The sequence below is a fragment of the Mesorhizobium hunchu genome (assembly GCF_040081975.1).
In the GTDB taxonomy this organism is placed as follows: Bacteria; Pseudomonadota; Alphaproteobacteria; order Rhizobiales; family Rhizobiaceae; genus Mesorhizobium; species Mesorhizobium hunchu.
Map to the genome: position 1 here is coordinate 390461 of NZ_JBEBMG010000001.1, position 115343 is coordinate 505803.

Sequence of the window (115343 nt, forward strand, 5' to 3'; positions counted from 1 at the left end):
CCTGCGCCATGGCGCGATGCGCCAGCATCGGCTCTCCGGTGACGTCGCCGATGGCATAGACGCCGCGCATCGAGGTGCGGCACTGATCGTCGATGCGGATGAAGGGGCCGTTCCTGTCGAGATCGATCTCCTCCAATCCCCAACTCTCGACGGCAGGCCGGCGCCCGACGGTGACGAGCACGCGGTCGGCGGCGATCTTTTTCTCGCTGCCGTCCTGCGCCTCGACGATGAGCGCGTCACTTTTTTTCGACATGCCTTTAGCCTTGGCGCCGGTCAGCACCTCGACGCCGAGCCCGGCAAGCCGTTTCATCACCGGCCGCGTCAGCTCCGCGTCATACTGCGCCAGCAGCCGTGGCAGGGCCTCGACGATTGTCACCCTGGACCCCAGCTTGGCGAAGGCCGTGCCGAGTTCCAGCCCGATATAGCCGCCGCCGACCACGGCCAGCCTGTCGGGAACGGTCGCGAGCGACAGTGCCTCGGTCGAGGAGATCACCGGCCCGCCGAAAGGCAGGAAGGGAAGCTCGACCGGCACGGAGCCTGTGGCGATAACCACCGTTTCGGCCCGGATCACCTGCACGCCGGTCTCCGTCTCGACGGCGACGGTTTTGCCGTCGCGAAAGCGCGCCCAGCCGTCGACCTGCTTGACCTTTGCTTTCTTCAGCAAGCCGGCGACACCATTGGTAAGCCGGCTTACTATTCCATCTTTCCACTCGACCGTTCTGCCTAGCTCGATAGCCGGCCGGGTAAGCGAAATGCCCAGCGGATCCGAGCCCGTGGCCATATCGGACACCTTGGCGAACTCGCCGGCGGCATGGATCAGCGCCTTGGAGGGGATGCAGCCGACAGTGAGGCAGGTTCCGCCCGGCCGGGCCGCCTCGACGATCACGGTATCGAGCCCCAGCTGGCCCGCGCGGATGGCGCAGACATAGCCGCCGGGACCGGCGCCGATGACAAGCAGCTTGCAAATGATGTCCTTCATCACGTTCTGTCCGCTCAGTCGTTCACGAAGATCAGCGCCGGCGTTTCCAGAAGCGCCTTGATGCGCTGGATGAACACGGCCGCGTCCCAGCCATCGATGACCCGATGGTCGAAGGAAGAGGAAAGATTCATCATCTTGCGCGGCACGAACTGCGCGCCGTCCCAGATTGGTCGCACCATCATCTTGTTGACCCCGACGATCGCCACCTCCGGATGATTGATGACAGGCGTCGTCGCAACGCCGCCCATCGCACCGAGCGAGGTGATGGTGATGGTCGAGCCGGAAAGCTCGTCGCGGCTTGCCGTGCCCGACCGCGCGGCTTCGGCCAGCCGGTTGATTTCCGCCGCGCAATCCCAAAGATCACGCGCCTCGGCATGATGCACGACCGGGACGACGAGCCCGTTCGGGGTCTGCGCGGCAATGCCGACATGAATGCCGGCATGGCGATGGACGATGCCGGCCTCGTCGTCGAACAGGGCGTTCATCTGCGGCTGCTCGCCGATCGCTTTGACCATCGCCCGCACCAGGAAGGGCAACAGCGTCAGCTTCGGCCGATCAGCGCCGCCCGGCGCCGGCTTCTTTTGCTTGTTGAGCGCCGCGCGCAGATCCTCCAGCGCGGTGACGTCGATCTCCTCGACATAGGTGATGTGCGGAATGCGCGCCTTGGCAAGCTGCATCTTCTCCGCGATCTTTCGGCGCAGCCCCACGATCCTGATGTCCTCGACCGCCTCCTTGCGGGCCAATCCGCCGCCCGGCTGCGGCGCCTGCGCGCCATGCGCGAGGAAGGCGTCGATATCCTCATGCGTGATACGCCCGGCTGAACCGGAGCCCGGCACCCTGCGCAGGTCGATGCCGGCTTCCTTCGCCCGCAGCCGGACCGCCGGAGAGGCCAGTGGTTTTTCGCCTTCGGGCCGCGGAACTGCTGTGGAATATCGAGACGGAGAGCCCGGCGCGAGACTACCCCCACCCCTCAAGGGGGAGAGGGATTCTGGCTGCGATCTATCTCTCTCCGATGTATCTTTATCGGACGACGTCTCGGACTTGGTCCCGGCTTTGGAAGCCACGGAACGTTCCCCTCCCCCCTGGGGGGAGGGGTTAGGGATGGGGGTCCCTGCCGCTCCGTTTTCGGCCGGACCCGGTTGGGTTTCGGTCGCCTGCGTCCCGGCTACGACATTCCCATCCCCGGCCACCTTCAACCGCACGATAGGAGAGCCGATCGCCACCGTGTCGCCGATCTCGGCGCCCAGCCACAGCACCTCGCCATCGACCGGCGAAGGAACCTCCACCGTGGCCTTGTCGGTCATGATGGCGGCCAGCACCTGGTCCTCGCGCACGGGATCGCCGACCTTGACATGCCATTCGACCAGCTCCGCCTCGGCGACGCCTTCGCCGACATCCGGCAGCTTGATGACGTGTTCGCCCATGGTCAGGCCTCCATGGTTTCGACAAGTGCACGCCCGACGCGTACGGGACCGGGGAAATAATCCCATTCCTGTGCGTGCGGATAGGGCGTGTCCCACCCCGCGACGCGCGCCACCGGCGCTTCGAGATGATAGAAGCAATGCTCCTGCACCAGCGCGGCCAGCTCGGCACCGAAGCCGGAAGTCAGCGTCGCTTCCTGCACCACCACGCAACGGCCTGTCTTTGTCACCGAGGCGACGATGGCGTCGAGATCGAGCGGCAGCAGCGTGCGCAGATCGATCACCTCGGCGTCGATTCCGGTCTCCTCGGCCGCCGCCAGCGCGACATGCACCATCGTGCCGTAGGCGAGCACGGTGACTGCCGCGCCGCCTCGGCGCACCGCCGCCTTGCCGAGCGGCACGGAATAATGGCCGTCGGGCACCTCGCCGAGCTCATGCTTCGACCACGACGTCACAGGCCTCTCGTGATGGCCGTCGAACGGCCCGTTGTAGAGTCGCTTCGGCTCCAGGAAGATCACCGGATCGGGATCCTCGATGGCGGCGATCAGCAGGCCTTTGGCATCGTGCGGATTGGACGGCACCACGGTCTTGAGGCCGGAGACATGAGTGAACAGCGCCTCCGGGCTCTGGCTGTGCGTCTGGCCGCCGAAAATGCCGCCGCCGGTGGGCATACGCACCACGATCGGGCAAGTGAAGTCGCCGTTGGAACGGTAGCGGATGCGCGCCGCTTCCTGGGTGAGCTGGTCGTAGGCCGGATACATATAGTCGGCAAACTGAATCTCGACGCAGGGCCTCAAACCGTATGCCGCCATGCCGATCGCCGTGCCGACGATGCCGGATTCGGAGATCGGCGCATCGAAGCAGCGGTTCTTGCCGTATTTCGCTTGCAGCCCTTGCGTGCAGCGGAAAACGCCGCCGAAGAAGCCGACGTCCTCGCCGAACACCACCACCTTCTCATCGCGCCCCATGGACACGTCCATAGCGTCGCGGATGGCTTCGATCATCGTCCTGCGGGGCATGACTATATTCCCGCCTGCTGGCGCTGGCGCCTGAGATGCGGCGGCATCTCGGCATAGACACCCTCGAACATGTCACGCACCGACGGCCTGTTGCCGGAATGCAACGTGCCGTGCCGCTCGGCCTCTTTTTGCGCCGCTATCACACCGTCGAGGATTTCGGCCTCGGCCTGGGTGTGCCGCTCCTCCGACCACACGCCGCGCCGGACGAGATGGTTTTTCAACCGGATCACCGGATCGCCCAGCGGCCACGCAGAAGACTCTTCCTTCGGCCGGTAGGCGGACGGGTCGTCGGAGGTCGAATGCGCGCCGACGCGATAGGTGACATGCTCGATCAGCGTCGGCCCGAGATTGGAGCGCGCCCGCTCCGCCGCCCATTTCGCCACCGCATGCACGGCCAGATAATCATTGCCGTCGACGCGCAGCGCCGCGATGCCGAAACCCAGTCCGCGCGCAGCGAACGTACCGGCCCCACCCCGCGCGATGCCCTGGAAGGTCGAAATCGCCCACTGGTTGTTGACGACGTTGAGGATGACCGGCGCCTTGTAGGTGGAAGCGAAGACCAGCGCCGAATGGAAATCCGACTCGGCCGTCGAGCCGTCGCCGATCCAGCCCGCCGCGATCCTGGTGTCGCCGCTGATCGCCGAGGCCATCGCCCAGCCCACGGCCTGCACATATTGCGTCGCCAGATTGCCGGAGATGGAAAAGAAGCCGTGCTCCTTCGAGGAATACATGATCGGCAGTTGCCGCCCTTTCAGCGGGTCCGCCTCGTTGGAATAGATCTGGTTCATCATCGTCACCAGCGGGTAGCCGCCGGCGACCAGCAGTCCGGCCTGCCTATAAGTCGGGAAATTCATGTCGCCGGGCTCGAGCGCCTTGCGGAAGGCGCAGCTCACCGCCTCTTCGCCAAGATGCTGCATGTAGAAGGAGGTCTTGCCCTGCCGCTGCGCCATCTGCATGCGCTGGTCGAAGGCGCGCAGGGTCATCATGTGACGCAGCCCCTCCAGCAGCTCTTCGTCCGACAGCAGGCCCGCCCACGGGCCGACGGCCTCGCCAGAGCGGTTCAGCACGCGGATGATTGAAAAGGCGAGATCGCGGATTTCGCGCGGATCGACATCGACCGGCGGGCGCGGAACCGAGCCGGCCTTGGGAATAGGAACGGTCGAGAAGTCCGGCGCTCCGCCCGGCCGCACCTCCGGTTCGGGGACATGGAAACGCAGGGCTTCGTTCATGCCGTCGTCCTCCCGTTTGCGTCATCTTCGCACATTCGGGCTGCCGGGGCAGCCCGCTATCGGTCGCCGCCTCATCCCATCGGCGTGATCAGCGACTGTGGCAGGAAATCGACGTAATATCCCGTCTTTCGCGGCCGCGGCGCGGCAACAAAGCGTTGCTCGACCCATGTGGAAAGACAGAAATCGTATCCGGCACCGTTCCAGGGACAGGATCCATGTGCCACCGTCAGCTCTCGACTTGACCGCCTTCTATGCTACAGCACCCCTATGGCGCAGAAGAAAGCATATGAGGTGGACGGCTGGCTGGCGCGGCCGGACCCACGTTTCCTCCTCGTGCTGATTTACGGTCCGGACCATGGCCTCGTCGCCGAGCGCGGGCGCGCCTTTGCCGAAAAAACCGGCCTGCCGCTCGACGACCCCTTTTCAGTGGTCCGCCTCGACGCGGGCGAGGCCGAGCGCGACAGCGGCCGCCTGCTTAACGAGGCGCGCACCGTGCCGATGTTCTCCGACCGCCGGCTTCTATGGCTGCGCAACGCCGGCGCCCAAAAAGGTCTTGCCGACGACGTCAAAGCGCTTCTGGCCGAGCCGCCTCGCGATGCGATCGTCCTGATCGAGGCCGGCGACCTGCGCAAGGGAGCGCCCTTGCGCACGGCCGTCGAAGCCGCAGCCGATGCCATGGCGCTGCCCTGCTACGCCGACGGCGGCCGCGATCTCGATGCACTGATCGACAGGGAACTCGGTCGCGCCGGCATGACCATGACGCTCGACGCCCGCCAGGCGCTTCGCCGCAATCTCGGCGGCGACCGCCTCGCTTCGGTCGGCGAAATCGAAAAACTGGCGCTCTACGCGCATGGGGCCGGAGAGATCACGCTCGACGACGTCCTGGCGCTTGCCGGCGACGTGTCCGGCCAATCCTTCGACGACGTGGTGGACGCCGTTCTGGAAGGCAGGATCGCCGATTTCGACAGCGCCTTCACGCGCCAGTGCCAGGCCGGCGGTCATCCCTTTCTCGCGCTGTCGGGTGCGATGCGCCAGTTCCAGGCCCTCCACGCCATGCGCGGCGCGCTCGACGCCGGAGGCCGCAATGCCGCTTCGGTGGTCGCCACCCAGCGCCCGCCTGTCTTCTTCGCTCGCCGCAAGGTGATGGAAAAGGCACTGGAGCGCTGGAACGGACCGGCGCTGGAGCGCGCGTTGGCGCGCCTTCAGGGCGCCGTCCTGCAGACGCGCAGGCGTCCCGATCTACAGGAGCCGGCAGCCAGACAGGCATTGCTCGCCATCGCGGTCGAGAGTGCGCGTCTGGCTCGAAACTGAAAGAAAATTTGCCGACTAACGGATACGGGGCATGGCCACATTTCGCTCGGCCTTGAGGCGGCGGCACAGCTCGTCGAGCTGGTCGAGCGTGCGGTAGGCGATTCGCAACTCGCCGCCTTTCTCCTTATGGGAAATGGCGACCTTCATGCCGGTCACGTCGGTCAGCAGCTTTTCCAGAGCCAGCGTGTCGGCGTCCTTCTCCACCGGCACTGGTTTGCGCGGCGCGCGCTGGTCGTCCGCAGGCATCTGCGCCAGCGCCTCGGCCTGACGCACCGAAAGCCCCTCGTCGACGATCCGCTTGGCGAGGCCTGCCGGGTCGGCGGCAGTCACCAGCGTGCGGGCATGGCCGGCCGAAAGCTGGCCGTCCACCAGCATGTCGCGGATCACGTCGGGCAGCTTCAGGAGGCGCAGCGTGTTGGCGACATGGCTGCGGCTTTTGCCGATCACCTGGCCGAGATCGGCCTGGCTATAGTCATGCTCGTCGATGAGCTGCTGGTAGCCCATCGCCTCCTCGACCGGATTGAGATCGGCGCGCTGGACGTTCTCGATGATGGCGAGTTCCAGCGCGGTGCGATCGTTGACCTCGCGTACGATCACCGGAATCTCGGTCAGTCCGGCCCGCTGCGCCGCCCGCCAGCGCCGCTCGCCGGCAATGATCTCGTAGCGTCCGGCCTGGGCAGGCGAAGGCCGTACCACGACCGGTTGCACCACGCCGTGCTCACGGATCGACTGGGCGAGATCGGTCAACTCCGCCTCGGCGAAATGTCGACGCGGATTGCGTGGATTTGGCGATACGAACTCGATCGGCGCCTTGCCGTCCGCAGCCGCGGGCGGCTGCTTCTCGGACGCCGGCACCGGACGATCCATTTCACCGATCAGTGCCGCCAGACCGCGCCCCAGTCTTTTTCTTGAAGGATCCTCGATCATGTCCCGTCCAGATCGTTTCGCTGTCGAATCAAAATATCAGGCCGCCCGCAATCGACGCTCGCGGCGAATCACCTCGGACGCGAGTTGCAGATAGGCCTGGCTGCCGGAGCATTTCAGATCGTAGAGGATCGCAGGCTTTCCATGCGACGGCGCCTCCGACACCCGCACATTGCGCGGGATAATCGTCTCGTAGACCTTGTCGCCCATATGGGCGCGCACGTCCTGCACGACCTGGTTGGCGAGGTTGTTGCGCCCGTCGAACATGGTCATCACGATGCCTTGGATCGTCAGCTTCGGGTTGATCGTATTGCGCACCTGCTCGACGGTCTCCAGAAGCTGCGAAAGTCCCTCCAGCGCGAAGAATTCGCACTGCAGCGGCACCAGCACCGAATCGGCGGCGGCCATGGAGTTCAGGGTCAAAAGGTTGAGGGACGGCGGGCAGTCGATCAGGACGTAGCTGAAGGGTGCCGCGCGCGCCGCCGAATCGCGCAAGGCGTTGCGCAGCTTCAGCACGCGATCCGGCGCCGATGCGATCTCCATCTCGATACCGAGCAGGTCGAGCGTCGACGGCACCACCGAAAGGCCCGGCACCGCCGTCGGCATGGCTGCCGCCTCGAGGTCGAGCGCGCCGGTCAGCACGTCGTAGGACGAAACCGTGCGCTCGCGCCGGTCTATTCCGAGGCCGGTGCTCGCATTGCCCTGGGGGTCGAGATCGACGATCAGCACGTGCTCGCCGATGGCAGCCAGCGCGGTCGCCAGATTGATCGCGGTGGTCGTCTTGCCGACACCGCCTTTCTGGTTCGCCACGGTGATGATGCGAGGTCCGCCGGAAGTCATGTCATTGGCCGCAGATTTCACGTACTGGTTCAAGAAGGGCAGGTTCATGCCCTGCGCAGATTGCGTATATCAAGCACCACGCTCGCTTCATCAATCGCGCTTCGGTGTTCTACCAGATCGAATCGCCAGCGGTGAGCGCTTTCTTCGATCTCGCGCCGGTAATCCCGCCCTTTATGGAAAAGCGCGCGCGCGCCCTGCGTCAGCCACGGTTCCGCGAGCTCGCAAAGCACGGCGAGCGGGGCGAGCGCACGCGCCGTGACGATCTCCGGAACCGGCACCGAGTCATAGCTTTCGTGGATTCGACGGGGCACAACGCGAGCCGGCAGATCGAATTGCGCGATCGCCGCCTGCAAAAAGGCGGCTTTCTTCCGGTTGCTTTCGACCAGATGGATAGAGCCGTCCCGCTTGCCGAGGAAAAACGCGACGACGAGGCCGGGAAATCCGCCACCGGAGCCCATATCCACCCAGTTCCCGGCCGCCGGAGCCAGCGCGGCGAGCTGAGCGCTGTCCAGGATATGCCTTTGCCACAATTCTTTCTCTGTCGAAGCGGCCACAAGGTTGATCCGCTGGTTCCACCGGAGAAACAGCGCCTCGAAAGCACGCAAGCGCTCGAACGTTTCACGTGAAACAGGACCAGCTATCCGCTGGAAGTCGTCGTAGTCGGTCATGCCGCACCGACGCGCCGCGCCTCCGCGTTGCGCACATGCGCCAGAATAAGAGCCAAGGCCGCCGAGGTCATGCCCTCCATCCGCTGCGCCTCGGCAATCGACCGCGGCTTTCGCGCCTGCATCTTCTGCCTGAGCTCGTTGGACAGGCCGGCGATTCCCGAAAAATCCAGCGTCTCGGGGATCAGCCGCTCTTCCTCCCTGCGCATCTGCGCGGCGTCGGCCGCCTGACGGTCCAGATAGACGGCGTACTTCGCTTCTATTTCAAGCGCCTCGGCCGTCTTTGCATCGATCGAGGCGAAGGCGGGATCGAGTCGCGCCAGCCAGGCGACATCGACGCTTTCATAGCGCAAAAGATCATATGCCGACCGCCGCACGCCGTCTCTGTTGATCTCAAGGCCATGGCGCGCGGCTTCGTTCGGCGACACCTGGACAGTCTTGGCGCGAGCCCTGGCGGCATCCACGCGGCTACGTGCTTCTCGAAAGCGCGTGGCCCGGTCCGCGCCGACGAGGCCGAGATCGATCGCTTTCGGCGTCAGCCGTTCATCCGCATTGTCGGCCCGGAGGGAAAGCCTGAACTCCGCGCGCGAAGTGAACATGCGATAGGGTTCGGCGATGCCGCGGCTGGTCAGGTCGTCGACCATGACGCCGATATAGGCCTCGGTCCGGCTGACCGTGACCGGATCGGCACCGCTGGCCCGGCGTGCCGCATTCAACCCCGCCAAAAGCCCCTGTGCGGCGGCCTCTTCATAACCCGTTGTCCCGTTGATCTGCCCGGCCAGGAAAAGACCGCCGATATGCCGCGTTTCCAATGTGGGCTCAAGCTCGCGCGGATCAATGTGATCGTATTCAATGGCATAGCCCGGTTGAAGCATGGCGGCGCGCTCGAGACCTGGAATGGTCTTCAGGATCGCGACCTGCACATCCTCTGGCAGCGAGGTCGAGATACCATTCGGATAAACGGTTGGATCGTCTAACCCTTCCGGCTCCAGGAAAATCTGGTGCCCATCGCGGTCGCCGAACTTGACCACCTTGTCCTCGATCGACGGGCAGTAGCGCGGTCCCACGCCTTCGATCGAACCCGAATACATGGCCGAGCGGCCAAGATTGGCCCGAATCAAATCGTGCGTCTGCGTCGTCGTCCGCGTTATGCCGCACTCGATCTGCGGATTGACGACTGTGTCGGTCATCAGCGAGAAAGGAACCGGATGCTCGTCCGCCGCCTGCATGTCCAATGACGGCCAGTCGATGGTCCTGCCGTCGAGACGCGGCGGCGTCCCGGTTTTCAGCCGGCCGAGGCGAAAGCCGGCCCGGCGCATCGTTTCCGACAGGCCGAAGGACGCATTCTCGTTCATGCGCCCGGCAACGATCTTCTTTTCGCCGATATGGATCAGGCCACGCAGAAACGTCCCGGTGGTCAACACCACAGCGCCACAGCGGATCCGTCGCCCGTCTGCCAGCACCACAGCCGAGACTCGGCCCTCCGCCATGGCAAGGTCCACGACCTCTCCCTCGATGACGGACAATCTGTCCTGCTCCCGGATAGCCGTCTGCATCGCCTGACGGTAGAGCTTGCGGTCGGCCTGCGTGCGCGGACCGCGAACCGCCGGCCCTTTGCGGCGATTGAGAAGCCGGAACTGGATACCTGCCGCATCGGCGACCCGGCCCATGAGGCCGTCCAGTGCATCGATCTCGCGAACCAGATGCCCCTTGCCCAATCCGCCGATGGCTGGATTGCAGGACATTGTTCCTATGGCGTCGAAGCGAAAGGTCACAAGGGCCGTGCGCGCGCCAGCGCGCGCGGCGGCTGCGGCGGCGTCACAACCAGCATGGCCACCCCCGACAACTATAACATCATAGGCATCGTTCATTGTCTGCTCCGGAAACGCCGACATGTGCCGACGCCCGTCTCCTGTCAAGAGCGGCGTTTCACGTGAAACGCAGGATTTCCTCTGACCGACCCTCTCCGGTGTTTCACGTGAGTCATCATGAAGCCTGTTTCACGTGAATCACTTTCCGATGCAGAATTGCGAGAAAATCACATCCAGCAGATCCTCGACATCGACGGTCCCGACGATGCGTCCGAGACGGTCCGCCGCCAATCGCAGTTCCTCGGCCCGCAACTCCTGTGCCCGGCCGCCCTGTGCCCGCTCCAGGAAGCTCTGCGTCTCTTCGAGCAGTTTCATATGTCTCAACCGGGACGGAAGGATATCGGACGCGGCCTGCGTCGCAGCATCGGCCCGGCGCCTGATCGCATCAAGCAATGTCTCGATTCCCTGTCCGGTCACCGATGAAATCCTCAAATCATACGCCACTGCCATGGCGGTTGTCTTATCAGCCTTCGTGCCGATCCGCAGAACCGGGGCCGTCACACCTCCTGGATCGATCCGCGCCGGCGCCGTCATATCCTCCAGCATGAGGACGAGGTCCGCCTCCCTGGCCCGGCCGCGTGCCCGCTCGATTCCGATCGTCTCGACCTTGCCTGCAGCATTACGCAATCCGGCCGTATCCGTGACGCGAATCTTGAGGCCGCCGAGGTCCAGCACCACGTCGAGAAGATCGCGGGTCGTTCCCGGCTCATCCGTGACGATCGCCGCGTCCCGCCGCGCCAACGCATTGAAGAGGCTGGACTTGCCGGCGTTCGGTGCGCCCAGGATGACCACGTCGTAGCCATCACGGATGATCTCGGCGGTATGGAAACCCGCCATATGGCGACCGATCTCCTCGCTCAATGCGGCAACGTCTCGCCAGATCGTATCGGAGACCGCCCCCGGCACATCCTCCTCATCGCTGAAGTCGATTTCCGCCTCGATCATCGCACGGGCATGGATCAGCCGCTGCCGCCAGCCAAGGTAAAGAGTCTTTTGCGCGCCGGAAGCGTTGGCCAGCGCAAAGCGCCGCTGCGCCTCCGTCTCGGCTTCTATGAGGTCGGCCAGCGCTTCGGTCTCGGTCAGGTCGAGCTTGCCGTTGAGAAAGGCCCGCCGGGTGAACTCCCCAGGCTCGGCCTGACGGACACCCTCGATGGCGGTCAGCGTCGCCAGCAGCGCGGCCACCGACGCCTGCCCGCCATGGATATGAAATTCGGCGATATCCTCTCCGGTAAAGGAGCGCGGCCCCTGGAAGAAAAGGACGAGACCCCGATCAATCGGATTTCTCTTTCCGTCCACCAATGTTCCGTAGGTTGCGACACGTTCGGCGGGAACCAATCCCGCAATCGTTTCGAGAACGAATCGAGTCTTGGCGCCGGATATACGTACGACTGCGACACCGGCCGGGAGCCGTCCGCTGGACAGGGCGACAATCGTATCGCCGGCCGCGGTTTGCCCCTCGGTCGTCATCGTCCTATCCTGCCTGTCATCGATCCCTGTGGGTGCAACATGACCTCGTCTGAAGAAAACGGGTTGCCGGAGGGAAATTGCCTCGCCGGAGAAGCCAGCCCCTATCTGCGTCAGCACGCCGGCAACCCCGTCCACTGGCGCCCCTGGTCAGCGGCCGCCCTGGCAGAAGCCAGGACGCTCGATCGGCCGATCCTTCTGTCGATCGGCTATGCGGCCTGCCATTGGTGCCACGTCATGGCGCATGAGAGCTTCGAGAATCCCGACGTCGCGGCGGTGATGAACCGTCTGTTCGTCAATATCAAGGTCGATCGAGAGGAGCGGCCCGATATCGACCAGATCTATATGGCAGCACTTGCCGCGATGGGCGAACAGGGCGGCTGGCCGCTGACCATGTTCCTGACGCCGGAAGGAAAGCCGTTCTGGGGCGGAACCTACTTCCCGCCCGAGCCGCGCTACGGCCGTCCGGGCTTCGTTCAGGTCCTCGAGGCCGTCGACAAGGCCTGGCGCGAGAAGCAGAAAAGCCTCCTGAACAGCGCGAACGACCTGCTCGCCCATGTCGGCGCCAACCTGGCGCCCGCTCGCGATCAGACAAGTCTTGGGAACGATTCCCTTGTCGAGCTGGCGAACGGCATTGCCGGCATGATCGACAGGAATGCGGGCGGTCTGCGCGGCGCCCCGAAATTCCCCAACGCACCGTTCATGACCACGCTCTGGCTCTCCTGGCTCGAGAACGGCGTGGTCGATCATCGGGACGCCGTCCTGTCCAGCCTGGAACACATGCTCGCCGGCGGCATCTACGATCACATCGGCGGCGGTCTCGCGCGCTACTCGACCGACGCCGAGTGGCTGGTCCCCCATTTCGAAAAGATGCTGTACGACAACGCCCAGCTCGTCCGCCTCGCCAACTGGGCCTATGCCGAGACCGGGAATAAGCTGTTCCGGACCCGAATCGAGGAAACGGTCGGTTGGCTTTTGCGTGAGATGCGCACTGACGAGGGCGCTTTTGCGTCGAGCCTCGACGCCGACAGCGACGGCGAGGAGGGCCTGTTCTACACATGGACACGCTCCGAGATCGAAACGATCCTCGACGCCGATGCCGACCTCTTCTTCAGCCGTTTCAGCCTCGCCCATCCGTCGGGTTGGGAAGGCAAGCCGATCCTGTATCAGACACCAGAACAACAGCCTTGCGATCCTGGCGACGATAACCGGCTGAAATTATTGAAGGAAAGACTTCTGTTAGCGCGCCGGTCGCGTGTTCGGCCGGGCCGCGACGACAAGGTTCTTTCCGATTGGAACGGCCTCATGATAACGGCCTTGGCGGAAGCGGGCCGCTCCCTCGATCGTCCGCAATGGATCGAGGCGGCGAAGAAAGCCTTCGGCGCGATCTCCCGTTCCGTTCGCGACGGCCGGTTGCCGCATTCGGCGCTTGGCGGCAGCCGGCAGTTCCCGGCGCTGTCCAGCGACTATGCATCGATGATCCTGGCCGCCGTCGCCATTTACGAAGCCACGGGCGATTCCGCCTACACAGAGACGGCGCTTGCTTTCCTCGGCCAATTGGACCGCTGGCACGGCGACGGCCAGGAGACGGGTCATTATCTGACCGCTTCCGACAGCACCGACGTCCCGTTGCGGATACGCGGCGACGTCGATGAAGCCATTCCGTCCGCGACGAGCCTGGTTATCGAGGCGATGGCGAAACTCGCGGCGGTCACCGGTGATGCCGAACTGGAGGCCAGGACATGGCGCGTCGCCGAGCATGCGATGGGACGCGCTTCTCAACAACGCTACGGACAGGCCGGCATCGTCAACGCTTGCGCGCTTCTGCTCGGCGCCCGTAAGCTGATCCTCATCGAGAACCCCAATGAACCCCACCTCGTTACGATAGCGAATCGGAATCCAGATCCACGCCGGGTCGACCTCGTCGTGGCTGTCGGGCTGGGCGAGCCGCCGGCGCTGACGGATGGCGTCCTGCCGCCGACAGATCGACCGGCCGCCTATCTGTGCCAGGGCCAGACCTGCCTTCCGGCCGTCACCGAACCGGAGATGCTGGAGCAACTGCTTCGACCGCAGACCGCTCGAAGTTAGGCTCGAAAGATCAGAACCGGGAGCGATAAAATAAGGCGGCATCTGTTGTGATGCCGCCTTATACGATCGTTTCGTTTCCGATTCGATTCAGTCGATGGCCGAAAATGCAAAGGGCTTCCGACAACCGATCCCCAGCGGGGATCCGATCCGGCAAGATGCCGGTATCACGTATTCATCGAATCGAAGAAATCCGCATTGGTCTTGGTCTGCTTCAGCTTGTCGATAAGGAACTCGATCGCGTCGGTCGTTCCCATCGGGGCAAGGATGCGGCGAAGAACGAAAATCTTCTGCAGGTCGGAACGCGGGATCAGCAGGTCCTCCTTGCGCGTGCCCGACTTGAGGATGTCCATCGCCGGATAGATGCGCTTGTCCGACACCTTGCGGTCGAGATGGATTTCGGAGTTGCCGGTGCCCTTGAACTCTTCGAAGATCACCTCGTCCATGCGGCTGCCGGTATCGATCAGGCCGGTCGCGATGATGGTCAGTGAGCCGCCTTCCTCGATGTTGCGCGCCGCGCCGAAGAAGCGCTTCGGCCGCTGCAGTGCGTTGGCATCGACACCGCCGGTCAGCACCTTGCCGGATGACGGCACAACGGTGTTGTAGGCGCGACCGAGACGGGTGATGGAATCGAGCAGGATGACGACGTCGCGGCCATGTTCGACAAGGCGCTTGGCTTTCTCGATCACCATCTCGGCGACCTGCACATGGCGCGCCGCCGGCTCGTCGAAGGTCGAAGACACGACCTCGCCCTTCACCGAACGCTGCATGTCGGTGACTTCTTCCGGCCGCTCATCGATCAGGAGCACGATCAGGTAGCATTCGGGGTGGTTGGTGGTGATCGAATGCGCGATGTTCTGCATCAGCACCGTCTTGCCGGTGCGCGGCGGCGCGATGATCAGGGCGCGCTGACCCTTGCCGAGCGGTGCCACCAGATCGATGACGCGCGGCGAGATGTCCTTCGTGGTCGGGTTCTCGACCTCCATCTTCAACCGTTCGGTCGGATAGAGCGGCGTCAGATTGTCGAAATGGATCTTGTGGCGGATTTTTTCAGGGTCGTCGAAATTGATCGTGTTGACCTTGAGCAGCGCGAAATAGCGCTCGCCTTCCTTGGGGCTGCGGATCGGTCCCTCGACCGTGTCGCCGGTCTTGAGCGAGAAGCGGCGGATCTGCGAAGGCGAGATGTAGATGTCGTCGGGACCCGGCAGATAGTTGGCATTCGCCGAGCGCAGGAAGCCGAACCCGTCCTGCAGCACCTCGACGACGCCGTCGCCGATGATCTCGATATCCTGCGCCGCCAGCTTCTTGAGGATAGCGAACATCAGCTCCTGCTTGCGCATAACACTGGCGTTCTCGACCTCAAGCGATTCGGCGAATGCGATCAGGTCGGTGGGTTTCTTGTTCTTGAACTCGCTGAGTTTCATTTCCTGCATGGATGGACTCTGGGTGTGCAGTGGAGAGAATAACGCGGCTTTTAACGAAGGCGCCGGGCGCGGCCGAAAACATGAGGGCGGCGCTGCACGGGAAGGAAGACCCGTCTTTTATCGACGTGTCCCGCAAAGAGCAAGACCGAGTCTTGCCTGTCTGAGAACCCGCGTCAGAATGGCTTGACCACCACCAGAATGACGATGACGATCATCAGCAATGTGGGGATCTCGTTGACGATCCGCCAGTGTCTGGCCGGCTTTTCGTTGCGATCCTCGGAAAATTTCCGCACCGCTCCCGCCAGATAGCCGTGAACCGCCGACATCAGTACCACGGCCGCGATCTTGGCGTGCAGCCAGCCGCCCTGGAAGCCGAACCCTTTCCAGGCGAGCCACAGGCCGAACGCCCAGGTCAGGATCATCGCCGGATTGATAATGCCGCGCAGCAGGCGGCGCTCCATCACCTTGAACGTCTCGGACTGGACAGACCCCTTTTCCGCCTCCGCGTGATAGACGAACAGCCGCGGCAGATAGAGCATCCCCGCCATCCAGGAGATCACCGCGATGACATGCACCGCCTTTGCCCACGGGTAGAAATCATCGGGCCCGAACAGGAAAAGCAGCGCCACGATCACGAGGAAGATAGCCACGGCGATGGCCGCGCGCTTCAGCGCCTGCACACCGCTACATCCGATCTGCTGTTCGCTCATCAAAGCACCGCCTTTCTCACCCGCTCCACCATTCGCTCGACATGGGCCAGCGGGGTCTCCGGGAGAATGCCGTGGCCCAGATTGAACACCAGTGGTCCGTTGCCGAGCGTCCGCAGAATGGCATCCACGCCGTCGTCCAGCGCCCGCCCTCCGGCGACGAGGCGCAGAGGATCGAGATTGCCTTGTACCGCGCCTTCCTTTTGCAGCTCTCGCGCGCTTTCGCCGGGAACTGTCCAATCCAGTCCCAGCGCAGTCACGCCGGTCTCGCCGCGATAGCCACGATAACGCGTGCCTGCTCCTTTCGGGAAGCCGATGACGGGCACATGCGGATATTGCCGCCTCAGCGTCTTCACGATCCGGGCGACCGGCGCCACGCAGAATGCCTCGAAGCTCGCCTCGTCCAGCACTCCCGACCAGGAATCGAATATCTGCACTGCGTCCGCGCCGGCCTCGATCTGGCGCGCCAGGTAATCGGCGGACTGGTCCGCCAGCAAGTCGAGCAGCGCCCTGAAAGCTTCGGGTTCACGATAGGCGAACAGCCGCGCCGGCGCCTGGTCGGGCGTACCGTGCCCGGCGATCATGTAGGTCGCCACCGTCCACGGAGCGCCGCAGAAGCCGAGCAGCGTCGTTTCTGCGGGCAGCTTCGTCCGCAGCCGCCTGACCGTCTCGTAGACGGGCTCCAGATTCACATGAAACGCCGAGGTGCCGAGCCTCTCGATTTCAACCGCTCCGATCGGCGTCATCAGCGGGCCGCGTCCCTCCTCGAAGCGAAGATCGCGGCCGAGCGCATGTGGCACCACAAGGATGTCGGAAAACAGGATTGCCGCATCGAAGCCGAAGCGCTCGATCGGCTGGAGCGTGACCTCCACCGCCAGATCGGGATTGTAGCACAGGTCGAGAAAGGATCCCGCGCACTTGCGGGTCTGGCGATACTCCGGAAGATAGCGGCCGGCCTGGCGCATCATCCAGAGCGGCGGCGGGAAGGCCGTCTTGCCTCTCAGCACGTCCAGCACGATGCGTCCGGTTGCCATCGCTCTCGCTTTCGCAGGCTATCTTCAAAACAAAGAAAGGAAATTAAAGAGTCTTTTGATTCTATGACTCTGTTTGAATCGGGAATGCTTGTCTGTCCAGTTTCAGGCGCCGGGAGTCCATCCGCCATAGTGTCGCGCAGGAGTGTAACGTACTCTGGAGGAACGTGGGGATCGTTCCGATTCATCGAAGAGTCTGAATAGCTTGCCGGATCATGGACAGCCCGCCCTCTGTGGATGAAACGCGATGTCTTTCGCCTGTCCACGATTTTGTCCCCATACCTGCTGCGCGGTCCGCCGCGGGCATGATTGTGGACAAACAGGCATCTGATACAGTCGCTTGCCTCGACCCGTCCCTGCCGTCCCACTTTGTCCACAGCAGCCCACAGACCGGAAAAAACAGCGTGAACAAGCCGCAGAGCTTCTTCCATTTGCATCTGATCTCCGACGCGACGGGCGAGACTCTTCTCGCCGCGGGCCGCGCCGCCTCGGCGCAATACAAGGATGCGCGCGCCATCGAGCATATCTATCCGCTCATCCGTACCGGCAAACAGTTGATGAAGGTGTTCGACGACATCGAGGAGGAACCTGGTATCATCCTCTATACCGTGGTCGATCAGGCGCTGGCGCGCCAGATCGACGACCGCTGCGCGGCGATGGGCCTGCCCTGCGTCTCGGTACTGGAGCCGGTGCTGACCGTCTTCCAGTCCTATCTCGGCACGCCGGCCGGCCGCCGCGTCGGTGCGCAGCATGTGCTCGACGCCGACTATTTCCGGCGCATCGATGCGCTGAATTTCACAATGGAGCACGATGACGGCCAATTGCCCGGTGATCTCGACCAGGCGGATATCGTGCTGATCGGCATTTCGCGCACCTCCAAGACGCCGACCAGCATCTATCTGGCGAACCGCGGCATCAAGACCGCCAATATCCCGATCGTGCTCGGGGTACCCGTGCCGCAAAGCCTTGTCGAAGCCAGGGGGCCGCTCATTGTCGGCCTCATAGCAACGGCGGAACGGATTTCCCAGGTGCGCCAGAACCGTGTTCTAGGCACGACGACGACCTATGACTCGGCCGGCTATGTCGATCGCTCGGCGATCTCCGAGGAACTCGGCTATGCGCGCCAGATCTGCACGCGCCATAACTGGCCCATGATCGACGTCAGCCGTCGCTCGATCGAGGAGACGGCCGCCGCCATCCTGGCGCTGCGGGGTAGGGCGAAATAGCGTTTGGCTTCGCGGCAGGATGGCGCAGTTCGGATTCACGTGAAACTTTTATCCCGCAGCGGGAATTCAACGGCAGACGAAAATCCCGTAAAGACAACCGGCGACCCATGCCGGAGCCGTATGCAGGAGCTACGTATGACCGAAAAAATTGTCCTCGCCTCCGGCAGCCCGTTTCGCAAGGCCATGCTGGAGCACGCCGGCGTCGCGGTGGAGGCTGTTCCGGCCGATCTGGACGAGCGCGCACTCGAGGCGCCTCTCAAGGATAGCGGCGCCTCGCCCGAGGATGTCGCGATGGTTCTTGCGGAGGCCAAGGCGGTGGATGTCAGCGAGCGACGGCCGGACGCGCTGGTGCTCGGCTGCGACCAGACCCTGTCGCTTGGCAACGAGATTTTGCACAAGCCCGCCGACATGGAAGAGGCGCGCCGCCGCCTTCTCGCTCTGTCCGGCAAGACCCATAATCTCAACAGCGCCGCCGTGCTGGCACGCGACGGGAAGGTGCTGTGGCGCCATGTCGGCGTCGCTTCCCTCACCATGCGCGACCTCGACCCGGCCTTCGTCGGCAGGCATCTGGCGCGCGTCGGCGTCAGGGCGCTGCAGAGCGTCGGCGCCTATCAGATCGAGGGCGAGGGCATCCAGCTTTTCGAGAGAGTAGAGGGCGATCATTTCACCATCATCGGCCTGCCGCTGCTGGCGGTCCTTGCGGAACTGCGCCGTCTCGGGGCGATCGATGGCTGAAGCGAAGAAAGCCTTCGTGATCGGGCACCCCATTGCCCATTCGCGCTCGCCGAAAATCCACGGCCACTGGCTGCGGCAATACGGCATTCCGGGCAGCTATGAAGCCATCGACGTCGCGCCGGACGATGTGGCGGCCTTTCTCGCGTCCCTTTCGCACCGAGGGTTTTCCGGGGGCAACGTCACCATTCCCCATAAGGAAGCAGCCTTCACCGCCGTCAAACGCCGCGACGACGCGGCCGAGCTGATCGGTGCCGTCAACACGTTGTGGCTGGAGGAGGGCGCGCTCGTCGGTGGCAACACCGACGCCTACGGCTTCGCGGCCAATCTGGACGGCTGCGCCCCGGGCTGGGCCGGCAATGGTCCCGCCGTGGTGCTGGGCGCCGGCGGCGCCGCCCGCGCGGTCGTCCATGCGCTCAAGGAACGCGGCGTTCGCGACATCCGCATTGTCAACCGCACGTTCACCCGCGCTGCGGAGCTGCGTGACCGCTTCGGCGCGGGCATCACGGCGCATGGCGCGGCAACCGACGACCTGCTGGCCGACGCCGGGCTGCTCGTCAACACCACCTCGCTCGGCATGGCCGGCAAGGAAGGTGGTTCGGATCTGCCGGCGGATCCCGGCCGGCTTCCTGCCCACGCCATCGTTTCCGATATCGTCTATGTCCCGCTCGAAACACCGCTGCTCGCCGCCGCGCGGTCGCGAGGGCTGAGGACCGTCGACGGGCTCGGCATGCTCCTGCATCAGGCGGTGCCGGGATTCGAACGCTGGTTCGGGCAGCGGCCCGAGGTGACGTCGCAACTGCGCGCAATGATCGTCGCCGATCTAGACAGCGCCGCGTGAGGAAGTCGGCATGATCGTCCTCGGCCTCACAGGATCGATCGGCATGGGCAAGTCGGCCACCGCGAAGATGTTCGCGGAGGCCGGCGTGCCGGTGCATGATTCCGACGAGGCGGTGCACCGTCTCTATGCCGGCAAGGCAGCGCCTCTGATCGAGGCGGCCTTTCCCGGCGTAACGGTCGCCGGCGTCGTCGACCGGACGAAGCTTGGCGGCAAGGTTCTGGGCGATCCTGCCGCGCTGAAGCGGCTGGAGGCGATCGTGCATCCGCTGGTGCGTGCCGACGCCGACGCCTTCCTGGAGCGCTATCGCGCCGCCGGCGTGCCGCTGGCCGTGCTGGACATTCCGCTCCTGTTCGAGACCGGCGGCCGCGATCGTGTCGACAAGGTCGTCGTGGTCAGCGCGGCCCCGGAGATCCAGCGCGAGCGCGTGCTGGCGCGGCCGGGCATGAGCGAGGACAAGCTCGCGGCGATCTTGGCGCGGCAGGTGCCGGACGCCGAAAAGAAGCGACTCACCGATTTCGTCATCGACACGAGCAGGGGCTTCGACGCCGCGCGCGCCGATGTCGCCTCGATCATCCATCGGCTCATCGGAGACGCGGCGCTTGCCGGGGATAAGGCGCCGCCGTCCCGTCGCTGATCCTTGCGCTATGTGGCACGAACCGCCATCTTCGGGCGAGGAGCCCGAATCGATGCGTGAAATCATCTTCGATACCGAAACCACCGGCCTCGATGCCCGCGAAGACCGCATCATCGAGCTCGGCTGCATCGAAATGGTCAACCGGTTCCCGACCGGGCGCACCTTCCATCACTACATCAACCCGCAGGGCAGGGCGATCAACGTCGAGGCTGAGGCCGTCCACGGCATCAGCGCCGCGCACCTCGCCGACAAGCCGGGCTTCCACGAGATCGTCGAGGACTTCCTCGCCTTCATCGACGGCGCCAAGCTTGTCGCACACAATGCCGGCTTCGACATCAATTTCATCAATGCCGAATTCGCCCGCCTCGGCCATCCCGCCGTCGCGCCTGAGCGTGTGGTCGATACGCTGGCGCTGGCGCGCCGCAAGCATCCGATGGGGCCGAATTCGCTCGACGCGCTGTGCCGCCGCTATGGCATCGACAACGGCCATCGCACCAAGCATGGCGCGCTGCTCGACTCGGAGCTCCTGGCCGAGGTCTATGTCGAGCTGATCGGCGGCAAGCAGGCGGCGCTTGTCCTCGATACCGTATCGGCGTCCGCCGACACCACGGAAACCGCCACGGTCGAGATCGTTCTCCAGGCGCGGCCCGCGCCGCTTGCGCCGCGGCTCAGCGATGCCGAGCGCGAGGCGCATGAGAAGATGATCGAATCGCTCGGCGAACCGGCGCTGTGGCGGCGCATCGCCGCCGAATGACTCCCAAAGAAAAACCCGGCGCGAAGCCGGGTTTCCTGCAACTGCGAACCGTGAAGCCGCTCAGCTCGCCTTGACCTTGCTGGCGGCCTGGTCCTCGGCCAGCTTCTGCTGGAACATCTGCGCGAAATCGATCGGGTCGAGCATCAGCGGCGGGAAGCCGCCATTTCGGGTGGCGTCGGCGATGATCTGACGCGCGAACGGGAACAGCAGCCGCGGACATTCGATGAACAGCAGCGGCAGCATGTGCTCCTGCGGGAAGCCGGAAATGTTGAAGACGCCGCCATAGACCAATTCGACATTGAACAGCACGTCCTTGTCGAAGGACGCCTTGGCGTTCAGCGTCAGGAGCACGTCGTACTGCGCCTCGGAAAGCGGGTTGGCATTGACGTTGACATTGATGGCGATGCCGGGAGCCTTGTCGCGGCCGCGCAGCGAATTCGGCGCGCCGGGGCTCTCGAAGGAAAGGTCCTTCACGTACTGGGCCAGAACGTTGAGCGTCGGCTGCGCGCCGTTGCCGTTGGTGGCGCCTGTCGACGCTTCGTTGTTTTCGGCCATGAGCCTGTTTCCTCTCTCGCGATCACGGTGCGGCGCGGACGATTGCCATCCTGCCGAAATCGCGGGTTCGCTATCATGCCCGTTCCGCCAATACAAGGTTTTGAGGGGTTACTCGTCGCCGATCCGCCGCCAGGGCGAGTCCGGATCGGGGCGTCGCGAAAAATCCTCCGCGTCAAGATCGATGGTGCGGCCGTCTCTGCGTCCGCCGGGCCGCGACCCGCCGAATCCCCCACCGAATCCATTGGGAAAGCTGGTCACCACCATGATCCGGTCCTTGACGAGCCTCCAGGCCAGGTCGCGGACCGGCGGCAGGAATAGAAGCAGGCCGATGATGTCGGTCAGGAAGCCCGGAATGATGAGGAGCAGCGCCGCAAGCAGGATCATGACGCCATGTGCGAGCTGCCTGGACGGGTCGCGCCCCGCCGCCACCTCCGCCCGCGCCCTGCTCATCACGCCGAAACCCTGGTGGCGCAGAAGCAGGATGCCGGCGACGCTCGAGGCCAGCACCAGCCCAACCGTCGCGAGCGCGCCGATCTGGCGGCCGACCAGGACGAAGCCTGCGATTTCAATAAGCGGCAGCGCGAAGATGAAGGCAGGAAGGAAGAAGAAGCGCAAAGGCTGTTTATCCGTGACGTTGCGGCACCTGGCAGGTGCCCGGCTGGTGTCCTTTTGCCTCAGATAGGCATGGCCGCCTTTGATTTGAATGATTGCCCCGCACGTTCTATATGCTTTGATGCTTGGACGCCATCAAAGACATGGCTCGCCGCAAGGCTTCAGGGATCGATTGAAGGGCTCATGGGATTTTTTGACTTCGGCACGATTTTCTTCCTAGTCGCGGCGGTGGTGATCTTCTTCCAGCTGCGCAACGTGCTGGGCCGTCGCACGGGCAATGAGCGGCCGCCCTTCGATCCCTATACGGCCGGGCGCGCCCGCGACAAGGACGCCGCACCGGCGCCCGACAACGTCGTATCGCTGCCGCGCAAGCCCGCTTCCGGCGATCTGCCGCCGCCCGACGTCTATGCTTCGATCGATGCTTTTGCGAAGCCCGACACCGATCTCAACAAAGGCCTGCGGGCGGTCAAAGACGCCGATCAGTCCTTCGAGCCGAAAAGCTTCGTCGAAGGCGCCAAGACCGCCTACGAGATGATCGTGATGGCCTACGCCGACGGCGACCGCAAGACGTTGAAGACCCTCCTGTCGCGCGAGGTTTACGACGGCTTCGTCCAGGCGATCTCCGAGCGCGAGGCGAAATCGGAAAAGATACAGTCGTCCTTCGTCGGCATCGACAAGGCCGATCTCGTCGGCGCCGAGATGAAGGGATCGGAAGCGCATGTCACGCTGCGCATCGTCAGCGAGCTGATTTCGGCGACCCGCGACAAGGCAGGCACGGTCATCGACGGCGACCCCGAGACGGTCGCGGAGGTCAAGGACGTGTGGACCTTCGCGCGCGACACCCGCTCCAAGGATCCGAACTGGAAACTCGTCGCCACCGAGGCGGAAGACTAACTCCAGGCTTGCCAGCGGGCCGGATGGACGCCGCCATGACGCTCTCGCCGCTGCTCTGCCCCGTTTCCTTCGCCGAACTGCCCGGCTGGGTCGAGGACGACCACCGCGGGGCTTTCGCGGCTTTCCGACGTTCGGCTTTCCGGTTTCCTGAAAAACCCTACCGCACCGGCTCGCTCGGCGTTGACGGCATGGCTTTCGCGGATGCCTATGATGCGGCACGGGCCGTTGCGGAGCCGAATCGATCCGACGCCCGCGCTTTCTTCGAGCACTTTTTTGTTCCCATGCGCGTGGGCGATGCGACCGGCGCGCCCGGCCTCGTCACCGGCTTCTACGAGCCGGAGGCTACGGCATCGCCTGTTCGGACCCGGGACTTTACCGTTCCGCTTCTGTCGCGCCCCGCCGATCTTGTCGATATCGACGACGCCAACCGCCCTGCGGAAATGGATCTCTATCTCGCCTTCGCTCGCGCCAAGTCGGACGGCCCCGTCGAATATTTCGACCGGGGTGAGATCGAGCGCGGTGCGCTTGCCGGCAGGAATCTGGAGATCGCCTGGCTGGCCGACAAGGTGGACGCCTTCTTCATCCATGTCCAGGGCGCGGCGCGCCTGCATATGCGCGACGGACGCCTGATACGCGTCACCTATGCGGCGAAATCCGGCCAGCGCTTCACCGGGCCGGGCCGCGTCCTCGTCGATCTCGGCGAGATCTCGCTGGAGAAGGTGACGATGCAGTCGATCCGCGCCTGGTTCCGCGCCCATCCTGACCGGGTAGACGAGATATTGTGGCGCAACCGCTCCTATATCTTCTTCCGGGAAGCCGAAGTGGATGATCCGTCGCTCGGCCCGGTGGCCGCCGCCAAGGTTCCCCTGACGCCCGGCCGTTCCATCGCCGTCGACCGCCTCCTGCACACCTTTGGCACGCCGTTTCACATAGACGCGCCGTCGCTCACCGCTTTCGACGGCCGTCCCTTCCGCCGCCTCATGATCGCCCAGGACACCGGCTCGGCGATCATAGGAGAGGCGCGCGGCGATCTGTTCGCCGGGTCCGGCGATGCGGCAGGCGAGATCGCCGGCGTGGTCCGCAACGAAGCGGATTTCTATGCGCTGGTGCCGCGTGCCCTGATCGGGGGCGGATGATGGGCACGTCACCGCCTGATTTGTCTCGCCGGAGCACCCCCACCCCTGACCCCTCCCCACAAGGGGGAGGGGGATGCTGGCGGCTCGGTGCGATTCGCTTTCGTGTCCAATCGAGACGGGGAAGCGGCGCAGGAAAGTCCCCCTCCCCCTTGTGGGGAGGGGTCAGGGGTGGGGGTGCTGCTAGCGTGTCTTTGCCTTCGCGTTCCGTTCCGGAGCCGAATCGATGAGTCGCTCCAAAAACCTTTCCGAAGAGGACCGTGTACTCTGGAGCCTGGTGGCGCGCACTGCCACACCGCTGGAGGGCAGGGCGCCGCCCATCCTGCCCGAGGCGCCATCGCAGCCAGCGCCCGAAGCACCGTCGGCGGCGCCATACGTCGCCGCCGCCAAGCCGAAGACGTCTTCCGTGTCGCATGTGCTCGACCGGCCGACGCTCGACAAGCTCGCCAAGGGCCGCATGCCGATCGAGGCCCGAGTCGACCTGCATGGCATGACGCAGGACGAAGCCTATTCGCTGCTCTATTCCTTCCTTCACCGTGCCCATGCTGGCGGCCTTCGTTACGTGATGGTGATCACCGGCAAGGGATCGTCTTCTGGCGGCGACGGCGTGCTGCGGCGTTCGGTGCCGGCCTGGCTGTCCACGCCGGCCTTCAGGCCGCTGGTGTCGAGCCACGACCACGCCGCGCGCCACCACGGCGGCGCCGGCGCGCTCTATGTGCGGCTGCGGCGCGTCCGCACATGACGGCCCTGTCATGAGGAGACGGCCATGAGGAGACGACCGTGACGCCGTTCGGGGAAAGGCTCAGGGTCCTGCGTGCCGAGCGCGGGGTGAGCCAGAAGGAGATGGCGGCTGCCATCGGCGTCAGTCCGGCCTATCTTTCCGCGCTTGAGCATGGCCGTCGCGGCGTGCCGAGCTGGACGCTGATCCAGAAGATGATCGGCTATTTCAACATCATCTGGGACGAGGCGGAGGATTTGCAGCGCCTGGCGGAATCCTCGCATCCCCGCGTCAGGATCGACACGTCCGGCCTCTCGCCGGCGGCGACGGAACTCGCAAATGCGCTCGCCGAGACCATCGATAGGCTCGACGATGCACGTATAGCCGAGATCATGGCTGTGATCCGCAGGCGGTCGACCTAGACTGCCTGCGACGGTCGACCTGCTTCAGCCGGCCGATGAAAGATGCTGGGTCAGCATCAGCCGCAATTCCCCCAGCACCGCCTCGCGCATCCGCTTCTCGCCGCTCATGGTGATGGGAATGCGCATGAGTTGCGGCACGATGATTGCCAGTCGCTCGGCCTTTTCGTCAGGCACCGGAGGCACTGCGCCCGAAAACAGCGCGGCGATCTGCTGACGTCGCTGCAGCCGTATGGCTTTGCGCCAGGCGCCGTCTCCCGGCAGGTCGAGCAGCGCCGAATAGGCCGGATGGCGCGCCACGAAATCGCCCAGCGCCTCGAACAATCGGTCGGCGATCATCGATGCCGGCTCGCCCTCGCAGGCGTTGCGCAGGTCGTCCAGCATGGCAGAAAGCTCGTCGGCGTGGTCGGCCAGGATCGCCTGTGCCAGCGCGTCCTTGGTCGGGAAGAAAAGGTAGAGCGTGCCGATTGCGGCTCCCGCTTTCGCCGCGATCTCGGTCATGGTTGTTGCCACAAATCCCTTTTCGGCGAACAACTCCGCACCCGCCGCCCGGAGCGCGGCGACGCGCGCGCGTCCACGCTCCTGTCGCGGTGCGCGCGCTTGCGGCTTTTTTGCCCTTGCTTTTTCCGAGGCCATCCTCATATACCGTACCTGAGCCTATCCTCATATATCGTCTGACGTTTTGCCGCGCCAGCTTTTTAAGGCATCTCCATGCACGCCGACACTCGCGAACTTCGGAGCCATAAATGGATGGTTCTGAGCAACACCACGCTCGGTATGCTCGCCGCCGCGATCAATTCCTCTATCCTGCTGATCAGCCTGCCTGCGGTGTTTCGCGGCATCGGCCTCAAGGCGCTTGACCCCGGCAACATCAACTACCTTCTGTGGGCGATCATCGGCTACATGATCGCGACTGCCGTGCTGGTGGTGGCGTTCGGCCGCCTGGGCGATCAGTTCGGCCGGGCGCGCATGTACAATCTCGGCTTCGCCATCTTCACCCTGGCCTCCGTCGCGCTCAGTCTGCTGCCTGGCCAGGGCGATTTCGCCGCCTCCTATCTGGTCACCGTGCGCATTATCCAGGGTATCGGCGGTGCGCTGATCATGGCCAATTCCACGGCTTTGCTCACCGACGCGTTCCCCGAGAACGAGCGCGGCTTCGCGCTCGGCATCAACGTCGTCGCGGCGATCGGCGGCCAGTTCGTCGGCCTCCTGATCGGCGGCCTGCTCGCCGACACCAACTGGCGGCTGGTGTTCTGGATCAACGTGCCGTTCGGCCTCGTCGGCACGATCTGGTCCTACCTCAAGCTGCACGATGCGCCGGATCGCCGCAAACACACGATCGACTGGGCCGGCAACGTCACCTTCGGCGTCGGGCTGGTGACGATCCTCTCCGCCATCACCTACGGGCTTCAGCCCTATGGCGCGCAGACGATGGCCTGGACCAGCCCCAAGGTGCTTGTCCTCTTCGCCGTCGGGATCCTGTGCCTCATCGCTTTCGTCCTGATCGAGGGACACGTCGTCAAGCCGATGCTCGACCTGAAACTGTTCCGCATCCCGGCTTTCGCCTGGGGCAACGTCGCCAATCTCGCATCGGGCATCGCGCGCGGCGGGTTGCAGTTCATGCTGATCGTCTGGTTGCAAGGCATCTGGCTACCGCTGCACGGCTATTCCTTCGAGGAGACGCCGCTGTGGTCGGCCATCTTCATGCTGCCGCTCACCATCGGCTTCCTGATCGCCGGTCCGGTATCGGGCTATCTGTCCGACCGTTTCGGCGAGGTTCCCTTCGCCGTCGGCGGCATGGTCGCAGGCGCTGCGAGCTTCGTGGCGCTGATGCTCCTGCCGTCGGATTTTTCCTACATCGCCTTCGCGGCTCTGCTCTTCCTCAACGGTCTCGGCTCGGGCCTGTTCGTGGCGCCGAACTCGACGCAGATCATGAACTCGGTTCCCGCCGGCGAGCGCGGTCAGGCATCCGGCGTGCGCGCCACCACCACCAATGCCGGGCAGGTGCTGTCGATAGGCCTGTTCTTCTCGCTGATGCTTATCGGCCTCGCCGAATCGCTGCCGCACGCGATGGAAAGCGGACTGGTCGGCGAGCAGGTGCCGGCTGCTGTCGCGCATCAGATCGCCAACCTGCCCCCGGTGGCGAGCCTGTTCGCCGCCTTTCTCGGCTACAATCCGATGGGTGAGCTGATCCCGCCGGACGTGCTGGCGGCGCTGCCGGCGCAGAATGTCGCGACGCTGACCGGTCACGAATTCTTCCCCGGCCTGATGGCGGAGCCGTTCAAGCACGGCCTGCTGTTCGCCTTCACCTTCTCGGCGCTGCTCTATCTCCTGGCCGCCTTCGCTTCCTGGCGCGGCGGCGCGGATACGCGCAGGAAAACGACGGACGCCGAGCGCAAGCAGACATTCGCGCCGCGCGGGGCTTAAGGATCAGGCCGCCTCGCGTACCTGATAGTCCTTGAGCGTGGCGAAACGGATCGCCTTCCAGCGCTCGGCCTCGTAGTTCAGCGAGAACTCGTGCTGCGCGAGGAAGACTGGATCGCCATCGAGATCGCGGGCGATATCGCCGCGATGCGCTTCGACGAAGCGCGACAGATCGGCCTTGTCGTCGGCCGAGATCCAGCGGCAGACCGAGAAGCGCGACATCTCGAAATCGACCGGCAGATTGTATTCGACGTTGAGGCGCTCCTTGAGCACGTCGAGCTGTAGCGCGCCGACCACGCCGACGATGGCAGGCGAGCCGTCTTCCGGCGAGAAGAGCTGCACCACGCCTTCCTCGGCCATCTGCTGCAGCGCTTCCTTCAGCTTCTTGGCTTTCATCGCGTCGCCGAGGCGAACGCGGCGCAGGATTTCCGGCGCGAAGTTCGGCACGCCGCGGAACAGGATTTCCTCGCCCTCTGTCAGCGTGTCGCCGATTCTCAGCGTGCCGTGGTTGGGAATGCCGACCACGTCGCCGGCATAGGCCTCGTCGGCGGTGATGCGCGAGCGCGCGAAGAAGAATTGCGGCGCCGTCAGCGACATCGGCTTGCCGGTGCGTACCAGCTTGGCCTTCATGCCGCGCTGGAGCGTGCCCGAGCAGACCCGCACGAAGGCGATGCGGTCGCGGTGGTTGGGGTCCATGTTGGCCTGGATCTTGAAGACGAACGACGTCATCTTCTCCTCGGTGGCATGGATGGTGCGGCTGTCGCCTTCCTGGTCGCGTGGCGGCGGACCGAAGGCGCCGAGCGCCTCGATCAGGTCGCGGACACCGAAATTGCGCAGCGCCGAGCCAAAATAGACCGGGGTCAGGTGTCCCTCGAGGAAGGCGGCACGGTCGAACGGGCGGCAGGCCTCGCGCGCCAATTCCAGCTCTTCGATGAAGGTGGCGCGCTCGTTCTCCGGCAGGAGCCCGGCCACCTGCTCCGACTGCGGTCCGTTGACCTTGGTGCGCTCGACCTCGTCGTCGGAGTGGCGGATCGCATTCTCAGCCAGATGGTATGTACCTGAAAAGGTCTTGCCCTGCCCGATCGGCCAGGTCACAGGCGCGGTGTCGAGCGCCAGCTTCTCCTCGATCTCGTCGAGGATCTCGAACGGATTGCGCGCCTCGCGGTCCATCTTGTTGACGAAGGTGACGATCGGGATGTCGCGCAGCCGGCAGACCTCGAACAGCTTCAGCGTGCGCGGTTCGATGCCCTTGGCGGCGTCCAGCACCATGACGGCCGAGTCGACCGCCGAGAGCGTGCGGTAGGTGTCGTCGGCAAAATCCTCGTGACCGGGCGTGTCGAGCAGGTTGAAGACGTTGTCGCCATATTCGAAGGTCATCACCGAGGTGACGACCGAAATGCCGCGCTCTCGCTCGATCTTCATCCAGTCGGAGCGGGTCTGGATGCGGTCCTTTTTCGCCTTCACCTCGCCGGCGAGCTGGATGGCGCCGCCGAACAGCAGCAGCTTCTCCGTCAGCGTCGTCTTGCCGGCGTCCGGGTGGGCGATGATTGCGAAGGTGCGGCGGCGCGCGACCGCTTTTTTGATGTCTTCGGCCAAGATAGGGATTCCGTTCGAACAGCGCGCGCTTATAGCGGCGGCGCAACAGCCTGTCGATGTCTTTGGTCCGAGGCGGGAACCCGATCGGCCCTGCGCGCGCAAGCAGTCGCCATCGCCGTTCCGTTTGGCTAAGACATATTCATGGCAGCGAAGAAAATCATCGTCGTCGGCGCCGGCATCATCGGTGCCTCCATTGCATGGCATCTGACGAAGGCCGGCGCTAAGGTCACCTTGCTGAGCGAAGGCGAGCCGGGCGGCGTCGCTACGCCGAACACGTTCGCCTGGATCAATGCGAGCTGGGGCAATCCGCGCGCCTATTTCCAGTTGCGGACCCGGTCCATGCGCGAGTGGAGCCGGCTGGCGAAGGATCTGCCCGGCCTGCCGCTCGCCTGGACCGGCGGGCTGCTGTGGGACATGCCGAAAGCCGGGCTCGAAGCGTACTGCGCCGAGCATATGGCTTGGGGCTATGACATCCGGATGGTCGGGCCGGACGAGATGCGTCGCATCGAGCCGAATCTCGCCGGTGTGCCGGCGCTTGCCGTCCACGCCGTCGGGGAGGGCGCGGTCGAGCCGGTCCCGGCCGTCAGGGCGCTGATCGCCGATGCCGAACGGCTGGGTGCGGCGGTGCGCACCGGCGTTCACGTCATCGGGCTCACCAAGGCCGGTGGCGGAATCGCCGGCGTCGAAACGTCGGCCGGTTCGCTTGCCGCCGACGAGGTGGTGGTCGCCGCTGGCGCCACGACGCCGGCAATCGCCGCGACGGCGGGCATCGTGATTCCGCTGGAGACGCCGCCCGGCCTCATCGTCCACTCGAAGCCGCATGGCAGGCTGCTCAACGGCCTCGTGATGGCGGACCGGCTGCATATGCGCCAGACGCAAGAGGGGCGCATCATCGCCGGCTCGGATTTCGGCGGCAGCGACCCGGGGTCCGACCCGCATGCGGCGGCGCGCGATCTGTTCGCGACGTTGCAGGCAAGCCTGCGCGGCGGCGATCGGCTCGAGTTCGATTTCCACACCGTCGGCCATCGGCCGACGCCGACCGACGGGTTTCCGATCGTCGGCCGGGCGGAGGATATGGCCGGCCTTTATCTCGCCGTCATGCACTCCGGCATGACGCTGGCGCCGGCCGTGGGCCTGTTCGCGTCGGGAGAACTCCTGAAGGGCGAGGAAGAGCCGTTGCTCGCGCCCTATCGCCTGGCCCGGTTCAGGCGCTGAGCGCTGTCCGCTCAGGCGTTGCGTCGAACGCCGGCGCGAACGGGCGAACGGCCATCCCCTGTCGGCTCAACGTCACGAAGCTCGATGGCGGGATGGCCTGCCAGTCGCAGCCTTCCCTGTCGAACGGTTCGGAAACCAGGCAGCGGCCGTCCGGCAGCGCCGAGGCATAGAGGGTCGGTGCAGCGGCATGGGTGGTGTAGCGTACGGCATGAAGCGCCGAACCATCGGCCAGCGCCGCCGTCAGTTTGAGCGACGGCTCGATGCCGGCGCGTCGCTGCGCGGCGATTACCCGGCTGGCGGCACGCTCCATCGCGCCGTATGGATCGCTTTCCAGTCCTTCATGCACCATGGTCAGGAAGAGCAGCTCCGAGTCGGTCGTGCCTTCGAGGCGGTCGTAGAGATCGTCGGCGAGACCGGCATCCAGCGCGCGCCTGATCTTCTCGAAGCCGCCGATTTGCCCGTTGTGCATGAAGGCGAAGTGGCCGAGCACGAAGGGATGGCAATTCATGCGGCTGGTCGCGCCACCGGTAGAGGCGCGTACATGCGCAAGGAACAGGGGCGACCGGATCTGGCGGCACAGGCTCTTGAGGTTCGGGTCCGACCAAGCCGGCAATATGTCGCGATAGAGGCCGGGCTCCCCGCGCTCGCCATACCAGGCGACGCCGAAGCCGTCGCCATTGGTCGGCGTCTTCGCCTCCAGCGCGTGGTGGCTCTGCTCGATCAGCGAATGGCAGGGCGCGGTGACGAGGGTCTCGAGGAAAACCGGCTCGCCTATATAGGCCGCCCATCGGCACATCGTGGTCGTCTCCGCACTGTCGCTGGCGCACAAATCTCCATGATTATGGGTAAAAAAGGGTGAACGGCGCCGTTGGCCGGCGCTTTGCTCCCAAGTCCGTCCTTTCTCTTATAAATCCCGGCCGGAAAAACCGTTGAAAGCGGGTAAGGGAGATTGACCCCGGCGTCCGGACGTCCGATAGGATCGCGCCATGCCGTCTTCCTCGCAAAATCCTTCCGTCATTGGGCCGGTCGTCGGTTTCGTGCGTCTTCCGCATGGCGAGGGCCTGCCGCTGCCCGCTTATGAAAGCGCCGGCGCCGCCGGCATGGACCTGCGCGCCGCCGTTCCCGAGGACCGCCCGCTGCTCATCCTGCCCGGCCGCCGGGCGCTGGCGCCGACCGGACTGGTCATGGAGATACCCGAAGGCATGGAAGGCCAGGTGCGGCCGCGCTCCGGGCTTGCCTTCAAGCACGGCGTCACCTGTCTCAACACGCCGGGCACGGTCGACAGCGACTATCGCGGCGAGGTCAAGGTGCTGCTGGTCAATCTCGGCGACGAGGATTTCATTGTCACTCGCGGCATGCGCATTGCCCAGATCGTCTTCGCGCCGGTGGTGCAGGTGAGGAGCGAGGAGCGCAGCCTGGCCGGGGCTACGGATCGCGGAGCCGGCGGTTTCGGCTCGACGGGCACCGCGTGACGGCCGCGCCGGTGCGGACGCCTGGCCTCGTCATCTTCGACTGTGACGGCGTGCTGGTCGATACCGAGAACATCGCCAACGAGCGGCTGGCGGCCTGGCTGACCGAAGCCGGACACCCGGTGACGTTCGAGCACTGCCGCCGGCATTTTTCAGGGCGCAGCATGGTGGCGGTGCAACAGGAGGTCGAGGCGGCCGGCGTGAGTCTCGGCGCCGACTTCGTCGAGCGGTGGAATGCCGGGCTGCCGGACCTCTTTGCCGGCCGCGTCGAGATGGTTCCTCATGTCGATACCTTTGTCGGCTCGGTCCGTGACGCCGGGATTCCCTACTGCGTGGCCTCCTCGGCGCGCGTGGCGAAGATGCACATCACGCTGGGCGCAACCGGCCTGCTGCCGTTGTTCGAGCATGTCCTGTTCTCCGCCACCATGGTCGGCCGGGCCAAACCGTTTCCGGATCTGTTTCTCCATGCCGCCGAGCGCATGGGCGTATCGGCGGCCGATTGCATCGTCGTGGAGGACAGCGTCGCCGGCACCCGGGCCGGGATCGCGGCGGGCATGCGCGTGTTCTCCTATTGCGGCGATCCGCACACCGACCGGGACGGTCTCGAACGGGCCGGCGGTATCCTGTTCGACGATATGCGCGCGCTCGCTGCGCTCGTTCCGATCGCGCCGCGCGTCGACTGACAAGGGCGCCGTCGCCCTCGCATGAGGGTTCTGGTGGTGATGCCGCAATGGCAACGCGCAGGCGGCTCGCTCTATGGGGCGTAGTCGCCCACCTTACCATCCTGCGGGCGGGCGTTCGGGGCGCTCCTGTGCGACGGCCGCGTCCAACAGGCCCATGTCGCGCAGCAGATGCGGCGACACCCGTCTCGGATCGAGACGGGTCACCTTGCCTTTCGGTGGATCGAGCAGGCGATCCAGCAGCCGGGCGAACCAGGAGCGGCGCGTCTCGAAAGCCGGTCCGGTCTGTGCCGTGGTCATGATCGTCAACCTCCTCTATGCTGGATAGGATTGATGGGTCGACGGGATAGTTCGTCTCGAAACGCCGGCTTTTCCAATCAAACGTCGATCATGATCCATAAGGTGTGCTTATGCCTGATCTCAGTCCGCCACGAACCTCCGCCCTGCCGCCGCTCGCGGCGATCCGGGTGTTCGAGGCCGCCGCTCGGCATCTGTCCTTCACCGCCGCCGCGACCGAACTCGGTATGACGCAGGCTGCGGTCAGCTATCAGATCAAGGTGCTGGAGGAGCGCGTCGGCGCGCCGCTGTTTCTGCGTAACCCACGCCAGGTGGAACTGACCGAGGCGGGGCAGCGACTGGCGCCGAAGGTCGCCGAGGCCTTCACGCTGCTCATCGAAGCCTATGGCGCGGCGCGCAGCGGAGCCGGCGGCGTGCTGACGGTCTCGACCCTCCTGACCTTCGCGGCGAACTGGCTGGCCCAGCATCTCGGTCTGTTCCAGCTCGCGCATCCCGCGCTCGCGGTGCGCGTCGACACGTCCAACCGCGTCGTCGATTTCGCGCGCGAGGATATCGATATCGCCATCCGCTCCGGCGGCGGCAAATGGCCCGGCATGGAGGCGCACATGCTGTTCCGCGCCGATTTCACGCCTGTGCTCAGCCCGGCGCTCGCCGCCAGCATCGGCGGCGTGAAGGAACCGGCCGACCTGTTGAGATTGCCGATCCTCGATCCTGGCGACATTTGGTGGAAACAGTGGTTCGAGGCCGCCGGCGTCAACGCCGACGGCCTGGCCGAGCGGCCCGGCACGTCTATGGGCGCCCAGGCTTACGAGGCCAACGCGGCGATCGCGGGCCAAGGCGTGGCGATCGTGACGCGGGCCTTGTTCAAGGTCGAGCTCGGCGATGGCCGGCTGATCCAGCCCTTCGACCTGGTCGGCGACGACGGTCACGCCTATTGGCTGGTCTACCCGACGGCACGGCGCAATGTTCCCAAGATCCGCGTCTTCCGCGAATGGATCCTGGCCGAGGTGAAAAGCTCGCTCGGCGGTTAGGGTCCCGGCCCGACGACCGCGCCCGAGTCGCATCGTCGCTGATATTCCCCATTTCCTGCCTGTTCTGTGCGTGTCGATTCCGGCGGATGCGAAGCTGCGATCCGTTCCCACGTGCAATTTGCGGGCGCACTTCGTCATTTCTGCTGCAGCGCAGCAACGAAAGCGGCTTGACATAATTCACGGCAAGTGAGTAATTGCTCATCACCAAAGCAAATGCTCAACTTGGTCTTCGGAGGACTTCGATGAAATTCCACACGCTCGCATTGGGCCTGTGCGCAAGCGCTCTCGCGTTCGCCGCGCATGCCGAATCCATCACCATCGCCACCGTCAATAATGGCGACATGGTCCGCATGCAGAAGTTGACGGACGACTTCACCAAGAAGAATCCGGACATCCAGTTGAACTGGGTGACCCTTGAAGAGAACGTGCTGCGCGAGCGCGTCACCACCGATATCGCCACCAAGGGCGGCCAGTACGACGTCATCACCATCGGCAACTACGAGGTTCCGATCTGGGCCAAGCAGAACTGGCTCCTCGCGCTCGACAATCTGGGGTCCGACTACGACGTCGACGATCTGCTACCCGCGATCCGCGGCGGCCTGTCGGTCGACGGCAAGCTCTATGCCGCGCCCTTCTATGGCGAATCCGCGATGATCATGTATCGCACCGATCTGTTCGAGAAGGCGGGCCTGAAGATGCCCGATTCCCCGACCTGGGAGTTCATCGGCGACGCCGCCCGCAAGATCACCGACCGGTCCGCTGGTGTCAGCGGCATCTGCCTGCGCGGCAAGGCAGGCTGGGGCGAGAACATGGCCTTCCTGACGGCGCTGGACAATTCCTTCGGCGGTCGCTGGTTCGACGAGAACTGGAAGCCGCAGTTCGACCAGCCGGAATGGAAGGATTCCCTGCAGTTCTACGTCGACCTGATGAAGGATGCCGGCCCCGAGGGCGCCTCCTCCAACGGCTTCAACGAGAACCTGACGCTGTTCCAGCAGGGCAAGTGCGGCATGTGGATCGACGCCACGGTCGCAGCCTCCTTCGTCTCCGATCCGAAGAATTCCACCGTGGCCGACAAGGTCGGCTTCGCCATCTTCCCGAGCAAGGAAGGCGTAAACAACCACGGCAACTGGCTGTGGTCCTGGAACCTGGCGATCCCGGCTTCCTCGCAGAAGGCGGAAGCTGCGGAGAAGTTCGTGTCCTGGGCGACCAGCAAGGGCTATACCGAGCTCGTCGCTTCCAAGGAAGGCTGGGCCGCGGCTCCTCCCGGAACCCGCACCTCGCTCTACACCAATCCCGAATACCAGAAGGCCGCGCCTTTCGCCAAGCCGACGCTGGCGGCCATGCAGGCGGCCGACATCACCAAGCCGAGCGTGAAGCCGGTGCCGTATACCGGCGGCCAGTTCGTCGCCATTCCCGAGTTCCAGGGCCTCGGCACCACTGTCGGCCAGCTCTTCTCGGCGGCGCTCGCCGGCCAGATGAGCGTCGACGACGCGCTCAAGCAGGCGCAGGACGCCGCCAACTCGACGATGCAGGAAGGCGGATATCTCCAATAAGGCAACCTCCCGGTGCCTTGGCCGTCCGGATCCCAGTCCGGGCGGCCACCTTCAGACTTCCGGGACCGATTGAAGGACAATCCGTTCGGCCGTTCGATAGGGAGTGACTGCCATGGCGACGAGGCAGACCAGTTCGCTTGCGCGCTTCATGATGGCGCCCTCGGTCATCCTCCTGCTTGTCTGGATGATCGTGCCGCTGGCGATGACGCTGTGGTATTCGTTCCAGCAGAAGAATCCGCTGAACCCGATCCGTGACGGCTTCATTGGCTTCGCCAACTACGCGCTGTTCTTCCACAATCCCGCTTTCATCACCGCGATCCTCAACACGCTGATCATCGTCGTGGCGGTGCTGGCCATCACCATCGTCGGCGGAATCCTTCTGGCGCTGCTGCTCGACCAGCCCATGTGGGGCCAGGGCATCGTGCGCATCCTGGTCATCTCCCCCTTCTTCGTCATGCCGCCGGTCGCGGCGCTGGTGTGGAAGAACATGATCATGCACCCCGGCTACGGCGTCTTCGCCGACATAGCGCGATTTTTCGGCGCCCGGCCGATCGACTGGTTCGCAGACCTGCCGCTCACCTCCATCATCATCATCGTCGCCTGGCAGTGGCTGCCCTTCGCCACTCTGATCCTGCTCACCTCGCTGCAGTCGCTCGACGGCGAGCAGAAGGAGGCGGCGGAGATGGACGGCGCCGGCTTCCTTGCCCGCTTCTGGTATCTGACGCTGCCGCATCTGTCGCGCGCGATCACCGTGGTGGTGCTGATCCAGACGATCTTCCTACTGTCGGTCTATGCCGAGATCCTCGTGACCACCAATGGCGGACCGGGCTACGCGTCCACCAACCTGCCTTTCCTCGTCTACCAGAAGGCCCTGCTCGAATTCAAAATCGGCCAGGCGTCTGCCGGCGGCATCATCGCCGTCATCCTCGCCAACATCGTTGCCTTCTTCGCCATGCGCGCGGTCGGCAAGAATCTGGACAAGTAGGGAGGCAGACATGGCGCGCACCGTTACCAACAGGCACAAGACAGTCGCGACGATAGCGGCCTGGATCGTCGCCCTGCTGATCTTCTTTCCGATCCTCTACACGATCATCACCTCCTTCAAGACGGAGCAGGAGGCGATTCAGGGCTTCAGCCTGATCCCCTCGGGGACGCTGCAGAGCTACGCCGACGTCCAGTCGCAGAGCGGCTATTTCAAGTTCTTCCTGAACTCCGTCATCCTGTCGGTCGGATCCACCATCCTCGCCCTGATCGTGGCGATCCCGGCGGCATGGTCGATGGCGTTCTCGCCGACCCGGCGCACCAAGGACATTCTCATGTGGATGCTGTCCACCAAGATGATGCCGGCGGTCGCGGTGCTGTTTCCGATCTACATCATCTTCCGCGACTGGGGACTGCTCGACAGCCGCATCGGGCTGACGATCATGCTGATGCTGATCAACCTGCCGATCGTGGTGTGGATGCTCTACACCTACTTCCGCGAGATTCCCGGCGAGATCCTGGAGGCGGCGCGCATGGACGGCGCCACGCTGTGGGGCGAGATCGTTTACGTGCTCACCCCGATGGCCGTTCCGGGCATCGCCTCGACCATGCTGCTCAACATCATCCTCGCCTGGAACGAGGCGTTCTGGACCATCCGCCTGACCACCATCAACGCGGCGCCGCTGACCGCCTTCATCACCGCCTTCTCCAGCCCGCAGGGGCTGTTCTGGGCAAAGCTTTCCGCCGCCTCGACTCTGGCCATCGCACCGATCCTGATCCTGGGCTGGTTCAGCCAGAAGCAACTGGTGCGCGGCCTGACCTTCGGCGCGGTCAAGTGATTGGCGGCGCGGTGCAATAGCGTGCGAAACGCCGGGGCGCGAAGCCCCCGGCAGCAGCGATTTTCCGGGAGGGAATCATGGGCAACATCGTCCTGAAAAACGTTCACAAGTCGTTCGGCGCGACGACCATCATTCCCGACATCGACCTCGATATCGCCGATGGCGAGTTCGTGGTCTTCGTTGGCCCGTCCGGCTGCGGCAAGTCGACCCTGCTGCGCCTGATCGCGGGGCTGGAGGACTTGACCAGCGGCACGATCATGATCGACGGCCGCGACGTCACCAACGAGGCGCCGGCGAAGCGCAAGCTCGCGATGGTGTTCCAGTCCTACGCGCTCTATCCGCACATGACGGTGGCCAAGAACATCGCCTTCCCGCTCAAGATGGCCGGCGAGAAGCAGGAGGTGATCGACCAGAAGGTGAAGGACGCCGCCCGCGTGCTCAACCTGACCAACTATCTCGAGCGCCGGCCGGGCCAGCTCTCCGGCGGCCAGCGCCAGCGCGTCGCCATCGGCCGCGCCATCGTGCGCCAGCCGAGCGCCTTCCTGTTCGACGAGCCGCTGTCGAACCTCGACGCCGCGCTGCGCGGCACCATGCGACTGGAGATTTCCGAACTGCACCAGCAGCTCAAGACGACGATGGTATACGTCACTCACGACCAGGTCGAGGCGATGACCATGGCCGACAAGATCGTGGTGCTCAACGCCGGCAACATCGAGCAGGTCGGCTCGCCGCTGGAGCTTTACCGCAGCCCCAGCAACCTGTTCGTCGCCGGCTTCATCGGCTCGCCGCGCATGAATTTCATCGACGGCGAGCCGGCGCGCAAGCGCGACGCCGCGCGGATCGGCGTCCGCCCGGAACATGTCGCCATCTCCACCACTGCCGGTGAATGGAAAGGCGTCGTCGGCGTCGCCGAGCATCTCGGCTCTGACACGTTCCTTCACATTCATACCGACGACCAGGGAACCATCAATGTGCGTGTCGACGGCGAGCTTGCCGTCGCCGAGGGGGACACCGTCTACCTGACGCCCGATGCCAAGCGGCTCCACCGCTTCGACGAACAGGGCAAGGCGCTCCGGTAGGGTCGCCATGCAGCCGCAAGGCAGATCGGCTCCGGCCGCCGGTCCAGAACCCGGTTCCGCCTCTCGCCGGCGGCAGGTCGGGCAAGGGCCGAATAAGGGAGTGCCCGAAGCAATGATGGCGGCCAATGGATGGGCCGAAGCGGGACGGCCGCCTCGTCTTCTCCAGTTCATGGTGAGGCTGCAAACGGGTGCCACAACGACCCGAAAGGTGAATGGGAAGGCATATCGAAAATGACCACGAAACTCTCGCTGTCCAGCCTGCCTTCCCTCCCCTCCCAGGTGGCCAGGCCGAAATACGAGCGTGCGGCGCTCAAGGGCGGCATCGTTCATTTCGGTGTCGGCAACTTCCACCGCGCCCACCAGGCCGTCTATCTTGACGACCTGTTCAATCTCGGCCTCGGCCATGACTGGGCGCTGGTCGGTGCCGGCGTTTTCGAGGGCGAGAAGAAGGGCCGCGCCGTCCTTGAGGCGCAGGACTGGCTGACCACGGTCGTCGAGCAGGACGAAGGCCACATGGCCGCGCGCGTCACCGGATCGATGGTGGATTTCGTCACGCCGGGCGATGCCGCGGCCATCATTGACAGGCTGGCCGCTCCGGACATCAGGATCGTTTCGATGACCATCACCGAAGGCGGCTATTTCATCGATCCGGCGTCGGGTCATTTCAATCCGGCGCATCCCGAGATCGTCGCGGACGCGCAAGACATCGCAGCGCCGAAGACCGTGTTCGGCCTGATTCTGGCGGGCCTGATGCGCCGGCGCGCCGATGGCATCGTTCCTTTCACCGTCATGTCCTGCGACAACATCCCGCATAATGGCCGCGTCACCGCAGAGGCGATCGGCGGCCTGGCCGAGCTTGTCGACGAGGATCTCGCCGTCTGGGTGCGCGACAACGTGGCCTTCCCGAACTCGATGGTCGATCGCATCACGCCGGCCACCAGCGACCGCGAACGGAAAATCCTCGCCGACGAGTTCGGCGTCGAGGACGCCTGGCCGGTCTTCTGCGAGCCCTTCCGGCAATGGGTGCTGGAAGACCGTTTCACCGACGGCCGGCCGCCGCTGGAAAAGGTCGGCGTGCAGTTCGTCGACGACGTCTCGCCCTGGGAGCTGATGAAGATCCGCATCCTCAACGGCGGCCATGCCGTCATTGCCTATCCGGCCGGGCTGATGGACATCCATTTCGTCCACGAAGCGATGCAGGAGCCGCTGGTGCGCGCCTTCCTGGAAAAGGTCGAGCGCGACGAGATCATTCCAGTGGTGCCGCCGGTGCCGAACACAAGCCTGGAGGGTTATTTCAAGCTCATCGACCAGCGCTTCTCAAATCCAAGGATCGGCGACACGGTGCGCCGGCTCTGTCTCGACGGCTCCAACCGCCAGCCGAAATTCATCATCCCCACCATCGCGGATCGGCTGAAAGCGGGCAAAAGCACGCTCGGGCTTGCGCTGGAATCGGCGCTTTGGTGCCGCTACTGCTTCGGCACCACGGATTCGGGCGCCGTGATCGAACCGAACGATCCGAACTGGGACCGCATGCAGGCGACTGCCGCCAAGGCAAAGGACGATCCCGCCGCCTGGCTCGCCATGGAGGACATCTATGGCGAAGTCGGCCGTTCGCCGGCATTCGTCGAGGCCTTCTCCCATGCGCTGCGTATCCTGTGGGCGCACGGCGCGCGCGAGACGCTGACGCGCTATCTCGCCGGCAGGCTTTGAGCGCGGCGGTTCGCCGTGGGTCCCGATCTTCTGATCTTCGACTGCGACGGCGTGCTGGTCGATTCCGAGGCGCTGTCGATCGGCGCGCTGCTGGCGATGATCGGCCGCGCCGGCGGTGCCGTGGCCGAGGACGTGGCCCATGAACGCTTCCTCGGGCGCAGCATTGCCAGCGTCCGTGAAATCCTCGCCGCGGAGTTCGGCCTCGCGCTGTCCGACGCCGACCTGACCGGCATGCGCGTCGACCTGATGCGCCGCTTTCGTGAACAACTACGGCCGATGCCGGGTCTCGCCGAATCGCTCGCCGCGATCCCGTCCCGGCGCTGTGTGGCGTCGTCCGGTTCGCCTGACCGGATCCGCTATGCGCTGGAAGTTACCGGGCTGCTGCCGTTCTTCGAGCCGCATCTGTTCAGCGCCGGCATGGTGGAGCGGGGAAAGCCGGCGCCGGACGTTTTCCTCCATGCCGCTCGTGTCATGGGCGTCGCGCCCGAAGCCTGTCTCGTCATCGAGGACAGCCCGGCCGGCGTGACTGCCGCGCGTGCGGCCGGCATGCGGGTCTTCGGTTTCACGGGCGGCTCACATGCCTCGGGCGCGGCCTTTCCCGAACGGCTTGCGTCGAGTGGCCCTGACCTTATATTCGCTGACATGCTGCACCTGCCACGGCTGGTCGCGGCATTGGGAGCGAGAGAACAGGCATCTTGAACCAAACCTATGTTTGCGCGGTCGATGTCGGTACGGGAAGCGCCCGCGCCGGCATACTCGATCCGGCCGGCCGTCTGCTCGGCCGCGCGCATCGTCCGATCCTGCTGAACCAGCCGCGGCCGAATCACGCCGAACATGATTCGGAAAATATCTGGGCAGCCGTCTGCGCTGCGGTGCGGGACGCGCTTGCCGTGGCCAATGTCCCGCTGGGCTCGGTGGGCGGCATCTCCTTCGACGCAACCTGTTCCCTGGTCATGCGCGATGCCGACGGCAGGCAGGTCAGCGTGTCGACCACCGGCGAGAAACGCTGGGACACCGTCGTCTGGCTCGACCATCGCGCGCTCGCCCAGGCCGACGAATGCACCGCCACCGGCCATGCGGTGCTCGATTATATCGGCGGCGTCATGTCGCCGGAGATGCAGACGCCGAAGCTCATGTGGCTGAAGCGCAACCTCCCCGAAAGCTGGCGCGCGGCCGCTCATCTGTTCGATCTCGCCGATTTCCTCACCTGGAAGGCGTCCGGCTCGCTGGCGCGCTCGCAATGCACGCTGACCGCCAAGTGGACTTATCTCGCGCATGAGCGTGACGGCTGGCGGCGCGACTTCTTCGAGCGCGTCGGCCTCGACGACCTGTTCGAACACGCCGCTCTGCCGGACAGGGCAAGCCCGGTCGGCGCAGATCTCGGCCCGCTCCTGCCTGAGGCGGCGGAGGCTCTCGGACTGACGACGGGCTGCCGCGTCGGCGCCGGCCTGATCGACGCCTATGCCGGCGCGCTGGGCGTTCTGGGCGCCTTCGCCAGCGATGCCGCCAGCATCAGCCGTCACTTGGCACTGATCGCAGGCACATCGAGCTGCGTCATGGCGATGTCGCCCGACCCGCAGCCTTTCGCGGGCGTCTGGGGCCCCTATTTCGGCGTCGCGCTGCCCGGCTTGTGGCTGTCGGAGGGCGGCCAGTCGGCGACCGGAGCGCTGCTCGACCATATCATTCGCGTGCACGCCGCCGGCGGCGAGCCCGATGCCGCCATGCACACGCGCATCGCGGCGCGCATCGGCGAACTGCGTGCGGCCGAAGGCGACGGTTTCGCGGCGCGGCTGCATGTTCTGCCGGATTTCCACGGCAACCGCTCGCCGCTCGCCGATCCGCATGCCGTCGGCGTCGTCAGCGGACTGACGCTCGATTCCTCCTTCGACAGCCTGTGCAGGCTCTACTGGCGAACGGCGGTGGCCATCGCGCTGGGCGTGCGCCATGTCCTCGAGGCGCTCAACGAGAACGGCTACGTGATCGACACGCTCCACATCACCGGTGGCCATACCCGCAATCCACTCCTGATGGAGCTTTACGCCGATGCGACCGGCTGCGCCGTCGTCGAGCCGCTGACCGACGAGGCGGTGCTGCTCGGCACCGGCATGGTCGCGGCCACGGCCGCGGGCCTGTTCCCCGGCCTCGACGCCGCTTGCGCGGCCATGCGGCAGGACGGCCGGACGCGTCGGCCCGACGCGGCCGCCGCCGCTGGTTTCGAGCGCGACTACCGGGTGTTCCTGGAAATGCATCGGCATCGCAAGGCGCTCGACGCCATTACCTGACGGCCGACCGGCCCGTTGCACCCACGCCACGCTCCGGCATAAAGCGCGTTAACCAAATGGACGGCTGAACCGCGCTAGGCTAGGGTCCGCCATCTCACGCAACGCCCGTCAGCCAGTGTCAGCCCTCCCCGCGCCTTTCCGCTCCTTCCTTGCCATCCTCGCCCTGGTCGTCTTCGCGGCCGGCTGCACCACGGCGCCGCCCGCCGACGTGCTGGCTGTACCTGCAGCGCCGCAGAAATACGCCGCCATCGTCGTTGACGCGCGCACCGGCAGGCAGCTCTTCGAGGTCAATTCGACGGCGCCGCGCTATCCGGCCTCGCTGACCAAGATGATGACGCTCTATCTGCTGTTCGAAGCGCTCGATTCCGGCCGCGTCACCAAGGAGACGCTGATTCCGGTGTCCGCTCATGCCGCGTCGCAGCCGCCGACCAAGCTGCGCTTCCGGCCCGGCGAGACGATCGACGTCGATTCGGCCATCCGCGCGTTGACCGTGAAGTCGGCGAACGACGTCGCCGTGGCGATCGGTGAGTATCTCGGCGGCAGCGAGGAGCAGTTCGCCGCCATGATGACGGCCAAGGCGCGCCGGATCGGCATGCGCAACACCGTCTTCCGCAATGCTTCGGGTCTGCCGGACGACGGTCTGGTCCAGCACACCACGGCGCGCGACATGGCCGTGCTCGGCATGGCGCTGCGCCAGCGCTTCCCGCAATATTATTACTATTTTTCCGCCAAAGATTTCATGTTCCGCGGCAGGCTGGTGAAGGGCCATAACGACATGCTCGGCCGCGTGCCCGGCGTCGACGGCATCAAGACCGGCTATATCCGCGCCTCCGGCTTCAACATCGTCACCTCCTACAGCCTGAACGGCCGCCAGATCGTCGTCGTCGTGATGGGCGCCGACAGCGCCCGTCAGCGCAACGCCCACGCCGAGGCGCTGCTGCGGCGCGCGCTGTCGTCCTCGCCCGGCGATCCCCGTCTGGTTTTCGCCGACCAACCGACAGAGCCAACAGAGTCGCTCCCGGGTCTTTGACCGCTTTTCATCGGGCCATGGCTCGCGACATGGTGATCGGCGCGTGAGTCCCGCCATGCTGGCTCCCGTGCCTCTCCTGCTCTAAATGAGCTTCGGCTTGGAGTTGCAGGAACCGCACGATATGGTTGCATCGACGGAAGCGCCTGGCGCACCGGGGATAGACCCCCGCTGGACGTCGAGCGCCAAGACGGGTGTCGGCACGGCGCTGACGCGCGAAAGCCCCGTCTGGTTCACGCTCAGCCACGGCATCCTCAACGAAGTCTACTATCCCGACCTCGACTGCGCCTGCATCCGCGACTTCGGCCTGATCGTTACCGGGCCGAAGGACTATTTCGCCGAGGAAAAGCGTCATGCCGGCCATGCCATCGAACCCTTCGAAACAGGAGTCCCGGCCTATCGGCTGACCAACACCGCGCTCGACGGATGCTGGCGCATCGACAAGCGGGTCCTGTCGGATCCGGCCCGGCCCGTCGTCCTGCAGGAGATATGCTTCTCGGCCTTGAAGGGCGACTCCGGCGACTACCGGGTCTATGCATTGCTGGCGCCGCATCTGGTCAACGCCGGAAAGCACAACGACGCCTGGATCGGCGAGCATGCCGGCCGCACGATCCTGTTCGCCGCAGGCCGCGGCACGGTGCTGGCGCTCGCCTCCTCCCTGCCCTGGCGCGTTTGCTCGGCTGGTTATGTCGGCGCTTCGGACGGCTGGCAGCAGCTTTACCACGAGGGCCGTCTTGATCGCGGCTGGCGGCGCGCGGGCGACGGCAACGTCGCGCTGACCGGCGAGATCGGCTTTTCGGAAGGTGTCGGCACGGCGCTGCTGGCGCTCGGCTTCGGCGACGACGCCGGCAAGGCAGCGGACGCGGCGCTGGCCAGTCTCGACACCGGTTTCGAAGGGGCGTCGCGGCGCTATCTGCGCGGCTGGCGGAACTGGCAGAAGCGCCTCGCGCCGCTGGACGAGGTCGGCGCGCCGGGCGCCTATCGCGTCTCCATGGCGGTGCTCGCTGCGCACCTGTCGCGCACGACCCCGGGCGCGGCGGTCGCCAGCCTGTCGGTGCCGTGGGGTTTCTCCAAAGGTGACGACGATCTCGGCGGCTACCATCTGGTATGGCCGCGCGACCTGGTCGAGACGGCCGGCGGGCTGGTCGCGGCCGGCGATCTCGATGCAGCGCTGACGGTACTCTACTACCTTCGCTCGCTGCAGCGGCCCGACGGAAGCTGGCCGCAGAATGCCTGGATCGACGGCAGGACCTATTGGAACGGCATCCAGATGGACGAATGCGCCTTCCCGATCCTGCTGGCCGATCTGCTGCGCCGCAAGGACGGGCTGGACCGGCGGGGACTGGCGCCCTTCATGCCGATGATCCGTCGGGCGGCGTCTTATCTCGTCGCCAATGGTCCGGTGACCGGCGAGGATCGCTGGGAGGAGGATCCGGGCTACAGCCCTTTCACGCTGGCGGTCGAGATCGCGGCGCTGCTCGCGGCCGCCGACCTCTTCGACCTCGACGGTGACCCTGAGGCCGCCCGCTACCTGCGCGAGACGGCGGATTGCTGGAACGATCAGGTCGAGCGCTGGACCTATGTCGAAGGCACGGAACTGTGCGCGCGGCTGGGCGTGGACGGTTACCATGTGCGCATCGCCCCGCCGGACGACGCCAGCGCCGCCTCGCCGAAGGACGGCTTCGTGCCGATCAAGAACCGGCCGCCCTGTCAGTCCAGCCTGCCGGCGCGGCAGGTTGTGAGCCCGGACGCGCTGGCGCTGGTCCGTTTCGGGCTGAGGGCGCCTGACGATCCGCGCATCCTCGGCACCGTGCGCGTCGTCGACGCCACGCTGCGCTGTCCGTTGCCGCAGGGACCGCTCTGGTATCGCTACACGGACGACGGCTATGGCGAACACGCCGATGGCGCACCCTTCGACGGCAGCGGCCAGGGCAGGCCGTGGCCGCTGCTCGCCGGTGAGCGCGCGCATTACGAACTGGCTGCCGGGCGTCCTGACGAGGCGCGCAGGCTGCTGGCGGCGCTGGAAGGCTCGGCCGGGCAGGGCGGCCTGATCCCCGAGCAGGTCTGGGACGGACCGGACATGCCCGAGCGCGAGCTGTCGCGCGGCCGGCCTTCCGGCAGCGCCATGCCGCTGGTGTGGGCGCATGCCGAGCACGTCAAGCTGCTGCGGTCGCTGGCCGACGGCACCGTCTTCGACAGGCCGCCGCAAGGCGTCGCGCGCTACATTGCGGAAAAGACGACCTCGCCGCTGCGCATCTGGCGCTTCAACCACAAGATCCGCTCGCTTCCGGCCGGAAAGCTGTTGCGCATCGAGACCTCCGCCCGCGCCCGCATCCACTGGAGCGCCGACGACTGGACGACCACGCAGGACGTCGAGACCGCGGAAAACGCCTTCGGCGTCCATCTCGTCGATCTGCCGGTTGCGGACAGGCGGGATGGCGCAATAATCTTCACATTCTTCTGGCTTGATGCCGGCCACTGGGAGACCATCGATTTTACCGTCGCGATCGAGCCGCCGGCGGCGGACGAAGAGCGGCGCTAACCAAATCCTTTCACCAGCCACAGGAACGTCGACATGCAGATCGGAATGATGGGCCTCGGGCGCATGGGCGCCAACATGGTCAGGCGGCTGATGCGCGCCGGACACGAATGCGTCGTCTACGACATCAGCGCCGATGCCGTGGCAGCGCTGGTGAAGGAAGGTGCCGTCGGCGCCGCCTCGATGGAGGAGTTCGTTTCAAAACTGTCGAAGCCGCGAGCGGCCTGGCTGATGCTGCCGGCCGCCATCACCCGCAAAATCGCCGGCGAGGTCGCCGCGCTCATGGACGAGGGCGACACCGTCATCGACGGCGGCAATTCCTACTACCACGACGCGGTCGACCAGGCTGCCGAGCTGGCGAAGAAGGGTATCGACTTCGTCGATGTTGGCACCAGCGGCGGTGTCTGGGGGCTGGATCGCGGCTACTGCCTGATGATCGGCGGGCCGGACCGGGCGGTGAAGCGTCTCGACCCGATCTTCGCCACGCTCGCCCCCGGCGCCGATGCGGGCGCCAAGCCGGACAAGGCCGCCGGCACCGCGCCCTTCGGCTACCTCCATTGCGGGCCGAGCGGCGCAGGCCATTTCGTCAAGATGGTTCACAACGGCATCGAATACGGCGTCATGGCCGCCTATGCCGAGGGCATGAACATCCTGAAAGCGGCCAACGCCGGCACGGAGAAGCGCGCTGCCGACGCCGAGACCAGCCCGCTGCCGACGCCGCAATACTACCGGTTCGACATCGACCTGCCGGCGGTCGCCGAGGTCTGGCGGCACGGCTCGGTGATCGGCTCCTGGCTGCTCGACCTGACGGCCGGCGCGCTGAAGGATGATCCGGCGCTGGCGAAATTCGGCGGCCGCGTCTCCGATTCCGGCGAAGGCCGTTGGACACTGAAGGCCGCCATCGATACCGGCGTGCCCGCGCCGGTGCTGTCGTCCGCCCTGTTCGACCGCTTCGCCTCGCAGGGCGAAGCGGTGTTTGCGGACAAGCTGCTTTCGGCGATGCGCTTCGCCTTCGGCGGCCATGTCGAGAAGAAGGACTGAGGACAAGGCATGAGCGAACCACGATCCGACGTCCTGGTGCTGTTCGGCGCCACCGGCGATCTCGCCCACAAGAAGATCTTTCCCGCACTCTATTCCATGGTGGCGCGCGGCAGCCTGACCGAGCCGATCGTCGGCATCGCCTATGACGACTGGACGGTGGACAAGCTTGTCGAGCGCGCCCATGACGGCATCGAGGCTGCCGTCGGCAAGGTCGATGAGAAGGTGTTCAGGAAGCTCGCCGGCCTGCTGCGCTATGTCAGCGGCGACTACCGCAACCAGTCGACCTTCGACAAGCTCAAGGAGGCGCTGCAAGGCTTCCAGCACCCGCTCTATTATCTCGCTGTGCCGCCCTCTATGTTCGAGCCGGTGGTGCAGGGGCTGGAGCAGTCCGGCGGCGCGCATGGCGCCCGGCTGATGGTGGAAAAGCCGTTCGGCCGCGACCTCCAGTCGGCGCGCTGGCTGAACCGGGTATTGCACCTTGTCTTTGAGGAGAAGGCGATCTTCCGCATCGACCATTATCTCGGCAAGGAGGCGATCCAGAACATCCTCTACTTTCGTTTCGCCAATTCCTTCCTGGAGCCGATCTGGAACCGCAACTATGTCGAGAGCGTCCAGATCACCATGGCCGAGGATTTCGGCGTGGAAGGACGCGGCAAGTTCTACGACGAAGTCGGAGCGATCCGCGACGTCATCCAGAACCATCTGCTCAATGTGCTCCTGCTGCTCGCCATGGAGCCGCCGATCAGCCAGGAATCTGACGACCTGATCGACGAGAAGGTGCAGGTGCTGAAGGCGGTGCGCACGCTGACCACGGACGACGTCGTGCGCGGCCAGTTCGACGGCTATCTCAAGGAACCGGGCGTGAAACCCGGTTCGACGGTGGAGACCTTCGCCGCCGTGCGCTTCTTCGTCGATACCTGGCGCTGGCAGGACGTGCCCTTCTTCATCCGCGCGGGAAAGAACCTGCCGGTCCGCGCCACCGAGGTGGTGGTGCAGCTCAGGCGCCCGCCGCTCGCCGTCTTCGACCAGTTCAAGCGCAACCAGGGCAATTACGTGCGCTTCCGCATCAGCCCCGAAGTGGCGATCAGCATCGGCGCGCGCCGCAAGGCGCCGGGCGACGAGATGGTCGGCGAGCAGGTCGAACTGACCGCCATGGACGATGCGACCGGCGACATGGAGCCGTACGAGCGGCTGATCGGCGACGCCATGAACGGCAACAGTCAGCTTTTCACGCGCCAGGACGCCAGCGAGATCGCCTGGCGCATCGTCGGCCCGGTGCTCGATGAACAGCAGCCGCCCGCTCCCTACAAGAAGGGCACCTGGGGGCCGGCGGAGGCCATGAAGGACTTCGCCCCGCCCAACGGCTGGATCGATCCGGAGGCGTGATGGCGACGGCGAAGCGGAAAACGGCGGATGCCGAAAAAGTCGTGCTGGCCGTCGATGTCGGCGGCTCACACGTCAAGATCAGGCTGAGCAGCGGCGGCGACGAGCGCAGGGTCGAGTCCGGTCCGAACATGAGTGCCGGTCAGATGATCGGAAAGGTCAAGACGATGGCGCAAGACCTCGTCTTCGACGCCATCGCGATCGGCTATCCCGGTCCGGTGGTGCGCAACCGTATCACGCTGGAGCCGCATAATCTGGGCAAGGGCTGGGTCGGCTGCGATTTCGAGGCGGCGTTCGGCAAGCCGGTCAGGGTCGTCAACGACGCGCTGATGCAGGCGATCGGCTCCTACGAGGGCGGCCGCATGCTGTTTCTCGGCCTCGGCACCGGACTGGGCGCGGCCGTGATCGCGGAGAACGTCGGGTTGCCGATGGAACTGGCGCACCTGCCCTACAGGAAAGGGAAGAGCTTCGAGGCCTATGTCGGCGAACGAGGGCTGGACAAGCGCGGCAAGAAGAAATGGCGCGGATACGTGTTCGACGTGACCGAGCGCCTGTCTGCGGCGTTGCAGGCCGACTACGTCGTCATCGGCGGCGGCAATGTCGATAAGCTCGATGAACTGCCGCCAAACGCTCGCCGCGGCGACAACGAAAACGCCTTCAAGGGCGGTTTCCGCCTCTGGCAGGATTCGACACTGGTCATCTGACGACAGGTCAAAAAAGAGCCGGCTGTGAAAACAGCCGGCGAGAAGGCGTCAAAGCCATTCAGAGGGAATCGCCCGACCGGACGGGAGCATGGCCGAGCGAAGTCGTATCATCCCAGTTCGGCCCGGACTTCGCGAAGGAAAAAGACCTAATTTTTCCCGGCTGGCCGGAAATTTGTTGCGCCTGATCGCGCCCTGTTCTCGCCGGCGCAGCCTGCGGCCGCATCGACACGGTTGCGGTGCGCCCGTTGCCGCTGGTAAGCCGTCGCCTCGAAACCGAGCAAGAATCCATGTCCGCTCCTGTCCTGCCGCGGCTTCCCGTCAGCGAGGTGTTACCTGCCTTGCGGGCGGCGCTCGAACAGCAGGGCGCGGCCGTGCTCGTCGCGCCGCCCGGCGCCGGCAAGACCACGCTGGTGCCGCTGGCGCTGCTCGACGCGGCTTGGCGGGGCGAAGGCCGGATCGTGCTTCTCGAGCCGCGCCGTCTCGCCGCCCGCGCGGCGGCGCGCCGCATGGCGGCCCTGCTCGGCGAGGAGGTCGGCGAAACCGTCGGCTACGCCATGCGCATGGAGAACCGCACGTCCCGGCGCACCAGGATCCTGGTCGTCACCGAAGGCGTGCTGTCGCGCATGATCCTCGTCGACCCGGAACTGGCCGGCGTCGCGGCGGTGATCTTCGATGAGTTCCACGAGCGCTCGCTGGACGGCGATTTCGGCCTTGCCCTGGCGCTCGACATACGCGGCGCGCTCAGGCCGGACCTGCGCCTCGTGGTCATGTCGGCGACGCTGGACGGCGCGCGGGTCGGAACGCTCCTGTCCGGCGCGCCGGTGCTCGAGAGCGCGGGCCGCGCCTATCCCGTCGACATCCGCTACCGCGAGCGTGCGGCCGGCGAGCCGATAGAGGACGCGATGGCGAAGGCGGTGCGCGCGGCGTTGGGCGACGAGGCCGGCGCCGTGCTCGCCTTCCTGCCCGGCCAGCGCGAGATCGAGCGCACTGCCGAGCGCCTGCAGGGGCGGCTGCCCGCCGATACGGACCTCGTCACGCTCTATGGCCAGCTCGACGCGAAAGCGCAGGACGCTGCGATCCGCCCGCCGCCCGCCGGCCGCCGCAAGGTGGTGCTGGCAACGGCCATCGCCGAAACCTCCATCACCATCGACGGGGTGCGCGTCGTTATCGACAGCGGCCTGTCGCGCCTGCCGAAATACGAGCCGGCGTCGGGGCTGACCCGGCTGGAGACGGTGCGCGTCTCGCGCGCCTCGGCCGACCAGCGCGCCGGCCGCGCCGGCCGCACCGGGCCCGGCGTCGCCATTCGTCTCTGGCGTGCCGAGCAGACGGCGGCGATGCCGGCCTTCACGCCTCCCGAAATCCTGGAGGCCGACCTGTCGGGCCTCATGCTCGACTGTGCCGCTTTCGGCGTGGCCGATCCGGCGAGCCTGTCTTTTCTCGATCCGCCGCCGGCTCCGGCGCTCGCTGAAGCGCGAAGCCTGCTTGCGGCGCTTGAAGCCGTCGACGGTGCCGGTCGGTTGACCGAAGCCGGCGCCGCCATGCGCGGGCTCGCCTTGCCGCCGCGGCTGGCGCATATGGTGGCGGAAGCAGCAAAGGCGGGAGAGGCGGGCGCGGCGGCCGAACTTGCCGTGCTCCTGACCGAACGCGGCCTTGGTGGCGACGCAGTCGATCTCGAACGGCGGCTGATGCGCTTTCGCGGCGAACGCTCGCCCCGCGCCAATGCGGCGCGGCAATTGGCGCAACGGTTGGCGAGGAGTGCCTCCCTTTCATATGAAGCATCAGGAACACCCTCCCCCCTAATCCCTCCCCGCAACAGGGAGGAGGACTTGGCGGGCGGCGGCTTCCCCTCCCCCTTGAGGGGAGGGGCCAGGGGTGGGGGTAAACCGGCGCGCCTTGACGCAACCTCTGCCGCCGCCATCCCCTCAAGGGAGGCGGCAGAATCCCCCGGCACTCTCCTTCTCCACGCCTGGCCCGACCGCGTCGCCAGGGCGCGGGGCGAGCGGGGACGCTTCGTCCTCGCCAACGGGTCCGGCGCGATGCTCGACGTCGCCGATCCGCTGGCCGGCGAGACTTGGCTCGTGGTCGCCGACCTTGCCGGACGGGCGCAGAATGCGCGCATCACCGCCGCCGCGCCTGTGACGGAGGAGGCCATCGTGGCGCATCTTGGCGACCATATCGAGCGGCGGCGCGAAACCGCTTTCGACCGCGAAAAGGGCGCCGTGCGGGTGCGCGAGACGGCATGTCTCGGCGCTATCGTGCTGTCGCAGCGAACGCTTCCGGCCCCGTCCGGCGCCGAAGCCGATCGCGCGCTTCTCGACGCGGTGCGCGAGCACGGCCTCTCGCTGCTGCCGTGGGGCAAGGAGGCGCAAGCGCTCCGCAACCGCCTCGCCTGGCTGAATCGCGGGCTCGGTGCGCCCTGGCCCGACGTTTCCGACGCCGCTCTCGCCGGGCGGCTGGATGACTGGCTGGCGCCTTATCTCGTCGGCGAGCCGGCGATCGCCTCGATCCGTCCCGGCGCGATCGAAGAGGGACTGACGGCTCTTGTGCCGCACGACCTTCAGCGCAGGATCGGGCAATTGGCGCCGACGCATTTCGATGCGCCGTCGGGCAGCCGTGTGCCGATCCGCTATGACGGCGAGGCGCCCGTTCTGGCGATCCGGGTGCAGGAACTGTTCGGTCTCGACCGCCATCCGTCGATCGTCGGCGGGACCGTGCCGTTGACGCTCGAACTGCTGTCGCCGGCGCACCGGCCGATCCAGACCACGCGCGATCTGCCCGGCTTCTGGCGCGGCTCCTGGGCCGACGTGCGCGCCGACATGCGCGGCCGCTACCCCAGGCATGTGTGGCCGGAAAATCCGCTGGAGGCGACGGCGACCAGTCGGGCCAAGCCGCGCGGGGGTTGAGCGCCGCCAAAACCGCCTGCAAGCCGGACGATACCGTCCGGCCGCAAAATGATCTATGCCTCGGCAATGAGCACCATCCAGCGCCCGCCCGATCCCCAAGTCAGCCACAGGCTGCGTCTCAACACGCTGATCCGCCTGCGCTGGCTGGCCATCGTCGGCCAGAGCGTGGCGGTCGTCACCGTCGCCTACGGGCTTCGCTTTCCCATGCCGGTGGGCGCGTGTTTCGCGCTCATCGCTGCCTCGGCCTGGCTGAATCTCCTGTTTGCCTTCCGTTATCCGGCGGCGCACCGGCTGAGCCCGGCGGCGGCGCTGGGCATCCTCGTCTTCGACAGTCTGCAACTCGCCGGCCTGCTCTATCTCACCGGCGGGCTGACCAATCCCTTCTCGCTGCTGATGAGCGTGCCGGTGGTCATTTCCGCGACCTCGCTGTCGCTGCGGCTCACGGCCTTCCTCGGCACGCTGGTGATGATCTTGGCGACGCTGCTCGCCTTCTGGCACAGGCCGTTGCCTTGGGAGGCCGCCGCGCCGCTCGAAATGCCTTCCATCTATGTCGCGGGCATCTGGCTGGCGGTGTTGTCCTCCATCGCCTTCAGCGGCATCTATGCCTTTCGCGTCGCGCAGGAGGCGCGCCTGCTGGCCGACGCGCTCGCCGCCACCGAACTCGTGCTGCAACGTGAGCAGCATCTGTCGGCGCTCGACGGACTGGCGGCCGCCGCCGCGCATGAATTGGGAACGCCGCTCGCCACCATCACGCTCGTGGCCCGCGAGATGGAGAAGGGCCTGGGGATCGATTCCCGCTATCATGACGACGTGACCCTGCTGCGCTCGCAGAGCGAGCGCTGCCGCGAGATCCTGAAGCGCCTAACCAGCCTGTCGTCGGAGAACGAGGCCCATATGGCGCGCCTGCCGCTGACCTCGCTGGTCGAAGAGGTGACGGCGCCGCACCGCGACTTCGGCATTGCCATCGAGCTGAAGCCGGGCGACCGGGCCGGTGCCGAGCCGATCGCCCGGCGCAATCCCGGCGTCATCTATGGTCTCGGCAATCTCGTCGAGAACGCCGTGGACTTCGCCCGCTCGACGGTGACCGTCCACTGGCGCTGGGACGAGGACCATGTCGGTCTGACGATCGTCGACGACGGCCCCGGATTCCCGGCCGAAGTGATCGACCGTATCGGCGAGCCCTATATGTCGACCCGGCCTCCGACCGCCGAACGCGGCGGCGGGCTGGGGCTCGGCCTGTTCATCGCCAAGACGCTGATCGAGCGGTCCGGCGCTCGGATCGGCTTTCGCAATTCCGCCGGCCTCGGCGAGGGGGCGATGGTCGAGATCGATTGGCCGCGCGCGGCTTTCGTCAATCCCGACAGCGCCGGGGCCAGCGCGATCGACGTTGCCTGATCCCGCGGGCCTGATCCTCAGGCTCGATCCCTAGGTTGGTCCCTGGGCTTCGCACGGGCGCCTGACCGTGGCCCAATGCAAGGTTGCTCAAAAATTGGACAGCGCTGCCCAACAACGATATTGGAACTGAAAACGGATGCAGGAACGATGACGGGCGACGAAGGCAGCGCGACGATGGTGACGGGCGGGGATACCTCGTTGCTGATCGTCGAGGACGACAAGCCCTTTCTCACCCGGCTGGCGCGCGCCATGGAAAGCCGCGGCTTTACGGTCGATACGGCGGAGAGCGTCGAGGAGGCGGTCGTCAAGGCGCGGGCCAATCCGCCCGCCTATGCGGTGGTCGACATGCGGCTGGGCGACGGCAACGGGCTCGACGTCGTGGCCGCCATCCGCGAGAAGCGCGAGGATGCGCGCACCATCATTCTCACCGGCTACGGCAACATCGCCACCGCCGTCACCGCGGTCAAGCTCGGTGCCGTCGACTACCTTTCCAAGCCCGCCGACGCCGACGATATTTTCGCGGCGCTGACGCGCACCTCGGGCGAGCGCGCCGCCCCGCCCGAGAATCCGATGTCGGCCGATCGCGTGCGCTGGGAGCACATCCAGCGTGTCTACGAAATGTGCGAGCGCAACGTTTCCGAGACAGCGCGCCGCCTCAACATGCACCGCCGCACCCTGCAGCGCATCCTGGCCAAGCGCGCCCCGCGCTGAACGTCGGGACGAAGAGGCGGCACCGCAGGCGCATAGCCTGCCGCGCCATGCATCGAAACGACTTGCGACAAGCGCCAGCAGGCACCATCTTGGCTCCTCAGGCCCGCCGCAGGAGACCATATGACGGACCGCAAGCTCCCTCACCCCATCTCGATCTTTCGCGAATTCCTCGACAGCGAGGCGTCCGGCGGTATCGTCCTGATCGTAGCGGCCGCGCTGGCGCTCGTCGTCGCCAATTCACCGCTGGCCGAATCCTATTTCGACGCCCTTCATGCCTATGCCGGGCCGTTGTCTCTCCAACACTGGATCAATGACGGCTTGATGGCGGTGTTCTTCCTGCTGGTCGGGCTCGAGATCAAACGCGAGATGCTCGACGGCCAGCTTTCGACTTGGTCGCGACGCGCCTTGCCGGGCATTGCGGCGGTGGGCGGCATGATCGTGCCGGCGCTGGTGTATGTCGCCATCAACCGCGCCAATCCCGAAGCGCTTCCGGGCTGGGCAATCCCCACGGCCACCGACATCGCCTTCGCGCTTGGCGTGCTGTCGCTGCTGGGCAACCGCGTGCCGGCCTCGCTGAAGGTCTTTCTCACCGCGCTCGCCATCATCGACGATCTCGGCGCCGTCGTCATCATCGCGCTGTTCTACACCTCCGGCCTGTCGCTTGCATGGCTGGCGGCGGCCTTCGTCGTCATCGCCGTGCTGGTCGTGCTCAACCGCATGGGCGTGCTGTCGCTGGCGCCCTATATTGTGCTCGGCGTAGCACTCTGGATCTTCGTGCTGAAATCCGGCGTCCACGCCACCCTGGCCGGCGTGGCGCTGGCCCTCACCGTACCGCTTCGCCCCTCGCCCGGCATCGCGAAGGATATCGAGGCTTCACCGCTGCACAGATTGGAGCACGCGCTGCACGCGGTCGTGCCCTTCGTCATCATCCCGATCTTCGGCTTCGCCAATGCCGGCGTCTCGCTGGCGGGCGTCGGCCTGTCGAATCTGGCCGAGCCTCTCACGCTCGGCGTTGCCGCCGGTCTGGTGCTGGGCAAGCTGGTCGGCGTGATGGCCGCCGCCGCGCTCGCCGTCGTGCTGAAGCTCGCCGATCTGCCGCGCTATGCAAATTGGACGCATATGGTCGGCATCGCGCTCCTGTGCGGCATCGGCTTCACCATGAGCCTGTTCATCGGCCTCCTCGCCTTCGAGGGAAGCGAGACGCTTCAGAGTGCGGTAAAGGTCGGCATCCTTGTCGGGTCACTGGTGGCGGCTCTGCTCGGCGCTGCCGTGCTGATGATGGCGCCGACCCCCGCCGTCTCCGAAGGGGAGGCGGAAGCGTCCTGACCCGAAGCGCCTCGCGATCTTCCAGGTCCGCTCCCTGCGCTTCAGCTTCCCGAACTCACGCGTGTCTTTGTCCCGAAACCGGCGTTCGCTTTCGGGAGACGTGCTTTATTCGCTCTCGCCGTCCAGCGCCGGCACCGGCACGCCGGCAAGCTCGGCGGCAAGCAATCGCGCCGCGCCCGCCCGCGCGATCCGCAGCATCAACGCCTTGCGCGTCGCCGCAGCCATGCGGTGCTCGGGTGCGTCGCGCAGGATCTCCGCGCCGTAGCCGTCCGAGAGGATGAAGCCGCATTCGTCGGGAAAGATATCCGCCGGCACGTCAGGATGGGTGGCGAAGAAGAAGCGGTCGGAATGCAGCCGGTAGTCCGGCCATTTGCGGTCGACCCGGAAATCCTCCACCGACGACTTGATCTCGATGATCCAGATGTCGCCGGCCCGGGTCAGCGCCACGAGGTCGGCGCGCCGCCCGGTGGCCAGCGAAAGCTCAGGCAGCACATGCGCGCCCATCTCTGCCAGCAGCCGCTGCACGCCCCGCCTGACCAGCATGGCGCGCTCCGACTGGCGGCCGTCGATCAGGGGATTCTGGTGCAGGGGCGAAACGATGGGCATGGCCCAGTATGGCCGATTCTGTTCACGGTTTGAACCTGTTTTCCAGCGGCGATCGGCCTCACAGCACCACCGCCGTGATCACCATGGCCAACGCCAGCATCGCCACGCCGCCGAAGAAGGCGATGTCGGCGGTCAGGTTCTGCAGCCGGTTGGCTTCATTGGAGCGGATGGCGGCGTAGGAGGCCACGATCGAGGTCAGGAACAGCGCTGCCGACAGCCACGCCGTCTCGTCGGCGAAGGAGGTGGCGTCGGAACGGGTGAATTTCAGCGCACCGATCAGCACGAAGCAGATGCCGAGCAGATTCGAGGCGGCGTTTAGGACATGGGGGTGGCGGTGCATGGCTGGGCTCCGGCGATAGGACGGGTATCGGGAGAATTCTCCAGCGATCCACCGCGCGGTTGAAGCAACCATTTCCGGCAGGATGACGGCCGTGGGGAGGCGCGTGGACGATCGCATTCAGCAGGCTTGTTGATTTCACTCACGAATCCGTGAGACCCTGTTGCCAAAATACCATACCATTTCGTTTACGTGCACGGAACGGCGAGTGGTCCGCCATCAGTTGCTTGGCAAGCCGGGGAATTGCCCGCATGAATGAATCAACCAGGCGGTGAAACCGCCGCATTCGGGCGGGACGACGGACTTACTCATGCGCGTGAAATCTCTCATCCTTGCCGCGGTCATGGCCACCGCTCTGGCCGGCTGCAGCACCATCGGCAACATGCGCATGTTCTCCGACGACTACGGCCCGCGCACCGATGCCGGCTACCAGTTGCCGCGCATTCCGATTTCCAAGGTACCGCGCAAGTACCATCGCCAGATCGTCAGTTTCGAGACGGACGAGAAGCCGGGCACCATCATCGTCGATACGAACGAGAAGTTCCTATACTACGTGATGGGCGGCGGCGAGGCGATGCGCTACGGCATCGGCGTCGGCCGCGAGGGTTTCGAGTGGCACGGAACGGCCCATATCGCGCTCAAGCGCGAGTGGCCGACCTGGACGCCGCCCTCGGCCATGATCAAGCGTCAGCCCGAGCTCGCCAAATGGCGGGGCGGCATGCCGCCGGGCCTCACCAACCCGCTCGGCGCGCGCGCCATGTACCTGTTCAACAAGGGCGGCGATTCCGGCTACCGGCTGCATGGCAGCCCGGAATGGAACTCGATCGGCCATGCCATGTCGTCCGGCTGCATCCGCTTGATGAACCAGGACATCATCGATCTCTACAACCGCGCCGAGGTCGGCGCCAAGGTGATCGTGAAGTAACAGAAGTTTCGTACGCGGACCGTCTAGGCAACACGGACGTCCACACCAGAAAACCGGGCTCGCAAGGCCCGGTTTTTTGTTGCGCCGTCTCTGCTTGATTCGGAGCGGACGGAGGTCGATCTACTAGAGCAATTCCAGCAAAGTGCGCAGCGGTTTGCGCCCGGAACTACGTAAAAACAAAGAGATAGAGCATTGAAGGCGATTCTGTATTCGCCGGAATGCTCTATCGTGTGAATGCGTGCAGAGGGGGGGAAGAGGTTCCTACGCCACCTGCTCGACCTGCTGCACCTCGGGGACGAAATGGCGCAGAAGGTTCTGGATGCCGTGCTTGAGCGTCGCAGTGGACGACGGGCAGCCGGCGCAGGCGCCCTTCATGTGCAGGAACACGATGCCGTTCTCGTAGCCGCGGAAGGTGATGTCACCGCCATCTTGCGCCACGGCCGGGCGCACGCGCGTGTCGAGCAGTTCCTTGATGGTGACGACGATCTCCTCGTCCGCCGCGTCGTAGAACTCGCCGTCGCCCTGCGCGGTGTCGGCGCTCGACCCGGTGCGGCTCATCACCGGCTGACCGGACATGAAATGCTCCATGATGGCGCCGAGGATCGCCGGCTTGAGATGCTGCCAGTCCGGCCCGTCCTTGGTGATGGTGATGAAATCGTAGCCGAAGAACACGCCGGTCACGCCGGGGATCGAAAACAACCGCGCCGCCAGCGGCGACGCTTCGGCCGCGCTGTCCGCGTCGCGGAAATCCGCGGTGCCTTCCACCAGCACCTCCTTGCCGGGCAGGAACTTCAGCGTTGCCGGATTGGGAGTCGATTCGGTCTGGATGAACATGGCCATCTCCGCGCCCTTCACGGGCATTACTTTGGAATGGTTCTAAATAGGCGCAAACGAAACGCCGTTCAAGCGAAACCATGGAGCATAACCGCAGAGGTCGGCAAAGGCTCCTGCCGTCATATCGGGCGTTCAGGCGAGGTTTTCCAGATCCTCATCGGAAAGGTTCTGCGGCACCACGGTGACGGGGATCGGGAAGGCGGCACCCTTGCCGGCCACCGAGGTCACCAGCGGCCCCGGTCCCTCCTTGCCAGCACTGGCCGCCAGCACGAGGATGGCGATATCCTGATCCTCCTCGATCAGCTTGTGGATCTCCTCCGTCGGCTTCCCCTCGCGTACCGCCAGCTCGGGCTCGATGCCGAGATCCTGGCGGATCTTGCTGGCGTAGGAATCGAGCGCACTGCGGGCTGCGGCGGTCGCCTCCTCGCGCATGATCTTCTCCACGCCCAGCCAGTGCTGGAAATCGTCCGGCTCAATGACATAGAGCAGCACCAGGACGCCGCCCGTGCTCTGCGCGCGCATCGACGCATAGGCTACCGCGCGTTCGCATTCGGGCGTCGAGTCCACGATCGCCAGGAACTTGCGGCGGTGGCCGGCCTGCCGGCTGAGGCGTTTGGATACCATCCTGTCTCCCTGGTCACGGGCCTGACGGCCCCGAATTCGGCTGGGCGCAATCTGCCACCCGCGCCGGGCGGCGGCAAGCCGGTGGCTGTCGCCATATCATGCGTTGCGGACTCTGTGGCCCTCAGTCCTGCACCAGCCCGATGATGTCGCGCACTGACTTCATGGTCTCCTCGGCCAGCACGCCGGCGCGCTCGCCGCCGTCCTTCAGCACGGCATCGACATAGACGGTGTCGGCCATGATGCGGCGCATCTCGGCGGCCACCGGAGCAAGCTTTTCTACTGCAAGATCGGCCAGCGCCGGCTTGAAGGCGGAAAATTGCTGGCCGCCGAATTCGGCTAGCACCTGCTCGTTCGACAGATCGGCGAGACCTGCATAGATGCCGACGAGGTTCCTCGCCTCGGGTCGCCCTTCCAGCCCGGCGATTTCGCTCGGTAGGGCGTCGGGGTCGGTCTTGGCTTTCCTGATCTTCTTGGAGATCGTGTCGGCGTCGTCGGTCAGGTTGATGCGCGAAAGATCGGAAGGGTCGGACTTCGACATTTTCTTCGATCCGTCGCGCAGGCTCATGATGCGCGCCGCCGGGCCGCCGATCACCGGCTCGGTGATCGGGAAGAAACCGTCGACGGTCTCGTCGCCGACCTTCATTTCCACGCCGACGCCGAGTTCGGCGATGCGACCGGAAAAATCGTTGTTGAACTTCTGGGCTATGTCGCGGGTCAATTCCAGATGCTGCTTCTGGTCCTCGCCGACGGGCACATGGGTGGCGCGGTAGACAAGGATGTCGGCGGCCATCAGGCTCGGATAGGCGAGCAGGCCGAGCGAGGCGTTCTCGCGGTCCTTGCCGGCCTTGTCCTTGAACTGCGTCATGCGGTTCATCCAGCCGATGCGCGCCACGCAGTTGAATATCCAGGCGAGTTCGGCGTGCTGCTTCACCCGGCTCTGGTTGAAGACGATATGCTTCTTCGGGTCGATGCCGGAGGCGAGGAAGGCGGCGGTGATCTGGCGCGTCTGGTCGGCGAGGTCGTCATAGACCATCTGCGCGGTCAGCGAATGCAGATCGACGACGCAATAGATGCAGTCGTAGTCGTCCTGCAGGGCGACGAACTTGCGGATGGCGCCGAGATAGTTGCCGAGATGGAGGTTTCCGGTGGGCTGGACGCCAGAGAAGACGAGTTGCCGGAAGGGCGAGTTCTGATCGGTCATTTTCAAGTTTCCTTGGCTTGTGGAGGGCCGTCCGAGCATGGCCCGAAAAGTTGCAGACTTCTCGGATAGGCCATGCGGCTGGAAACCGGCGCGGCGAAATTTCGGACGCGCGGCTTATGGACGAAGCTGCGGATGGAGGCAAGAGGATCGGATTGGACCATTGATGTTGTCGGCTGGGGTCTGGCTCATCAATCTTGAGACTGTTGTTCCGTGACGGCAGCCTTGGAACGACGCCGCACATTGCGCCGGATCATGCCGAGGTCCGCGCCGCCGATGGCGAAGGCGAGCAGGAAATAGAGTGCTGCGCCGCCGGCCGAGAGCAGTCCGAGGGTGACGGCCTTCGTCACCAGCCGGGCGGCCGAGGACAGGTCTTCGGCCAGCCATCCCTGCGCGTACCAAAGCGCCGCACCCATCAGCGCGGAGGCCAGAACCAGCCGCGGGATGCGCCGCATCAGCGCTGCTTCGCGCTCCCAGTGGCCGCGCCTCACCAGTACGACGAGCAGCATCGCCGCGTTGACCCAGCCGGCGACCGCCGAGGCCACCGCGATGCCGGGCGCGCCCATGGACGGGAACAGCGTAAGCGCCGTGACCACGTTGACGGCCACCGAGATAGCGGCGAAGATCATCGGCGTCTTCGTGTCCTCTCGCGCGAAATAGCCCGGCGTGAACGCCTTGATGAGCACGAAGGCGGGCAGGCCGAGACCGAAGATCGACAGGATCGCGGCGACCGTCGGCGTCGAATTGTTGGCGGCGAAGGCCCCGCGTTCGTAGAGCAGACGCACGATCGGCTCCGCCATCACCAGGAGTGCGGTCGCCGCCGGAAGCGTCAGGAAGAGCGTGAACTCGACCGAGCGGTTCTGCAGGTTGGCCGCCTCCACCATGTTGCCGGCCTTCAGCGCGCGCGAAAGCTCGGGCAGGAGCACGATGGCGACGGCTATTCCCACCACGCCGAGCGGAAGTTGGTAGACCCGGTCGGCCAGCGCCAGAGAAGCGACGGCGCTGTTCTGCGTCGAGGCGATCGCCGTGCCGACGAGCTGGTTGATCTGGGTGATGCCGCCGGTGACCGCCGCCGGCAGCGCCAGCAGCAGCAGCCGCTTCACGCCGGGCGTCAGGCGCGGCCGCCGGAAACCGATCGAGATGCCGGCATGGCGCGCCGCGACCCACACGATGACCAGTTGCACGACGCCGGCCGCCATCACCCCCCAGGCCATCCAATGCCCGACCGCCAGCCCGTCGGCGCCTTTGCGCCACGCCCAGTAAAGAACGCCGATGAGGATGACGTTCAGGAACACCGGCGCGATCGCGGCGGCGAAATAGCGCCTCAGCGAATTCAGCATCCCGGCCATCATCGAGGCCAGCGACATGCACACGAGGTAGGGGAACATGATCGTGGCGAGCGAGACGGTGAGGGCGTATTTCGCCGGTTCGTCCGTGAAGCCGGGCGCGATGATGGTGCGCACGAGCAGCGGCATCGCCAGCTCCATGACGATCGTCAGCACGATCAGCACGGAAAACAGCACGCCGAACACTTCCTCGGAAAAGCGCTTGGCGCCTTCCATGCCGTCCGCCTCGATCTCCTTGGCGAACAGCGGCACGAAGGCGGTGTTGAACGCGCCCTCGGCGAACAGCCGGCGGAAGGTGTTGGGGAACTGGAAAGCCGCGTAGAAGGCGTCCGCCACAGGCCCTGTGCCCAGCGCCGCCGCCATCAGCATCTCACGCGTGAAGCCCAGGATGCGGCTCGCCAGCGTGCCGGACGCGACCGTGGCGAATTTCTTGACGAGGCTCATGCTCTCCTCTCCCTTGAGGGGAGGGTGGCCCGCGCAGCGGGTCGGGAGAGGTCGCCAGTCGTAGAGTACGACTCTTTTTTAGACCGCGCGCTGCCTCCGCCGACCCCTTCTGTCGCCTTCGGCGACATCTCCCCCTCAAGGGGGGAGAGAACCAGTCCCTCTCTCATTCAGCCGCCGCCTTGGCCTTGCCGTTCGCGGCCTTGCCTTCCAGCGTCTCGGTCAGACGTTTGCGGATGGCCTTCTCGCGCGCAGGGTTCTCTATCTTGTGGCCTGTCAGGTCGGTGACATAGAACGTGTCGATGACCTTCTCGCCGAAGGTGGTGATGTGGGCCGAGGCGATGTCGAGCGACAGGTCCGACAGCGCCCCGGTGATCTCGGACAAGAGGCCGGGCCGGTCCAGCCCCTCGACCTCGATGACCGAGAAGCGGTTGGAGAGCGCGTTGCGGATTTCGGCGCGGGGGGCTATGCGGAACACCTTCTGGCCGCGCTTCGGCTTGGTGCGCTTCTCGATCATGTCCGGCAGCCAGGTGCGGCCTGACAGTACGTCCTCGATCAGTCTGCCGATGCGCTCCGCGCGGCGGCGCTCGTCGTCGTCGAGATCGAATTCGCGATTGATGAGGATCGTGTCCAGCGCCCGGCCGTCGGCGGTGGTGAATATCTGCGCGTCGACGATGTTGCCGCCCGCTCCGGCGCAGGCACCGGCGATTACCGAGAGCAGGCGCGGGTGGTCAGGCGCCAGCACGGTGATTTCCGTCACCGCCTCGAAGGCGCGCGTCTTGACCATGGTGGCGAGCTTCTTGCCCGTCGCATCCGCCTCGCGGATGAATTCGGCATGACGCACCTGATCCTCGAGATCGACCGTCAGCAGGTAGTTCTCGTAATGCAGCTTGACGTAATCCTTGCGCGCTTTCTCCGGCCACCCGGCCAGTTTTTCCGAGAGCTGCTCGCGCGCAGTGGTCGCGCGCTGGGCGCGCGACAGGTCGGAAAAGCCGCCGGTGAGCAGCAGTTCGGTCTCGAAATAGAGGGTGCGCAGGAGCTGCCCCTTCCAGCCGTTGAACACGCCCGGCCCGACGCCGCGGATATCGCAGACGGTCAGGATCAGGAGCAGCTTCAACCGTTCCACCGATTGCACGATATCGGCGAAGTCGGTGATGGTCTTGCGGTCGTTCAGGTCGCGCGTCTGCGCCGTCATCGACATGACGAGATGGTGCTCGACCAGCCAGGCGACCGTTTCGGTGTCGGCGGCCGACAGGCCCATATGCGGGCAGATGCGGCGCGCGATCCGCGCCCCGGCCTCCGAATGATCTTCCGGCCGGCCTTTGGCGATGTCGTGCAGCAGCACCGCGACATAGAGCAACTCACGGCTCTTCTTCAGCCCCGGCATCAGCGAATGGGAGAGCGGATGGATGGGTTCGGATCCGCCGTGCTCGATCTCGGACAACACGCCGACGCAGCGGATCAGATGCTCGTCCACCGTATAGTGATGGTACATGGAGAACTGCATCATCGCGACGATCTTGCCGAAATCGGGGATCAGCCTGCCGAGCAGACCCGCCTCGTTCATGCGCCTGAGATTGAGCGCCGGATCGCGGTCCGAGGTAAGGATGTCGAGGAACAGCCGGTTGGCTTCCGGATCGCGCCTGAGGGTCTTGTCGACCAGCCGCAGCGAGCGCGTCAGCAGCTTCAGCGCGTCCGGATGATATTCCAGCCCATGCCGGTCGGCCAGCCAGAACAGGCGCAGCATGTTGACTGGATCGCGCTCGAACACCTGCTCGTCGGCGACGTTGATGCGGTGGTTGTCGACGATGAAATCGGAAGCTCCGGCGAGCTTGCGCCTGCGGCGCGAGAACCCCGCCAGCAGCCGGTTGAAGCCCGGGACATGTTTGGCCTGCTCCTCTTCCAGCGCCGCGCAGAAGATGCGGGTCAGGTCGCCGACGTCCTTGGCGACGAGGAAATAATGCTTCATGAAGCGCTCGACCGCCGACAGGCCGGGATGGCTGGTGTAGCCGAGCCGCTCGGCGATATCACGCTGAATGTCGAAATGCAGCCGCTCTTCCGCCTTGCCGGTCAGGAAGTGCATGTGGCAGCGCACCGCCCACAAAAAATCCTCGGCCTTGAGGAATTCGCGGTACTCGGACGCGGTGAACACGCCCTTGTCCACCAGCTCCGCCGCCGTGCGCACCCGGTAGAAATACTTGCCGATCCAGAAAAGCGTCTGCAGGTCGCGAAGGCCGCCCTTGCCGTCCTTTACGTTGGGCTCGACCACGTAGCGGCTTTCGCCGCCCTTGGCGTGGCGGGTGTCGCGCTCGGCCAGTTTGGCCTGCACGTAGTCCGGGCCGGTGGTGCGCACCACCTCCCGGTCGAAACGGTCTACCAGTTCGTCGAACAGCGGCTCTTCGCCCCACAGGAAGCGCGCTTCGAGCAGCGTGGTGGAGATGGTGACGTCGCCGCGTGCCTGCCGCAGGCATTCGTCGATGTTGCGGGTGGCGTGGCCGACCTTCAGGCCCATGTCCCACAGCATGTAGAGCATGTATTCCACGACCTGCTCGCCCCACGGCGTCTGCTTGTAGGGAAGGAGGAACAGCAGGTCGATGTCGGAGCCCGGTGCCAGCGTGCCGCGACCGTAGCCGCCGACGGCGACGATCGCCATGCGCTCGGCTGCGGAGGGATTGCGCACGCGGTAGACATGGTTCACCGCGAACTCGTGGAGCGCGCGGATGATCTCGTCCATCACATGCGAAAGGCGCTCGGCGCAGGCGATGCCGCCGCCGTCCTCCACCAGCATCGCTTCGGCGGTCCTGCGGCCGGATGCCAGCCGCTCCTTGAGCAGTTGAAGCACGGCGGTACGGACCGGCGGTGCCGAGCCGTCGCCGTTGGACGCCGCGGTCAGTTCGGCAAGATCGCGGCGCAGCGCTTCGCCGTCGATCAGCTGGTCGAGCTTCAGGGAGGGTTTGGCCATCTAGGCGGGCAGCGACTCGTTGCGTTAGCGGCCGGTCTATAGCCCGTTTTTCCGTGCATTGGTATGGGTTCGAGATCGGACTGCGCCAAAGTGCGGAACTACCTCTTGACCTTCCAATGATGGGAAGCCCTATCTCTGGTCTCAGAAAAGATCGGAGCACGCCATGTCCCATTCCCACAGCCACGATCACGATCACGGGCACGGGCACGGCAACAGCGCGGGCCACGCCTGCTGCTCATCCCGTGCGGCGGATGCGTCTCGATCCGCCGTGATACGTGATCCCGTCTGCGGCATGACGGTGGATCCGGCCGCCGGCAAGCCCTGGACGGAGCATTGCGGGCGCACCTTCCATTTCTGCTCGCAGGGCTGCAAGACCAAGTTCGAGGCGGCGCCGCAGGACTATCTCGACGCCGTCGATCCGGTCTGCGGCATGAAGGTCGACCGCGCCACCGCCAAGCATTTCCTTTCCCGCGACGGCCAGAAGCTCTATTTCTGTTCGCAAGGCTGCCAGACGAAATTCGAGGCCGACCCGGACAAATATCGTGACGGCCGCCCGGCTCCCGCCCCAGCGCCGAAGGGCACGAAGTACACCTGCCCCATGCATCCCGAGATCGTGCGCGACGGTCCCGGCGACTGCCCGATCTGCGGCATGGCGCTGGAGCCGATGGGCGTGCCGACCGGCAAGGAAGGGCCGAACCCCGAACTGGTCGATTTCACCCGCCGCCTCTGGGTCAGCGCGGCGCTGTCCATCCCGCTACTTGTCCTGACGATGGGATCGATGCTCGGCCTGCCGATCCGCGACTGGCTCGGCGAGCGCGTGTCCGCCTGGGCTGAACTTGTGCTGGCGACGCCCGTGGTGCTGTGGGCCGCGCTTCCCTTCTTCCGCCGCGGCTGGGCCTCCATCGTCAACCGCAGTCCCAATATGTGGACGCTGATCTCGATCGGCGTCGGCACGGCCTGGCTCTACAGCGTCGTCGCCACGCTGTTCCCCGGCATCTTCCCGCACGAGATGCGCGGGCATGGCGGGCAGGTGCCGGTCTATTTCGAGGCCTCCGCCGTCATCGTCGCGCTGGTGTTCGTCGGACAGGTGCTGGAGCTGAAGGCGCGCGAGAAGACCGGATCGGCGATCCGGGCGCTGCTCGACCTTGCACCGAAGACGGCGCGCCGCATCGCCGCGAATGGGTCCGAGACCGATGTGCCGCTCGACGAGATCAGGAGCGGCGACCGGCTGCGCATCCGCCCCGGCGAAAAGGTCGCGGTGGACGGTATGGTGCTCGAAGGCCGCTCCTCGGTGGACGAATCGATGATCACCGGTGAGCCCGTTCCCGTCGAGAAGACCGAGGGCGACACGCTCATCGGCGGCACCCTCAACCGCAACGGCTCTCTCACCATGCGCGCCGACAAGGTGGGCGCGGAGACGACACTTTCCCGTATCGTGGAGCTGGTCGCCACCGCCCAGCGCAGCCGCGCGCCGATCCAGGGCCTCGCCGACAGGGTCTCGGCCTGGTTCGTGCCGGCCGTGGTGCTGGTGGCGATAGCCGCTTTCGTCGTCTGGCTCATGGCCGGTTATGGGCTCGCCTTCGCCATCGTTTCGGCTGTGTCGGTCCTCATCATCGCCTGCCCCTGCGCTTTGGGACTGGCGACGCCGATGTCCGTCATGACCGCGACTGGGCGCGGCGCCCATGCCGGCGTTCTGGTGAAGGACGCGGCGGCACTGGAACGGTTTGCCGCCGTCGACACGCTGGTGATCGACAAGACCGGCACCGTCACCGAGGGCAGGCCGAAGCTGACCGAGATCGTCGCCGACGGCATCGAGGAGAACGTACTTCTGGCGCTGGCCGCCGGGCTGGAGAAGGCGTCCGAGCATCCGCTCGCCGAGGCGATCGTCGCCGGCGCGACGGAGCACGGCGTCGAGATCCCAGCCGCCGGCGATTTCGAAGCCGTCACCGGCAAAGGCGTGGTCGGGATGGTATCCGGCCGCAAGGTGGCGCTCGGCAACGGAGCGCTGCTGGCTGGTCTCGGCATCGACGCCAGCGATCTGGAAGAGAAGGCCAAGACGCTGCGTGACGAGGGCCGTACGGTCATGTTCGTCGCCGTCGATGGCCATGCAGCCGGGCTCGTTGCCGTCGCCGACCCGCTCAAGGCGAACGCGGCCGAGGCGATCCGGACGCTGCATGATGCCGGGATCGCCATCGTCATGGCGACGGGGGACAACGAGGCCACGGCCAGGACGATCGCGAAGAAGCTCGGCATCGACCAGGTGCGCGCCGGGCTGCTGCCGGACCAGAAGGCGGCGCTGATCGGGGAACTGCGCGGCCGCGGCGGCGTGGTGGCGATGGCCGGCGACGGCGTCAACGATGCGCCGGCGCTGGCCGCGGCCGATGTCGGCATCGCCATGGGCACCGGGGCCGACGTGGCGCTGGAAAGCGCCGGCATAACCCTGCTCAAGGGCGACCTCGGCGGCATCGTCCGGGCAAGGAAGCTTGCGGAGGGCACGCTCGCCAACATCAAGCAGAACCTGACATTCGCCTTCCTCTACAACGCGCTCGGCGTTCCGGTCGCGGCCGGCGTTCTTTACCCGCTGACCGGCACGCTGCTGTCGCCGATGCTGGCGGCGGCGGCGATGAGCCTGTCCTCGGTGTCGGTCATCGGCAATGCGCTGAGGCTGCGCGCCTTGAAACTCTAGATGTCGCGTCTCGTTTACGCACAGCAACGGAAAGGAAGTCCGATGTCGCTGATGAAGAAGATCGTTCTCGCCCTGATGGCCGCCGGCATGCTGCTGGCGGTGTTCCTCGAAACCGCGCCGGCGCAGGAAAAGAAACACGAAGGCCATGACATGGCAGGTATGGCGATGTCCGCCGCCACGCCGTCGACGCAAGGCTACAAGGCGGCCATGGACAGGATGCATGCCGACATGATGGCTGTGCCCTATACAGGCGACACCGATATCGATTTCGTGCGCGGCATGATCCCGCATCACCAGGGCGCCATCGACATGGCCAGGGTCGTGCTTGCCAACGGCAAGGATCCCGAGATCCGCAGGCTCGCCGAGGGCGTCGTCAAGGCGCAGGAGGCCGAGATCAAGGAGATGCAGGACTGGCTGAAGGCGCACTCGGTGAAACAGGGCGAATAATAGGACGGCTGTTGCTGGCTTCGGACGCATTGCGCGATATCTTGTCACCGAAGCGGTACAGTCCGGAGCCCAGCCCATGTCGATTGCAACCACCACTCTTCCCGCCGGCGAGGCCGTTCCGACGCTCGGTCTGGGAACATGGCGCATGGGCGAGGACCGTCGCACCTTCGACGCCGAGGTCGCGGCGCTGAAACTCGGCCTCGACCTCGGCGTCACCTTGATCGACACGGCCGAGATGTACGGTTCCGGTGGGTCGGAGCGAGTGGTGGCGGAAGCCGTGCGCGGCCGCCGCGACGACTGCTTCATCGTCTCCAAGGTGCTGCCGTCGAACGCGTCGCGGGCCGGCACGGTGCAGGCCTGCGAACGCAGCCTGAAGAACCTCGGCACCGATCGCATCGACCTCTACCTGCTGCATTGGCAAGGCGGCGTGCCGCTCGCCGAGACGGTCGAGGCCTTCGAGACGTTGCGGCAGGCCGGCAAGATCCGGCACTGGGGCGTGTCGAATTTCGACACCGACGACATGCGGGAGCTGGTTGCCTTGCCGGCCGGTGCCAAGTGCCAGACGAACCAGGTGCTCTACAATCTGGCGCGGCGCGGGCCGGACTACGACCTTGTGCCGTGGAGCCAGGAGCAGGGCATGCCGCTGATGGCCTATTCTCCAGTCGAGCAGGGCAGGCTGGCGCGCAATGCCAGGCTCGACGCCGTCGCCGCGCGCCACGATGCGACGCCCGCCCAGATCGCGCTGGCCTGGGTGCTGGCGCAGCCGGGCGTCATCGCCATTCCCAAGGCCGTGAAGCCGGACCATGTGCGCGGGAACGTGGCGGCGGTGGACATCAGGCTCACGCAGGAGGACAGGGCCGAGCTCGACCGCGTCTTCCCCGGTCCGTCTCGCAAGCGTCCGCTTGAGATGATCTGAGGACGGGCGCGGGATCGCCGCTGGTCTTCTCCTGTCTCCGCAACCGCCAATCTCAATAACGGTCGTGGCGGCGTACCCATGTCATGGGGAAGGAAAAGGCGTCCTCGTCGCGGCCCTTCGGCACCAGGTCGAGGAACTGGTAGGTGCCGTTCAGGGCGTCGATGCCACGCTGGTAGCAGGAATAGGTGTGGAACACCGTGCCGGCTTCGTCCCTGGCAAAGACGCTGAAGCCGACCTGGTCGGAAACGTCGTTTTCCTGCACCTTATAGTTCAGGTACATGACGCCGGCGGCCAATTCCTCGTCGGTGCAGGATGCCTGATAGTCGTAATTGTAGTCGCTTCCGAAGGACGAGACCCAGGGGAATCGCCAGCCCATGCGCTTCCTGTAGGCATCGATCTTTTCGTAGGGCGCGCGTGAGACCGCCGCGAGCGTCACGTCGCGATGGGCGAGGTGGACCGTCATGCCGTCATAATGGTCGGCCCAGAAGGAGCATGATTTGCAGCCTTCCTCCCAGTCCGGCGCGAACATGAACTGATGGACGATCAGTTGCGAGCGGCCGTCGAACAGGTCGGCCAGCGCCAATTCGCCGTCCGGGCCACGAAAACGGTAGTCCTTCTCGACCCGCTCCCACGGCATCACCATGCGACGGCGGGTCAGCGCGTCGCGCCGGTGTGTCAGCTCCTTCTCCGCAGCCAGCAGGTCGAGGCGCGCTTTCAGCCATTCCTCGTGCGAGACGATCGGATGATCGGTCATTGTCTTCTCCTCTCGGGCGGGCTGCCTGCCGGCCTTGCCGGCGCTCCGCCGTCTGTGAACGCCCCGGCATTCGAAGGGTTCATCTCTCTCCTGACACCACCTCCAGCCAGGGGCCGAGATGGAAGGCTGCCATCAAGAGATACATCGACGCCATGCCGCCGGCGGACCACCATGTCGGATCGCCGCCCATGCACGTCACCGCGATCGGGCTGGTATCGAGCATGGCCGCCAGCGTCATCAGGACGAAGGTGGGCGCTGCCGCCAGATGCAGCCATTTGGCGACATGGCGGGCGGCGGCGCGGCGGGCGGTGGGGGAACCGCCCGGCTTTGCGGGCTTTTCAGCGGCAGCAGTCATGGGCTTGTGCGTCGCCGTAGCGGTCGTGATGTCGCCACCACACGCCCTGCTCGTTGCGGCCGAGCGGCGCGCGGTCGAGCCACTGGTACATGCCCCAAAGGCCGTCCATTCCGCGGGAATAGGCCGAATAGGTGTGGTAGACGTCGCCGTCCTGCAATGCGAACGCGCTGACGCCCGGCCGGTCGCGGGTATAGGTGGCGACATCCGTCCCGGTCATCGCCGCGATCCGCGCCACCGGCGTCTCTTCACCAGGCTGCTCCCATTGCTGCACGATGCGCCCTGCCAACGCCTCGACGTCCATTGCCGGCTCGCGTCGCCAATTGTACTCGACGCCGCCCTCGCGCTGCTGGTCCTCCGTGAAGAAGACGCTGAAATCGGCGTTGAAATCACTGCCGCCCGAAGACGCCCAGGGAAACGTCCAGCCCATGCGGCGTTTGAAGGCCTCGAGTTTTTCGAGTGGCGCCCGCGATATCGTCCAGAAGGCGACGTCGTGGTTCTGGAGATGCGGCACGATGCCGTCGTAGCCATCGGCGATTGAGGAACAGGAGGGACAGCCCGCCTCATAATCGGGCCCGAACATGAAATGATAGACCAGAAGCTGCGAGCGGCTGTCGAACAAATCCTTCAGCGAGGCCTGGCCCTTGTCCGTGTCGAAACGGTAGTCCTTCTCCACCCTGACCCAGGGCAGCGCCTGTCGCCGTGCGGCCAGCACGTCGCTCTGCCGGGTCAGTTCCTTCTCTTCCTTCAGCACGGCGAGCCGTGCCGCCTGCCATTCCTCGCGGGTGCCTGTGCTGTGGTTTGTCATGGCAAAGCCTCCTTGTTGCCGCCATCACTGGCGGGTTGCGGTTGAAACGAATTGTTGCCTTCGTTCTGGTTCGGGCAGGCCGGTGGCCTTACGCCGGCAGGCGCGTCTCGTACTCCGCCTTGAGTCGAGCGATCTCGTCCCAGAACGGTTCCGGCACCTTGCCCTCAAGTCGCGCCGCGAGCACGTCGAGATGCGTGTGCCAACCAGCCGTGACGTTGAGCAGCACGGTGCGGTCCGGCACGCGCTTGTGAACGACGGTGAGCAGCACGTTCCGTCCCTTCTCCGTAAGCGTGAAACGCACTTCGCCGGCGGTGCCGAAGGTAAAGGCGAGGCTGTGTGGCGGGTCGACGGCGAGAATTGTCGATTGCAGCGTATGCTCGCTGCTCGATCCCTCGGGCCGCCTGCCGGGAGGATCGGTCAGCTCGTCATTGCGCCAGGTGAGCGAGAAGGACGCGCCTTCCCTGAGTTCCATGTCGCCTGAAGCCAGCCACTGGCGGCGCAGATCGCTGTCCGTGAGGTAGTCCCAGACGCGCTCGATCGGGCCGGGCAGCAGGCGCTCGATGGTCAGTGTGGCCGGCTGGGTGATTGTGCCGTAGAGATTTGGCATGGACAGGTCGTTCATGGTTTTTCTCCTTCTTTGCTCTTTCGGGCTTTCGGGTTGCCGGAGGCGGCGGGCTTCCGCTCCGCCGCCTTGCGGGCGTCGTCCTCGCGCAGTAGGCGCTCAAGCAGGTCTAGGCGGCCGGTCCAGAAACGCTCGTAGAAGGCGAGCCATTCATAGGCGCTGGCGAGCGGCCCCGGCTCCAGACGGCAGATATGCGTGCGCCCGCGTACCTCGCGGCCTATCAGTCCCGCATGTTCCAGCACCTTGATGTGCTTGGACGCGGCCGCGAGCGACATGTCGAAGGGCTCGGCCAGCTCCGAGACGGTGCGCTGGCCGCCGGCGAGCTCGGATAGCATCGCGCGCCGCGTCGCGTCGCCGAGCGCGTGGAAAACAATGTCCAGTTCAGGTGCAAAAAATTCAACCATAAGGTTGAATATAGCCCTGCAAACCTGACTGTCAACCGGATGGTTGAATATTTTTCATTCGATGGCGTCTGTAACGATGTGGGCGGAGCGCAGGCCGAAGCGGCGGGCTCAGGCGTCCTTAGAAGGGGCGCCGGACTTGGTTGCTGCAAGCGCATCCGGATCAAAGAACGACCCGAGCAGCGGCCTGATGCGCGACAGTTCGTCGAGATGCGCGCCGGAAAGCTCGGCGAGGAACGCCTCGGCGTGTTCGGTCAGGGAAAGCAGCACGCGCCGTTGGTCGTGTGGATCCGGCAGCCGCACGACCAGTCCGGCCTCGACCAGCCGGTCGGTCAACTCCACTGCGCTGTGATGATGGATGATCAGGCGCTCGGCGAGGTCGCCGACCGAGATCGGCGCCCCGTTCCGGAAACCCTTGACGACCAGCAGCGCCTGGTGCTGGCGCGGCGTCAGGCCCGCTTTGCGCGCCGCCTTCTCGCTGAAGTCGAGGAAGCGGCGCAGCACGTAGCGGAACTCGGCCAAGGCCGAATAGTCGGCTTGTGTCGGCTGTTTTCGCGGCATGACCGTTCATGCCCGCAGACGCGCTACCCGTCCAGTCCGAAATCGCACTTGAATTTATATCGTGTTGCGATAGAAGGCTGCATCCTTGATGCGACCGCGTCAGGGCACCCTTTTCCTCGCCACTCGGAAAGAACCGTCGTGACCAACCCGACCCAGCCGGAGCATCGCCGCCTCGGCGACTTCACAACCAGTCCCCGCGTCCTCTTCATTTCTGCCGTGGCCATCGTCGTCGCCACGGCCGGCGTCGCGGTCGGCATTCTGCTCCTGCATCTCATCCGGCTCGCCACCAATATCGCCTATTTCGGTCGGTTCGACCTCGCGGAACTGAGCATCGAGAATACGCCGCTGGGTCTGTGGGCCGTGCTGGTGCCCGTCGCCGGCGCGCTGGTCATCGGCCTGATGGCTCGATACGGCAGCGAGAAAATCCGCGGCCACGGCATTCCCGAAGCCATCGAGGCGATCCTGCTCGGCCGTTCGCGTCTCAACATCAAGGTGGCGATCCTGAAGCCGCTTTCTTCGGCGATCTCGATCGGCACCGGCGGTCCCTTCGGCGCGGAAGGCCCGATCATCATGACCGGCGGCGCCGTCGGCTCGCTGATCGCACAGGCGCTTCCCGTGTCGGACAACGAGCGCAAGACGCTGCTGGTGGCCGGCGCTGCCGCCGGCATGACCACGGTATTCGGCACGCCGATCGCCGCCATCATGCTGGCTGTCGAGCTGCTCCTGTTCGAATGGACGCCGCGCAGCTTCGTCCCCGTCGCCGTCGCCGCGATCGTGGCCCAGGTCGAGCGCACGCTGTTCCACATGCCGTCGCCCCTCTTCGCCTACGCCGGAACCGCCGACATGACCCTTGCCGGCCTTGGCGGCTGGGTTCTCATCGGCATTGCCGGCGGCCTGCTCTCGGGCCTCCTTACCCTGCTCGTCTATGCCTGCGAGGACGCTTTCCTGAAGCTGCCCATCCATTGGATGTGGTGGCCGATGATCGGCGGCCTCGTTGTCGGCCTCGGTGGCCTGATCGAGCCGCATGCGCTCGGCGTCGGCTACGACAACATCACCCGCCTGCTGGGCGGCGGGACGATTGCCGAGGCGGCGCTTCTGCTTCTGGCGGTGAAGGCGGTCATCTGGGCTGTCGCGCTGGGATCGGGAACGTCCGGCGGCGTGCTGGCGCCCCTGCTCATCATGGGGGGCGCCCTGGGAGCGGCGCTGTCCGGTTTCCTTCCCGCAGCGAGTCCGGGCTTCTGGCCGCTGCTCGCCATGGCCGCCACGATGGGCGGCACGATGCGCGCGCCGCTCACCGCGACCTTCTTCGCGGTCGAGCTCACCGGCAACACCCATCTGCTGGTGCCGCTGATTGCCGCCTGCGTCACCGCCCATGCCGTCACCGTCCTGGTGATGAAGCGCTCGATCCTGACAGAGAAGGTGGCTCGCCACGGCCACCACATCACGCGTGAATACCGCGTCGACCCGTTCCAGCTCACCCGCGTCAGCGAAGTGATGACCAACAAGGTCGAGTCCGTGCCGGCGTCGATGACGCTGCACCAGGTCGCCGCCTTCCTCACCGCGCCGACCACGCGCCATCCCAGTTTCCCGGTGGTGGACACGGCCGGCCATGTGCTCGGCATCGTCGATCCCCCTTCGGTCATCGCCTGGCGCCATGCCGGCAAGCACCGTGGCGCGACGCTGGCGGACCTGCTTGCCGGTGCGAAGATCACGCTCGCCTATCCGGACGAATATCTCGAAGTGCTGGCCGAAAAGCTGATGAAAGCCAACGTCGCCCACCTGCCGGTGATCTCGCGCCAGGACGAGACGTTGGTCGGCTATGTCGGCTGGAAGGACCTGATGCGCGTGCGCCTCAAGGTTCGCGCCGAGGAGCAGGAGCGCTCGTCGTTCCTTGCGATGCGCCGGTCAAAAGGAGAGGAGAAGGCCTAGCCGCCGCTGCCGCAACCCGGCATATGCAGGCGGCCGGCTAAGCTAACTTCCTGCGACCATCCCCTTCAGCCGGTAGACCGCCTCCAGCGCTTCGCGCGGCGTCATCTCGTCGGGATGCAACGCCGCCAGCGTTTCGCTGAGGGCGTCCGGTCGGGTCGAGGCGGCTGGTTTCGACGCTTCCTTCTTCACCGCGACCGAAAACAGCGGCAGGTCATCCACCAGCCGGTCGGCCTTGCCTGAAACCTCGCCTTCCTCGAGCTGGTGCAGCACGTCGCGGGCGCGCTGGACCACCGCCTCGGGCAGGCCGGCAAGGCGTGCCACCTGTACGCCGTAGCTGCGGTCGGCGGCGCCCTGCGCCACCTCGTGCAGGAAGACGACGTCGCCGTTCCACTCCTTCACCCGCATGGTGACGTTGGAGAGCCGGGGAAGCTTTCCGGCCAGCGCCGTCATCTCGTGGAAATGCGTGGCGAAGATCGCCCGGCAGCGGTTCTTCTCGTGCAGGTATTCCACCGCCGCCCAGGCAATGGACAGCCCGTCGAAGGTGGCTGTGCCGCGCCCGATCTCGTCGAGGATCACCAGCGCCCGCTCACCGGCCTGGTTGAGGATGGCGGCGGTTTCCACCATCTCGACCATGAAGGTCGAGCGCCCGCGCGCCAGGTCGTCGGAAGCACCGACACGGGAGAACAGCCGGTCCACGATCCCGATATGGGCGCTTTGGGCGGGGACGAAAGACCCCATCTGGGCGAGGATGGCGATCAGCGCGTTCTGGCGCAGGAAGGTCGACTTGCCGCCCATGTTGGGGCCGGTCAGCAGCCAGATGGCGCCGGCGCCTCCATTTCCTGGCGCGTCGTCTGGCGGGGAGAGGTCGCAATCATTGGCGACGAAAGGGCTTTCGCCGCTGCGGCGCAGCGCCTGCTCCACCACTGGATGGCGTCCGCCCTCTATTGCGAAGGCCAGCGAGGAATCGACCAGCGGCCGGCGCCAGTCCTCGCTTTCCGAAAGCAGGGCAAGCGAGGCGGACACATCGAGCACGGCCAGCGCCTCGGCGCCCGTGCGGATTTTTTCCGCCTCCGTCACGGCCTCGCCAACCAGCGCCTCGAAGGCGGCGAGCTCGATCGACAGCGCCCGGTCGGCGGCATTGGCGATCCTGGTTTCCAACCCGGCAAGCTCGGTGGTGGTGAAGCGCATGGCGTTCGCCATGGTCTGGCGGTGGATGTATTTCGCCTTTGCGGCGTCGCTCCCGGTCAGCGCGCCTGCGTGGGTGGCGGTCACCTCGATATAATAGCCGAGCACATTGTTGTGCCGGATCTTCAGCGACCTTACGCCGGTCTCCTCGATCAGGTCGCGCTCCATGCCGGCGATGACCTTGCGCGATTCGGTGGCCAGCGCGCGCATCTCGTCCAGCTCGCCGTCGTAGCCGGCACGAAGATAGCCGCCGTCGCGCTTGAGCAGCGGCAACTCGTCGCCCAGCGCCTTGCCTAGGTGGTCGGCGAACCGCTCGGGCAGTCCGTGGATCGCGGCCAGCGCGGCGCCGAGTTCGGCGGGCGGACGGGCAGCGGCGAACAGGCCGGCGATCTCGCGGGCCGCCACGAACCCGGCCCTGAGCGCGCCGAGGTCGCGCGGGCCGCCGCGGTTGAGCGCCAGCCGCGACAGCGCGCGCGGCATGTCGGCCACGCCCCTGAGCGCCATCCGCACCGCATGGCAGAGCCGGGTTTCGGTGCGCAGGAAGGAGATCGAATCCAGCCGCGCGGCGATTTTTTCCGGATCCGTCAGCGGCGCCGTCAGGCGATCGGCGAGCAGCCGCGCACCACCGCCCGTCACCGTGCGGTCGATCGCCTTGAACAGGGACCCCTCGCGGCTGCCGGAGAGCGTACGCAGCAGTTCCAGGTTGGCCCGCGTCGCCGGATCGATGAACAGCGCTGCGCCGTTCTCCTCGCGCGACGGCCGCGAAAGCGGCGGCCGCTCGGCCTTCTGGGTCTTCTCCACATAGGCGATCGCGCCGGAGATGGCGGAAAGCTCGGCGCGGGAGAAGGAGCCGAAGGCGTCCGGCGTCGCCACCTCATAGAAGCGCGCGATGCGGCTGGGCGCGCTGGCGGAATCGAACAGTACCGCCGGCTGCGGGCTGGCGGTGCGGCCCAGCACGTCGAAGACGGGTTTCAGCTCCGGATCATGGAACACCGGCTCGGCAACGATCAGCTCGCGCGGATCGACGCGCAATATGTCGGCCAGCAGCCGGTCCGGCCCGGTCTCGGTGACGCGAAAGACGCCGGTGGAGATGTCGATCCAAGCCAGGGCGTAATTGGCGTCCGTTCCCGCGGCCTTCACCCGCCCCAGCGCCATCAGGTAGCTGGATTGTGCGGCATCGAGCAGCTTGTCCTCGGTTATGGTGCCCGGGGTCACCAGCCGGATCACGTCGCGTCTGACGACCGACTTCGAGCCGCGCTTTTTCGCCTCGGCCGGATCCTCGATCTGCTCGCACACGGCGACGCGGAATCCCAGCGCGATCAGCTTCTGCAGATAGTCGTCGGCCGCATGAACCGGCACGCCGCACATCGGGATATCGGCGCCCTGATGCTTGCCGCGCTTGGTCAGCACGATGCCAAGCGCGCGGCTGGCCTTCTCCGCGTCGTCGAAGAACAGCTCGTAGAAATCGCCCATGCGATAGAACAGCAGCGAATCCGGGTTCGCCGCCTTGATCTCGATATACTGCTCCATCATGGGGGTCACGCCGGTTGTAGCGGCCGGGACGGGCGTGCCCTGGGAGCGTATGGGCGTTTCGTCGTTCAAGAAACTCTTTTCCAAAAACCGCGAAGGTCCCTGCTTGGCGCTTTACGTGGCCAGAGTGTAGCCTTAATCCCGAACGCTCCACAAAGAAATGCGCCGTCCAAGGTGCAGCGATACCCGAGGAAACCCAGATGGCGAAAAAGCCCGAGCAGAACGGCCCCTCCGTCAGTGCCGAGGAGGCGCTGGAATTCCACGCGTCAGGCCGGCCCGGCAAGCTGGAGATCGTCGCCACCAAGCCGATGGCCACCCAGCGCGACCTGAGCCTGGCCTATTCGCCGGGCGTCGCCGTGCCGGTCAAGGCGATCGCGGAAGACCCCAGCCGCGCCTTCGACTACACGGCGCGCGGCAACATGGTGGCCGTCATCTCCAACGGCACCGCCATCCTCGGCCTCGGCAATCTCGGCGCGCTGGCCTCGAAACCGGTGATGGAGGGCAAAGCGGTGCTGTTCAAGCGCTTCGCCGACGTCGATTCCATCGACCTGGAAGTCGCCACCGAGGACGCCGACCAGTTCATCAACTGCGTGCGCTACCTCGGCCCTTCCTTCGGCGGCATCAATCTCGAGGACATCAAGGCCCCGGAATGCTTCATCATCGAGCAGCGCCTGCGCGAGCTGATGGACATCCCCGTCTTCCATGACGACCAACACGGCACGGCGATCATCGCCACCGCAGGGCTGATCAACGCGCTGGAGATCACCGGCCGCGACATGAAGACGACGAAGCTGGTCTGCAACGGCGCTGGCTCTGCCGGCATCGCCTGCATCGAGCTCATCAAGGCGATGGGTTTCGCGCCGGAGAACATCATCCTGTGCGATACCAAGGGCGTCGTCTACCAGGGCCGCACCGAAGGCATGAACCAGTGGAAGTCGGCGCATGCGGTCAAGACCGAGGCGCGCACGCTGGCCGACGCGATGGAAGGCGCCGACGTGGTCTTCGGCCTCTCCGCCAAGGGCGCGCTGACGCCGAAGATGGTGCAGTCGATGGCGAAGAACCCGATCATTTTCGCCATGGCCAATCCCGATCCCGAGATCACGCCGGAGGAAGTGGCCGAGATCCGCACCGACGCCATCATGGCGACGGGCCGCTCGGATTACCCGAACCAGGTCAACAACGTGCTCGGCTTTCCCTATATCTTCCGTGGCGCGCTCGATGTCCGTGCAACCACCATCAACGACACCATGAAGATCGCCGCCGCCGAGGCGCTGGCGCGGCTGGCGCGTGAGGACGTGCCCGACGACGTCGCTGCCGCCTATCAGGGCAACCGGCCGCGTTTCGGGCCGAACTACATCATCCCCGTACCGTTCGACCCGCGTCTGATCTCGGCAGTGCCGGTGGCGGTGGCGAAGGCGGCGATGGAATCGGGCGTCGCCGGAAGACCGATCATCGACCTTGAAAAATATGCGCAGGAACTGTCGGCCCGCCGCGACCCGATCGCCTCGACGCTGCAGCGCATCTACGACCGCGTGCGCCGCCAGCCCAAGCGCATCGTCTTCGCCGAAGGCGAGGAGACCCAGGTGATGCGCGCCGCCGTCGCCTACGTCAACCAGCGTCTCGGCACCGCCATCCTGCTCGGCCGCGACGACGTCATCAAGGAGAACGCGCGCGCCGCCGGCGTCGATCTGAACAAGTCGGGGCTTGAGATCATCAATGCACGCCTGTCGCGCAAGAACGCGATCTACACCGACTATCTCTACGAGCGCATGCAGCGCCAGGGTTTCCTGTTCCGCGACTGTCAGCGCCTCATCAACAACGATCGCAACCACTTCGCCGCCTGCATGGTGGCGCTGGGCGACGCCGACGGCATCGTCACCGGCGTGACCCGCAACTATTCGACGGCGTTGGAAGACGTGCGCCGCGTCGTTGACGCGCGGCCTGGCCATCGCGTCATCGGCGTGTCGATCGTGCTGGCGAGGGGCCGCACGGTGCTGGTCGCCGACACCGCCGTGCATCAGATGCCCGACGCCGTCGAGATCGCCGACATCGCCGAGGAGGCGGCCGGCTTCGCGCGGCGGATGGGCTACGAGCCGCGCGTCGCCATGCTCGCCTATTCCACCTTCGGCCACCCGCAGGGTGAGCGCTCCGAGCGCATCCAGGAGGCGGTGAAGATCCTCGACAAGCGTCGCGTCGATTTCGAGTATGACGGCGAGATGGCTGCCGACGTGGCGCTGAACCCGCGCGCCAAGGCGCTTTATCCGTTCATGCGCCTGACCGGCCCGGCCAATGTGCTGGTCATGCCCGCCTTCCACTCGGCTTCGATCGCCACCAAGATGCTGCAGGAACTCGGCGGCTCCACCGTCATCGGCCCGCTGCTGGTCGGCCTCAACAAGCCGGTGCAGATCGTCGGGCTGGGCGCGAAGGATAGCGACATCGTCAACATGGCGGCGATGGCGGCATTCTCGGCGGGAAGCTGAGCCGTAGCCCACGCAAGCGAGCGAGAATCCGGCGGTCCGGGTTTCCGGGCTGGGCGAGTCCGTGGCGGACTCGCCCTAGCGCGTCGAATCGGACGCGGCGCAGCGTGGTCAGCTTATTCCGTGACGGTGAACCCGCATTGCTTCTGTTCCATCGCGATCTGCTTGGTGATGCGGATGGCGTTCTGCGCATAGGCCTCGGTCACTGAACCGCTGTTGACGACCTTGTCCTTCAGCGGGCTGACGTTGGCGCAGAGGTGGAAGACATGCGGATCCGAGGACTTCTTGGCGCCGTTTTCCGGCGCGATCCAGTAGACGACATCCTGGCCGTCGGGGTGTTCCGCACTCTTCGTCGCCGAAGTCACCGTGGCGGAATCCGTGGCGATCTCCTGCGCCTGGGCGGCGACGTCCGGCGAGCAGGCAGTGGTCGCCTGTCCCGTCCTGATCTGCGTCGCGCATTCGTTCATGTCCTGGGTATACTGCTCCACCGACGGGGGCTGGTAGCTGACCCCGACCAGCGTCGCCAGCACCGCCAGCACGGCGCCGACGCTGCCGGCGACCTTCTTGGTCTTCGGGTCCATGTTCTTGTCGGTCAGGATCAGGAAGACCAGCGGCAGGAAGGCGATCAGCGTGATGATCGCGCCGAGCTGGTTCTGGAAGAAGAACTTGAACGTGTCGGACGCGCGGGCCGGATCGTGCCGGTTGGCGGCCTTCCACAAAAGGTTGCCGGCGATCGCGAAAACCGCCATTCCGATGAGCAGGCCGACCAGCAGCGGCATGTTTCCCGGCTGGTCGAACTTGTGCTGGTAGAACAGGTAGATTCCGGCGATCTCGCCGCCGATGGCGACGATCCAGCAGAGCGCGGCGAAAAGGCGTAGCCGCGTTGCGGCGGACTTCTGGCCCTGCGTTGCCTGCCAATCCTTGGTAACGTCTGCGGCCGGCTTGTTGTCGGTCATGACCAAATTCTCCGGTATCGACACCTTTGCCAGTGCGACGGCGGAAAGGCCAACACGCTCGGCGCAGCGTCATTGAACGAACGTCTTCATCGCCTGCCCCGGCGACGCGGCGAACAAGCACCCTCCACGGCAGACCCTATCCATATTGCGCATGAATTGATCCGTCCATACCCACACAGCCGAACGCGGATGCGGCAATGGCTTCCAGGGTCCGCCGCCGCTGCGGGCGCCCGGGCTCGAAAAGCCAGCCGATCGGCTTCCGTCCGTTGCGCCGGTCGCTTCCCCCCTTTGCCTTCACGGCGAAAGCGACTATGAAGCGGAAGCCAGAGCCCGAGGGGCAGCAAGCCGGAGCCAGCCATGACAGAGATCCTTCAGACCCCCAAGCTCGTCGTCGTTTTCGGCGGGTCCGGGTTCGTCGGCCGTCACGTCGTGCGCGCGCTGGCCAAGCGCGGCTACCGGGTGCGCGTCGCCTGCCGCCGACCAGATCTCGCCGGCCATCTCCAGCCGCTCGGCAATGTCGGCCAGATCCAGGCCGTGCAGGCCAATCTGCGGGTGCGCTGGTCGGTGGACCACGCCGTGCGCGACGCCGACCATGTCGTCAATCTCGTCGGCATCCTGCACGAGAGCGGCCGCCAGACCTTCAACGCCGTGCACGAATTCGGCGCCCGCGCCGTGGCGGAAGCCGCCCGTGCCGTCGGCGCGGGGCTGACGCATATGTCGGCGCTTGGCGCGGATATGGGTTCGGGCTCCGCCTATGCGGTCTCCAAGGCGCGCGGCGAAAAGGCGGTGCGGGAGACGGTGCCGGGCGCCGTCATCATGCGTCCCTCCATCGTTTTCGGCCCCGAGGACGGCTTCTTCAACCGCTTCGCCAACATGGCGCGCTTCTCGCCGGCCCTGCCGCTGATCGGCGGCGGCAAGACGAAATTCCAGCCGGTCTATGTCGGCGACGTCGCCGAGGCGATCGCCCGCTCGGTGGACGGCAGCCTCGCTGCCGGCGCGGTCTACGAACTCGGCGGCCCGCAGGTGCTCACCTTCCGCCAGTGCATGGAGGAGATGCTGGAGGCGATCGACCGTAAGCGCGTGCTTGTCTCGATGCCGTGGTGGCTTGCCAATCTGCAGGCCTCGATCCTCGGCCTTCTGCCCAATCCGCTGCTGACGCGCGACCAGGTCATGCAATTGCGCGAGCACAACATCGTCTCCGGCAACGCCGAAAATGAAGGCCGCACCCTGGCCGGCATCGGCATCCGCCCGCCACAGGCGCTCGGCACCATCCTGCCATCCTATCTGTGGCGCTACCGTGCCGCCGGACAGTTCACCAGAAGCCCTTCGGGCAACGCCGAGGCGTAAGAATGGCGCGAGGCCGCAGGCTTCGCCACGGGATCGGGCGCTCCGGCTCGCCGGAGCGGTCGCTCACCCCCAGATGAAAAGGGCGGCGAGGCCGACGACGCCCACCGCCAGCCGCCACCAGCCGAACAGCGCGTAGCCGTGGCGTGACACGAAGGCCAGCAGGCCGCGCACCACGATCAGCGCGGTGACGAAGGCGGCGACGAAACCCACCGCGATCACCGGAACATCCGACGCCGACAGAAGGTGGCGATTCTTGACGAGATCGAGCGCGAAAGCGCCGATCATGGTCGGGATGGCGAGGAAGAAGGAGAATTCCGCCGCTGCGCGCTTGTCCACGCCCATCAGCATCGAGCCGACGATGGTCGAGCCGGACCGGGACGTGCCGGGGATCATCGCCAGGCACTGGAACAGGCCGATCTTGAACGCTACCGGCAAGGGCAACGAGGCCGCGTCATGGAATTTCGGCTTCAGGTCCAGCCGGTCGATCCACAAAAGCACGATGCCGCCCAGGATCAGCATGACGCAGATCAGCTTCGGCGTCTCGAACAGCACGGTCTTGATGAAATCGTGCAGCAGCGCCCCGATCACCGCCGCAGGCAGGAAGGCGACGATCACGCCCACCATCAGCCTGACCGCCGGGTCGGCGGGCAGTTCGGGCGGCAGGAAGAGATTCGGCCGCCTGAACCGCACCAGCGAGACAAGCAGTTCCCAGGCGCAGCCGCCCAGCCATATGACGCTCGCCAGCACGCCGATGGCGGCATCGACCAGGCAGCGAAACGCGTCGGGCCTTCGCAGGAAGGCCCGGAACCGCCCGGCGTAGAGACTGAGGATGGCGAGGATCGCGCCAAGCTGGATCAGCACCTCGAACACCTTGCCGGTGGAGTTGAAGCCGAGGAAATGACCGGCCAGCAATATGTGGCCGGTGGAGGAGACGGGGAGGAATTCGGTCAGGCCTTCGAGCAGGCCGAGCAGCAGGGCTTCGATCAGCGTGTGTGTGTCCAAGCGCAGTTCTCACGTTGCCATAACAGGCATGGCCTGCCATGGGATGGTTGTCACGGCGCGGGAGTCACCCTATAGGTCGCAACACCCTTGCCGGCCCCAGCCGTCGCGGCCAAGGTTTATCCATGCGGCAGGCGATTCGCCAGAGCGCTTATCAATCGCGGTATCATGCTCACGCTTTTTCATCATCCCATGTTTTCATCCTGTCGGTTCGTCCGCCTCGCTTTCGGCGAATATGGCGAAGAGCTGGCGCTGGTCGAGGAGAAGCCGTGGACGCGGCGCAAGGAGTTCCTGGCGCTCAATCCCGCCGGTACCTTGCCTATCCTGCTGGCGGAGGGCGATGTGCCGATCGTCGGCGCCGCGGTCATCGCCGAATATCTCGATGAGACGCGCGGCGTGCTCAAGCGCGACAGGCGGCTGTTCGTCGAGGGGCCGATGGAGCGGGCCGAGATCCGCCGGCTGGTTGAATGGTATCTCGTCAAGGCCGAGAGCGAGATCACCCGCCATCTGGTGCGTGAGCGCGTGCTGAAGCCGCAGATGCCGCCCGAGGCCGGCGGCGGTTCGCCTGATTCGACCGCCATCCGCGCCGCCCGCGCCAATATCCGCCAGCATATGAAATACACCAACTGGCTGGCCGGCACCCGTCACTGGCTGGCGGGAAGCCGCATCACCTATGCCGACCTCGCGGCAGCCGCGGCGCTTTCGGTGCTCGACTATCTCGGTGAGATCGACTGGGCCGAGCATCCGGCGGCGCGCGAATGGTACACGCGGCTGAAGTCGCGTCCCTCGTTCAGGCCGCTGCTCGCCGACCGCGTACGAGGGATTTCGCCGGTATCGCATTATGCGGACCTCGACTTCTGACCCCGACAGGCTGCGCGACCTGATCGAGCGCGAAGCGCGCGCCGCCGGCTTCGACGCCGTTGCGGTCGCATCGCCTGACGCCATCCCGCTGGCGCCGACGCGGCTCGCCGAATTCGTGGCGGACGGCTTCCACGGCTCGATGGGCTGGATCGAGGAGACGATGGCGCGCCGCGCCGATCCCTCCACGCTCTGGCCCGAGGTGCGCTCCGTCGTCGTGCTGGCGATGAACTACGGCCCCGACAGCGACCCGCGCGCGATCCTCGCCCGGCCCGACCGTGGCGCGATCTCCGTCTATGCGCAGAACCGTGACTATCACGAGGTGATCAAGGGGCGGCTGAAGACGATCGCCGGCAAGCTCGTGTCGCGCGCCGGCGGCGACGTCAAGGTGTTCGTGGACACCGCGCCGGTGATGGAAAAGCCGCTGGCCAAGGCGGCCGGCCTCGGCTGGCAGGGCAAGCACACCAATCTGGTCAGCCGGGCGCATGGGTCCTGGCTTTTCCTGGCGACCATCTTCACCACCGCCGACTTGCGCCCGGACACCCGGGAGGAAGACCATTGCGGTTCCTGCCGAGCCTGTCTCGATGCCTGCCCGACCGACGCCTTTCCGGCGCCTTACAGGCTCGATGCGCGCCGCTGCATCTCCTATCTCACCATCGAGAACAAGAGGCCGATCCCGCGCGAATTCCGCGCCGCCATCGGCAACCGCATCTACGGCTGCGACGACTGCCTCGCCGCCTGCCCCTGGAACAAGTTCGCCAGCACGGCCTCCGAAGCGAAGTTCTTCGCGCGCGAGGAACTGCGGGCGCCGAAGCTGGAGGACCTTCTCCGGCTTGACGACGCCGCTTTCCGCGCCCTGTTCACCGGCTCCCCGGTCAAGCGGATCGGCCACGATCGTTTCATCCGCAACGTGCTGATCGCGGCCGGAAATTCCGGAAAGACCGGCTTGGCGGACAGCGTACGCCCGCTTCTCGCCAACGCCTCGCCGCTGGTGCGAGGCGCTGCGGTGTGGGCGTTGTCGCGACTTTTGCCACCGCGCGCCTTCGCCGAGCTTGCCGGGCCGGCGCTGGACGGTGAAGACGACGAGACGGTGCGCGACGAATGGCGCATGGCCGCGCAAGAGATGCTGGAGATCGGCGTATGATGAAGGTCTTCATTTTCGGCGCGGGCTATTCCGGCAAGGCTTTCGCCCGCGCCAACGCGGCAGGCGCGCAGGTCGTGGGCACCACGCGCTCGCTCGAGAAATTCGCTTCGCTGGCCGCCTCCGGTGCACGCCCGCTGCGATTCGAGGGGCAATTGACCGACGGGATCGCCGGGGAACTGGCCGATACGACCCATCTGGTCGTCTCGATCGCGCCCGACGAGGCCGGCGACCCGGTGCTGTCGGCCGCGCGCGATCATATCGCCGGCAAGATGCCGGCGCTGCGCTGGATCGGCTACCTGTCGACCGTCGGCGTCTATGGCGACCACGGCGGCGGCTGGGTGGACGAGAGCGCCGAATGCCGGCCGGTTTCGGCACGCTCGCGCCGCCGCGTCGAGGCGGAACGCGCATGGCTGGACTTCGGCGGCGAGCTCGCCCGTCCCGTTGCGGTACTGCGGCTTTCGGGTATCTACGGGCCGGGGCGTAACGCCTTCGTCAATCTCGCCAACGGCACCGCAAAACGGCTGATAAAGCCCGGCCAGGTGTTCAACCGCATCCATGTCGAGGACATCGCCGCCGTGCTCCGGCATCTGGCCGAGCGGGAGACCGGCGGCATCTTCAACGTCACCGATGACCTGCCGGCGCCGCCGCAGGATGTGGTCGCCCACGCCGCTTCGCTGATGGGTGTCGAGCCGCCGCCGGAAATTCCGTTCGAGACCGCCGAGCTTTCGCCCATGGCGCGCTCCTTCTATGGCGAGAACAAGCGCGTCTCCAACGCCGCGATCCGCCGGGAAGGCTTCGCCTTCCGCTTTCCCGATTATCGCGTGGCGCTTGAGGCCATGTGGCGGGACGGCAACTGGGCCGACGGCGAAGCGCGCAGTCCGATGAAACGCTCGTGATCGGCTTCGGCGGGGCGGATATGCTATGATTCGCCCCGGCGGGAGGCGCGCGGACGGGAAACCGGGAATGATACAGGCGATGCGTGCGATGGTTCGCAGGACGACATTGACGGCGGCCGTCCTGGCCGCGTTCCAGGCGGGCGCCTTGGCAACAGGGCCGGCGGCGGCCTCCGACCTCGCCAAGGATCTGTTCGGGGCCGAGAAACTGCCGTCCGCCGCTGCGCCACAATCCTTCGGCTTCTACTCCAAGGGGTGCTTCGGCGGCGGCGTCGGGTTGCCTCTGACCGGACCGACATGGGAAGTGATGCGGCCCTCGCGCAACCGCAACTGGGGCCATCCAGCCATGATCGCCCTGCTGGAGAAGTTCTCGCGCGACGCGGTCGCCGACGGTTGGCCCGGCCTTCTGGTCGGAGACATCTCGCAGCCGCGCGGCGGCCCGATGCGCACCGGCCACGCCTCGCACCAGATCGGCCTGGACGCCGACATCTGGTTCAGCCCGATGCCGTCGACGCCGTATTCGCTGGCCGGGCGCGAGAAAATCGGCGCACGGTCCCTGCTCGAGCCGGGAACGACACATGTCCTCGACGACAAGCGCTGGGACCCGGTCTATGCGCGACTGCTGAAGCGCGCTGCGAGCTACCCGGAAGTGGAGCGCATCTTCGTCAACCCCGCCATCAAGAAGAAACTATGCGAGACGGTCGTCGGCGCCCGCGCCTGGATGAACAAGGTCAGGCCGTTCTGGGGTCATGACGAGCATTTCCACGTTCGCATCGGCTGCCAGCCGGGCTCGCCGGGCTGCAAGCCACAGCAGAGTACGGGACGCGGCGATGGCTGCGACAAGTCTTTGGCATGGTGGTTCACCGACGAGCCGTGGCGGCCGGCCAAGGGACCGGCGAAGCCGAGGGCGCGCGACATCATGACCATGGCCAGCCTGCCGCAGGCATGCCGCGCCGTGCTCGACGCGCCGAGCCCGCCTTCCGCCCAGGCGGCGATCTTCAATGGCGGCAGCAGCATGCCGGTCGCGGCGGCTGCTCCGGCAGAGGCTGCGCCGGTTCCGGACGCCGGCGCGCCGTTCGCCGCCAATGCCTTCGCCGAGACGCCGAAGATCGGCGTGCCGCTGCCCCGCCCGCGTCCCGGCTCCTGACGGGACCGGCCTTTCGCGGCCGTTCACCCGTGAACGTGCTTCCTGTTCGCTCGGCTGTCTTTTGGGAGTGGCGGATGCGTGACAGGAATCGCGACGCGGTTCCATTTCTTCGATCGGAAAACCGCTTCGCACTTTCCGATCCCATGCTCTATAGCTTCAATCGGTTTGAAGGCCGAAAAAGACTGCCATGCCGGGGAGAGGAATGCCGAGCGCCTGCGACGACGAGACCGCGTTGAGATTTCCGATCCTGATCGGCGACATCGGCGGCACCAACGCCCGTTTTTCCATCGTCATGGACGCCAATTCGGAAGCAGGCGAACCGTGGATCGTGCGGACCAGCGATTTCGCGACCATCGACGAGGCGATCCAGTCCGCCGTTCTCGACAGGTCGTCGGTCCGGCCGAATTCCGCTGTGCTCGCCGTGGCCGGACCCGTCGACAGCGACGAGATCGAATTGACCAACTGCCCCTGGGTGGTCAGGCCGCGTGCAATGCTGGCCAATCTCGGCCTCACCGACCTCGTCGTGCTCAACGACTTCGAGGCGCAGGCGCTGGCGGTCGTGGCGCTCGGCGAGGAGCATATGGAAAAGATCGGCGGCGGCGAGCCGGAGCCCGGTGCCGGGCGCGTCGTGCTCGGTCCCGGCACCGGCCTCGGCGTCGCCGGTCTGATCCATGCGCTGGGGCGCTGGATTCCGGTTCCCGGCGAGGGCGGCCATATGGATCTCGGGCCGCGCACGGCGCGCGATTTCGAGGTTTTTCCCTATATCGAGAGGATCGAGGGCCGCATTTCCGGCGAACAGATATTGTGCGGCCGTGGTCTGGTGAACGCTTACCGGGCGGTCGCGAAGGCGGACGGCAGGCCGGCGCCTTTCACCCTCCCTTCGGAAGTGACGGCGGCCGCGCTCGCCGGCACGGACGCCACCGCAGAGGAGGCGCTCGCGCTCTTCGTTACCTGCCTCGGCCGCACCGCCGGCGACCTGGCCCTGGTTTTCATGAGCCGCGGCGGCGTGTTCCTGACCGGCGGCATCGCCCAGAAGATCGTGCCGGCGCTCAAGACCGGCAATTTTCGCGCCGCCTTCGAGGACAAGGCCCCGCATGGCGACCTGATGCGGTCCATGCCCGTCTACGTCATCACCCATCCCCTTGCCGCGCTGGTGGGGCTGGCGGCCTATGCGCGCGCGCCGTCGCTTTTCGGCGTCCAGACGGCCGGCCGCCGCTGGAATGCCTGATTCTGTCGACAGGACGAGCGTTGCGCATCGGCCATAGGCAAGGCGCGTCGATGGCGCTATGAGCATGACGGGCGCCGCCGCGCGTCGCAGAGAAACCGCATCGGACCGGAATTTGACTGCCAGGACCTCAGCCAAGAAACCCGCCCGCGGCGAAGCCTATGCCGTGATCCGGCGGATCTGGAAGGAGAACGGACGCAACTATCGCGGCCTTTACGCGATCGCGGCCTGCTGCCTCGTCGTGGTGTCGGCGACGACCGCCCTTGCCGCCTGGATCATGAAGCCGCTGATCAACGATCTTTTCGTCGATCGCCATTTCGAGCGCGCGCCGCTGATCTGCGGCGCTATCATCGCCATCTTCATCGTGCGCGGCGTCGCCACCTACGGCCAGAGCATCACGCTCGCCAGGATCGGCAACAGCATGGTGGCGCGCTATCAGAAGCGCATCTTCGAGCACCTGATGAAGCTCGGCGTCGATTTCTTCAGCGAAACCAGGTCGGGGCGGCTGGCGGCGCGCATCAACGAGAACGTCACCAGCATCCGCGATCTCCTGAGCATAACCCTGAAGTCCACGGCCGGCGACCTGCTGTCGCTGGTCGGCTTGGTCGGCCTGATGGTCTACCAGGAGCCGGTCCTGGCGGCATCGATCCTGGTCATCGGCCCGCCACTGGTCTGGGCGGTCAATTACATCATGCGCCGCGTGCGCGCCGTGGCGCGCGAATCGGTCGAGATCAACTCGCGGCTGATCGGCGCCATGCAGGAATCCATGCAGGGCATCGCCGTGGTCAAGGCTTTCACGATGGAGGATCAGTTGAGCGCCCGCATCGGCGCCTTGGTCGACCGCGCCGAGTCCCGCTACAACAAGATCGCCAGCGTCTCCGAGCGCCTGACCCCGGTGACGGAAATCCTGGCGGGCCTGGCCGTGGCGGGCGTTGTCGCCTACGCCAGCTATCGCGCCGCTGCGGACAATCATCCGCCGGGCGACGTGATGGCCTTCATCACGGCCCTGCTGCTGGCCTATGACCCGGCCAAACGCCTGGCGCGCACCCAGGTCAATATCGAGCGGGCGCTGGTCAATGCGCGCATGATCTACGAACTGCTCGACATACCGCCGCACCAGAGCGACGCGCCCAGCGCACCGCAGGCCGATTTCGCAGGCGGCGAGGTTCGCTTCACCGGCGTTTCCTTCGCCTATACGCCCGACATGCCAGTGCTGCGGAACCTGAGCTTCACCGCGGCCGCCGGCAGGACCACGGCGATCGTCGGCGCGTCCGGAGCCGGCAAGACCACATTGGTCGCCCTGCTGCAGCGCTTCTACGACATCGATTCGGGCACGATCACCGTCGACGGGCAGGACATCTCGAAGATCACCAAGCAGTCGCTGAGGCGCTCGATCGCCTATGTCTCGCAGCAACCCTATCTGTTCGAGGGGACGATCCGCGACAATATCCGCTACGGCCGCCCCTCGGCGACCGACGCCGAGATCGAGCTGGCTGCCCGGCAGGCCGAGGCGGACGGTTTTATCCGTGAGCAGCCGCTCGGCTACGATACGCCGGTCGGCGAGAACGGTGTGACGCTCTCCGGCGGCCAGCGCCAGCGCGTGTCGATCGCGCGCGCCATCGTGCGCCAGGCGCCGATCCTGCTGCTCGACGAGGCGACGTCGGCGCTCGACAACGAGTCCGAGGCCAAGGTGCAGCAGGCGCTGACCGAGGTCATGAAGGGCCGCACCACCATCGTCATTGCCCACCGGCTGTCCACCGTGGTCAACGCCGACCGCATCATCGTCCTGGAACAGGGTCGGCTCGTCGAGGAAGGCACGCACAGGGAGCTGATGGCCAGGCCGCATGGCGTCTATGCCCGCTTCTATCACATGCAGGGCGACCAGGGCCTTGGCCTGGTGGACGACGTGCCGGCCGATAAGCTGGCTTCGCCGCAAGCCGGGACAGTCGATGTGGCCGGCGCGCCCAGGCGCGCGCGGAGAACGGCGGGGAGGAAAGCATGAGCGACATGGGGCTGGTCGTGGTCGGCGCCGCCGGCCGCATGGGCCAGACGCTGGTTCGCATCATCTCGGAAACGGACGGCGTGCATCTGGCCGCCGCCGTGGAGCGGGGCGGCTCGCCGCACCTGGGCCGGGATGCCGGAGAAATGGCGGGCGTCGGCGCCAACGGCGTGATCATCGGCGACGATCCGCTGTCTGCCTTCGCGAAAGCAGACGGCGTGCTCGATTTCACCGGCCCCGTCGCGACGGTCGAGTTCGCCGGCTACGCCGCGCAGGCGCGCATCGCGCATGTGATCGGCACCACCGGATGCTCACCAGAGGACGATGCCGCCATCAGCGCCGCGGCGCGCCATGCCACCATCGTCAAGTCGGGCAACATGAGCCTCGGCGTCAACCTGCTCGCCGTTCTGGTCGAGCAGGCGGCCAGGGCGCTGGGTCCGCAGGATTTCGACATCGAGGTGCTCGAGATGCACCATCGCCACAAGGTCGACGCGCCTTCCGGAACGGCGCTGCTGCTCGGCGAGGCGGCCGCCAGGGGCCGCGAGATCGCGCTTGCCGACAACGCGGTGCGGGTGCGCGACGGCCATACCGGCGCGCGCAGACCCGGCGCCATAGGCTTCGCATCCCTGCGCGGTGGATCGGTCGTGGGTGAGCATTCGGTCTATCTGTCCGGATCCGGCGAGCGCATCGTCCTGTCGCACGATGCGCAGGATCGCAGCATCTTTGCGCGCGGCGCGGTCAAGGCGGCGCTGTGGGCGCGCGGCCGCAAGCCCGGCCTCTATTCCATGCGCGACGTGCTCGGCCTGGACTGATTTTCGACCACAGCGGCGGCGCCGGCCGCCGGAAAACTTCGAAGGAGAAAAAATGTCACGCACCCTCGTGCTCGTGCGCCACGGCCAGAGCGAATGGAACCTGAAGAACCTGTTCACCGGCTGGCGCGACGTCGACCTGACCGAGCAGGGTGTGGCCGAGGCGAAAGCCGCTGGCGCAAAGCTCAAGGCGCGCGGCCTGACATTCGACATCGCCTTCACCTCCGCCCTCAAGCGCGCGCAACGGACATGCGGCATCATCCTCGACGAACTCGGTCAGGGCGACCTGAAGACCGTCCGCGACCAGGCGCTGAACGAGCGTGACTACGGCGATCTGTCGGGCCTCAACAAAGACGACGCGCGGCAGAAATGGGGCGAGGAACAGGTCCATGTCTGGCGCCGTTCCTACGACGTGCAACCGCCCGGCGGCGAGAGCCTGAAGGACACCGGCGCCCGCGTCTGGCCCTACTACCTGCACGACCTGCAGCCGCACGTGCTTGGCGGCGGCACCGTGCTGGTCGCCGCGCACGGCAATTCGCTGCGCGCGATGATCATGGCGCTGGACGGCCTGTCGGGCGAGGAGATCGTGAAGCTGGAGCTTGGCACCGGCGTGCCGATCGTTTACCGGCTGAACGCCGATTCCACGGTCGCGTCCAAGGAAGTGCTGTGAGGGACGGGACGCAGAGGAATAAGGCAGCAGGGCGATAGGGGAAAGCGACAGGGCAAGGATCGAAACCTTGTTCGCACTTTCCGGCGAGTATCTTCCCCTACTGCCCTACTGCCTCTCCACTTCGAAAAACCGCGTTGACAGCGCCCGCCTGCCCGCTTACATGGGCGCCACCAGCCCAGATGGCGGAATTGGTAGACGCGCACGGTTCAGGTCCGTGTTCCGCAAGGAGTGGAGGTTCGAGTCCTCTTCTGGGCACCATCAACCCCTTAAGCGGTTGATTCTTCGCAGAATCGTGGAGCGAGGAAGGTGAAGGCTTGAAATGGCCTCCCTGAAGCTCGGCCGATGAGACGGCATAGGCGTACCCTGCGATCAGCGGCAACGCGCCTTCGGGGGTACAACCATCCCTTGATACAGGCGGCCACCGCCGGCACTGGCGAAGATATCTCTCTGCGGGTTGACGGTCATGGCAGCTGCGTCCCCGCAAGCCATTGCGAAACGATGTCTCGCCTACAGACTGTCGCGTTTGATCGGATTCATGTGTCGTGCTGTAAGCTTCTGTTTCCCCAAAACCGCTGCGCACTTTTGGGCGACATGGTTTAGACGATCCCGACAAGCTGCACCAGCGCGGCTATACCCTGATAGATCCCGATCCGAAGTCCGGCGAAGTATCGTTCGACTTTGTCCTGCATCAGCCGGCCGGACCCGCGGGCCACTGGGCGGCGAACGCGAAGCCGGGCGACACGATCACCGCATCCTATATGTCCTTTACGAAGTTCGACGTGCCGGATCCGGAGCCGGAAGGCTATCTTCTGTTGGGCGATCCTTCGGCCGTCCCGGCGATCAACGCGATACTCGACGTGCTGCCGCGCGACGCGCGGGTGGTCGCGATCCTGGAGATCATCGGCGACGGCGACGAGACGATCCCGATCAGCGAACATCCGGGCGCGACCGTTACCTGGGTCGCGAAACATGTCCCGAGCCGGCTGGGCGAAGCCGTCCCGCAACGCGACTGGTCGAACTGGCTCGCGTGGCTGGCGGGGGAGTCGAAGACCGTGAAGGAGGTTCGCGCGATCCTCAACACCGTGCATGGCTTTCCGCTTTCCGATATCCAGCATCGCGCCTACTGGATGCGCGGCAAGGCCATGCGGCTGGCGAAGGAGCGTGAAACACGGGAACTGGAGGAGGCGGTCGGCGAAAAGGCGCCCGCGCCCGTCGCCGCGAAGGGTTCCGCCGTCCGGCCGTCCGGCCGCTGGCGTTCCGAGCGCGGCAAGGAACTGCTCGGATCGATCCGGTGGAAGCTGGGCGTCGCGGGCGTGATGCAGGCCTTCATCTCGATCATGCAATTGATCCCCTACATTCTGCTGGCGGAGATCGGCCGCCGCCTGCTTGGCGGGGAGACGGGATGGGACGCATTCCGCGTGCCGGTGCTGGGAGCTCTTGTCTCGTTCGGCGGCGCCGCGCTGCTGTCGGCGGCGTTGATGGTCTGGCTCCACATCGTCGATGCGGAGTTCGGGTGTGACCTGCGGCGTTCGGTCGTCTCCAAGCTGGCGCGCCTCCCGCTCGGCTGGTTCAGCGACCGCAATTCCGCCACGGTGCGCCAGGCAGTCCAGGAGGACGCCGGGCGGCTGCACTACATGGTAACCCATGCCGTGCCCGATTCCGTTGCCGGCGCGGTCACGCCGATCATCGTCCTTCTTTATCTGTTCACCGTCGATTCCGGCCTGGCGGCGATGCTGTTCATTCCTGTCCTCGTCATGGTCTGGCTTTACAGCATCATGATGCGCGACAACGCCGACAATCTTGCCCGCGTTGCGGATTGGACCAAGAAGGCCAACGCCGATGCTTCCGCGTTCGTCGGCGCGCTGCCGGTGGTGCGGGTCTTCGGCGGAGACGGACGCCGGCTGCGGGAGACGCTGAACGGGCAGATCGACTTCCTGAACGATTGGCAGCGGCCGATGGCGGCAACGAAAGCGCTGTCGCAACTGGTGATCCAGCCTCCGACATTCCTGCTACTGATCGTCGCCGTCGGCATGTGGAAGATCAAGTATGGCGGCATGACCCATGCCGAGCTGCTGCCGTTCATATTCCTGGGGACGACGTTTGGCGGACAACTTCTGGCCGTTCTCTACGGCCTGGCGCCCGTCCGCGAAGGCCGCCAGGCCGCCCGGCGCATCGGCGTGCTGCTCGAGGAGAAGGAACTCGACCGCAGCGACGTCGCCGAAGAAGCCCCTCATGGCCCGACAGGCTTGCGCTTTGCCGACGTGACCTTCGGCTACCGCCCGCGCGTTCCTGTTCTGCGCAATATCGATCTGGACCTCAAGCCGGGCACGATGACGGCTCTCGTCGGGCCGAGCGGGGCCGGCAAGTCTACCCTGGCCACGTTGCCCGGACGCTTTCATGACGTCATCGGCGGCGCGGTGAAACTGACCTTCGACGGCAAGGAGGTCGACATCCGGAACCTTCCGCCCGAAGTGTTGCAGCGATGTGTCGGCTTCGTCTTCCAGGACGTGCAACTCATCAAGGGAACGGTGCGCGAGAACATCGCTCTCGCGGCGCCCGTCGCTTCGGACGCCGACGTGGAGGTGGCGGCGCGGGCGGCCCATATCCACGAGCGCATCATGCGGATGCCGCGCGGCTATCTCAGCGTTGTCGGCGAGGACGCCTACCTGTCCGGCGGCGAAGCGCAGCGGCTTTCCATAGCGCGCGCATTGCTGGCGAACCCGCCGGTCCTGGTTCTCGACGAGGCGACGGCGTTCGCCGACCCTGAGTCGGAACATCTCGTGCAGCAGGCGATCGCCGCGCTGGTCAGGAACAGGACGGTGCTGGTCGTCGCGCACAGGCTGCACACCGTCGCCGGCGCAGACTGCATCGCGGTCATGCGCGACGGACGGATCGTCCAACGCGGCCGGCACGAGGAGTTGCTGGCGCAGGGCGGGCTCTACAGGGAACTCTGGCAGGTCGGCGAGGAGATCGCGGCATGAGCCTCGCATTGCCCGCCGCAGCCCGGCGCAAGCTCCTGCCATATGGCGTGCTGGTGGGGACCGCCGCCGTTGCGAGAGCGGCTTCCGCGCTGGTCCTCGTTCCGCTTCTCGGCACGCTGTTCACCGCCGGTCCGGCAGACGCGGCCGGCTGGCTCGGGGCGTTGGCCGCCGGCGTGCTTGTCGGATGGATCGCCGAGATGCGGCTGATGGCCTTCGGCTTCGACATATCCCACGCAACCGCGACCGATGCAAACAGCCGCCTTGTCGATCATCTGCTCGCCGTCCCGGTCGGCGCGTTCGGCGCGAAACGACAAGCCGAGGCGAAGCGCGCATTGACGGGACCGGTTCCTGAACTTTTCGCGGCTGCGGTCAATCTCGGCGGACAGACGAGCATCGCGATAGTTGTCCCCTTTCTGATCGGCATTGGGCTCCTCTTCGTGGCCTGGCCGCTGGGCGTCGTCGCCGCCGTGGCGGCGCCGATACTCGTCTGGGTGCTGCTCTTCGGAGCACGGCTCATGCGAAGCGCCGAGGAAGATTTCGCCTCGGCTTCGGAAGAAGCGGCCGAGCGCACCGACGAGTTTGCCAGGGCGCAGATGGTGCTGCGCGCCGCCGGCCGCACAGGTGTCGCCGACACTGCGCTAGGCTCGGCGATCGACGCGCAGCGCCGCACCGGACTTCGCATGAGTTTCATGACCATCCCGGGAACGCTGCTGTTCACGCTGGCCATGCAGGCGGCGCTGGCGGCGATGATCGCCGTGACCGGGCTGATGTTCGCGAACGGCACAATGGACGCGGCCCGGACCGTGGCTCTCATCGTGGTGGTCGCACGCTATATCGAGCCGTTCAAAACGATGTCCGACCTGTTTCCGGCGATCGAGTCCGCGCGTGGAGCCTGGCGACGAACGGCGGACGTCCTCGCCTTGCCCAGACTGGCGAATCCCGCGAGTGATGCAACGCCGGGAGCGCCGTCCGTGGAACTCAGGGGCGTCGGGTTCGCCCCGAACGGCAACACGGTTCTGGACGACATTTCATTTCTGGCGGAGCCGGGGACGACAACGGCGATCGTCGGCCCGTCCGGCTCGGGCAAGAGCACGATCCTGTCGCTGATCGCCCGGTTCCGCGACGCCGATGCCGGCAAGGTCCTCGTTGCCGGGCGCGACGTTCGCGAATACCTGCCGGCGACGCTCATGTCGAAGCTTGCGATCGTGTTCCAGGGCGTGCAGCTTTTCGAAGGCAGCATCGTCGAGAACATCCGTATCGCGAAGCCGGACGCCACCGACAGGAGATCGAGGCTGCGGCGAAAGCCGCTCGGGTGGACGAGATCGTCGCGCGCTTGGGCGGATGGAGCACGCAGGTCGGCGAAGGAGGCTCGCGGCTATCGGGCGGCGAAAGGCAGCGGGTGAGCCTCGCGCACGCTCTGCTCAAGGACGCTCCGATCCTGCTGCTGGATGAAGCGACGAGTTCGCTGGACACAGGCAACGAAGCCGCCGTCGCGGCTGCGCTCAAGGGTTTTCGCAATCATACGGTGCTCATCGTCGCCCACAGAATGGAGACCATCGCCCATGCTGACAACATCATCTTTGTCGAGGCGGGCTCCATCGTCGAGGCAGGTTCACGCGAAGCGCTGATCAGGAAGAACGGCCGTTTCGCAGAATATTGGCTGAAGCGTCGCGAAGCGCTGGAATGGCGTTTGAACGGATAGGTCTCGGATTCGAAAGTCTTCTTGCCGATCTCGATCAGTCACCATGCGTGCTGCTGGAATGATTTTCTCAAGGCGAGTGGTCTCATTTGGCATTGTATCCGCTTCAGGGCCGGTGCGGATCGGCCGGTAGCCCCGATCGGCGCTCTAAGGAATGAGGACCAGGCTGCCGGTGCTGCGGCCGGATTCGAGGTCGGTGTGCGCATCCGCCACGTTTTCGAGCGCATACCGCCGGCTGACAGGACTCACGACACCGAGCGGCATCAACGCAAGAACGGCTTCCGCAGCCGCCCGGTATGTCTGACGGTCAGCCGAATAGGCCATGAAACTCGGTCGCGCGAGGGTCAGCGCGCGACGCGGGCCGATATCATCGACGTTGATCGGCGGGATCGGGCCGCCGGCCTGGCCGATGCTTGCAACAACGCCGAACGGTCTGGCGCAGGCAAGTGACTTGGCCAGCATGTCGCCGCCGACGCCGTCATAGACGACATCGACGCCGCGCCCTCCCGTGTAGGCGGCGATCTCAGCGACGATATCGGCGGCGCGACCCACGATCACATGGTCGGCGCCAGCGGCGCGGGCCAACGCGGCCTTGTCCGGCGATCCGGCCGTGCCGATTACGTGCGCGCCGAGCTGCTTCGCCCAACGTACGAGCAGGCCGCCCATCCCACCCGCCGCAGCATGCACGAGGATCGTCGTCCGGGCATCGACCGGATATGTCCGGGTCAAAAGCATGTGGGCGGTGATGCCGCGCAACATCGAACTGGCGGTCATCTCCGCCGAGATATTGTCCGGCAGCGCAATAGCGCGCCACTCTGGCAGAAGACGGGTCGAGGCATAGGCGCCGACGGGAGCGCCGGCATAGGCCACCCGATCTCCGGGTGAGAGGCGGCTGACATCAGGGCCGACAGCCTCGACGACGCCTGCGCCTTCGACGCCGAGCGTCGCCGGGAGCGGCAGCGGATAAAGACCGGTCCGGTGATAAATGTCGATGAAGCTCACACCGATCGCCTCATGGCGAACACGCACCTCGCCAGGCCCGGGTGCGGAGGGCTCATCTGCCGATACGACGGCGGCGATCTGCACCTTCTTGTCCATGTTCTGTCTCCGTTTGAGGGTGCGTTCAGAATCGCCGAATGACGCCTGATAATAAATTCCCTATATTGTCCTATCGAATGGGAAAAAACGCACAATGACCGACTGGGAGGATCTTCGCCATTTCGCGGCGCTTTCGGAGACAGGTTCGCTGTCGGGCGCGGCGCGGTTGATCGGCGTCGAACATGCGACGGTTGCGCGCCGGGTCGCGCGCCTGGAGGCGCAGACCGGTCTCAAGCTGGTGGACCGCCGCGGCCGGCGTTTCCGTATCACAGCCGAGGGCGAAAAAATCGCGGGGATTCTATGCGCGATGCAGGAGGCCGCCGCCGCTGTGGAGCGCGCCAAGGCGGGTCGACAATCGCCGCTTGTCGCTGACGTGACGATCAGCGCGCCCCCTGCCTATGCGACAGCAAGATTGGCTCAGCCTCTGGCTGATCTGCGCCGTCAGCATCCGGGCATTCGCGTGCGCGTTATCGGGGAGACGCGTCAGGCGTCGCTGAACCGGCGCGAGGCGGACATCGCCGTTCGTCTTTCGCGCCCTCCGGTGGGCGATCTGACATGCGTCAAGATCGGCGAGAGCCAGTTCCGGCTCTATGCCAGTATCTCATATCTCGAGGCGACGCCGATCGACGCCTGGCAATTTGTCGCCTATGACGAAGCCTTGGACGCCGCGCCTCAACAGGCGAGACTGTTGAGTTTGCTGAAAGGTCGCACGATCGGGTTGCGCGCCAGCACGCTTGAAATGCAGATGGCTTTTCTTCTTGCGCATGGCGGCGTCGGGATGCTGCCGGACTTCATGGCGGATGGACAGGACGGACTCATTGTTGCCGATCCCGATGAGCCGCCGCTGACGCGTGAAGTCTGGATGGCGGTGCACACGGACATGAAGGATGCGCCGCCAATCCGCGCGGTCATGGACGGCGTCGCTCAAAATTAATGAGGGCCGGCTGACTCGTCGCCTGTTCCCGGCTGTTTAACATCATCCATGCACAGTAGATGACCGCCTTGCGTCAGGGAACGATTGCGCAGCGAGATCGGCGACGAAAAAAGCAGATACAATTTTTGAGCAGCGGCCCATGTAATTGCCGAATGTCACGGCCCTGCCGCCTCTTGTGGCGCACTTAGAGGAGGACATATGGCTTCCGTTAGCCGAATCCTCACCAGTCAGTCGGGTCGGCTCACATGTGGGCTGAGGCAGCCGCGATGGCATAGGTGAGCCGGTAGGAGCCGCCTGGATGCGATCCGGAACGGCGCAATCGACACAACGCCATGCTCTCGTCATATTGCTTCTGGCGCCGACCCCGATCACGGGGTGGGGCATGATCGGCGTTCTTCCCATGCCGGCGGGAGAAATTGCCGCCGAGTTTGGAGCGGCTTTGCCCACGATCTTCCTGGGAAGCTCGGTGATGTTCGTAACGATGGGTGCCGCGTCACCATGGGCCGGCCGTCCGCTCCGCCGATTCTGTGCGCGGCAGGTTATGGCCGTCGGGGTGATGCTGATTGGGCTTGGGTTGTGCATCCTTGCTCTGTCACCCACGCCGCCAGGGTTTTTTATAACAGCCTTCAAGGCTGCATCATGGCCGGTATCTTGGCGACAACGAACCAGATTCCTGACGAGCGCGGCACGGCATTGTCAATCATCGAGACCATCACGGATGACCGAGAAATAACGGTCGGTGCCGACCTGGCCGCCCTTCAGCGCGACCTCCAGCCCGTCGATTGCCGTGATGCCTGAATGGGCGACGCAGAGCGGCGAGCCGGGTGAAGCCGGCAACGGCATACGAACAGTCAGCGCGTCGACACCCATCTGGCCAAGGGCATGGCTCGACGTGTCGCCGCCGGCTATGATCACGCGCTTCAACCGCTGTTCTGCCGTCAGCTTTCGAAGCAATTCTCCGAGTCCGCGGCCGAGTTTGTGGCGCGCGCCCTGCTGGCGGTCGATCTCCGCGCCCCGGTCCGCCGCCGGGCCAAGCGCCGTATAGAGAATGACGCTGCGGCCTGTCTCCAGGCTGGCCTGGGCGGCGGCCGTCGCACGTGCGATCGCCTTGTCGGAATGCTCCGAAACCAGCTCGACCGGATCCACCTCGATTCCGTCGAAACCGTCGGTCATTGCGTGCCGGATCTGTCGTTCGGTCGTCGGCGAGCAACTGCCGGACACCACTGCGATCCGGTCGACGGCGCCGGGACGCGCAAAAGTCGTGCCGGTGGCCGGGGCGCCGTTTCCATTCCATTCGGCAAGCAGCGCGTATTCAACGCCAGAAGAGCCGGCGACGAAATATCCGCCGTGCCTGCGCGCGCGCCAGATTTCCTTGCCGGCCAGAACCTGGCTTTCGGGGCCGTCGACATCGACGAGCAGGATCGCAGCATTCGCGGCCAGCCTGTCGAAGGTCGAAGACGGGTCAGGAGACCGCAGCGCCGCCAGGTCGAGCAGCTCGGACGGAAGGTCCGTCTGACGCGACAGATGGATAAGGAGGTCGGATTCGTCCATCGGCGTCGAGGGATGGCGGCTCATCACCGGATGGCGGTCGATCCGGTAGTATCTGTCGCGATAGGCGGCGAAGAGATGACCGAAGGCGGTGTAGCGCCGAAGTTGCGGCGCACCGACCACCAGCGGTATGCAGCCCTGCTCGAACACGGCGCGACCGATCTCGATCGCCCGGCCGATATTGCCGATGGCAGGGCTCGAATCGAAGGTCGAGCAGACCTTGTAGTGGCAGATTTCCGCCTGAAGCGACTTCAGCCAGGCGAAGGCGTGCTTGAGATGCGTATCCATCCATTGCGGGGATTCGCTACGGCTTGTTCCCGCCAAGCCGACGGCACGGCAATGCGCGAAACGCGCCAGCAGGCCGGCGTCCGGCTCGCGCGTGAAGAGGACGGTCGGGACGCCGCCGAGCTCGAGCGCCTCCATCACGTCGGTCGAACCGGTGAGATCGTCGCCATAGTAGCTGAGGAGCAGGTTGTGCATGCTCAGGCTCCGCTGCCGTCGGCGAACTTCTCGATCGAGCGCGCCAGTTCGACATGGTCCCTGGCGAATTCGTTCAGGGGAATGTCTTCCACCGCCGCCTGCCAGGCCTGCCGCACGGCGCGCACCCCGGCGCCGGGACCGTCCGGGTGACTGACGATGCCGCCGCCGCAAAGATAGAGAAGGTCGACCGTGCGCCCGGTACGTTGATAGGTCTCCGGTGCCTGTCCGCCCCATTGGCCGGAACAGACCACGGGCAGTGCGCAATCGGCAGGCGAGAAGATGGGGGCCGTCACCGCTTCGAAGGAACGAACGAAGGAGTCGTCCGGCTCCCAGTACTTCGAGGCGATGCCGTTGATCTGGAACTGGTCGACGCCGAGCAGCCGCCAGAACTGCTGCCAGACCCCGAAATCCATGCCGAGGCCGGGATGGCGGGTAAGAATGTCCCAGCCATTGCGATGCGCGTGCAGCACCAGGCCGGAACGCTTCCGCAGGAAAGCCATGCCGCCAAAGCCGATGGAGTTGATGTTGACCACAGCGCAATTGCCACCGGCTTCAAGCACCATGTCGTGGTTGCGCATCATCTCGTCCGGATCGGCATGCGAGATGCCGAAGGCATACATCACCTTCTTGCCGGTCTTCTGCTCATGGTCGAGGATCAGCGGCATGATCGCCTTCACCCGCTCCGACAGCGGCGAATAGGCGGGGCTCATGAGCTTCTCGTCGTCCTTGATGAAGTCGACGCCGGCGTCGATCAACTCGCCCACCATCGCCGCCGTCTCAGGCGGTCGCAGGCCAAGCGCCGGCTTGACGATCGTGCCGATGATCGGGCGATCCTCGACGCCGGTCAGCCGGCGGCTGCCGGCTATGCCGAATCGTGGGCCGGGATGATCGCCTTCGAACTCGGGCGGCAGCTTCATGTCGACGACGCGGATTCCCGAGAGGCCCCTGATCGAATAGGTGCCGCCGATCGCGATCGTCATCAGCGCCGCGAGATCGGTGCCGATGGCGTCGAGCGGGAAGCCGACCTCGACATCGGCGCGCTTGAAGGGCCCGACGCCAGTCGTGGGGATCGAGGGCCGCTCAGCGGCGGCCAGATGCCGGATCGCCAGGACGCGCGCCGCCACCCGTGCCTTCAGTTCCTCGGTTTCGCCCGGCAGAGCGACGAACGTGCCGGTCGACTGGTCGCTTGCGATTTTGGCAGCCAGCGCCTCGATGCTGCCCGAGGTCTCGATGCGATAGGTGAGGGTGATCATGGCCGTCCACCAGACTGAAAGGCAGGAAATGAATTCCCTCCGCTCGGAATCTGGTATAATGAGTATCTAAGCATTGCAAGCAGTATCCTGCCCGGCGAAGCGCCGCGGAAAGGCAGGGCATTCCGGAGATTGCCGCCGCAGTGCTAGATTGGAAGCAGGCCTAAAGGAGTGATTCGCGACGATGAACCGTTCGGAGCCGATCGTCCGGCGCAAGCTTTCCGATGAAGTCTTTGTCAGGCTGCAGCGCCTCATCACCAGCGGAGACCTGCAGCCGGGGGACGAGATGCCGTCGGAGCGGGAACTGATGGAGCGGTTCGAGGTCGGCCGGCCGGCAATCCGCGAAGCCATGCAGGCGTTGAGCAACATGGGACTGGTAGCCATCTCGCACGGAGAGCGCGCCAAGGTACTGCAGCTTACGGCGAAATCGATCATCAAGCAGGTTGATGGCGCGGCCAAGATCATCCTGTCGTCGTCGAAGGACACGCTGGAGCATCTGAAGAGCGCGCGCATCTTCTTCGAGCGGGGCATGGTCAGGGAAGCTGCCGAAAAGGCCACGCTCGAAGACGTGGCGACGCTCAGGGCGATCGTCGGCGAGCAGCGCGCGGCGCGCGGCGATGCCGAGGCCTTCATCTCCGCCGATATGCGGTTTCATACCCGGATCGCGGCGATCTCGGGCAATCCGATCTACGTCGCGGTCAGTGAAGCGATGCTTGGATGGCTGAAGGAATATCACACCGAGATGCTCATCTGGACCGGCAAGGAAAAGTTCACGCTGACCGAGCACGAGGAGATCATCGACCGCATCGAGAAGAAGGATGCCGACGGTGCCGAGAAGGCGATGGTCAAGCACCTCGAGCGTTCGCGCGCCCTCTATGTCATGAGCTCCGGGAAGTAAGAGCGATCGCCGCGGGCGGATCGTCGTCCAACGAGTGACGATCCGCCCGGCGATCAAGCAAGTGGGGATGCGGAACCGCTGCCTGCTTTTCCAGCCTGGTCGATCCGCGCTATGGCGTAAGGCTGCATGACAAGATCGCCTCGGCCAAGTTCCGAGGCATCCACCGATACGGTTTCCGGCGTCAGATTTGCCAGCCACGCGATCGTCTCGCCTGAGGCGGTGCGCGCCGCCAATGCCAGAACGCGCGTCTCGTCGCTGGTTTTCGTCGAGATCTGCGTTAGCCCGGCGAGTTCGCAGAGCCCCTTGACGGCCTGGAAGATCGGGCGCGGCTGCCCTTCGGCAGCGGATTCGCCCGGCCCGGCAAGGACGCCGAACGGTCCCGTGAAACCCGACAATGTAAGCATTTCCAGTCCGGCCGGCGCCACCCGCGCGGCGTAGCCGATCGTCCATGCAGCAGCGAAGAGCCCGGTCTGGCGCGGGTCGCGATTGGCCATGGCGATGCGCTGGTCTTTTGGATTGTCCTTGGTCGCGCCGCCATAAGGATTTTGCCGCATGGCGATGGTGGAAGGGCCGATCCGATAAGGCTTCGCTCCGTAGATCGCCCGCGTCGACCGGGTGATGAAGGGCAGCGCCTCCAGCGATTGCATGACGCTGAGGTCGTCCGCCGCATGCACGATCGGGCAGGTACAATGGGTGATGAAATCGAGCTTTCCGGCCGGCACGCGCTTGCGGTTGAGCTCGGTGAAATAGCTGAACATGCCGCCGCCGAGGCGAATGTCGGGAAACGCGTGGCGTGCCGCGGCGTAGACGTCTTCGAGCGGCGGGCAGTCCGGCCACGCGCTGCCCGGTGGCGTCGACTGCCGGTCGACCGAGGGCGAAACCGCAACGGCGTCCAGCCGCAACCCCGCCTGACGCGTCATTTCCGCAAGTCCCGACAACTCCTTGTCGAGATCGCCGGTACAGGCGACGATGCATTCGAGTGTCGTGCTCGCCGGGAAAGACGCTGCAAGCATGGTGTAGGCCTGAAGGGCGTCCCGGCCGTGGCCGCGTGTCGGGTCGAAGTGGAGCAGGAACTGTTGCGGGCCGAGCATCGAGAGCATCGGCAACTGTTGCAAGGCGGTCTCGACGTCTTCGGGGTAGATCACCACGCCGATGTCGGGGAGCTTCGACCCGGCTTCGCCGAGTTCGATGCGCACCGGATCGACCCTCTTCGAAATGGCCGGGATCTTTCCGGCTCCCGTGACACGAAGATTGACCGTCTGGCGCACGGTTTGGCCAGCCGGCAGGACGTAGGGCCACGGCAGCGCGAGCGGCCGGACATAGGTCTTGTAGGAGGCATCCGACCAGTTGCGCTGGTCTTCCATCTCGAACACGTCGCCTTCCATGCGGCATTCGGCGCTGATGCCCGGGCGCACCTGATGGGTGATGGCCCGCATGTCCTTGAAGGGCTGCCAGGGATCGATCAGCAGCGGCAGTCTCGTGTCCTCCACGCTGCCGTCGGTGTGCTCGACCCTTATCGGACTGTCGGCGAGACCGGAGATCGGGTGCAGGATGCAGAAGCCGCAGCGGTTGGTCTCGAAATCGCTTTCGGGAAGCGCGCTCACGTCGAAGACGAGGTGGCCGTCGGCATGGCCTTCGATGGCGGCGCGAAAATCGAGACGGCTCCCACCCGGCCCTTCGCAACTGGCTGAATAGCGCACCGAGAAACCGTCATCGCCCTGTTCGATGCGCAGATCCGTCAGCGCCGGCTCGTAGGTGCCCCAGTCGCGGTCGCGCACGATATAGGCGATGGCTCGCAATACCTCGGTGCCGTCATGGCAGACAGTGCGCAAATTCCCGCCGACGAAATCGGCGCTGAGGGCGCCCGCGCTGAGCCGGACCGGAGCAGCTTCTGTCGCCTTCGTGCCGCAGAGAAGGAAAGGATCGACGGTCATTTCAGCAGGTCATCGATGCGAACCGGCTGACCACTGGCAGCGCCGGTGTAGGCCGCCTCGACCAGGGCGAACGTCCTGAGGTTGTCGGCGCCGGATGTCGCCGGTTCCTTGCCTGCGGTCAGGCACTCGACCCAGTGTTTCTGAATCGCGGCGACGCTTTCCTGTATGTTGTGCCAGGGCCGGGAGGCCCAAGGCAGCAGCGGCGGAGACACGTCCCGCGTGGTGGCTCCTGCACGCCCCTGCACCTGAAGCCGATAACCCTGACTGAGCCGGATCGTGCCCTCGTCGCCGTCGATCTCCACCAGCGTCTCCGGGAACGGCTCGACCGGCAATTTGGTCGCGTAGCTGCAATCGACGACAGAGGTGACGCCTGGCACGTGCTCCAGCAGCATGGTCGCCACGTCCTCGCCGGCGATGTTCCGGTTGACGCGTTGGGTCCGCGCCGTCAGCGTCTCGACGTCGCCGAGCAGGAAGCGGGCGATGTCGAGAATATGGATGCCGAGATCCTCGACGATGAAACGCTTTCCGGTGGCGAGATAAGGTTGGCCGGAAAAAACGTCGTAGCCGGAGCGGAACGAGATGCGGCCGAAAAACGGCGTGCCGATCTCGCCGGACTCGATGATGCGCTTCACCGCCTGGATCGGCGACTGCCAGCGGAAATTCTCGTGCACCATCAGCGGCACGCCGGCATCGGCGCAGGCCGCGACCATCGCCTTTGCGTCGGCCAGCGTCGGCGCGAACGGCTTCTGGCAGATCACGGGTAGTTTGTGAGAGGCGGCCAGCTCCACCAGCGGCCTGTGCGTCTGCACGGTCGTGGCGATGTCGAGGAAGTCCAGACTTTCGGCTTGAAGCATTGCGTCGGCATCAGTGTAGCGGCGCTCGATGCCGAACTGGTCGCCGACGATCTTCAGCCGCGCCGGATCCCGGTCGCAGATCGCGACGATCGACGCCCCGCCGGCATCGCGCCAGCCGTGCATCTGGTTGACGGCGAAGAAGCCACAGCCGATTAGTGCGCCGCGCAATTCCGTCATGTCAGCCGACCTTCGCCATCTGCATCAGCGTCACGCGGCTCTGCAGCCGGCGCTGCACCTGGTCGACGACGACGGCCACGATGATGACGAGACCCTTGATCACCATCTGCCAGAACGAGGAGACGCCCATCATCACCAGACCGTCCGACAGGATGCCGATGACGAAGGCGCCGACGATGGTGCCGCCGATCGTGCCGCGCCCGCCCGACATCGACGTGCCGCCCAGCACGGCAGCGGCGATGGCGTTCAATTCGAAGCTCTCGCCGGTGGCGGGATGCGAGGCCATCAGTTCCGAGGAGATGATCAGCCCGACGATGGCGGCGCAGAAGCCGGAGAACATGTAGACGAACATCTTCACCAGATCGACGCGCACGCCCGACACGCGCGCCGCGCGCTCGTTGCCGCCGACCGCGAAAATATGCCGGCCGAGCGGTGTGAAGCGGGCGAGGTAGGCGGCGGCGAGCGCCACCACGATCAGCAGCCAGACCGACACCGGCAGGCCGAGGATGCGCCCGGCGCCGAGATAGCCGAAACCGGTGTTGCCGATGTCGACGCTGCCGACGAGGTTGGGGAAGGTGCGGCCGTCCGAAGAAAGCAGCGCCGCACCGCGCGCCACGTAGAGCGTGCCCAGCGTGGCGATGAAGGGCGCGACATTGAGGCGGGTGATCAACAGTCCGTTGACGGCGCCGATGATCGTGCCGACCACAAGCGTAATGGCGACGATCTCGATGACGTTGAAATAGACCGTGTAACCGATCAGGAGATCGACCCCGTTCAGCATCAGATAGCCGGCTACCATGCCGCACAGGCCGACGATCGAGCCGACGGAAAGGTCGATGCCGCCGGTGATGATGACGAAGGTCATGCCCATGGCGAGGAAGGCGTTCAGCGCCACGTGCTTCGACATCAGGATCAGGTTCGCTGTCGACAGGAAGGTCGGCACCGCGAAGGAGAAGAACAGGACGACGGCGATCAGCGCGATGAAGGTGCGCGCCTTCATCAGCGTCAGCAGCAGCGAGCCGCCGCTTGCCGCGCCTTCGCGCGTGTTTGCGGTGGCGTCAACCATGAAGCGTTTCTCCCGTTTTTTCCGTCGGCCCGTGGCCCAGCGCCGAAGCGGCGATCACCGCGTCCTCCGTCGCCTCCGAGCGCTCGAACAGGCCGGTCAGCTTGCCGTTGCTCATCACCGCGATTCGATCCGACAGCGCCATCACCTCGTCGAGGTCGGAGGTGGCGAACAGGATGCCCAACCCTTCCTGCGACAGGCGCCGCATGGTGCGGAACACGTCCGCCTTGGCGCCGACATCGATGCCGCGGCTCGGCTCGTCCATGAGCAGCACCTTCGGTTTCGTCAGCAACGCCTTGCCGATGACGACCTTCTGCTGGTTGCCGCCCGACAGCGAGGAAACTTCCTGTACAGGGTCTGCTACCTTGATCGACAGTTCCTTCACCATGCCGTCGACGGCATGCCGCTCCGCCTTGCCGTTGATGTGGAAAAGGCTGGCGAAGCGCCGCAGGCTGGACATGGTGAGGTTGGTCGCCACCGACAGGATCGAGACCAGGCCCTCGCGCTGGCGGTCTTCGGGGATCAGCGCCAGGCCGCGCCGGATACGACTTGCCGTATCGCGCTGGCGGATTTCCTTGCCGTCGAGGAAGACCTTGCCCGTAGACTGCGAATGGCGACCCATGATGCAGTCGAACAGTTCCGAGCGCCCGGCGCCCATCAGCCCGTAAATGCCGAGGATCTCGCCGCCGCGAAGCGACAGCGAGACATGATCGACGGCCAGACCGCCGGTCGCGCGCGGCAGGCATATCTCCTCGACGCGAAACATCTCTTCGCCGGGCCGGTGGCCATCGGCCTTGGCGAAATCCTTGGCGTCGGAGCCGATCATCTGGCGCACGATCCATTGCGTGTCGATGTTCTTCACCAGTTCGCTGCCGGTGACGCGGCCGTCGCGCAGCACGGTGATGGTATCGCCAATACGGATCAGTTCCTCCAGGCGATGCGAGATGTAGACGATCGCCACGCCCTGGGCCTTGAGGTCGGCGACCACCTTGAAAAGGATTTCCACTTCCGCGGCGCTCAGCGCCGAGGTGGGCTCGTCCATGATCAGCACGCGGGCGTCGAGCGAGACGGCCTTGGCGATCTCGACAAGCTGCTGCTGGCCGATCATCAGGTCCTCGACCAGCATGTCCGGTCGGATGCCGGCCTGGAGGCGGTCGAGGAACACGGCGGCGCGGCGGTTTTGCTCCTTGTGGTCGATCTTGCCGACGGCGTTAGTGACCTCGCGCGTGGCGAAGATGTTTTCGGCCACTGAAAGGTTGCCGAACAGGTTGAGTTCCTGGAACACCATGGCGATGCCGTGCGCGGCGGCGTCGCCGGCGGAGGCGAAGGAGACCTCCTTGCCGTCGAGGAGGATGCGGCCGAGGGTCGGCTGCTCGACGCCGGCGATGATCTTCATCAGCGTCGATTTGCCGGCGCCGTTCTCGCCGACCAGAACGTTGACGGCGCCGCGCCGTACCTCGAAGGAGGCCTGCTTGACCGCAACCGTGCCGGAATAGACCTTCGAGACATCGTCCAGCTTGAGAATAATGTTGTCGTCATCCTCGCTCATGGCTTCGGCCCGATCTCGATCTCGGCCGGCGTCATCAGCGGCAGGTCGGCTCCGCCCGAAGCAGCGAAGGCGCCGAGCACCTTGGCGGTTCGCCCTTCCAGGGCATCGCGCGGCAAAGTTCCGAGCACGGTCTTGTTGACATGCGTGTTGAACGCCTTGCCGAACTGGGCGTAGTCGATCTGATTGGTGAAGGAATTGAAATCGACGAAATCGAGCACGTCACGCAGCGCCGTACCGCGTATGGCCGGCCCGATCTGGACACGGGCGTCGGCCTTGCCGTCGCCGTCGACATCCACGTCGATGGTCGCGGCGCGCGACTGCGTATTGGCGGCGACGATCTTGCCCTCGATCGTCGCGGCATAGGTCCAGGGCGAATTCGTCTGCTTGTTGACATTGCCGTACTTCGCGCCGGCTGCCGCCGGATCGGCTCTGGCCACCTTCTCCACTTCGGCGAACGGCCCGGCCTTGGCCTCAAGATAAGGCAGCACCTTCCCGTCCCACATTTCGGCCACCGCTGCGTCGGGATCGAAGGCGGCAGGCTTGTCGCCGCCCGGTGTCGTGCCCGTCGGCAGGACCTTGCAGGCCGCCAACGCAAGCAGCGCCACCACTGCGAAGCTTAACCGGATCGGATTCTGTGGCATTGAGCGAACGTCCATGAATGGAGACGGGGAGGGGACGCCGGTCCTCTCCCCGCGGTCGGCCGAGACCCACCCATCAGTCGGTCAAGGCGAACGTTTCCAGCTTGGAAGCATTGTCGGGCGTAATGAGGACGCAGTCCATCAACTGCTTCTCTTCCTTCGGCTTGGTGCCGTTCTTGATGAAGGCGTCGGCTTGCTCGACGGCCATCTGCGCCTGCGCGTAGGCGGGCTGCAGCACGGTCGCCTTGATGCCGCCCGCCTTGATGGAGTCGCGCACGTCGTTGGAGCCGTCGAAGCCGACGACGATGACGTCCTTCTTGCCGGCGGCCTGGAGCGCCGCAATGGCGCCCATCGCCATCGTATCGTTGCCGGAAATGACGCCCTTGATGTCGGGATTGGCCTGCAGGATGGATTCCATCTTGGAGTAGGCTTCCGTCTGGCTCCAGTTGGCCGATTGCTGCGCCACCATCTTCAGGTCCGGATAGTCGTCGATGACGTCGTGGTAACCCTTGGAGCGAATGCCGGCATTGGTGTCGGACTCCTTGCCGACCAGCTCGACATAGGCACCCTTCTCACCCATCAGCTTGACGAATTCCTGCGCGCCGAGCTGCGCGCCCTGGTAGTTGTTCGAGACGATCTGCGCCATGGCGACGCCGCTGGCATTGATCTCGCGATCGATCAGGAAGGATGGAATGCCGGCGTCCTTGGCCTTCTGCACGGCGGCGACCGTGGCGTCCGCGCCGGCATTGTCCAGGATGATCGCCTTGGCGCCGCGGCCGATGGCGGTGTCGATCAGTTCCGATTGCTTGGAGGCGTCGTCGTCATGCACCAGCACCAGCGTGTCGTAGCCGAGCGCCTTGGCCTTGGCATCTGCGCCTTCCGCCTCCGCCTTGAAGAACGGGTTGTCGTGCGACGGCGTGATGATGGCGACGAGATCGGCGGCGTAGGCCGGTACTGCCGTGCCGATGGCCAACATGCCGGCGAACGCCGCCAGCGTTATTCTGCGCGTGAATTTCATGAAGTCCTCCCGTTGAACACTCTGCCTCGATCGAGGCAATCGTCTGGATTTCGCAAAGCGCTAAAATCATCCTGCGGGTCGGTACCGGAAAAAACCGTCGCCGGTTTTCGCCCGATCTCGCGCCCTTTCCCGCCTTCCTCCACTCGTCCCGGCATCGATTTAAGGTCCGCGATCGGTCCGGGGTGAAACCAGCTAATGCCAACTGGTATAATGAGTCAACCACAAATTCAGGTGACATGTACCCGATGGTGACATCGCGCGGCCGCCCGATTGGAAAGCGAGGCGAGAACTCAGGTGATGCGCCTGATGCTGGCGGCGATCTCGTCAGGCTCGAAGACATGCTTCCAATCGTCGCGCATCAACGCCGGCACGCCGAACTCGATGGCCTTGTTACAGGCGTCGGAGAAGGCGCCTTCGCGCTCCTCGAAGATCACCGAGGCGAGCACGTTGATGTGGCCGAGCAGAAAATCCAGCGCCGCCTGGCGGTCGACGCCGCGTCGCACGACCTCGTCGAGACCTTCCTTCATCACGACGAGCAGGGAGGCGCACATCGTCTCCGCCAGTGCCGGTTCGAGCATGGCCAGTTGCTCGACGGTCACCCTGTGGGAGCGCATCACCGGCGCCCAGATCGTCCGCGCAATGGCCTCGCCCTTGGCATAGTCGCTCTCTGGCCCCTGCATGAGCGCGCTGACGATATGCTGCTTGGCCTTGATGCCGCCGAAATAGTCCTTCTTCGCCGCCATGTCGGTTTCATCGTTGAACAACGGCGGATGGCAGGGATGGGTGATGAAATAGGTGAGGTCGGGGCGCTTCGGCAGGTGCCCTGCCGCCGGCGCCGCAGCATCGAGGACGATCACCATCGTGCCTGGCTTTAGCTGCTTCTCGATGCCTGCGGAGACCTTGCCGATCAGTGTGTCCGGGACGGCCAGGATGATGACGTCGGCGCCGTCGAGCGCCCGGTCTCCTTCGACGGCGTCGAAGCCAAGCCCTTCCTTCAGGCGGGCACGGCCGCCCTCGCCGGTCTCCACGTGGCGAACCTCGTAGGCCGAGCCCTTGAGGTTGGCGGCAAGGCGATAGCCCATTTTCCCGCCTGCACCGAACAGCGCAATCGTTGTCATCTGGTCTTTACTCCCTGAATTCCGACGAAGGTTCGCCAATCGTCATCTGACATACTGGTATGATCACTCTACCATTATTTGGCAAGAGGAATCATTCGCGTCGCGCGTTGTTCATTCATGGCGCGGCCGAGGAAGCCGGGCCCGCTTATTGTCGCTCCCGCATGATGCGGAATCGCGTCGCCGGCCCCGTCAGGCGCCGGCCAGGCAGCGGTTGGTGTAGTAGTCGGCGAAGGCCGGGCGGCTGGCGAGGGCTTTGCCGTCCGCGTCCAGAAGAATGCCGGCCGCGAACAGGAAGCCGCCCATCGCCTCCGTCTTCGCTCCATCGATTTCGCCGACCGTGCCATCCGGCCGCGCGAGATAGTGGCCTTCTATCAGGGTCTTCAGGGAGGCCTCGATCAAGGCCGCATCCGCCGGCATGTCCTTGTTGGCACCGACCAGAACGGCGGCAGCTTCCTGCGGGTGCTCGACGGCGAAGGCATAGCCCCTGCGCGTCGCCTGCACGAAGGCGGCGGCCGCATCCTGATGCTGCGACAGGTAGGCGTCGCTGGAGGCGATGAAGGTCGTGTGCTCGTCCGGCACCCCGTAATCGGCGTAGCGGAAAGCCATCTGCCGCCTGCCTTCCAGTTCGGCCTGGACGCCTTCCCAGGTGTAGACCTCCAGGGTGAAGTCGACCGCGCCGTTCGCCAGCGCCTCGTAGGCGGACGTGCCGAGCGTCACCGTCTCGAAGCTGCCTGCACCGCCGTCGTTGTGGATCAGTGTCTCGATCAGCGCCGTCTCCCAGTTGCTGCCGAAGCCGCCATAGACCTTGCCGTCGAGATCCCTCGGCCGCCTTATGTCGGTACGGTCGGCGTTGAAGACGAGTCGGCCGGTTTCCGTCTGCACCACGGCGTAGACTGCCTTCAGGTCGGCGCCGGCGGCGCGCTGGGTGAACAGCCCGATGGAGCCGACCACCCCGAAATCCGCAATCTGGTTGGCCACCAGCGTGCCGGCGCTGGTGTCGGTATAGGGCAGGATATCGACGTCCAGCCCGGCGTCGGCATAAAAGCCTTTGTCGCGCGCCACATAAAGGCCGATATGGTTGGTGTTCGGCGTCCAGTCGAGCGCGACCGAGACCTTCTCGCGCGCCGGTGAGGACCAGGCTGGAGCCGCCGGCGCGCAGGCGGCTGCAAGGCCGAGGGCGAGGGCGTGGCGGCGGTTCATCAGTGTCATCTGTTCGACCCTTCTGTTGCTTCGGGGTTGAGAAGGCTTTCCAGAACGACGGCTTCGATGGCGCTGGCCTGCCGCAATCCCTCGGCCCCCGCATCGCGTGGCCGCGGCAAGGGCACGGGGACTTCGTGCAGGACCCGTGCCGGGCGCGTCGACAGCACGTAGATGCGATCAGAAAGGAAAACGGCCTCGCGCACGTCATGCGTGACCAGCAGCGCCGTCCAGCGATGACGCTTCCACATGGCTTCGAGCCAGCGCTGCATGCCCATGCGCGTCAGCGCGTCCAGAGCGCCGAACGGTTCGTCCAGCAAAAGCATGTCGCGTTCCTGCACGACCGTGCGCAGAAGGGCAGCCCGCTGGCGCATGCCGCCGGAAAGCTGTGCCGGGTAATGATCCTCGAAGCCGGCAAGGCCGAACTCGGCGAAGAGTGGCCGCACCTTGTCCCTCGCGGCGCGGCGCGGCACACCCTGCACCTCCAGTCCGAGCGTCGTGTTGTCGATGATGCGCCGCCACGGCATCAGCGCGTCGCGTTGCGGCATGAAGGCGAAACGGTCTTGCCGCGACATGAGCGGCTCGCCGTCCAGACGGATCGCGCCGCCGTCTGCCTCGATGCCGCCCGTCAGGATCTGGAAGATCGTCGATTTGCCCGCCCCGGAAGGCCCGAGGATGGAAACGAACTCGCCCTCGCGCACCGACAGCGATATTCCGTCCAGCACCTTCGTCGCGTCGAACGCCTTGCGGACGCCTTGCAGGTCGAGCTTCGGGGTCATCGCGTCCGCCTCTGCTCCAGGCGCTGCCAGGGCATGGCGAGGCGCTGCACGAGGCCGGTGGCGGCAAACAGCACCAGCGTCAGCGCGGCGCTGACGGCCACGGCGGCGAGTACGAGATCGGGTCGGAAATTGTTCTTGGCCTTGAGGATGTAGATGCCGAGACCGCGCGTCGCGCCGGCATATTCGGCGAAGATCGCGCCGACCACCGCATAGGTGATGGAGATGCGCAGGCCGGCTAACAAGAACGGCAGGGCCGACGGTGCACGGGCAAGCCAGAAGCGTTGCCATCGCGTCGCACCCATGGAGCCGAGCAAAAGCGCGATCTCCTTTTCCGTGGATTCGTATCCCTGAACCAGCGCGACCAGCATGGGAAAGAAGGTCACCAGGGCGACCAGCAGGATCTTGGGCAGCAGGCCGAAGCCGAACCACAGCACGACCAGCGGGGCGATCGCCACGAGCGGCAGGGTCTGGCTGACGACGAAGACCGGGAACAGCGCCCGCCGCACAGGCGCGAAGAAATCCATCGCGGCCGAGAGCAGAAAGGCACCGGCGAGCGAGCAGGAGAATCCGAGCAACGTCGCACGGATGGTGGGCAGCGCGTTGTCGGCGAGCGCTCGACGGTTCAGCCAGGCTTGCCCGGCAACGCGCAAAGGCGACGGCAGCGTTGTCTGGCTGATGCCCGACAGATCGCTGTAAAGCTGCCAGGCGACCAGGAGCGACGCGATCGCTACGGCCGCGGGGCCTGTTCTGGCCAGGAAGGACGGCGTGTTCGGCATGGCGGATATCCGCGCCCGCGCGCGTGGCTCAGGCCGGGCTCGGGCTGTTTGCCGAAACGGTGAGGTCCATCGCCACATGGCCCTCCGGCGATCCGAAACGCAGGAAAGCTTCACCGAGCGTGGCGAAGACCGGCCCCGCGTCGCCCCGCAGGGTGGTGCAGAAGTTCTTCGCCCGGCCGAACACGCCCGACCGCTTCATCAGATCGATGCAGCCGTAGATCTCGTCCATGTGATGCGAGGCACCGAGGGGATAGAGCGACAACTGCGCGGCGACGTCCTGCCCTGTCGGCGCGGCGCTTTGCACGGCCTCCAACGCTGCCTCGACCCGCTCGCTGAGCGGCGTTTCGGCCGTGCGGCCCTCGATGGGCGTGCAGATCGGGTCGTCCGGTTCGCCGGGGCAGCCCCGCGACACCGTGGCATGCATCACGCAATGCAGGCCACCGCGCGATGCGGCAACGTGAAGGTCGCGCAGGGCCGGGAAAAGATCGGGCGGCGGTCCGACCAGCAGGGTGGAGAGATCGTCGGTCTCGATCCGGAACCGGCTTCGGTACGGATCGAGGGCCGACAGGCTGCCAAGGATGACGCGGACGAAATCGTCCGTCATGGGGTACAATGCGACTTGTGCGCCAGAAAACATGATCCGCCTCGCTCCGCTGGTATTATCCAGATCAGCTTGAGGGTTTCGCGGCTTGGCGCTGCGGTCTCAGCCCCGGCAATACGGAGCACCCCTGTGGTAGGCGCACTCAAACCATGATTCTTTTCGTCATGCAAGCGCGGCGATGGCCTTCGGCGGCCAACCGCTGCAACGCCGGGTGCTCGCCGATCGCGGCGATGGCGTCCTGCACGGAAGGTCCAGGCTGCCTGTCAGACGTGTTCCGCGATGACCGCGAGGAAAGCGGGGCCGTAGCGATCCAGCTTGGACTCGCCGACGCCCGGCACATCCGCCATCTCGCGGCGTGACTTGGGGCGCGCCCCAGCGAGTTCGATCAGCGTCTTGTCGTGGAAGATGACATAGGGCGGTACGTTCTGCGCGCGCGCCAACTCCAGTCGTTTCTGCCGCAGCGCCTGGAACAGCGCGCGGTCGCTTTCGGCGACGGCCGTCTGCGCGGCGTTGCGCGTCACCGTGCCGCGGCGGGCGCGCACAGGGCGCGGCACGCGCAGCATCAGGCTCGGCTTGTCGCGCAGGAAATCCCGGCCGGCGGTCGAAATCGACAGGCCGCCATGGCCGGCCAGATCGACGTCGACAAGCCTGAGCGCGATCAACTGGCGCAGGATCGCCCGCCATGTGCGGTTGTCGTGCTCGGTGCCGATGCCGAAGGTGGAGATGCGGTCATGGCGGAACTGGGCGATGCGCTCGTTCTCGACGCCAAGCAGTACGTCGGCGATATAGGCCTGCCCGAACCGCTCGCCGGTGCGGTAGATGCACGACAGCGCCTTCTGCGCGGCGACCGTTCCGTCGAACAGCTTCGGCGGCTCGACGCAGGTGTCGCAATTGCCGCACGGTGCGCAACGGTCGCCGAAATAGGACAGCAGCACCTGCCGGCGGCAGCCGGCCGTCTCGGCCAGACCCAGCAGCGCGTCGAGCTTCTGCCGCTCCATGCGCTTGCGCTGGTCGGACGCCTCCGACTCCTCGATGAAGCGGCTGCGCAGCGCGATGTCCTCGTAGCCGTAGAGCATCAGCGTGTCGGAGG

At 65.6% G+C, this 115343-nt stretch carries 99 protein-coding genes, 1 tRNA gene, 2 pseudogenes and 1 riboswitch (2 of these 103 running past the window's edge); of the genes and pseudogenes, 53 read left to right on the forward strand and 49 right to left on the reverse strand.

The window, feature by feature from the left end; genetic code table 11:
* The 4 genes in view from lpdA to ABMA46_RS01965 are tightly spaced (at most 14 nt apart) and all read right to left on the reverse strand, a layout consistent with a single transcriptional unit that may run on beyond the window.
* A protein-coding gene (lpdA, locus tag ABMA46_RS01950) for a dihydrolipoyl dehydrogenase (RefSeq protein ID WP_348997591.1) crosses the window boundary here: on the reverse strand, positions 1-979 show its 5' portion. Its footprint begins 419 nt before the window's first position; only the first 979 of its 1398 coding nucleotides appear in the window; the start codon lies at positions 977-979; its stop codon lies beyond the left edge, outside the window.
* A gap of 14 nt (positions 980-993) precedes the next feature.
* Complete coding sequence (locus tag ABMA46_RS01955) at positions 994-2403, reverse strand: dihydrolipoamide acetyltransferase family protein (protein ID WP_348997592.1); 1410 nt, start codon at positions 2401-2403, stop codon at positions 994-996.
* A gap of 2 nt (positions 2404-2405) precedes the next feature.
* The gene (locus ABMA46_RS01960) at positions 2406-3419 is read right to left on the reverse strand and encodes an alpha-ketoacid dehydrogenase subunit beta (protein WP_348997593.1); all 1014 of its coding nucleotides are present in this window, start codon (positions 3417-3419) and stop codon (positions 2406-2408) included.
* A 2-nt stretch (positions 3420-3421) separates the two neighbouring features.
* Positions 3422-4648 (reverse strand): 3-methyl-2-oxobutanoate dehydrogenase (2-methylpropanoyl-transferring) subunit alpha, encoded by a 1227-nt coding sequence (locus tag ABMA46_RS01965; RefSeq protein WP_348997594.1) that lies wholly within the window; start codon positions 4646-4648, stop codon positions 3422-3424.
* Positions 4649-4915: 267 nt separating this feature from the next.
* On the opposite strand from ABMA46_RS01965, the gene holA reads away from it, so the two are divergent.
* Entirely contained in the window at positions 4916-5959 is a 1044-nt protein-coding gene (gene holA, locus ABMA46_RS01970) for a DNA polymerase III subunit delta (RefSeq protein ID WP_348997595.1), read from the forward strand.
* Positions 5960-5974: 15 nt separating this feature from the next.
* Here holA and ABMA46_RS01975 read toward each other — a convergent pair whose 3' ends face one another.
* From ABMA46_RS01975 to mnmE, 5 genes are all read right to left on the reverse strand, one after another.
* Positions 5975-6886 carry a ParB/RepB/Spo0J family partition protein gene (locus tag ABMA46_RS01975; protein ID WP_348997596.1) on the reverse strand — a complete coding sequence of 304 codons (912 nt, stop codon included), beginning with the start codon at positions 6884-6886 and terminating at the stop codon, positions 5975-5977.
* A gap of 36 nt (positions 6887-6922) precedes the next feature.
* On the reverse strand, positions 6923-7723 hold the full coding sequence (locus ABMA46_RS01980) for a ParA family protein (protein WP_348997923.1): 801 nt from the start codon (positions 7721-7723) through the stop codon (positions 6923-6925).
* 44 nt (positions 7724-7767) lie between these two features.
* Positions 7768-8391 carry a 16S rRNA (guanine(527)-N(7))-methyltransferase RsmG gene (gene rsmG / locus ABMA46_RS01985; RefSeq protein WP_348997597.1) on the reverse strand — a complete coding sequence of 208 codons (624 nt, stop codon included), beginning with the start codon at positions 8389-8391 and terminating at the stop codon, positions 7768-7770.
* Positions 8388-10259, reverse strand: coding sequence for a tRNA uridine-5-carboxymethylaminomethyl(34) synthesis enzyme MnmG (mnmG, locus tag ABMA46_RS01990; RefSeq protein WP_348997598.1), 1872 nt, complete (start codon positions 10257-10259; stop codon positions 8388-8390). Before mnmG ends, rsmG begins: the two co-directional genes overlap by 4 nt.
* A 138-nt stretch (positions 10260-10397) precedes the next feature.
* Complete coding sequence (mnmE, locus tag ABMA46_RS01995; protein WP_348997599.1) at positions 10398-11726, reverse strand: tRNA uridine-5-carboxymethylaminomethyl(34) synthesis GTPase MnmE; 1329 nt, start codon at positions 11724-11726, stop codon at positions 10398-10400.
* Between the two features lie 39 nt (positions 11727-11765).
* Here mnmE and ABMA46_RS02000 point away from each other — a divergent pair, with 39 nt between their 5' ends.
* On the forward strand, positions 11766-13811 hold the full coding sequence (locus ABMA46_RS02000) for a thioredoxin domain-containing protein (protein WP_348997600.1): 2046 nt from the start codon (positions 11766-11768) through the stop codon (positions 13809-13811).
* 164 nt (positions 13812-13975) lie between these two features.
* On the opposite strand, the gene rho is transcribed toward ABMA46_RS02000, so the two are convergent.
* The 3 genes from rho to hemE all read right to left on the reverse strand — a co-directional run bounded on the left by rho (position 13976) and on the right by hemE (position 16973).
* Positions 13976-15241: a transcription termination factor Rho gene (gene rho / locus ABMA46_RS02005; protein WP_348997601.1), complete on the reverse strand. Its 1266-nt coding sequence runs from the start codon at positions 15239-15241 to the stop codon at positions 13976-13978.
* Positions 15242-15405: 164 nt separating this feature from the next.
* Positions 15406-15942, reverse strand: coding sequence for a protoporphyrinogen oxidase HemJ (gene hemJ / locus ABMA46_RS02010; protein WP_348997602.1), 537 nt, complete (start codon positions 15940-15942; stop codon positions 15406-15408).
* Positions 15942-16973 carry a uroporphyrinogen decarboxylase gene (gene hemE / locus ABMA46_RS02015; RefSeq protein WP_348997603.1) on the reverse strand — a complete coding sequence of 344 codons (1032 nt, stop codon included), beginning with the start codon at positions 16971-16973 and terminating at the stop codon, positions 15942-15944. Before hemE ends, hemJ begins: the two co-directional genes overlap by 1 nt.
* A 401-nt stretch (positions 16974-17374) precedes the next feature.
* On the opposite strand from hemE, the gene ABMA46_RS02020 reads away from it, so the two are divergent.
* From ABMA46_RS02020 to dnaQ, 5 genes are all read left to right on the forward strand, one after another.
* Positions 17375-18196, forward strand: coding sequence for a pyruvate, water dikinase regulatory protein (locus ABMA46_RS02020; RefSeq protein ID WP_348997604.1), 822 nt, complete (start codon positions 17375-17377; stop codon positions 18194-18196).
* Between the two features lie 135 nt (positions 18197-18331).
* Positions 18332-18931, forward strand: a complete 600-nt coding sequence (locus tag ABMA46_RS02025; protein WP_348997605.1) for a Maf-like protein — start codon at positions 18332-18334, stop codon at positions 18929-18931.
* Positions 18924-19769, forward strand: coding sequence for a shikimate dehydrogenase (locus ABMA46_RS02030; protein WP_348997606.1), 846 nt, complete (start codon positions 18924-18926; stop codon positions 19767-19769). Before ABMA46_RS02025 ends, ABMA46_RS02030 begins: the two co-directional genes overlap by 8 nt.
* A gap of 10 nt (positions 19770-19779) precedes the next feature.
* Entirely contained in the window at positions 19780-20403 is a 624-nt protein-coding gene (coaE, locus tag ABMA46_RS02035) for a dephospho-CoA kinase (protein ID WP_348997607.1), read from the forward strand.
* A gap of 52 nt (positions 20404-20455) precedes the next feature.
* Positions 20456-21157 (forward strand): DNA polymerase III subunit epsilon, encoded by a 702-nt coding sequence (gene dnaQ / locus ABMA46_RS02040; RefSeq protein ID WP_348997608.1) that lies wholly within the window; start codon positions 20456-20458, stop codon positions 21155-21157.
* Positions 21158-21217: 60 nt separating this feature from the next.
* Here dnaQ and secB read toward each other — a convergent pair whose 3' ends face one another.
* Together secB and ABMA46_RS02050 are read right to left on the reverse strand one after the other, a co-directional pair.
* Positions 21218-21712: a protein-export chaperone SecB gene (gene secB, locus ABMA46_RS02045; protein ID WP_348997609.1), complete on the reverse strand. Its 495-nt coding sequence runs from the start codon at positions 21710-21712 to the stop codon at positions 21218-21220.
* A gap of 108 nt (positions 21713-21820) precedes the next feature.
* Complete coding sequence (locus ABMA46_RS02050; RefSeq protein ID WP_348997610.1) at positions 21821-22327, reverse strand: FxsA family protein; 507 nt, start codon at positions 22325-22327, stop codon at positions 21821-21823.
* 180 nt (positions 22328-22507) lie between these two features.
* On the opposite strand from ABMA46_RS02050, the gene ABMA46_RS02055 reads away from it, so the two are divergent.
* From ABMA46_RS02055 to ABMA46_RS02070, 4 genes are all read left to right on the forward strand, one after another.
* Positions 22508-23218: a Tim44/TimA family putative adaptor protein gene (locus ABMA46_RS02055; protein WP_348997611.1), complete on the forward strand. Its 711-nt coding sequence runs from the start codon at positions 22508-22510 to the stop codon at positions 23216-23218.
* 35 nt (positions 23219-23253) lie between these two features.
* Positions 23254-24354 carry a murein transglycosylase A gene (gene mltA, locus ABMA46_RS02060; protein WP_348997612.1) on the forward strand — a complete coding sequence of 367 codons (1101 nt, stop codon included), beginning with the start codon at positions 23254-23256 and terminating at the stop codon, positions 24352-24354.
* A 223-nt stretch (positions 24355-24577) separates the two neighbouring features.
* Positions 24578-25093, forward strand: coding sequence for a Smr/MutS family protein (locus ABMA46_RS02065; RefSeq protein WP_348997613.1), 516 nt, complete (start codon positions 24578-24580; stop codon positions 25091-25093).
* Positions 25094-25131: 38 nt separating this feature from the next.
* Entirely contained in the window at positions 25132-25491 is a 360-nt protein-coding gene (locus ABMA46_RS02070; protein WP_348997614.1) for a helix-turn-helix domain-containing protein, read from the forward strand.
* Positions 25492-25515: 24 nt separating this feature from the next.
* Here ABMA46_RS02070 and ABMA46_RS02075 read toward each other — a convergent pair whose 3' ends face one another.
* Positions 25516-26130, reverse strand: a complete 615-nt coding sequence (locus tag ABMA46_RS02075; protein WP_348997615.1) for a TetR/AcrR family transcriptional regulator — start codon at positions 26128-26130, stop codon at positions 25516-25518.
* A gap of 108 nt (positions 26131-26238) precedes the next feature.
* On the opposite strand from ABMA46_RS02075, the gene ABMA46_RS02080 reads away from it, so the two are divergent.
* A complete protein-coding gene (locus ABMA46_RS02080; RefSeq protein WP_348997616.1) occupies positions 26239-27915 on the forward strand; it encodes an MFS transporter in 1677 nt (558 codons plus the stop codon).
* Between the two features lie 3 nt (positions 27916-27918).
* Here the strand turns inward: ABMA46_RS02080 and ABMA46_RS02085 are convergent, their stop codons facing one another.
* On the reverse strand, positions 27919-29508 hold the full coding sequence (locus tag ABMA46_RS02085) for a peptide chain release factor 3 (RefSeq protein WP_348997617.1): 1590 nt from the start codon (positions 29506-29508) through the stop codon (positions 27919-27921).
* Positions 29509-29649: 141 nt separating this feature from the next.
* On the opposite strand from ABMA46_RS02085, the gene ABMA46_RS02090 reads away from it, so the two are divergent.
* A complete protein-coding gene (locus tag ABMA46_RS02090) occupies positions 29650-30723 on the forward strand; it encodes an NAD(P)/FAD-dependent oxidoreductase (RefSeq protein WP_348997618.1) in 1074 nt (357 codons plus the stop codon).
* Here the strand turns inward: ABMA46_RS02090 and ABMA46_RS02095 are convergent.
* Positions 30713-31519: a class II glutamine amidotransferase gene (locus ABMA46_RS02095; RefSeq protein WP_348997619.1), complete on the reverse strand. Its 807-nt coding sequence runs from the start codon at positions 31517-31519 to the stop codon at positions 30713-30715. The genes ABMA46_RS02090 and ABMA46_RS02095 overlap by 11 nt on opposite strands.
* Before the next feature lie 190 nt (positions 31520-31709).
* Here ABMA46_RS02095 and dut point away from each other — a divergent pair, with 190 nt between their 5' ends.
* Positions 31710-32195, forward strand: a complete 486-nt coding sequence (dut, locus tag ABMA46_RS02100; protein ID WP_348997620.1) for a dUTP diphosphatase — start codon at positions 31710-31712, stop codon at positions 32193-32195.
* A gap of 11 nt (positions 32196-32206) precedes the next feature.
* The gene (locus ABMA46_RS02105; RefSeq protein WP_348997924.1) at positions 32207-32875 is read left to right on the forward strand and encodes an HAD family hydrolase; all 669 of its coding nucleotides are present in this window, start codon (positions 32207-32209) and stop codon (positions 32873-32875) included.
* Between the two features lie 93 nt (positions 32876-32968).
* Here ABMA46_RS02105 and ABMA46_RS02110 read toward each other — a convergent pair whose 3' ends face one another.
* On the reverse strand, positions 32969-33172 hold the full coding sequence (locus tag ABMA46_RS02110; protein ID WP_348997621.1) for a hypothetical protein: 204 nt from the start codon (positions 33170-33172) through the stop codon (positions 32969-32971).
* A gap of 110 nt (positions 33173-33282) precedes the next feature.
* Here ABMA46_RS02110 and gcvA point away from each other — a divergent pair, with 110 nt between their 5' ends.
* From gcvA to nhaA, 17 genes are all read left to right on the forward strand, one after another.
* On the forward strand, positions 33283-34200 hold the full coding sequence (gcvA, locus tag ABMA46_RS02115) for a transcriptional regulator GcvA (RefSeq protein ID WP_348997622.1): 918 nt from the start codon (positions 33283-33285) through the stop codon (positions 34198-34200).
* 242 nt (positions 34201-34442) lie between these two features.
* Positions 34443-35753, forward strand: coding sequence for an ABC transporter substrate-binding protein (locus ABMA46_RS02120; protein ID WP_348997623.1), 1311 nt, complete (start codon positions 34443-34445; stop codon positions 35751-35753).
* Between the two features lie 112 nt (positions 35754-35865).
* A complete protein-coding gene (locus ABMA46_RS02125; RefSeq protein ID WP_348997624.1) occupies positions 35866-36738 on the forward strand; it encodes a carbohydrate ABC transporter permease in 873 nt (290 codons plus the stop codon).
* A 10-nt stretch (positions 36739-36748) separates the two neighbouring features.
* Positions 36749-37573 (forward strand): carbohydrate ABC transporter permease, encoded by an 825-nt coding sequence (locus ABMA46_RS02130; RefSeq protein ID WP_348997625.1) that lies wholly within the window; start codon positions 36749-36751, stop codon positions 37571-37573.
* Positions 37574-37650: 77 nt separating this feature from the next.
* Positions 37651-38652 carry an ABC transporter ATP-binding protein gene (locus tag ABMA46_RS02135; protein ID WP_348997626.1) on the forward strand — a complete coding sequence of 334 codons (1002 nt, stop codon included), beginning with the start codon at positions 37651-37653 and terminating at the stop codon, positions 38650-38652.
* Positions 38653-38883: 231 nt separating this feature from the next.
* Positions 38884-40362, forward strand: coding sequence for a mannitol dehydrogenase family protein (locus ABMA46_RS02140; protein ID WP_348997627.1), 1479 nt, complete (start codon positions 38884-38886; stop codon positions 40360-40362).
* A gap of 15 nt (positions 40363-40377) precedes the next feature.
* Entirely contained in the window at positions 40378-41061 is a 684-nt protein-coding gene (locus ABMA46_RS02145) for an HAD family hydrolase (RefSeq protein ID WP_348997628.1), read from the forward strand.
* Positions 41058-42644 (forward strand): FGGY-family carbohydrate kinase, encoded by a 1587-nt coding sequence (locus ABMA46_RS02150; RefSeq protein ID WP_348997629.1) that lies wholly within the window; start codon positions 41058-41060, stop codon positions 42642-42644. Before ABMA46_RS02145 ends, ABMA46_RS02150 begins: the two co-directional genes overlap by 4 nt.
* 115 nt (positions 42645-42759) lie before the next feature.
* Entirely contained in the window at positions 42760-43674 is a 915-nt protein-coding gene (locus tag ABMA46_RS02155; protein ID WP_348997630.1) for a D-alanyl-D-alanine carboxypeptidase family protein, read from the forward strand.
* Positions 43675-43795: 121 nt separating this feature from the next.
* The gene (locus ABMA46_RS02160) at positions 43796-46213 is read left to right on the forward strand and encodes a glucan 1,4-alpha-glucosidase (protein ID WP_348997631.1); all 2418 of its coding nucleotides are present in this window, start codon (positions 43796-43798) and stop codon (positions 46211-46213) included.
* Positions 46214-46246: 33 nt separating this feature from the next.
* Positions 46247-47251 carry a phosphogluconate dehydrogenase (NAD(+)-dependent, decarboxylating) gene (gene gnd, locus ABMA46_RS02165; protein WP_348997632.1) on the forward strand — a complete coding sequence of 335 codons (1005 nt, stop codon included), beginning with the start codon at positions 46247-46249 and terminating at the stop codon, positions 47249-47251.
* A gap of 9 nt (positions 47252-47260) precedes the next feature.
* Positions 47261-48637, forward strand: a complete 1377-nt coding sequence (gene zwf / locus ABMA46_RS02170) for a glucose-6-phosphate dehydrogenase (RefSeq protein ID WP_348997633.1) — start codon at positions 47261-47263, stop codon at positions 48635-48637.
* Positions 48637-49338, forward strand: coding sequence for an ROK family protein (locus tag ABMA46_RS02175; protein ID WP_348997634.1), 702 nt, complete (start codon positions 48637-48639; stop codon positions 49336-49338). Before zwf ends, ABMA46_RS02175 begins: the two co-directional genes overlap by 1 nt.
* Positions 49339-49625: 287 nt before the next feature.
* Positions 49626-52241 (forward strand): ATP-dependent helicase HrpB, encoded by a 2616-nt coding sequence (hrpB, locus tag ABMA46_RS02180; protein WP_348997635.1) that lies wholly within the window; start codon positions 49626-49628, stop codon positions 52239-52241.
* A gap of 48 nt (positions 52242-52289) precedes the next feature.
* Complete coding sequence (locus ABMA46_RS02185) at positions 52290-53636, forward strand: ActS/PrrB/RegB family redox-sensitive histidine kinase (protein WP_425475674.1); 1347 nt, start codon at positions 52290-52292, stop codon at positions 53634-53636.
* Positions 53637-53783: 147 nt separating this feature from the next.
* Positions 53784-54347, forward strand: coding sequence for an ActR/PrrA/RegA family redox response regulator transcription factor (locus tag ABMA46_RS02190; protein ID WP_348997636.1), 564 nt, complete (start codon positions 53784-53786; stop codon positions 54345-54347).
* A 120-nt stretch (positions 54348-54467) separates the two neighbouring features.
* Positions 54468-55673: a Na+/H+ antiporter NhaA gene (gene nhaA / locus ABMA46_RS02195; RefSeq protein ID WP_348997637.1), complete on the forward strand. Its 1206-nt coding sequence runs from the start codon at positions 54468-54470 to the stop codon at positions 55671-55673.
* A 105-nt stretch (positions 55674-55778) separates the two neighbouring features.
* Here nhaA and ABMA46_RS02200 read toward each other — a convergent pair whose 3' ends face one another.
* Both ABMA46_RS02200 and ABMA46_RS02205 read right to left on the reverse strand, forming a co-directional pair.
* Positions 55779-56279: an MmcB family DNA repair protein gene (locus ABMA46_RS02200; protein WP_348997638.1), complete on the reverse strand. Its 501-nt coding sequence runs from the start codon at positions 56277-56279 to the stop codon at positions 55779-55781.
* 58 nt (positions 56280-56337) lie between these two features.
* Complete coding sequence (locus tag ABMA46_RS02205; RefSeq protein WP_348997639.1) at positions 56338-56619, reverse strand: hypothetical protein; 282 nt, start codon at positions 56617-56619, stop codon at positions 56338-56340.
* Between the two features lie 307 nt (positions 56620-56926).
* Here ABMA46_RS02205 and ABMA46_RS02210 point away from each other — a divergent pair, with 307 nt between their 5' ends.
* Entirely contained in the window at positions 56927-57541 is a 615-nt protein-coding gene (locus ABMA46_RS02210; protein ID WP_348997640.1) for a L,D-transpeptidase, read from the forward strand.
* Positions 57542-57802: 261 nt separating this feature from the next.
* On the opposite strand, the gene ABMA46_RS02215 is transcribed toward ABMA46_RS02210, so the two are convergent.
* The 5 genes from ABMA46_RS02215 to ABMA46_RS02235 form a co-directional block, all read right to left on the reverse strand.
* The gene (locus ABMA46_RS02215; RefSeq protein WP_348997641.1) at positions 57803-58375 is read right to left on the reverse strand and encodes a NifU family protein; all 573 of its coding nucleotides are present in this window, start codon (positions 58373-58375) and stop codon (positions 57803-57805) included.
* Between the two features lie 132 nt (positions 58376-58507).
* Positions 58508-58999, reverse strand: a complete 492-nt coding sequence (locus tag ABMA46_RS02220) for a universal stress protein (protein ID WP_348997642.1) — start codon at positions 58997-58999, stop codon at positions 58508-58510.
* 121 nt (positions 59000-59120) lie between these two features.
* Positions 59121-60200, reverse strand: a complete 1080-nt coding sequence (gene trpS, locus ABMA46_RS02225; RefSeq protein WP_348997643.1) for a tryptophan--tRNA ligase — start codon at positions 60198-60200, stop codon at positions 59121-59123.
* A 188-nt stretch (positions 60201-60388) separates the two neighbouring features.
* Positions 60389-61987: a murein biosynthesis integral membrane protein MurJ gene (gene murJ / locus ABMA46_RS02230; RefSeq protein ID WP_348997644.1), complete on the reverse strand. Its 1599-nt coding sequence runs from the start codon at positions 61985-61987 to the stop codon at positions 60389-60391.
* A 163-nt stretch (positions 61988-62150) separates the two neighbouring features.
* Entirely contained in the window at positions 62151-64946 is a 2796-nt protein-coding gene (locus tag ABMA46_RS02235; protein WP_348997645.1) for a [protein-PII] uridylyltransferase, read from the reverse strand.
* 163 nt (positions 64947-65109) lie between these two features.
* Between ABMA46_RS02235 and ABMA46_RS02240 the strand changes: the two genes are divergently transcribed.
* The 3 genes from ABMA46_RS02240 (at position 65110) to ABMA46_RS02250 (ending at position 68995) form a co-directional block, all read left to right on the forward strand.
* Positions 65110-67632: a heavy metal translocating P-type ATPase gene (locus tag ABMA46_RS02240; RefSeq protein ID WP_348997646.1), complete on the forward strand. Its 2523-nt coding sequence runs from the start codon at positions 65110-65112 to the stop codon at positions 67630-67632.
* Positions 67633-67674: 42 nt separating this feature from the next.
* On the forward strand, positions 67675-68079 hold the full coding sequence (gene copM / locus ABMA46_RS02245; RefSeq protein ID WP_348997647.1) for a CopM family metallochaperone: 405 nt from the start codon (positions 67675-67677) through the stop codon (positions 68077-68079).
* Between the two features lie 76 nt (positions 68080-68155).
* Positions 68156-68995, forward strand: coding sequence for an aldo/keto reductase (locus ABMA46_RS02250; RefSeq protein WP_348997648.1), 840 nt, complete (start codon positions 68156-68158; stop codon positions 68993-68995).
* A 52-nt stretch (positions 68996-69047) separates the two neighbouring features.
* On the opposite strand, the gene ABMA46_RS02255 is transcribed toward ABMA46_RS02250, so the two are convergent.
* From ABMA46_RS02255 to ABMA46_RS02280, 6 genes are all read right to left on the reverse strand, one after another.
* Entirely contained in the window at positions 69048-69749 is a 702-nt protein-coding gene (locus ABMA46_RS02255) for a DUF899 domain-containing protein (RefSeq protein ID WP_348997649.1), read from the reverse strand.
* A 79-nt stretch (positions 69750-69828) separates the two neighbouring features.
* A complete protein-coding gene (locus tag ABMA46_RS02260; protein ID WP_348997650.1) occupies positions 69829-70104 on the reverse strand; it encodes a hypothetical protein in 276 nt (91 codons plus the stop codon).
* Positions 70088-70909, reverse strand: coding sequence for a DUF899 domain-containing protein (locus tag ABMA46_RS02265; RefSeq protein WP_348997651.1), 822 nt, complete (start codon positions 70907-70909; stop codon positions 70088-70090). Before ABMA46_RS02265 ends, ABMA46_RS02260 begins: the two co-directional genes overlap by 17 nt.
* 88 nt (positions 70910-70997) lie before the next feature.
* Positions 70998-71531, reverse strand: a complete 534-nt coding sequence (locus tag ABMA46_RS02270) for an SRPBCC family protein (RefSeq protein WP_348997652.1) — start codon at positions 71529-71531, stop codon at positions 70998-71000.
* The gene (locus ABMA46_RS02275) at positions 71528-71935 is read right to left on the reverse strand and encodes an ArsR/SmtB family transcription factor (protein ID WP_348997653.1); all 408 of its coding nucleotides are present in this window, start codon (positions 71933-71935) and stop codon (positions 71528-71530) included. Before ABMA46_RS02275 ends, ABMA46_RS02270 begins: the two co-directional genes overlap by 4 nt.
* A 108-nt stretch (positions 71936-72043) precedes the next feature.
* A complete protein-coding gene (locus ABMA46_RS02280) occupies positions 72044-72493 on the reverse strand; it encodes a MarR family winged helix-turn-helix transcriptional regulator (protein ID WP_348997654.1) in 450 nt (149 codons plus the stop codon).
* A 138-nt stretch (positions 72494-72631) separates the two neighbouring features.
* On the opposite strand from ABMA46_RS02280, the gene ABMA46_RS02285 reads away from it, so the two are divergent.
* Positions 72632-74422 carry a chloride channel protein gene (locus tag ABMA46_RS02285; protein ID WP_348997655.1) on the forward strand — a complete coding sequence of 597 codons (1791 nt, stop codon included), beginning with the start codon at positions 72632-72634 and terminating at the stop codon, positions 74420-74422.
* 42 nt (positions 74423-74464) lie between these two features.
* Here the strand turns inward: ABMA46_RS02285 and mutS are convergent, their stop codons facing one another.
* Positions 74465-77209 (reverse strand): DNA mismatch repair protein MutS, encoded by a 2745-nt coding sequence (gene mutS, locus ABMA46_RS02290; RefSeq protein WP_425475675.1) that lies wholly within the window; start codon positions 77207-77209, stop codon positions 74465-74467.
* A 128-nt stretch (positions 77210-77337) separates the two neighbouring features.
* Between mutS and ABMA46_RS02295 the strand changes: the two genes are divergently transcribed.
* Positions 77338-79617 carry an NADP-dependent malic enzyme gene (locus tag ABMA46_RS02295; protein WP_348997656.1) on the forward strand — a complete coding sequence of 760 codons (2280 nt, stop codon included), beginning with the start codon at positions 77338-77340 and terminating at the stop codon, positions 79615-79617.
* Positions 79618-79730: 113 nt separating this feature from the next.
* On the opposite strand, the gene ABMA46_RS02300 is transcribed toward ABMA46_RS02295, so the two are convergent.
* Positions 79731-80570, reverse strand: coding sequence for a succinate dehydrogenase/fumarate reductase transmembrane subunit (locus ABMA46_RS02300; protein ID WP_348997657.1), 840 nt, complete (start codon positions 80568-80570; stop codon positions 79731-79733).
* 357 nt (positions 80571-80927) lie between these two features.
* Between ABMA46_RS02300 and ABMA46_RS02305 the strand changes: the two genes are divergently transcribed.
* Positions 80928-81917 carry a complex I NDUFA9 subunit family protein gene (locus ABMA46_RS02305; RefSeq protein ID WP_348997658.1) on the forward strand — a complete coding sequence of 330 codons (990 nt, stop codon included), beginning with the start codon at positions 80928-80930 and terminating at the stop codon, positions 81915-81917.
* A 63-nt stretch (positions 81918-81980) separates the two neighbouring features.
* Here ABMA46_RS02305 and ABMA46_RS02310 read toward each other — a convergent pair whose 3' ends face one another.
* The gene (locus tag ABMA46_RS02310) at positions 81981-82919 is read right to left on the reverse strand and encodes an undecaprenyl-diphosphate phosphatase (protein ID WP_348997659.1); all 939 of its coding nucleotides are present in this window, start codon (positions 82917-82919) and stop codon (positions 81981-81983) included.
* 165 nt (positions 82920-83084) lie between these two features.
* Between ABMA46_RS02310 and ABMA46_RS02315 the strand changes: the two genes are divergently transcribed.
* The 12 genes and pseudogenes from ABMA46_RS02315 (at position 83085) to ABMA46_RS21345 (ending at position 96344) form a co-directional block, all read left to right on the forward strand.
* A complete protein-coding gene (locus tag ABMA46_RS02315) occupies positions 83085-83777 on the forward strand; it encodes a glutathione S-transferase family protein (RefSeq protein WP_348997660.1) in 693 nt (230 codons plus the stop codon).
* Complete coding sequence (queG, locus tag ABMA46_RS02320) at positions 83758-84918, forward strand: tRNA epoxyqueuosine(34) reductase QueG (protein WP_348997661.1); 1161 nt, start codon at positions 83758-83760, stop codon at positions 84916-84918. Before ABMA46_RS02315 ends, queG begins: the two co-directional genes overlap by 20 nt.
* On the forward strand, positions 84915-85814 hold the full coding sequence (locus tag ABMA46_RS02325) for an SDR family oxidoreductase (RefSeq protein ID WP_348997662.1): 900 nt from the start codon (positions 84915-84917) through the stop codon (positions 85812-85814). Before queG ends, ABMA46_RS02325 begins: the two co-directional genes overlap by 4 nt.
* A 67-nt stretch (positions 85815-85881) precedes the next feature.
* Positions 85882-86958: a penicillin-insensitive murein endopeptidase gene (gene mepA, locus ABMA46_RS02330; RefSeq protein ID WP_348997663.1), complete on the forward strand. Its 1077-nt coding sequence runs from the start codon at positions 85882-85884 to the stop codon at positions 86956-86958.
* Positions 86959-87160: 202 nt separating this feature from the next.
* Complete coding sequence (locus ABMA46_RS02335) at positions 87161-88186, forward strand: glucokinase (RefSeq protein WP_348997664.1); 1026 nt, start codon at positions 87161-87163, stop codon at positions 88184-88186.
* Positions 88187-88250: 64 nt separating this feature from the next.
* Positions 88251-90185, forward strand: coding sequence for an ABC transporter ATP-binding protein (locus tag ABMA46_RS02340; RefSeq protein ID WP_425475681.1), 1935 nt, complete (start codon positions 88251-88253; stop codon positions 90183-90185).
* Positions 90182-90994: a 4-hydroxy-tetrahydrodipicolinate reductase gene (gene dapB / locus ABMA46_RS02345; RefSeq protein WP_348997666.1), complete on the forward strand. Its 813-nt coding sequence runs from the start codon at positions 90182-90184 to the stop codon at positions 90992-90994. The genes ABMA46_RS02340 and dapB overlap by 4 nt, the downstream gene beginning before the upstream one ends.
* Before the next feature lie 52 nt (positions 90995-91046).
* Positions 91047-91661, forward strand: a complete 615-nt coding sequence (locus ABMA46_RS02350) for a 2,3-bisphosphoglycerate-dependent phosphoglycerate mutase (RefSeq protein WP_348997667.1) — start codon at positions 91047-91049, stop codon at positions 91659-91661.
* Positions 91662-91834: 173 nt separating this feature from the next.
* Positions 91835-91919: transfer RNA gene (locus tag ABMA46_RS02355), tRNA-Leu, on the forward strand.
* A 356-nt stretch (positions 91920-92275) separates the two neighbouring features.
* A pseudogene (locus tag ABMA46_RS21340) lies at positions 92276-92398 on the forward strand (siderophore-interacting protein); the annotation flags it as partial.
* Between the two features lie 21 nt (positions 92399-92419).
* A complete protein-coding gene (locus ABMA46_RS02360; protein ID WP_348997668.1) occupies positions 92420-94642 on the forward strand; it encodes an ABC transporter ATP-binding protein/permease in 2223 nt (740 codons plus the stop codon).
* A gap of 851 nt (positions 94643-95493) precedes the next feature.
* A pseudogene (locus ABMA46_RS21345) lies at positions 95494-96344 on the forward strand (ABC transporter ATP-binding protein).
* Between the two features lie 144 nt (positions 96345-96488).
* On the opposite strand, the gene ABMA46_RS02375 reads toward ABMA46_RS21345, so the two are convergent.
* Complete coding sequence (locus ABMA46_RS02375) at positions 96489-97439, reverse strand: quinone oxidoreductase family protein (protein WP_348997671.1); 951 nt, start codon at positions 97437-97439, stop codon at positions 96489-96491.
* Between the two features lie 94 nt (positions 97440-97533).
* Here ABMA46_RS02375 and ABMA46_RS02380 point away from each other — a divergent pair, with 94 nt between their 5' ends.
* The gene (locus ABMA46_RS02380) at positions 97534-98373 is read left to right on the forward strand and encodes a LysR family transcriptional regulator (RefSeq protein WP_348997672.1); all 840 of its coding nucleotides are present in this window, start codon (positions 97534-97536) and stop codon (positions 98371-98373) included.
* Between the two features lie 696 nt (positions 98374-99069).
* Here ABMA46_RS02380 and ABMA46_RS02385 read toward each other — a convergent pair.
* Together ABMA46_RS02385 and oiaX are read right to left on the reverse strand one after the other, a co-directional pair.
* On the reverse strand, positions 99070-100401 hold the full coding sequence (locus tag ABMA46_RS02385; protein WP_348997673.1) for a four-carbon acid sugar kinase family protein: 1332 nt from the start codon (positions 100399-100401) through the stop codon (positions 99070-99072).
* 2 nt (positions 100402-100403) lie between these two features.
* A complete protein-coding gene (oiaX, locus tag ABMA46_RS02390) occupies positions 100404-101654 on the reverse strand; it encodes a 3-oxo-isoapionate-4-phosphate decarboxylase OiaX (protein WP_348997674.1) in 1251 nt (416 codons plus the stop codon).
* Positions 101655-101835: 181 nt separating this feature from the next.
* Between oiaX and ABMA46_RS02395 the strand changes: the two genes are divergently transcribed.
* Positions 101836-102549 carry a transcriptional regulator NanR gene (locus tag ABMA46_RS02395; protein ID WP_348997675.1) on the forward strand — a complete coding sequence of 238 codons (714 nt, stop codon included), beginning with the start codon at positions 101836-101838 and terminating at the stop codon, positions 102547-102549.
* 53 nt (positions 102550-102602) lie between these two features.
* Here ABMA46_RS02395 and apnL read toward each other — a convergent pair whose 3' ends face one another.
* The 12 genes from apnL to recQ all read right to left on the reverse strand — a co-directional run.
* Complete coding sequence (apnL, locus tag ABMA46_RS02400; protein ID WP_348997676.1) at positions 102603-104483, reverse strand: D-apionate lactonase; 1881 nt, start codon at positions 104481-104483, stop codon at positions 102603-102605.
* Entirely contained in the window at positions 104480-105514 is a 1035-nt protein-coding gene (locus ABMA46_RS02405; protein WP_348997677.1) for a Gfo/Idh/MocA family protein, read from the reverse strand. The genes apnL and ABMA46_RS02405 overlap by 4 nt, the downstream gene beginning before the upstream one ends.
* 1 nt (position 105515) lies before the next feature.
* The gene (locus tag ABMA46_RS02410; protein WP_348997678.1) at positions 105516-106580 is read right to left on the reverse strand and encodes an ABC transporter permease; all 1065 of its coding nucleotides are present in this window, start codon (positions 106578-106580) and stop codon (positions 105516-105518) included.
* Positions 106573-108126, reverse strand: a complete 1554-nt coding sequence (locus ABMA46_RS02415) for a sugar ABC transporter ATP-binding protein (protein ID WP_348997679.1) — start codon at positions 108124-108126, stop codon at positions 106573-106575. The genes ABMA46_RS02410 and ABMA46_RS02415 overlap by 8 nt, the downstream gene beginning before the upstream one ends.
* Complete coding sequence (locus tag ABMA46_RS02420) at positions 108123-108767, reverse strand: DUF2291 family protein (RefSeq protein ID WP_348997680.1); 645 nt, start codon at positions 108765-108767, stop codon at positions 108123-108125. The genes ABMA46_RS02415 and ABMA46_RS02420 overlap by 4 nt, the downstream gene beginning before the upstream one ends.
* A gap of 73 nt (positions 108768-108840) precedes the next feature.
* Positions 108841-109782, reverse strand: a complete 942-nt coding sequence (locus ABMA46_RS02425) for a D-ribose ABC transporter substrate-binding protein (RefSeq protein WP_348997681.1) — start codon at positions 109780-109782, stop codon at positions 108841-108843.
* 290 nt (positions 109783-110072) lie between these two features.
* A complete protein-coding gene (locus ABMA46_RS02430; protein WP_348997682.1) occupies positions 110073-110900 on the reverse strand; it encodes a phosphogluconate dehydrogenase C-terminal domain-containing protein in 828 nt (275 codons plus the stop codon).
* 189 nt (positions 110901-111089) lie between these two features.
* Positions 111090-112109, reverse strand: a complete 1020-nt coding sequence (locus ABMA46_RS02435; RefSeq protein ID WP_348997683.1) for an ABC transporter substrate-binding protein — start codon at positions 112107-112109, stop codon at positions 111090-111092.
* Positions 112106-112876 carry an ABC transporter ATP-binding protein gene (locus ABMA46_RS02440; protein ID WP_348997684.1) on the reverse strand — a complete coding sequence of 257 codons (771 nt, stop codon included), beginning with the start codon at positions 112874-112876 and terminating at the stop codon, positions 112106-112108. Before ABMA46_RS02440 ends, ABMA46_RS02435 begins: the two co-directional genes overlap by 4 nt.
* Positions 112873-113652 carry an ABC transporter permease gene (locus ABMA46_RS02445; protein ID WP_348997685.1) on the reverse strand — a complete coding sequence of 260 codons (780 nt, stop codon included), beginning with the start codon at positions 113650-113652 and terminating at the stop codon, positions 112873-112875. Before ABMA46_RS02445 ends, ABMA46_RS02440 begins: the two co-directional genes overlap by 4 nt.
* A gap of 28 nt (positions 113653-113680) precedes the next feature.
* Positions 113681-114289 carry a YkoF family thiamine/hydroxymethylpyrimidine-binding protein gene (locus tag ABMA46_RS02450; RefSeq protein WP_348997686.1) on the reverse strand — a complete coding sequence of 203 codons (609 nt, stop codon included), beginning with the start codon at positions 114287-114289 and terminating at the stop codon, positions 113681-113683.
* Positions 114280-114392: riboswitch (TPP riboswitch) on the reverse strand. (Overlaps the previous gene by 10 nt.)
* Positions 114393-114516: 124 nt before the next feature.
* Positions 114517-115343: the end of a DNA helicase RecQ gene (gene recQ, locus ABMA46_RS02455; protein WP_348997687.1), read on the reverse strand. The gene runs 973 nt beyond the window's last position; the window shows 827 of its 1800 coding nt (coding positions 974-1800); its start codon lies beyond the right edge, outside the window; it ends in the stop codon at positions 114517-114519.

Excerpts from the sequence above, each read along its gene's own strand:
- ABMA46_RS01955 (WP_348997592.1), bottom strand. The coding sequence starts at position 2,403 with ATGGGCGAACACGTCATCAAGCTGCCGGATGTCGGCGAAGGCGTCGCC.
- ABMA46_RS01960 (WP_348997593.1), bottom strand. The coding sequence starts at position 3,419 with ATGCCCCGCAGGACGATGATCGAAGCCATCCGCGACGCTATGGACGTG.
- ABMA46_RS01965 (WP_348997594.1), bottom strand. The coding sequence starts at position 4,648 with ATGAACGAAGCCCTGCGTTTCCATGTCCCCGAACCGGAGGTGCGGCCG.
- holA (WP_348997595.1), top strand. The coding sequence starts at position 4,916 with ATGGCGCAGAAGAAAGCATATGAGGTGGACGGCTGGCTGGCGCGGCCG.
- ABMA46_RS01975 (WP_348997596.1), bottom strand. The coding sequence starts at position 6,886 with ATGATCGAGGATCCTTCAAGAAAAAGACTGGGGCGCGGTCTGGCGGCA.
- ABMA46_RS01980 (WP_348997923.1), bottom strand. The coding sequence starts at position 7,723 with ATGACTTCCGGCGGACCTCGCATCATCACCGTGGCGAACCAGAAAGGC.
- rsmG (WP_348997597.1), bottom strand. The coding sequence starts at position 8,391 with ATGACCGACTACGACGACTTCCAGCGGATAGCTGGTCCTGTTTCACGT.
- mnmG (WP_348997598.1), bottom strand. The coding sequence starts at position 10,259 with ATGAACGATGCCTATGATGTTATAGTTGTCGGGGGTGGCCATGCTGGT.
- mnmE (WP_348997599.1), bottom strand. The coding sequence starts at position 11,726 with ATGACGACCGAGGGGCAAACCGCGGCCGGCGATACGATTGTCGCCCTG.
- ABMA46_RS02000 (WP_348997600.1), top strand. The coding sequence starts at position 11,766 with ATGACCTCGTCTGAAGAAAACGGGTTGCCGGAGGGAAATTGCCTCGCC.
- rho (WP_348997601.1), bottom strand. The coding sequence starts at position 15,241 with ATGCAGGAAATGAAACTCAGCGAGTTCAAGAACAAGAAACCCACCGAC.
- hemJ (WP_348997602.1), bottom strand. The coding sequence starts at position 15,942 with ATGAGCGAACAGCAGATCGGATGTAGCGGTGTGCAGGCGCTGAAGCGC.
- hemE (WP_348997603.1), bottom strand. The coding sequence starts at position 16,973 with ATGGCAACCGGACGCATCGTGCTGGACGTGCTGAGAGGCAAGACGGCC.
- ABMA46_RS02025 (WP_348997605.1), top strand. The coding sequence starts at position 18,332 with ATGACCGAAAAAATTGTCCTCGCCTCCGGCAGCCCGTTTCGCAAGGCC.
- ABMA46_RS02030 (WP_348997606.1), top strand. The coding sequence starts at position 18,924 with ATGGCTGAAGCGAAGAAAGCCTTCGTGATCGGGCACCCCATTGCCCAT.
- coaE (WP_348997607.1), top strand. The coding sequence starts at position 19,780 with ATGATCGTCCTCGGCCTCACAGGATCGATCGGCATGGGCAAGTCGGCC.
- dnaQ (WP_348997608.1), top strand. The coding sequence starts at position 20,456 with ATGCGTGAAATCATCTTCGATACCGAAACCACCGGCCTCGATGCCCGC.
- secB (WP_348997609.1), bottom strand. The coding sequence starts at position 21,712 with ATGGCCGAAAACAACGAAGCGTCGACAGGCGCCACCAACGGCAACGGC.
- ABMA46_RS02055 (WP_348997611.1), top strand. The coding sequence starts at position 22,508 with ATGGGATTTTTTGACTTCGGCACGATTTTCTTCCTAGTCGCGGCGGTG.
- mltA (WP_348997612.1), top strand. The coding sequence starts at position 23,254 with ATGACGCTCTCGCCGCTGCTCTGCCCCGTTTCCTTCGCCGAACTGCCC.
- ABMA46_RS02065 (WP_348997613.1), top strand. The coding sequence starts at position 24,578 with ATGAGTCGCTCCAAAAACCTTTCCGAAGAGGACCGTGTACTCTGGAGC.
- ABMA46_RS02075 (WP_348997615.1), bottom strand. The coding sequence starts at position 26,130 with ATGAGGATGGCCTCGGAAAAAGCAAGGGCAAAAAAGCCGCAAGCGCGC.
- ABMA46_RS02080 (WP_348997616.1), top strand. The coding sequence starts at position 26,239 with ATGGTTCTGAGCAACACCACGCTCGGTATGCTCGCCGCCGCGATCAAT.
- ABMA46_RS02090 (WP_348997618.1), top strand. The coding sequence starts at position 29,650 with ATGGCAGCGAAGAAAATCATCGTCGTCGGCGCCGGCATCATCGGTGCC.
- ABMA46_RS02095 (WP_348997619.1), bottom strand. The coding sequence starts at position 31,519 with ATGTGCCGATGGGCGGCCTATATAGGCGAGCCGGTTTTCCTCGAGACC.
- dut (WP_348997620.1), top strand. The coding sequence starts at position 31,710 with ATGCCGTCTTCCTCGCAAAATCCTTCCGTCATTGGGCCGGTCGTCGGT.
- ABMA46_RS02110 (WP_348997621.1), bottom strand. The coding sequence starts at position 33,172 with ATGACCACGGCACAGACCGGACCGGCTTTCGAGACGCGCCGCTCCTGG.
- gcvA (WP_348997622.1), top strand. The coding sequence starts at position 33,283 with ATGCCTGATCTCAGTCCGCCACGAACCTCCGCCCTGCCGCCGCTCGCG.
- ABMA46_RS02120 (WP_348997623.1), top strand. The coding sequence starts at position 34,443 with ATGAAATTCCACACGCTCGCATTGGGCCTGTGCGCAAGCGCTCTCGCG.
- ABMA46_RS02125 (WP_348997624.1), top strand. The coding sequence starts at position 35,866 with ATGGCGACGAGGCAGACCAGTTCGCTTGCGCGCTTCATGATGGCGCCC.
- ABMA46_RS02130 (WP_348997625.1), top strand. The coding sequence starts at position 36,749 with ATGGCGCGCACCGTTACCAACAGGCACAAGACAGTCGCGACGATAGCG.
- ABMA46_RS02135 (WP_348997626.1), top strand. The coding sequence starts at position 37,651 with ATGGGCAACATCGTCCTGAAAAACGTTCACAAGTCGTTCGGCGCGACG.
- ABMA46_RS02140 (WP_348997627.1), top strand. The coding sequence starts at position 38,884 with ATGACCACGAAACTCTCGCTGTCCAGCCTGCCTTCCCTCCCCTCCCAG.
- ABMA46_RS02160 (WP_348997631.1), top strand. The coding sequence starts at position 43,796 with ATGGTTGCATCGACGGAAGCGCCTGGCGCACCGGGGATAGACCCCCGC.
- gnd (WP_348997632.1), top strand. The coding sequence starts at position 46,247 with ATGCAGATCGGAATGATGGGCCTCGGGCGCATGGGCGCCAACATGGTC.
- zwf (WP_348997633.1), top strand. The coding sequence starts at position 47,261 with ATGAGCGAACCACGATCCGACGTCCTGGTGCTGTTCGGCGCCACCGGC.
- ABMA46_RS02175 (WP_348997634.1), top strand. The coding sequence starts at position 48,637 with ATGGCGACGGCGAAGCGGAAAACGGCGGATGCCGAAAAAGTCGTGCTG.
- hrpB (WP_348997635.1), top strand. The coding sequence starts at position 49,626 with ATGTCCGCTCCTGTCCTGCCGCGGCTTCCCGTCAGCGAGGTGTTACCT.
- ABMA46_RS02185 (WP_425475674.1), top strand. The coding sequence starts at position 52,290 with ATGATCTATGCCTCGGCAATGAGCACCATCCAGCGCCCGCCCGATCCC.
- ABMA46_RS02190 (WP_348997636.1), top strand. The coding sequence starts at position 53,784 with ATGACGGGCGACGAAGGCAGCGCGACGATGGTGACGGGCGGGGATACC.
- nhaA (WP_348997637.1), top strand. The coding sequence starts at position 54,468 with ATGACGGACCGCAAGCTCCCTCACCCCATCTCGATCTTTCGCGAATTC.
- ABMA46_RS02200 (WP_348997638.1), bottom strand. The coding sequence starts at position 56,279 with ATGCCCATCGTTTCGCCCCTGCACCAGAATCCCCTGATCGACGGCCGC.
- ABMA46_RS02205 (WP_348997639.1), bottom strand. The coding sequence starts at position 56,619 with ATGCACCGCCACCCCCATGTCCTAAACGCCGCCTCGAATCTGCTCGGC.
- ABMA46_RS02210 (WP_348997640.1), top strand. The coding sequence starts at position 56,927 with ATGCGCGTGAAATCTCTCATCCTTGCCGCGGTCATGGCCACCGCTCTG.
- ABMA46_RS02215 (WP_348997641.1), bottom strand. The coding sequence starts at position 58,375 with ATGTTCATCCAGACCGAATCGACTCCCAATCCGGCAACGCTGAAGTTC.
- ABMA46_RS02220 (WP_348997642.1), bottom strand. The coding sequence starts at position 58,999 with ATGGTATCCAAACGCCTCAGCCGGCAGGCCGGCCACCGCCGCAAGTTC.
- trpS (WP_348997643.1), bottom strand. The coding sequence starts at position 60,200 with ATGACCGATCAGAACTCGCCCTTCCGGCAACTCGTCTTCTCTGGCGTC.
- murJ (WP_348997644.1), bottom strand. The coding sequence starts at position 61,987 with ATGAGCCTCGTCAAGAAATTCGCCACGGTCGCGTCCGGCACGCTGGCG.
- ABMA46_RS02235 (WP_348997645.1), bottom strand. The coding sequence starts at position 64,946 with ATGGCCAAACCCTCCCTGAAGCTCGACCAGCTGATCGACGGCGAAGCG.
- ABMA46_RS02240 (WP_348997646.1), top strand. The coding sequence starts at position 65,110 with ATGTCCCATTCCCACAGCCACGATCACGATCACGGGCACGGGCACGGC.
- copM (WP_348997647.1), top strand. The coding sequence starts at position 67,675 with ATGTCGCTGATGAAGAAGATCGTTCTCGCCCTGATGGCCGCCGGCATG.
- ABMA46_RS02250 (WP_348997648.1), top strand. The coding sequence starts at position 68,156 with ATGTCGATTGCAACCACCACTCTTCCCGCCGGCGAGGCCGTTCCGACG.
- ABMA46_RS02255 (WP_348997649.1), bottom strand. The coding sequence starts at position 69,749 with ATGACCGATCATCCGATCGTCTCGCACGAGGAATGGCTGAAAGCGCGC.
- ABMA46_RS02260 (WP_348997650.1), bottom strand. The coding sequence starts at position 70,104 with ATGACTGCTGCCGCTGAAAAGCCCGCAAAGCCGGGCGGTTCCCCCACC.
- ABMA46_RS02265 (WP_348997651.1), bottom strand. The coding sequence starts at position 70,909 with ATGACAAACCACAGCACAGGCACCCGCGAGGAATGGCAGGCGGCACGG.
- ABMA46_RS02270 (WP_348997652.1), bottom strand. The coding sequence starts at position 71,531 with ATGAACGACCTGTCCATGCCAAATCTCTACGGCACAATCACCCAGCCG.
- ABMA46_RS02275 (WP_348997653.1), bottom strand. The coding sequence starts at position 71,935 with ATGGTTGAATTTTTTGCACCTGAACTGGACATTGTTTTCCACGCGCTC.
- ABMA46_RS02280 (WP_348997654.1), bottom strand. The coding sequence starts at position 72,493 with ATGCCGCGAAAACAGCCGACACAAGCCGACTATTCGGCCTTGGCCGAG.
- ABMA46_RS02295 (WP_348997656.1), top strand. The coding sequence starts at position 77,338 with ATGGCGAAAAAGCCCGAGCAGAACGGCCCCTCCGTCAGTGCCGAGGAG.
- ABMA46_RS02300 (WP_348997657.1), bottom strand. The coding sequence starts at position 80,570 with ATGACCGACAACAAGCCGGCCGCAGACGTTACCAAGGATTGGCAGGCA.
- ABMA46_RS02305 (WP_348997658.1), top strand. The coding sequence starts at position 80,928 with ATGACAGAGATCCTTCAGACCCCCAAGCTCGTCGTCGTTTTCGGCGGG.
- ABMA46_RS02315 (WP_348997660.1), top strand. The coding sequence starts at position 83,085 with ATGCTCACGCTTTTTCATCATCCCATGTTTTCATCCTGTCGGTTCGTC.
- queG (WP_348997661.1), top strand. The coding sequence starts at position 83,758 with ATGCGGACCTCGACTTCTGACCCCGACAGGCTGCGCGACCTGATCGAG.
- ABMA46_RS02325 (WP_348997662.1), top strand. The coding sequence starts at position 84,915 with ATGATGAAGGTCTTCATTTTCGGCGCGGGCTATTCCGGCAAGGCTTTC.
- mepA (WP_348997663.1), top strand. The coding sequence starts at position 85,882 with ATGATACAGGCGATGCGTGCGATGGTTCGCAGGACGACATTGACGGCG.
- ABMA46_RS02335 (WP_348997664.1), top strand. The coding sequence starts at position 87,161 with ATGCCGAGCGCCTGCGACGACGAGACCGCGTTGAGATTTCCGATCCTG.
- ABMA46_RS02340 (WP_425475681.1), top strand. The coding sequence starts at position 88,251 with ATGACGGGCGCCGCCGCGCGTCGCAGAGAAACCGCATCGGACCGGAAT.
- dapB (WP_348997666.1), top strand. The coding sequence starts at position 90,182 with ATGAGCGACATGGGGCTGGTCGTGGTCGGCGCCGCCGGCCGCATGGGC.
- ABMA46_RS02350 (WP_348997667.1), top strand. The coding sequence starts at position 91,047 with ATGTCACGCACCCTCGTGCTCGTGCGCCACGGCCAGAGCGAATGGAAC.
- ABMA46_RS02360 (WP_348997668.1), top strand. The coding sequence starts at position 92,420 with ATGTCCTTTACGAAGTTCGACGTGCCGGATCCGGAGCCGGAAGGCTAT.
- ABMA46_RS02375 (WP_348997671.1), bottom strand. The coding sequence starts at position 97,439 with ATGGACAAGAAGGTGCAGATCGCCGCCGTCGTATCGGCAGATGAGCCC.
- ABMA46_RS02380 (WP_348997672.1), top strand. The coding sequence starts at position 97,534 with ATGACCGACTGGGAGGATCTTCGCCATTTCGCGGCGCTTTCGGAGACA.
- ABMA46_RS02385 (WP_348997673.1), bottom strand. The coding sequence starts at position 100,401 with ATGCACAACCTGCTCCTCAGCTACTATGGCGACGATCTCACCGGTTCG.
- oiaX (WP_348997674.1), bottom strand. The coding sequence starts at position 101,654 with ATGATCACCCTCACCTATCGCATCGAGACCTCGGGCAGCATCGAGGCG.
- ABMA46_RS02395 (WP_348997675.1), top strand. The coding sequence starts at position 101,836 with ATGAACCGTTCGGAGCCGATCGTCCGGCGCAAGCTTTCCGATGAAGTC.
- apnL (WP_348997676.1), bottom strand. The coding sequence starts at position 104,483 with ATGACCGTCGATCCTTTCCTTCTCTGCGGCACGAAGGCGACAGAAGCT.
- ABMA46_RS02405 (WP_348997677.1), bottom strand. The coding sequence starts at position 105,514 with ATGACGGAATTGCGCGGCGCACTAATCGGCTGTGGCTTCTTCGCCGTC.
- ABMA46_RS02410 (WP_348997678.1), bottom strand. The coding sequence starts at position 106,580 with ATGGTTGACGCCACCGCAAACACGCGCGAAGGCGCGGCAAGCGGCGGC.
- ABMA46_RS02415 (WP_348997679.1), bottom strand. The coding sequence starts at position 108,126 with ATGAGCGAGGATGACGACAACATTATTCTCAAGCTGGACGATGTCTCG.
- ABMA46_RS02420 (WP_348997680.1), bottom strand. The coding sequence starts at position 108,767 with ATGCCACAGAATCCGATCCGGTTAAGCTTCGCAGTGGTGGCGCTGCTT.
- ABMA46_RS02425 (WP_348997681.1), bottom strand. The coding sequence starts at position 109,782 with ATGAAATTCACGCGCAGAATAACGCTGGCGGCGTTCGCCGGCATGTTG.
- ABMA46_RS02430 (WP_348997682.1), bottom strand. The coding sequence starts at position 110,900 with ATGACAACGATTGCGCTGTTCGGTGCAGGCGGGAAAATGGGCTATCGC.
- ABMA46_RS02435 (WP_348997683.1), bottom strand. The coding sequence starts at position 112,109 with ATGACACTGATGAACCGCCGCCACGCCCTCGCCCTCGGCCTTGCAGCC.
- ABMA46_RS02440 (WP_348997684.1), bottom strand. The coding sequence starts at position 112,876 with ATGACCCCGAAGCTCGACCTGCAAGGCGTCCGCAAGGCGTTCGACGCG.
- ABMA46_RS02445 (WP_348997685.1), bottom strand. The coding sequence starts at position 113,652 with ATGCCGAACACGCCGTCCTTCCTGGCCAGAACAGGCCCCGCGGCCGTA.
- ABMA46_RS02450 (WP_348997686.1), bottom strand. The coding sequence starts at position 114,289 with ATGTTTTCTGGCGCACAAGTCGCATTGTACCCCATGACGGACGATTTC.